Annotated in this window: 110 protein-coding genes, 5 tRNA genes and 2 pseudogenes (1 of these 117 running past the window's edge); 47 read left to right on the forward strand and 70 right to left on the reverse strand. The window is 67.1% G+C overall.

Annotated features, from left to right (window positions below):
- On the reverse strand, window positions 1–505 hold a 505-nt coding region (locus tag ASD05_RS17480), incomplete at both ends, for a Crp/Fnr family transcriptional regulator (protein ID WP_235508018.1).
- A 431-nt stretch (window positions 506–936) separates the two neighbouring features.
- Between ASD05_RS17480 and ASD05_RS17485 the strand changes: the two genes are divergently transcribed.
- From ASD05_RS17485 to ASD05_RS17495, 3 genes are all read left to right on the forward strand, one after another.
- Entirely contained in the window at window positions 937–1443 is a 507-nt protein-coding gene (locus ASD05_RS17485; RefSeq protein ID WP_056595830.1) for an ornithine carbamoyltransferase, read from the forward strand.
- A gap of 142 nt (window positions 1444–1585) precedes the next feature.
- On the forward strand, window positions 1586–2239 hold the full coding sequence (locus ASD05_RS17490) for a BON domain-containing protein (protein WP_056595038.1): 654 nt from the start codon (window positions 1586–1588) through the stop codon (window positions 2237–2239).
- A gap of 93 nt (window positions 2240–2332) precedes the next feature.
- Window positions 2333–3322, forward strand: a complete 990-nt coding sequence (locus ASD05_RS17495) for a zinc-dependent alcohol dehydrogenase family protein (RefSeq protein ID WP_056595040.1) — start codon at window positions 2333–2335, stop codon at window positions 3320–3322.
- A gap of 129 nt (window positions 3323–3451) precedes the next feature.
- On the opposite strand, the gene ASD05_RS17500 is transcribed toward ASD05_RS17495, so the two are convergent.
- Together ASD05_RS17500 and ASD05_RS30780 are read right to left on the reverse strand one after the other, a co-directional pair.
- Window positions 3452–4804 carry an MBL fold metallo-hydrolase RNA specificity domain-containing protein gene (locus ASD05_RS17500; protein WP_056595043.1) on the reverse strand — a complete coding sequence of 451 codons (1353 nt, stop codon included), beginning with the start codon at window positions 4802–4804 and terminating at the stop codon, window positions 3452–3454.
- A gap of 8 nt (window positions 4805–4812) precedes the next feature.
- On the reverse strand, window positions 4813–5310 hold a 498-nt coding region (locus ASD05_RS30780), incomplete at its 5' end, for a universal stress protein (RefSeq protein ID WP_235508019.1).
- Window positions 5311–6001: 691 nt separating this feature from the next.
- Here ASD05_RS30780 and ASD05_RS17510 point away from each other — a divergent pair.
- On the forward strand, window positions 6002–7645 hold the full coding sequence (locus tag ASD05_RS17510; protein ID WP_268810547.1) for an oleate hydratase: 1644 nt from the start codon (window positions 6002–6004) through the stop codon (window positions 7643–7645).
- A 51-nt stretch (window positions 7646–7696) separates the two neighbouring features.
- Here the strand turns inward: ASD05_RS17510 and ASD05_RS17515 are convergent, their stop codons facing one another.
- The 11 genes from ASD05_RS17515 to ASD05_RS17565 form a co-directional block, all read right to left on the reverse strand.
- Window positions 7697–8398 carry a sulfite exporter TauE/SafE family protein gene (locus tag ASD05_RS17515; protein ID WP_056595046.1) on the reverse strand — a complete coding sequence of 234 codons (702 nt, stop codon included), beginning with the start codon at window positions 8396–8398 and terminating at the stop codon, window positions 7697–7699.
- Between the two features lie 2 nt (window positions 8399–8400).
- Window positions 8401–9807 (reverse strand): oxygen-independent coproporphyrinogen III oxidase, encoded by a 1407-nt coding sequence (hemN, locus tag ASD05_RS17520; RefSeq protein ID WP_056595048.1) that lies wholly within the window; start codon window positions 9805–9807, stop codon window positions 8401–8403.
- On the reverse strand, window positions 9804–10070 hold the full coding sequence (locus tag ASD05_RS17525) for a hypothetical protein (RefSeq protein WP_056595050.1): 267 nt from the start codon (window positions 10068–10070) through the stop codon (window positions 9804–9806). Before ASD05_RS17525 ends, hemN begins: the two co-directional genes overlap by 4 nt.
- Window positions 10067–10381, reverse strand: coding sequence for a FixH family protein (locus tag ASD05_RS17530; RefSeq protein WP_056595052.1), 315 nt, complete (start codon window positions 10379–10381; stop codon window positions 10067–10069). The genes ASD05_RS17525 and ASD05_RS17530 overlap by 4 nt, the downstream gene beginning before the upstream one ends.
- A 9-nt stretch (window positions 10382–10390) precedes the next feature.
- Window positions 10391–11803: a cytochrome c oxidase accessory protein CcoG gene (gene ccoG / locus ASD05_RS17535; RefSeq protein ID WP_056595053.1), complete on the reverse strand. Its 1413-nt coding sequence runs from the start codon at window positions 11801–11803 to the stop codon at window positions 10391–10393.
- Window positions 11804–11818: 15 nt separating this feature from the next.
- Entirely contained in the window at window positions 11819–12736 is a 918-nt protein-coding gene (gene ccoP, locus ASD05_RS17540) for a cytochrome-c oxidase, cbb3-type subunit III (protein WP_056595055.1), read from the reverse strand.
- Window positions 12737–12749: 13 nt separating this feature from the next.
- Window positions 12750–12890, reverse strand: a complete 141-nt coding sequence (locus ASD05_RS17545) for a cbb3-type cytochrome oxidase subunit 3 (protein ID WP_056595057.1) — start codon at window positions 12888–12890, stop codon at window positions 12750–12752.
- A 19-nt stretch (window positions 12891–12909) separates the two neighbouring features.
- Window positions 12910–13539, reverse strand: coding sequence for a cytochrome-c oxidase, cbb3-type subunit II (gene ccoO, locus ASD05_RS17550; protein WP_056595058.1), 630 nt, complete (start codon window positions 13537–13539; stop codon window positions 12910–12912).
- 9 nt (window positions 13540–13548) lie between these two features.
- Window positions 13549–14988, reverse strand: coding sequence for a cytochrome-c oxidase, cbb3-type subunit I (gene ccoN, locus ASD05_RS17555; protein WP_056595833.1), 1440 nt, complete (start codon window positions 14986–14988; stop codon window positions 13549–13551).
- A 65-nt stretch (window positions 14989–15053) separates the two neighbouring features.
- Window positions 15054–15191, reverse strand: coding sequence for a cbb3-type cytochrome oxidase assembly protein CcoS (ccoS, locus tag ASD05_RS17560; protein WP_056595060.1), 138 nt, complete (start codon window positions 15189–15191; stop codon window positions 15054–15056).
- Window positions 15191–17512, reverse strand: coding sequence for a heavy metal translocating P-type ATPase (locus ASD05_RS17565; RefSeq protein WP_056595062.1), 2322 nt, complete (start codon window positions 17510–17512; stop codon window positions 15191–15193). The genes ccoS and ASD05_RS17565 overlap by 1 nt, the downstream gene beginning before the upstream one ends.
- Window positions 17513–17617: 105 nt before the next feature.
- On the opposite strand from ASD05_RS17565, the gene ASD05_RS17570 reads away from it, so the two are divergent.
- Window positions 17618–18061: a universal stress protein gene (locus ASD05_RS17570; protein ID WP_056595064.1), complete on the forward strand. Its 444-nt coding sequence runs from the start codon at window positions 17618–17620 to the stop codon at window positions 18059–18061.
- Window positions 18062–19548: 1487 nt separating this feature from the next.
- On the opposite strand, the pseudogene ASD05_RS17575 reads toward ASD05_RS17570, so the two are convergent.
- The 8 genes and pseudogenes from ASD05_RS17575 to ASD05_RS17610 form a co-directional block, all read right to left on the reverse strand.
- A pseudogene (locus tag ASD05_RS17575) lies at window positions 19549–19722 on the reverse strand (transposase domain-containing protein); the annotation flags it as partial.
- A gap of 86 nt (window positions 19723–19808) precedes the next feature.
- Window positions 19809–20486 (reverse strand): NAD(P)H-dependent oxidoreductase, encoded by a 678-nt coding sequence (locus ASD05_RS17580; protein WP_056595065.1) that lies wholly within the window; start codon window positions 20484–20486, stop codon window positions 19809–19811.
- A 381-nt stretch (window positions 20487–20867) separates the two neighbouring features.
- Window positions 20868–20955 (reverse strand) — tRNA-Ser (locus tag ASD05_RS17585).
- Window positions 20956–20987: 32 nt separating this feature from the next.
- Window positions 20988–22250, reverse strand: coding sequence for a radical SAM family heme chaperone HemW (hemW, locus tag ASD05_RS17590; RefSeq protein WP_056595067.1), 1263 nt, complete (start codon window positions 22248–22250; stop codon window positions 20988–20990).
- Complete coding sequence (locus tag ASD05_RS17595) at window positions 22250–22849, reverse strand: non-canonical purine NTP pyrophosphatase (protein WP_056595070.1); 600 nt, start codon at window positions 22847–22849, stop codon at window positions 22250–22252. The genes hemW and ASD05_RS17595 overlap by 1 nt, the downstream gene beginning before the upstream one ends.
- A gap of 3 nt (window positions 22850–22852) precedes the next feature.
- Window positions 22853–23584 (reverse strand): ribonuclease PH, encoded by a 732-nt coding sequence (rph, locus tag ASD05_RS17600; RefSeq protein ID WP_056513431.1) that lies wholly within the window; start codon window positions 23582–23584, stop codon window positions 22853–22855.
- A 41-nt stretch (window positions 23585–23625) separates the two neighbouring features.
- Entirely contained in the window at window positions 23626–24534 is a 909-nt protein-coding gene (locus ASD05_RS17605) for a PP2C family protein-serine/threonine phosphatase (protein ID WP_056595071.1), read from the reverse strand.
- 4 nt (window positions 24535–24538) lie between these two features.
- A complete protein-coding gene (locus ASD05_RS17610; protein WP_042673779.1) occupies window positions 24539–25546 on the reverse strand; it encodes a serine/threonine protein kinase in 1008 nt (335 codons plus the stop codon).
- Window positions 25547–25637: 91 nt separating this feature from the next.
- Between ASD05_RS17610 and ASD05_RS17615 the strand changes: the two genes are divergently transcribed.
- The 4 genes from ASD05_RS17615 to ASD05_RS17630 all read left to right on the forward strand — a co-directional run bounded on the left by ASD05_RS17615 (window position 25638) and on the right by ASD05_RS17630 (window position 29788).
- Entirely contained in the window at window positions 25638–26561 is a 924-nt protein-coding gene (locus ASD05_RS17615) for a YicC/YloC family endoribonuclease (protein ID WP_056595072.1), read from the forward strand.
- 14 nt (window positions 26562–26575) lie between these two features.
- A complete protein-coding gene (gene gmk, locus ASD05_RS17620; protein ID WP_007835873.1) occupies window positions 26576–27196 on the forward strand; it encodes a guanylate kinase in 621 nt (206 codons plus the stop codon).
- A 39-nt stretch (window positions 27197–27235) separates the two neighbouring features.
- Window positions 27236–27439: a DNA-directed RNA polymerase subunit omega gene (gene rpoZ, locus ASD05_RS17625; RefSeq protein ID WP_007835875.1), complete on the forward strand. Its 204-nt coding sequence runs from the start codon at window positions 27236–27238 to the stop codon at window positions 27437–27439.
- A 93-nt stretch (window positions 27440–27532) separates the two neighbouring features.
- The gene (locus tag ASD05_RS17630; protein ID WP_056595073.1) at window positions 27533–29788 is read left to right on the forward strand and encodes a RelA/SpoT family protein; all 2256 of its coding nucleotides are present in this window, start codon (window positions 27533–27535) and stop codon (window positions 29786–29788) included.
- A 6-nt stretch (window positions 29789–29794) separates the two neighbouring features.
- Here the strand turns inward: ASD05_RS17630 and greB are convergent, their stop codons facing one another.
- The 9 genes from greB to ASD05_RS17675 form a co-directional block, all read right to left on the reverse strand.
- Window positions 29795–30370 carry a transcription elongation factor GreB gene (greB, locus tag ASD05_RS17635; RefSeq protein ID WP_056595075.1) on the reverse strand — a complete coding sequence of 192 codons (576 nt, stop codon included), beginning with the start codon at window positions 30368–30370 and terminating at the stop codon, window positions 29795–29797.
- Between the two features lie 57 nt (window positions 30371–30427).
- A tRNA-Arg gene (locus ASD05_RS17640) sits at window positions 30428–30504 on the reverse strand.
- A 115-nt stretch (window positions 30505–30619) separates the two neighbouring features.
- A tRNA-Arg gene (locus tag ASD05_RS17645) sits at window positions 30620–30696 on the reverse strand.
- A 73-nt stretch (window positions 30697–30769) separates the two neighbouring features.
- The gene (locus ASD05_RS17650; protein ID WP_056595077.1) at window positions 30770–31330 is read right to left on the reverse strand and encodes a VOC family protein; all 561 of its coding nucleotides are present in this window, start codon (window positions 31328–31330) and stop codon (window positions 30770–30772) included.
- Window positions 31331–31354: 24 nt separating this feature from the next.
- A complete protein-coding gene (locus ASD05_RS17655) occupies window positions 31355–32353 on the reverse strand; it encodes a zinc-dependent alcohol dehydrogenase family protein (RefSeq protein ID WP_414930053.1) in 999 nt (332 codons plus the stop codon).
- Between the two features lie 8 nt (window positions 32354–32361).
- Window positions 32362–32940, reverse strand: a complete 579-nt coding sequence (locus tag ASD05_RS17660; RefSeq protein ID WP_056595080.1) for an amino acid synthesis family protein — start codon at window positions 32938–32940, stop codon at window positions 32362–32364.
- A 27-nt stretch (window positions 32941–32967) separates the two neighbouring features.
- Window positions 32968–33939: a tripartite tricarboxylate transporter substrate binding protein gene (locus tag ASD05_RS17665; RefSeq protein WP_056595081.1), complete on the reverse strand. Its 972-nt coding sequence runs from the start codon at window positions 33937–33939 to the stop codon at window positions 32968–32970.
- 64 nt (window positions 33940–34003) lie between these two features.
- The gene (locus tag ASD05_RS17670; protein WP_056595083.1) at window positions 34004–34864 is read right to left on the reverse strand and encodes a fumarylacetoacetate hydrolase family protein; all 861 of its coding nucleotides are present in this window, start codon (window positions 34862–34864) and stop codon (window positions 34004–34006) included.
- A gap of 301 nt (window positions 34865–35165) precedes the next feature.
- Window positions 35166–35891 carry a GntR family transcriptional regulator gene (locus ASD05_RS17675; RefSeq protein ID WP_056595085.1) on the reverse strand — a complete coding sequence of 242 codons (726 nt, stop codon included), beginning with the start codon at window positions 35889–35891 and terminating at the stop codon, window positions 35166–35168.
- A 34-nt stretch (window positions 35892–35925) separates the two neighbouring features.
- Between ASD05_RS17675 and ASD05_RS17680 the strand changes: the two genes are divergently transcribed.
- Window positions 35926–36525, forward strand: coding sequence for an NADPH-dependent FMN reductase (locus tag ASD05_RS17680; protein WP_235508023.1), 600 nt, complete (start codon window positions 35926–35928; stop codon window positions 36523–36525).
- On the opposite strand, the gene ASD05_RS17685 is transcribed toward ASD05_RS17680, so the two are convergent.
- Together ASD05_RS17685 and ASD05_RS17690 are read right to left on the reverse strand one after the other, a co-directional pair.
- Complete coding sequence (locus tag ASD05_RS17685; protein WP_056595087.1) at window positions 36500–37042, reverse strand: cupin domain-containing protein; 543 nt, start codon at window positions 37040–37042, stop codon at window positions 36500–36502. The two genes, ASD05_RS17680 and ASD05_RS17685, sit on opposite strands and share 26 nt — an antisense overlap.
- 11 nt (window positions 37043–37053) lie before the next feature.
- A complete protein-coding gene (locus tag ASD05_RS17690; RefSeq protein ID WP_056595088.1) occupies window positions 37054–38163 on the reverse strand; it encodes an alcohol dehydrogenase catalytic domain-containing protein in 1110 nt (369 codons plus the stop codon).
- A 135-nt stretch (window positions 38164–38298) separates the two neighbouring features.
- On the opposite strand from ASD05_RS17690, the gene ASD05_RS17695 reads away from it, so the two are divergent.
- The 4 genes from ASD05_RS17695 to ASD05_RS17710 all read left to right on the forward strand — a co-directional run bounded on the left by ASD05_RS17695 (window position 38299) and on the right by ASD05_RS17710 (window position 43398).
- Complete coding sequence (locus tag ASD05_RS17695; RefSeq protein ID WP_056595090.1) at window positions 38299–39906, forward strand: bifunctional 3-(3-hydroxy-phenyl)propionate/3-hydroxycinnamic acid hydroxylase; 1608 nt, start codon at window positions 38299–38301, stop codon at window positions 39904–39906.
- Window positions 39907–39936: 30 nt separating this feature from the next.
- Window positions 39937–40341: a nuclear transport factor 2 family protein gene (locus tag ASD05_RS17700; RefSeq protein WP_056595093.1), complete on the forward strand. Its 405-nt coding sequence runs from the start codon at window positions 39937–39939 to the stop codon at window positions 40339–40341.
- Window positions 40342–40559: 218 nt separating this feature from the next.
- Window positions 40560–41192 (forward strand): OmpA family protein, encoded by a 633-nt coding sequence (locus tag ASD05_RS17705; protein WP_056595842.1) that lies wholly within the window; start codon window positions 40560–40562, stop codon window positions 41190–41192.
- Between the two features lie 202 nt (window positions 41193–41394).
- Window positions 41395–43398, forward strand: a complete 2004-nt coding sequence (locus tag ASD05_RS17710) for a phosphatase PAP2 family protein (protein ID WP_056595094.1) — start codon at window positions 41395–41397, stop codon at window positions 43396–43398.
- A gap of 84 nt (window positions 43399–43482) precedes the next feature.
- Here the strand turns inward: ASD05_RS17710 and ASD05_RS17715 are convergent, their stop codons facing one another.
- Both ASD05_RS17715 and ASD05_RS17720 read right to left on the reverse strand, forming a co-directional pair.
- Complete coding sequence (locus ASD05_RS17715) at window positions 43483–44985, reverse strand: lyase family protein (protein WP_235508024.1); 1503 nt, start codon at window positions 44983–44985, stop codon at window positions 43483–43485.
- An 87-nt stretch (window positions 44986–45072) separates the two neighbouring features.
- Complete coding sequence (locus ASD05_RS17720; protein WP_414930055.1) at window positions 45073–46800, reverse strand: sigma 54-interacting transcriptional regulator; 1728 nt, start codon at window positions 46798–46800, stop codon at window positions 45073–45075.
- A 370-nt stretch (window positions 46801–47170) separates the two neighbouring features.
- Between ASD05_RS17720 and ASD05_RS17725 the strand changes: the two genes are divergently transcribed.
- The 3 genes from ASD05_RS17725 to ASD05_RS17735 all read left to right on the forward strand — a co-directional run bounded on the left by ASD05_RS17725 (window position 47171) and on the right by ASD05_RS17735 (window position 51712).
- Window positions 47171–48646, forward strand: coding sequence for a benzaldehyde dehydrogenase (locus ASD05_RS17725; protein ID WP_056595100.1), 1476 nt, complete (start codon window positions 47171–47173; stop codon window positions 48644–48646).
- Between the two features lie 34 nt (window positions 48647–48680).
- Complete coding sequence (locus tag ASD05_RS17730) at window positions 48681–49448, forward strand: coniferyl-alcohol dehydrogenase (RefSeq protein ID WP_056595102.1); 768 nt, start codon at window positions 48681–48683, stop codon at window positions 49446–49448.
- A gap of 173 nt (window positions 49449–49621) precedes the next feature.
- Entirely contained in the window at window positions 49622–51712 is a 2091-nt protein-coding gene (locus ASD05_RS17735; protein ID WP_056595103.1) for a TonB-dependent siderophore receptor, read from the forward strand.
- Between the two features lie 140 nt (window positions 51713–51852).
- Here the strand turns inward: ASD05_RS17735 and ASD05_RS17740 are convergent.
- Both ASD05_RS17740 and hrcA read right to left on the reverse strand, forming a co-directional pair.
- Window positions 51853–51929 (reverse strand) — tRNA-Ile (locus ASD05_RS17740).
- 30 nt (window positions 51930–51959) lie between these two features.
- Entirely contained in the window at window positions 51960–52967 is a 1008-nt protein-coding gene (hrcA, locus tag ASD05_RS17745; protein ID WP_007834354.1) for a heat-inducible transcriptional repressor HrcA, read from the reverse strand.
- Window positions 52968–52998: 31 nt separating this feature from the next.
- On the opposite strand from hrcA, the gene ASD05_RS17750 reads away from it, so the two are divergent.
- Genes ASD05_RS17750 through rapZ form a run of 3 tightly spaced genes read left to right on the forward strand, consistent with a single transcriptional unit; the run spans window position 52999 to window position 56469 of the window.
- Window positions 52999–53910 carry an NAD kinase gene (locus tag ASD05_RS17750; protein WP_007834361.1) on the forward strand — a complete coding sequence of 304 codons (912 nt, stop codon included), beginning with the start codon at window positions 52999–53001 and terminating at the stop codon, window positions 53908–53910.
- Between the two features lies 1 nt (window position 53911).
- Complete coding sequence (recN, locus tag ASD05_RS17755) at window positions 53912–55594, forward strand: DNA repair protein RecN (protein WP_056595105.1); 1683 nt, start codon at window positions 53912–53914, stop codon at window positions 55592–55594.
- On the forward strand, window positions 55591–56469 hold the full coding sequence (gene rapZ / locus ASD05_RS17760; protein ID WP_056595107.1) for an RNase adapter RapZ: 879 nt from the start codon (window positions 55591–55593) through the stop codon (window positions 56467–56469). Before recN ends, rapZ begins: the two co-directional genes overlap by 4 nt.
- A 4-nt stretch (window positions 56470–56473) precedes the next feature.
- Here rapZ and mutY read toward each other — a convergent pair whose 3' ends face one another.
- The 3 genes from mutY to mutM form a co-directional block, all read right to left on the reverse strand.
- Window positions 56474–57508, reverse strand: a complete 1035-nt coding sequence (gene mutY, locus ASD05_RS17765) for an A/G-specific adenine glycosylase (RefSeq protein WP_157610163.1) — start codon at window positions 57506–57508, stop codon at window positions 56474–56476.
- A 34-nt stretch (window positions 57509–57542) separates the two neighbouring features.
- Window positions 57543–59504: a dynamin family protein gene (locus ASD05_RS17770; protein WP_056595111.1), complete on the reverse strand. Its 1962-nt coding sequence runs from the start codon at window positions 59502–59504 to the stop codon at window positions 57543–57545.
- Window positions 59505–59593: 89 nt separating this feature from the next.
- Window positions 59594–60406 (reverse strand): bifunctional DNA-formamidopyrimidine glycosylase/DNA-(apurinic or apyrimidinic site) lyase, encoded by an 813-nt coding sequence (gene mutM, locus ASD05_RS17775; RefSeq protein ID WP_056595113.1) that lies wholly within the window; start codon window positions 60404–60406, stop codon window positions 59594–59596.
- A gap of 81 nt (window positions 60407–60487) precedes the next feature.
- Between mutM and ASD05_RS17780 the strand changes: the two genes are divergently transcribed.
- The 8 genes from ASD05_RS17780 to ASD05_RS17815 all read left to right on the forward strand — a co-directional run bounded on the left by ASD05_RS17780 (window position 60488) and on the right by ASD05_RS17815 (window position 67037).
- Window positions 60488–62341: a tetratricopeptide repeat protein gene (locus tag ASD05_RS17780; protein WP_056595115.1), complete on the forward strand. Its 1854-nt coding sequence runs from the start codon at window positions 60488–60490 to the stop codon at window positions 62339–62341.
- Window positions 62342–62863 (forward strand): lipoprotein insertase outer membrane protein LolB, encoded by a 522-nt coding sequence (locus ASD05_RS17785; protein ID WP_056595117.1) that lies wholly within the window; start codon window positions 62342–62344, stop codon window positions 62861–62863.
- Window positions 62860–63756, forward strand: a complete 897-nt coding sequence (ispE, locus tag ASD05_RS17790; RefSeq protein ID WP_056595119.1) for a 4-(cytidine 5'-diphospho)-2-C-methyl-D-erythritol kinase — start codon at window positions 62860–62862, stop codon at window positions 63754–63756. Before ASD05_RS17785 ends, ispE begins: the two co-directional genes overlap by 4 nt.
- Window positions 63757–63826: 70 nt before the next feature.
- Window positions 63827–63903, forward strand: a tRNA-Gln gene (locus ASD05_RS17795).
- Between the two features lie 140 nt (window positions 63904–64043).
- Window positions 64044–65018, forward strand: a complete 975-nt coding sequence (locus ASD05_RS17800) for a ribose-phosphate pyrophosphokinase (protein WP_056595121.1) — start codon at window positions 64044–64046, stop codon at window positions 65016–65018.
- A gap of 86 nt (window positions 65019–65104) precedes the next feature.
- Window positions 65105–65788, forward strand: a complete 684-nt coding sequence (locus tag ASD05_RS17805; RefSeq protein WP_007834380.1) for a 50S ribosomal protein L25/general stress protein Ctc — start codon at window positions 65105–65107, stop codon at window positions 65786–65788.
- Between the two features lie 79 nt (window positions 65789–65867).
- Complete coding sequence (gene pth, locus ASD05_RS17810) at window positions 65868–66500, forward strand: aminoacyl-tRNA hydrolase (protein WP_056595124.1); 633 nt, start codon at window positions 65868–65870, stop codon at window positions 66498–66500.
- A 36-nt stretch (window positions 66501–66536) separates the two neighbouring features.
- A complete protein-coding gene (locus ASD05_RS17815) occupies window positions 66537–67037 on the forward strand; it encodes a hypothetical protein (RefSeq protein ID WP_056595126.1) in 501 nt (166 codons plus the stop codon).
- On the opposite strand, the gene ASD05_RS17820 is transcribed toward ASD05_RS17815, so the two are convergent.
- On the reverse strand, window positions 67034–67309 hold the full coding sequence (locus ASD05_RS17820) for a YfhL family 4Fe-4S dicluster ferredoxin (protein WP_056595128.1): 276 nt from the start codon (window positions 67307–67309) through the stop codon (window positions 67034–67036). The two genes, ASD05_RS17815 and ASD05_RS17820, sit on opposite strands and share 4 nt — an antisense overlap.
- A 103-nt stretch (window positions 67310–67412) precedes the next feature.
- Here ASD05_RS17820 and ASD05_RS17825 point away from each other — a divergent pair.
- The 8 genes and pseudogenes from ASD05_RS17825 to ASD05_RS17855 all read left to right on the forward strand — a co-directional run.
- On the forward strand, window positions 67413–68326 hold a 914-nt coding region (locus ASD05_RS17825; RefSeq protein ID WP_157610175.1), incomplete at its 3' end, for an ABC transporter permease.
- Between the two features lies 1 nt (window position 68327).
- Window positions 68328–68462: pseudogene (locus tag ASD05_RS31065) on the forward strand (ABC transporter permease); the annotation flags it as partial.
- The gene (locus ASD05_RS17830; RefSeq protein ID WP_056595131.1) at window positions 68459–69337 is read left to right on the forward strand and encodes an ABC transporter permease; all 879 of its coding nucleotides are present in this window, start codon (window positions 68459–68461) and stop codon (window positions 69335–69337) included. The pseudogene ASD05_RS31065 and the gene ASD05_RS17830, both read left to right, overlap by 4 nt.
- Window positions 69338–69345: 8 nt before the next feature.
- Entirely contained in the window at window positions 69346–70335 is a 990-nt protein-coding gene (locus ASD05_RS17835; RefSeq protein ID WP_056595132.1) for an ABC transporter ATP-binding protein, read from the forward strand.
- Window positions 70332–71159: an ATP-binding cassette domain-containing protein gene (locus ASD05_RS17840; protein ID WP_056595133.1), complete on the forward strand. Its 828-nt coding sequence runs from the start codon at window positions 70332–70334 to the stop codon at window positions 71157–71159. Before ASD05_RS17835 ends, ASD05_RS17840 begins: the two co-directional genes overlap by 4 nt.
- Window positions 71160–71270: 111 nt before the next feature.
- Window positions 71271–72764 (forward strand): ABC transporter substrate-binding protein, encoded by a 1494-nt coding sequence (locus ASD05_RS17845; RefSeq protein ID WP_056595134.1) that lies wholly within the window; start codon window positions 71271–71273, stop codon window positions 72762–72764.
- A gap of 214 nt (window positions 72765–72978) precedes the next feature.
- On the forward strand, window positions 72979–74466 hold the full coding sequence (locus ASD05_RS17850; RefSeq protein ID WP_056595135.1) for an ABC transporter substrate-binding protein: 1488 nt from the start codon (window positions 72979–72981) through the stop codon (window positions 74464–74466).
- Complete coding sequence (locus tag ASD05_RS17855) at window positions 74457–75857, forward strand: amidase (protein ID WP_056595137.1); 1401 nt, start codon at window positions 74457–74459, stop codon at window positions 75855–75857. The genes ASD05_RS17850 and ASD05_RS17855 overlap by 10 nt, the downstream gene beginning before the upstream one ends.
- Window positions 75858–75866: 9 nt before the next feature.
- Here ASD05_RS17855 and ASD05_RS17860 read toward each other — a convergent pair whose 3' ends face one another.
- Both ASD05_RS17860 and ASD05_RS17865 read right to left on the reverse strand, forming a co-directional pair.
- Window positions 75867–76493 carry a YitT family protein gene (locus ASD05_RS17860; protein WP_007836291.1) on the reverse strand — a complete coding sequence of 209 codons (627 nt, stop codon included), beginning with the start codon at window positions 76491–76493 and terminating at the stop codon, window positions 75867–75869.
- Window positions 76494–76537: 44 nt separating this feature from the next.
- Window positions 76538–77398 carry a LysR family transcriptional regulator gene (locus ASD05_RS17865; RefSeq protein WP_056595139.1) on the reverse strand — a complete coding sequence of 287 codons (861 nt, stop codon included), beginning with the start codon at window positions 77396–77398 and terminating at the stop codon, window positions 76538–76540.
- Window positions 77399–77510: 112 nt separating this feature from the next.
- Between ASD05_RS17865 and ASD05_RS17870 the strand changes: the two genes are divergently transcribed.
- From ASD05_RS17870 to ASD05_RS17880, 3 genes are all read left to right on the forward strand, one after another.
- Window positions 77511–77909 (forward strand): tautomerase family protein, encoded by a 399-nt coding sequence (locus tag ASD05_RS17870; RefSeq protein WP_056595140.1) that lies wholly within the window; start codon window positions 77511–77513, stop codon window positions 77907–77909.
- Window positions 77910–77952: 43 nt separating this feature from the next.
- A complete protein-coding gene (locus tag ASD05_RS17875; RefSeq protein ID WP_056595143.1) occupies window positions 77953–79329 on the forward strand; it encodes a tetratricopeptide repeat protein in 1377 nt (458 codons plus the stop codon).
- Window positions 79330–79478: 149 nt separating this feature from the next.
- On the forward strand, window positions 79479–81074 hold the full coding sequence (locus tag ASD05_RS17880) for an N-acyl-D-amino-acid deacylase family protein (RefSeq protein ID WP_056595845.1): 1596 nt from the start codon (window positions 79479–79481) through the stop codon (window positions 81072–81074).
- 16 nt (window positions 81075–81090) lie between these two features.
- Here ASD05_RS17880 and ASD05_RS17885 read toward each other — a convergent pair whose 3' ends face one another.
- Window positions 81091–81792: a histidine phosphatase family protein gene (locus ASD05_RS17885; protein ID WP_056595145.1), complete on the reverse strand. Its 702-nt coding sequence runs from the start codon at window positions 81790–81792 to the stop codon at window positions 81091–81093.
- Window positions 81793–81833: 41 nt separating this feature from the next.
- Here ASD05_RS17885 and ASD05_RS17890 point away from each other — a divergent pair, with 41 nt between their 5' ends.
- Window positions 81834–82544, forward strand: coding sequence for an alpha/beta fold hydrolase (locus ASD05_RS17890; RefSeq protein ID WP_056595146.1), 711 nt, complete (start codon window positions 81834–81836; stop codon window positions 82542–82544).
- A gap of 14 nt (window positions 82545–82558) precedes the next feature.
- Here the strand turns inward: ASD05_RS17890 and pcp are convergent, their stop codons facing one another.
- Genes pcp through ASD05_RS17925 form a run of 7 tightly spaced genes read right to left on the reverse strand, consistent with a single transcriptional unit; the run spans window position 82559 to window position 87554 of the window.
- Entirely contained in the window at window positions 82559–83218 is a 660-nt protein-coding gene (gene pcp, locus ASD05_RS17895) for a pyroglutamyl-peptidase I (protein WP_056595148.1), read from the reverse strand.
- Window positions 83219–83243: 25 nt separating this feature from the next.
- Complete coding sequence (gene pxpA / locus ASD05_RS17900; protein WP_056595150.1) at window positions 83244–83984, reverse strand: 5-oxoprolinase subunit PxpA; 741 nt, start codon at window positions 83982–83984, stop codon at window positions 83244–83246.
- A gap of 35 nt (window positions 83985–84019) precedes the next feature.
- Window positions 84020–85018 (reverse strand): biotin-dependent carboxyltransferase family protein, encoded by a 999-nt coding sequence (locus ASD05_RS17905; protein ID WP_056595152.1) that lies wholly within the window; start codon window positions 85016–85018, stop codon window positions 84020–84022.
- A complete protein-coding gene (pxpB, locus tag ASD05_RS17910; protein ID WP_235508025.1) occupies window positions 85015–85677 on the reverse strand; it encodes a 5-oxoprolinase subunit PxpB in 663 nt (220 codons plus the stop codon). Before pxpB ends, ASD05_RS17905 begins: the two co-directional genes overlap by 4 nt.
- Before the next feature lie 6 nt (window positions 85678–85683).
- Entirely contained in the window at window positions 85684–86187 is a 504-nt protein-coding gene (gene coaD / locus ASD05_RS17915; protein WP_007836315.1) for a pantetheine-phosphate adenylyltransferase, read from the reverse strand.
- A 43-nt stretch (window positions 86188–86230) separates the two neighbouring features.
- Window positions 86231–86884 (reverse strand): RsmD family RNA methyltransferase, encoded by a 654-nt coding sequence (locus tag ASD05_RS17920; protein ID WP_056595155.1) that lies wholly within the window; start codon window positions 86882–86884, stop codon window positions 86231–86233.
- A gap of 34 nt (window positions 86885–86918) precedes the next feature.
- Window positions 86919–87554 (reverse strand): LysE/ArgO family amino acid transporter, encoded by a 636-nt coding sequence (locus ASD05_RS17925; protein WP_056595157.1) that lies wholly within the window; start codon window positions 87552–87554, stop codon window positions 86919–86921.
- Window positions 87555–87629: 75 nt separating this feature from the next.
- Between ASD05_RS17925 and ASD05_RS17930 the strand changes: the two genes are divergently transcribed.
- Window positions 87630–88544, forward strand: coding sequence for a LysR family transcriptional regulator ArgP (locus tag ASD05_RS17930; RefSeq protein WP_056595159.1), 915 nt, complete (start codon window positions 87630–87632; stop codon window positions 88542–88544).
- Window positions 88545–88560: 16 nt separating this feature from the next.
- Here the strand turns inward: ASD05_RS17930 and ASD05_RS17935 are convergent, their stop codons facing one another.
- Together ASD05_RS17935 and ASD05_RS17940 are read right to left on the reverse strand one after the other, a co-directional pair.
- On the reverse strand, window positions 88561–89931 hold the full coding sequence (locus ASD05_RS17935; RefSeq protein WP_056595161.1) for a M16 family metallopeptidase: 1371 nt from the start codon (window positions 89929–89931) through the stop codon (window positions 88561–88563).
- 18 nt (window positions 89932–89949) lie between these two features.
- The gene (locus ASD05_RS17940; RefSeq protein ID WP_056595163.1) at window positions 89950–91389 is read right to left on the reverse strand and encodes a M16 family metallopeptidase; all 1440 of its coding nucleotides are present in this window, start codon (window positions 91387–91389) and stop codon (window positions 89950–89952) included.
- 29 nt (window positions 91390–91418) lie between these two features.
- On the opposite strand from ASD05_RS17940, the gene ftsY reads away from it, so the two are divergent.
- A complete protein-coding gene (gene ftsY, locus ASD05_RS17945; RefSeq protein WP_056595165.1) occupies window positions 91419–92624 on the forward strand; it encodes a signal recognition particle-docking protein FtsY in 1206 nt (401 codons plus the stop codon).
- Between the two features lie 87 nt (window positions 92625–92711).
- Here the strand turns inward: ftsY and ASD05_RS17950 are convergent, their stop codons facing one another.
- The 3 genes from ASD05_RS17950 to ASD05_RS17960 form a co-directional block, all read right to left on the reverse strand.
- Window positions 92712–93770 (reverse strand): hypothetical protein, encoded by a 1059-nt coding sequence (locus ASD05_RS17950; RefSeq protein ID WP_056595167.1) that lies wholly within the window; start codon window positions 93768–93770, stop codon window positions 92712–92714.
- A 169-nt stretch (window positions 93771–93939) separates the two neighbouring features.
- Window positions 93940–95775 (reverse strand): ATP-binding protein, encoded by a 1836-nt coding sequence (locus ASD05_RS17955; protein ID WP_413749616.1) that lies wholly within the window; start codon window positions 95773–95775, stop codon window positions 93940–93942.
- Window positions 95772–96491 (reverse strand): response regulator transcription factor, encoded by a 720-nt coding sequence (locus ASD05_RS17960; protein ID WP_056595168.1) that lies wholly within the window; start codon window positions 96489–96491, stop codon window positions 95772–95774. The genes ASD05_RS17955 and ASD05_RS17960 overlap by 4 nt, the downstream gene beginning before the upstream one ends.
- Before the next feature lie 182 nt (window positions 96492–96673).
- Between ASD05_RS17960 and ASD05_RS17965 the strand changes: the two genes are divergently transcribed.
- Together ASD05_RS17965 and rpoH are read left to right on the forward strand one after the other, a co-directional pair.
- A complete protein-coding gene (locus tag ASD05_RS17965) occupies window positions 96674–97138 on the forward strand; it encodes a DUF962 domain-containing protein (RefSeq protein WP_056595170.1) in 465 nt (154 codons plus the stop codon).
- A 97-nt stretch (window positions 97139–97235) separates the two neighbouring features.
- Entirely contained in the window at window positions 97236–98177 is a 942-nt protein-coding gene (rpoH, locus tag ASD05_RS17970) for an RNA polymerase sigma factor RpoH (protein WP_056595172.1), read from the forward strand.
- Window positions 98178–98221: 44 nt separating this feature from the next.
- On the opposite strand, the gene ASD05_RS17975 is transcribed toward rpoH, so the two are convergent.
- Genes ASD05_RS17975 through ASD05_RS18000 form a run of 6 tightly spaced genes read right to left on the reverse strand, consistent with a single transcriptional unit; the run spans window position 98222 to window position 103346 of the window.
- Complete coding sequence (locus tag ASD05_RS17975) at window positions 98222–99049, reverse strand: DNA alkylation repair protein (RefSeq protein WP_235508027.1); 828 nt, start codon at window positions 99047–99049, stop codon at window positions 98222–98224.
- A 10-nt stretch (window positions 99050–99059) separates the two neighbouring features.
- The gene (locus ASD05_RS17980; RefSeq protein WP_056595176.1) at window positions 99060–99677 is read right to left on the reverse strand and encodes an SCO family protein; all 618 of its coding nucleotides are present in this window, start codon (window positions 99675–99677) and stop codon (window positions 99060–99062) included.
- Window positions 99678–99687: 10 nt separating this feature from the next.
- Complete coding sequence (cyoE, locus tag ASD05_RS17985; RefSeq protein ID WP_056595178.1) at window positions 99688–100593, reverse strand: heme o synthase; 906 nt, start codon at window positions 100591–100593, stop codon at window positions 99688–99690.
- On the reverse strand, window positions 100590–101810 hold the full coding sequence (locus ASD05_RS17990; protein WP_056595180.1) for a COX15/CtaA family protein: 1221 nt from the start codon (window positions 101808–101810) through the stop codon (window positions 100590–100592). The genes cyoE and ASD05_RS17990 overlap by 4 nt, the downstream gene beginning before the upstream one ends.
- Before the next feature lie 17 nt (window positions 101811–101827).
- Window positions 101828–102508 (reverse strand): hypothetical protein, encoded by a 681-nt coding sequence (locus ASD05_RS17995; RefSeq protein WP_056595182.1) that lies wholly within the window; start codon window positions 102506–102508, stop codon window positions 101828–101830.
- A complete protein-coding gene (locus ASD05_RS18000; protein ID WP_056595184.1) occupies window positions 102495–103346 on the reverse strand; it encodes an SURF1 family protein in 852 nt (283 codons plus the stop codon). The genes ASD05_RS17995 and ASD05_RS18000 overlap by 14 nt, the downstream gene beginning before the upstream one ends.
- 27 nt (window positions 103347–103373) lie before the next feature.
- Between ASD05_RS18000 and ASD05_RS18005 the strand changes: the two genes are divergently transcribed.
- Window positions 103374–103604, forward strand: a complete 231-nt coding sequence (locus ASD05_RS18005; protein WP_056595186.1) for a twin transmembrane helix small protein — start codon at window positions 103374–103376, stop codon at window positions 103602–103604.
- Between the two features lie 80 nt (window positions 103605–103684).
- Here the strand turns inward: ASD05_RS18005 and ASD05_RS18010 are convergent, their stop codons facing one another.
- From ASD05_RS18010 to ASD05_RS18040, 8 genes are all read right to left on the reverse strand, one after another.
- Window positions 103685–104566 (reverse strand): cytochrome c oxidase subunit 3, encoded by an 882-nt coding sequence (locus tag ASD05_RS18010; protein ID WP_056595187.1) that lies wholly within the window; start codon window positions 104564–104566, stop codon window positions 103685–103687.
- Window positions 104567–104629: 63 nt separating this feature from the next.
- A complete protein-coding gene (locus ASD05_RS18015) occupies window positions 104630–104845 on the reverse strand; it encodes a DUF2970 domain-containing protein (RefSeq protein ID WP_007836356.1) in 216 nt (71 codons plus the stop codon).
- Complete coding sequence (locus tag ASD05_RS18020) at window positions 104842–105468, reverse strand: cytochrome c oxidase assembly protein (protein WP_056595189.1); 627 nt, start codon at window positions 105466–105468, stop codon at window positions 104842–104844. Before ASD05_RS18020 ends, ASD05_RS18015 begins: the two co-directional genes overlap by 4 nt.
- 29 nt (window positions 105469–105497) lie before the next feature.
- Window positions 105498–105614: a cytochrome oxidase small assembly protein gene (locus ASD05_RS30785; RefSeq protein WP_007836360.1), complete on the reverse strand. Its 117-nt coding sequence runs from the start codon at window positions 105612–105614 to the stop codon at window positions 105498–105500.
- A 14-nt stretch (window positions 105615–105628) separates the two neighbouring features.
- Complete coding sequence (ctaD, locus tag ASD05_RS18025; protein ID WP_056595191.1) at window positions 105629–107269, reverse strand: cytochrome c oxidase subunit I; 1641 nt, start codon at window positions 107267–107269, stop codon at window positions 105629–105631.
- Between the two features lie 43 nt (window positions 107270–107312).
- Window positions 107313–108491 (reverse strand): cytochrome c oxidase subunit II, encoded by a 1179-nt coding sequence (gene coxB, locus ASD05_RS18030; protein ID WP_056595193.1) that lies wholly within the window; start codon window positions 108489–108491, stop codon window positions 107313–107315.
- Window positions 108492–108550: 59 nt separating this feature from the next.
- Window positions 108551–109027: a DUF2244 domain-containing protein gene (locus ASD05_RS18035; RefSeq protein WP_056595854.1), complete on the reverse strand. Its 477-nt coding sequence runs from the start codon at window positions 109025–109027 to the stop codon at window positions 108551–108553.
- 199 nt (window positions 109028–109226) lie between these two features.
- Window positions 109227–110141 (reverse strand): hypothetical protein, encoded by a 915-nt coding sequence (locus tag ASD05_RS18040; RefSeq protein ID WP_056595194.1) that lies wholly within the window; start codon window positions 110139–110141, stop codon window positions 109227–109229.
- 53 nt (window positions 110142–110194) lie between these two features.
- On the opposite strand from ASD05_RS18040, the gene ASD05_RS18045 reads away from it, so the two are divergent.
- Window positions 110195–110899: a ComF family protein gene (locus ASD05_RS18045; RefSeq protein WP_056595196.1), complete on the forward strand. Its 705-nt coding sequence runs from the start codon at window positions 110195–110197 to the stop codon at window positions 110897–110899.
- A gap of 31 nt (window positions 110900–110930) precedes the next feature.
- Window positions 110931–111173, forward strand: partial view of a tRNA (uridine(34)/cytosine(34)/5-carboxymethylaminomethyluridine(34)-2'-O)-methyltransferase TrmL gene (trmL, locus tag ASD05_RS18050; protein ID WP_056595198.1) — the 5' portion only. Its footprint extends 219 nt past the window's final position; 243 of the gene's 462 nt are visible here — the first part of the coding sequence; it begins with the start codon at window positions 110931–110933; its stop codon lies off the right edge, out of view.

The following is a 111173-nucleotide window of genomic DNA, read 5'->3' on the forward strand; positions in this document are numbered from 1 at the left end:
ACGTCATGCCCAGGTAGTTGCCGATCTCGGCGCGCGTCATGCGCAGCGTGATCTCGTCGGTGCGCATGCCGCGCTCGGCCAGCGTCTCGGCCCAGTAGCGCAGGAAGTCGGCCACGCGGGCATCGGCGGGCAGCGTGCAGACGGACATCAGGGAGTCCCGGTCGTGCGCGATCTCGCGGCTCATGGCGGCATGCAGCACCTGCAGCAAAGCGGGCTGCGTGGCGCAAGCGGCCAGCAGGGCCTCATACGACACGACCCAGATCTCGCCGGTGTCCATGGCCACCGCATCGCACGAGTAGCGCCCGCTGGAAATGCCGTCGAAGCCGAGCCAGTCGCCTCGGAACTTGAGGCCCACCACCTGCTCGCGCCCGTCGGCCGAAAGATTCACGATCTTGAAGAAGCCCGAATTCAGGATGTAGAGGTTGCCGAAGCGCTCGCCCGCCTGGTAGATCGTGTCGCCCGTGTGCACGACACGGCGCTGCGGCTTGAGCTGCTCGCAGAGAAGNTTCAGGATGTAGAGGTTGCCGAAGCGCTCGCCCGCCTGGTAGATCGTGTCGCCCGTGTGCACGACACGGCGCTGCGGCTTGAGCTGCTCGCAGAGAAGTTTCAGTGTGTCTGCCGTGCTGTGCTGTCCCGGGCACTCCCGGCCGATGCTGGGCGCGACCGCAGCGGTCATCGAGGGGGTGGCGGTATTGAGCATCTGGGACTCCTTGGTTGTCTGTCGCGTGTCGATGGATGGATGCTAGGAAGCCCGCGGCAATGCAATGACAACGGCCGGAATCGATGGGTAACGCTCGGTGAATGCAATGTGTCCGGCGTGTATCAAGGACATGCGGCGCGTAGCAAGTCGAACGTGCCCGCCCCGCACCTTGACTTGCATCAAACCCCGGAGGGCCCGGCGCACTTAGTCTTGGCAGGTCACATATGACCATTCCCATGCCCCTTGCCCATCAGGCCTGCGCTCTCGAAGCTGCGCCGTCATCGCTCTCGCCGCTGGAGGTGACGAGTCTGCTGTGCCGCGCGCGGTTGCTTCAGCGCGCCGCGCTGGACGGGAACACGACCAGACTGCTGCGCGGCAAGAACCTGGGACTGCTGTGCGAAACGGCGCCCGATGAGTCGCAGGCGCTGTTCCGCAGCGCCGCCGAGGAGCTGGGGGCGCACGTGGCCGTCATGCGCCCGGGCCTGTCGCTCGCGAGCGCACCGCAGCAAGTGCAACACACGGCCCGCATGCTCGGCCGTCTCTACGACGCAGTGGAATGCCAGGGCCTCGACCCCGTGCTGGTGCAGCGCATCGGCCAGCACGCCGGCATACCGGTCTTCGATGGAGCCGCCACGAAGGCCCATCCGGCCGACCAGCTCGCCGAGCTGCTGGGCGACAAGACACCTCTAGCGGACAACCGGCGCTTCGTGCTTCAGGCCCTGCTGCTGGACGCCATCGCCTGAGCCGCCGGGCGCACTCCGCGCGCTCCTTGATCCAGCGCAATACGGGCCGTCCGCGCGCTTCCTACAGTGGATTCCACGGTTGCCCCCGCTTTTGGGCGCCGACCGCTTCTCTCCTCCGTTCATCCACTGCAAGGAATCTCCCATGAAGACCGATACCCAACTGCGCGACGACATCCAGGCCGAGTTGAACTGGGCGCCAGACGTCAAGACCTCCGACATCGGGGTGATCGTCAAGGACGGCGTGGTCACCCTCACAGGCCACCTGGCCAGCTACGCCGAGAAGTACGCCGTCGAGCGCGCCGCGCAGCGCGTGCATGGCGTCAAGGCACTGGCTGTCGAACTGACGGTGAAGCTGCCCTTCGACAACCAGCGCACCGATGCCGACATCGCGCTGGCAGCCGAACGTGCGCTCGAATGGAACGTGCTCGTGCCCGACGACAAGATCCGCCCCATGGTGGAGAAAGGCTGGCTTTCGCTCACCGGTGAAGTCGAGTGGGAATACCAGCGCAGCGCCGCCGAGATCGCCGTGCGCAACCTGATGGGCGTGACCGGCGTGTCGAACCTCGTGAAGGTCAAGCCCAAGGTGAGTGCCGCCGACGTCGAGAAGAAGATTCACGACGCGCTCTCGCGTCAGGCCGATCGCGAAGCCCACAAGCTCTCCATCCTGGTCGATGGCTCGCACGTCACGCTGCGCGGCACCGTCCACTCGTGGACCGAGCGCGACGCGGTGCAAGGCGCTGCGTGGGCCACACCCGGCGTCTCCGTGGTGGTCAACGACCTGCTCGTGGACGCCTGAGCATGCGCGTCGCACTCGTCAGCGAGTCCTGCCATGCATACGACCTCTGCGATGCAAATCGCCCGCGACCCCTTCCCTAGCGGCACGCCGACCATGCGCGCCATGATGCTGAACGCCGCGCTGCTGCCGCTGGAGATGGAGCGGCGCAACATCCCGGAACCCGGCCCGGGCGAGTTGCGCCTGCGCGTGCTGGCCTGCGCCGTTTGCCGCACCGACTTGCACGTCGTCGACGGTGAACTACCGCTGCCTGTGCTGCCGATCGTGCCGGGGCACGAGATTGTGGGCGTGGTGGAAGCAATCGGCTCCGGGGAAACTGGGTACAGGCTGGGCGACCGCGTGGGCGTGCCGTGGCTGGGTCACAGCTGCGGCTGCTGCTCGTTTTGTGAGGACGGCCACGAGAACCTCTGCGACGCACCACGCTTCACCGGCTACCACCGCGACGGCGGCTTCGCGAGCCACGTGATCGCCGAGGCGGCCTTCTGCCTGCCGCTGGGCATGCCCGAGACCGACGCCGTGCACATCGCCCCCCTGCTCTGTGCGGGCCTGATCGGCTGGCGCAGCCTGAAGGCGGCTGGCGAAAACTCGCATCGTCTGGGCATCTTCGGTTTCGGCGCCGCGGCGCACCTGGTGGCGCAAGCCGCCATCGCACAGGGGCGCGAGGTCTTCGCATTCACTCGCCCGGGGGACCTGAAGACGCAGGACTTCGCACGCCGACTGGGCGCCGAGTGGGCTGGAGGCTCGAACGAGCGGCCGCCCGAATCGCTGGATGCGGCCATCGTCTTCGCGCCCGCCGGCGACCTGGTGCCCGCCGCGTTGTGCGTCCTGCGCAAGGGCGGCCGGGTGGTGTGCGGCGGCATCCACATGAGCGACATTCCGGCCTTTCCGTATCGGCTGCTGTGGGAAGAGCGCAGCGTGATCTCGGTGGCGAACCTCACGCGCGCCGATGCCAGGGAGTTCCTGGATTTTGCGCAGGAGCACCCCATGCAGGTGCACGTCAGGACCTATCCGCTCGCACAGGCCAACGAGGCGCTGGACGACCTGCGCGCAGGTCGCATCGAGGGCGCGGCAGTGCTTGTCCCCTGAGACCGTGTGCTGAACCGGGACCAGACTTGATCCGCATCAAGCGCGAGAGCGTTGTCCAGGCGCAGTCTTGCCCGCAGGCCACCGTCCCGGCGGCTGAGACAAATGGAGAAGCCACAAGCGCGCCGGGCTTCAGAGCTCGCGCGACTCGCGGTAGTCGGGCACGGTGCACGGCCAGCCGTGGCGCTCCTCGATGGCCAGTCGCAAGGCATCGGCTGCCGCAGGCTCCCCGTGGGTCACAAACACCCTGCGAGGTGCCTGCTGGGCATCGAGCCAGGCGAGCAGTTCATCGCGGTCGGCATGGGCCGACAGTGTCTCCAGGTTTGCAACTTCCGCTCGCACCGGCACGTAGGCGCCGTGGATCTTGACCGCATCGGCGCCAGCCACCATGGCCGCACCGCGCGTGCCCGCCGCCTGGAAGCCCGCAAACAGGATGGTGTTCCGGGCATCGGGCGCATAGGCCTTCAGATGGTGCAGAACCCGCCCGCCGGTTGCCATGCCGCTGGCCGACACAATGATCGACGGAAAGTCCAGGAAGTTCAGCCGTCGCGATTCCTCGATCGTGTTGACGATGATGGTCTTCCCTTGCATCGCGGCGCACTGTTCGGCGTTCAACCGGTGCTCGTCCATGTGCTTGCGATAGATGCGCGTGGCGTCCGCCGCCATCGGGCTGTTCAGGTACACCGGCATTTCGGGAATGCGCCGCGCCTGCTTGAGCAGCTGGATGCAATGCAGCAGCGTCTGTGCGCGCCCAATGGCGAAGGCTGGAATGAGCACGATGCCGCCGCGCGCGGCCGTGCGGTTGATCACGCCCGCCAGTTCGACCAGCGTATCCGTCGCCGGATGCTTTCGGTTGCCGTAGGTCGACTCCACCACCACGTAGTCCGCTGGTTCGGCGCTTTCGGGCGGACGCATCAGCAGGTCGTCGCCGCGCCCCAGGTCGCCCGAGAACAGGATGCTCCCGCCGTCCCAGCCCACACGCAGGCTGCCGGCGCCGAGTATGTGGCCCGCCCTGCGCAACTGCCACGACCAGCCCGGCCACGGCGAGCACTCCTGGCCGAACGGGATGGCCTCGAAACGCTTGAGGGCGACCCGCGCATCCTGCTCGGTGTACAGCGGCAGCGCGGGCTTGTGCTTCGAGTGCCCGTGGCGGTTGGCGAAGTCGGCATCCTCTTCCTGCAGGCGGCCGGAGTCGGGCAGCAGCAGGTCGCAGAGTTCGCGGGTGGCCGACGTGCAATACGCCTTGCCCTTGAACCCAAGCTGGACAAGGCGCGGCACGAATCCGCTGTGGTCCATGTGCGCGTGGGTCAGCAGCACGGCATCGATGGTGGATGGATCGACCGGCAATGCATCCCAGTTGCGCAGGCGCAATTGCTTCAACCCCTGGAAGAGTCCGCAATCGACCAGCAGCCGCTTGTCGTTGTGGGTCAGCAGGTACTTCGAGCCGGTGACGGTACCCGTGCCGCCGAGGAAATCGATGCGCACGGGGTGCCTCAGTGCGACATCAACACGGGCAGCGTCATCCACTGGAGCATGGACAGCGTGGCGCCACCCATCACCCATTCGCGCGCCCGGCTGTGTCCATAGCAGCCCATCACGAGCAGGTCGGAACTCAGGTCGGCGGCGAAGGACAGCAGCTTGTTGCCGACGTCGTCGTCCTTCTCCCCACCGGAATGCAGGGCAAGGTTCTGGATGCCCTGCATCCGCAGGTAGTCCTGCAATCTCTGCAGGGACGCTTCCGCGTCCTCGCCGTAGGCAACGGCATGCACTCGCGCCGCCTTGCGCAGCCACGGCAGCGCGGCAGTCACGGCCCGCGCGGACTCGCGCGTTTCCTTCCATGCCACCAGCACGTTGTGGCCGATGGGGCCGATCGGGCCCGTGTAGGGCAGCATCAGCGCCGGCCGGCCGCTTTGCACCAGCACGCTCGGCAGGAAATCGCCGGGCAGTTCGCTGTCCATCGGGTCGTTCCGGTCACGCTGGCCGAGGATGAGNCAGCGCCGGCCGGCCGCTTTGCACCAGCACGCTCGGCAGGAAATCGCCGGGCAGTTCGCTGTCCATCGGGTCGTTCCGGTCACGCTGGCCGAGGATGAGCAGGTCGGCATAGAGCGCGCGCCGCGCGAATCCCCACGGGCCGTCGCTCTCCGGTTCGGCCCAGTGCAGGCGCTGTGAGCCCGCGCCGTGCGTCATGAAGGTAGCGTGCATCTTGTCGCGTGCATCCTTGTCGATCTCCTGCATGATCGCGACCGCTTCCGCCGCGGCCTCGATGGCGTACGGGTAGCGCATGAGTGCGGACAGAGTGCACGGCCGGGCGGTCACTTCGGCATCGAAAGTCTCGGCNCGCGACCGCTTCCGCCGCGGCCTCGATGGCGTACGGGTAGCGCATGAGTGCGGACAGAGTGCACGGCCGGGCGGTCACTTCGGCATCGAAAGTCTCGGCGAGCTGGCGCGCCAGCTTGATGCGCTCCGCCGTGCGTGGGGAACCGTCGAGGTGGAGCAGGATGGATTTCGGGGTCTGCATGAAGGATCTCCTTGGGCTGGCGGGACGTGATGGGGGCGACCTTAGGCCCCTTCGTCCTGCGCGGCCTTGCGCTGCATCAACCGCTCTAGAGCCCGAACCCGACAGCGCCAAAGCTTGATCCGGCGCAAGACCGAGCCGGCCATGCGTGCCTAGCCTACGGCTTCATGTCACGGCCTCATACCTCCGTGCACCGCTTCACTCACCCGCTAGAAAAAAGGCACCACAACATGACTTCGTTCCAACAGGCCTGCATCGTCGGCAGCGGCATCGGCGCCCTTTCCGCAGCCGTGCTTCTGATCCGCGACGCCGGCATGCCCGGATCGCGCATCCGCATCCTCGAGGAAGCACCGACGCCGGGCGGCGCGCTCGATGGCAGTGGCAATGCCATCCAGGGCTACGTGACACGCGGCGGGCGCATGTTCACCGACGAGACCTACACATGTCTGTGGAACGTGCTGCAGAGCATTCCCTCGTCCCGCTCGCCGAACCGCACGGTACGCGACGAGATACAGGCTTTCAATGCGCTTTGGCGCTCCGACGCGCACGCCCGGCTGATCGACCGGAATCGCCGCATCCTCGACGCCAACGACCTGGGCTTCAATTTCCAGGACCGGGCGGAACTGATGCGCCTGCTGGCCACACCGGAGCGCGTGCTGGGAACCCGGCGCATCGAGGAATGCTTTTCCACGCACTTTCTCGACACCCATTTCTGGGCCATGTGGCGCACGACATTCGCGTTCCAGAACTGGCACAGCGCCGTCGAGCTGAAGCGCTACATGCTGCGCTTCCTGCAGGAGCTGCCGCGCATCCACACGCTGGGTGGCGTGCGGCGCACCGAATTCAACCAGTACGACACCATCGTGCGCCCGATGGTGAAGTGGCTGCTGGATCGCGGGGTGCGGTTCGAATACGGCGTGCGCGTAGCCGATGCGGACTTCGTCACCGGCGCAGACGGCCTGCGGCTCGAGACCCTGCATTGCATCAAGCAAGGCCGACCCCTGGCGTATCGCCTAGGCGAGGATGAATGCGCCTTCGTCACCATCGGCTCGATGACCGCCGACTCGCGCAACGGCAACGACCAGCAGGCGCCCGAACTCGTACGCGGCCTGAGCGACGGGGCCTGGACCCTGTGGCGCAACATGGCACGCAAGGCGCCGGGCCTCGGCCGGCCGGAGACCTTCTGCGGCAACGTGGACGAGAGCAAGTGGGAGTCGTTCACGCTCACGATGCGCAGCCCTCTGCTGATCCGGCGCATTCAGGCTTTCTCGGGCAATCCGCCCGGCACCGGCGGACTCATGACCTTCAAGGATTCGAGTTGGCTGATGTCGATCGTCGTGCCGCACGCGCCGCACTTCGAGGACCAAGCCGAGGGGGTCTACACGCTGTGGGGTTACGGGCTTCTCATCGACACCCAGGGCAACCACGTCGACAAGACGATGGCTCAGGCCAGCGGCCAGGAAATTCTCACGGAGCTGATGCATCACCTTGGCTTCGAGGACATCCTCGAAGAGGTGCGGAACACCACGACCGTAGTGCCGGTGATGATGCCCTACATCACCAGCGAGTTCGCATGCCGCAGCGCGTCGGACCGCCCGCCCGTCATCCCGGCCGGCGCGAAGAACTTCGCATTGCTGGGCCAGTACGTGGAGATTCCGGAAGACGTCGTCTTCACGGTCGAGTACTCGGTGCGCGGCGCGATGCACGGGGTCTACGGGCTCATGGACCTGGATCTCGAAGTGCCGCCCATCTACCACGGCATCGCCGATCCGAAGGTGGCGCTTGCGAGCCTGCGCACGCTGATGGGTTGACGCCGGGAAAGACCCTCGCCGCCGATGCGCCCCCAAAGGAGGCCTCGCGGCTCATCGGCACAAGGCGTCGATCTGGCGAACAAGATCCGACCACAGGGCATGCACCGCCACGGCGGCCAGCAGCGCGCCGGCCACCCTTGCCCCCCAGGTCTGGCGCCCCGCGCCACCGGCCAGGCGCAAACGCTGCCAGAGCCATGGCCCGACCAGCAGCGAAAGGCCGCTCCCGACAGCGAACAGCGCCATCAGCGCCGCCCCCTGCAGGGGCCCGCTGCCCAACCCGGCCAGCATCAGCGCCGAGTAGAGCAGCCCGCAAGGCAGCGCAACCCACAGCAGTCCTGTCGCAAGCACACCCACCCACGTACCGCCGACGTGGGGGCGAAGACGCGATTCGACCGAGCGGCCGACGCGCTGCGCCCACCGCGGCTGTCGTCCCGTGGCGGCCAGCATCGCGCCCCACGCGAACACGAACACGTGCAGCAGCACCCACAGCGGCCGCAAGGCGGCAACCTGGGTGCTGGCCAGCGCCAGGCTGTCGACGCTGGCGGCCGCGATGGCGCCAGCCATCGCGTAGCTCGCGATGCGGCCAAGATGGAAGGCACCCGGCGCCGCGAGCGCAGGCATCGCGCCCTGACCCGCCGGCGCGAGCGGCACGATCCGTATCACCGCCGACGAAGCTGCGCCGCACATCGCCACGCAATGCGGCCCTCCGGCCAGCCCCATGAGAAGCGCGGCACCGGCGAGTGCGAGCTGCATGGTCAGACCACGCGGGAAAAGCGGGCGCGGTTCGCGCGGCAGTACCGGTCGAACACCATGGCGACTGCCCGTACGAGGAACCAGCCCTGCTCGGTCACGACGAGATCGTGGTCGCTCAACCGCACCAGGCCGTTGGCGACCAGCGAGCCGAGCGCCGCAAACTCGACGGCGAAGTAGCGCCGGAAGTCGATGGCAAACGCATCCCCCATGGCGTTGAAGTCGATCCGGCCCCGGCACATCAGCGCCATGATCACTTCGCGCCGCAGCAGGTCGTCGCGCGACAGCGCGAGGCCCCGGACCACGGGCAGGCGCCCCTGATCGAGGAGATCGCTGTATTCATCCAGGCTCTTGGCGTTCTGGCTGTAGGTGGCGCCCACGCGGCCGATGCCCGAGACGCCGAGCGCAATCAGGTCACCTTCGGGCCGGGTGCCGTAGCCCTGAAAGTCGCGCTGCAGCCGCCCTTCCCTCTTGGCGATCGCGAGAGGGTCGTCAGGCAGCGCGAAATGGTCCATGCCGATGTAGACATAGCCCGCTTCGGTGAGCCGCGCGATCGCGCTTGCAAGCATGCGCACCCGCGCGGCGGCATCCGGCAGTTCCTCGGCCGCGATTCGCCGTTGTGGCTTGAAGCGTTCGGGCAGGTGCGCATAGGCGTAGAGCGCAATGCGGTCGGGCCGCAGCTCGCGAATCTGGGCCAGTGTGCGCTCGAAGGACGCGTCGTTCTGCCGAGGCAACCCGTAGATCAGGTCCACGTTGATCGATCCGAAGCCGAGCGCGCGCGCCGCATCCATCAATGCAAAGACCTGCTGCGCCGGCTGGATGCGATGCACGGCCTGCTGCACGGCGGGGTCGAAGTCCTGTACGCCGAAACTGAGGCGGTTGAAGCCCAGCGCGGCCAGGTTCGCAAGGCGCTGCGCATCGACCGTGCGCGGATCGATCTCGATGGAGCGCTCGCCGCCAGGCACGAAGGCGAAGGAACGGTGCAGCAACTCCATGAGCTCGCCAAGTTCGGCATCGTCGAGAAAGGTGGGAGAGCCACCGCCGAGATGCAGATGGCCAACGGTGGCGCCGCGGCCCAGTTGGGCGGCCTGGAGTCCGGCTTCCCGCGCCAGGTCGGACAGATACTGCCGGCCTCGCTCATGATGCCGGGTGACGATCTTGTTGCAGGCGCAGTAGTAGCACAGCGACTCGCAGAATGGGACATGGACGTAGAGCGACAGTGGCGGCGCCTGCGCGCCCGCCTCGCGCCGGCGGCGCAGCGCTTGTGCATAGTCTTCGGCCCCGAAGGCGTCGACGAACCGGTCCGCGGTGGGATAGGAGGTGTAGCGCGGCCCGGGAACGTCGAACTGGCGCAGCAGGTCGACGGGCAACGAAATCTCCCCGGACGCAGGAGTAAAAGCGGCGTGAGTCATTGCGAAGGCGTCCGCTGGGGTGCATCCGAAAATTCCGGAGCAGACGGCATGGCGAGCAATGCCGTGCAGGCGCTCGAAGCCGCCGCCATCAGCCAGAAGATAAAGAAGGCAGCGGTATAGACGCCCTGGCGCGACATACGCAGCGCGTCGGCGCCGCAGAACGCGTTGACCGGATCGACGAGCGCGAACACCAGCACCTCCATGGCACAGGCCACCAGGAAAGATGGCCACAAGACGCCGGCGAGCTGGCGCAACCCGTTCATGGCGCCGCCTTCCGGGCCGGCTGCGGCATGTCGTCCGCTGGCGTGGTCGCATGGTTGCGGCCGGCCAGCGCGGGCAGCAGCTTCTTCGCGGCCAGGGTCTTGTTGATCTCGACGCCCTCGCGGTAGTAGTCCTCGGACACCAGCGCATCGGGGCTGCGCCAGGCCAGCCAGAAAGTCGCGAAGCTCGCGATCATCACGGCCACCGGACCGCCGATCACCATCCAGAGCAGCGGATAGCGCCACCAAGGCCCGGCCGCCTGCTCGTTCGTTGTTGCCGTTGTCGTTGTTGCCGTTGTCGTTGTTGCGTTCATGTCGACCTTTCAGCGCGGCACCAGGAAGGCCGCCTTTTCCGAAACCTGCGTTCCGCCGTCCTCGTCGCGAATACGGAAATGCATCGTGTGCGACCCGGCCGGCACGGCGCCATAGGGCACCTGCAGCCGTACCGCAACCCAGCGCGACCCGGCCGCATCGACCGTCACCGGCTCGTCGGGCGAGACGCTGAGGCCGTCCAGCCCAACGGCGGCGATGCGGTAGTGCCTCGGCTGCTCGGTGGCGTTCATGATCTGGAGCCGGTAGACGTTCTCGAGCCGGCCGCCCTCTGCGATGCGGGCCAGCGAGGCCCGATCGCGCACCACGTCGACCTTGAACGGCGCACGCACGACAAGGCTGGCCAGAAGCCCGATCACAAGCACCGCCAGGATCGTCGTGTAGACCAGCACGCGCGGTCGCAGCACGCGCCGCAGCAACTGGCGGCGCGACCACCCGGCTTCCATGCCGTTCTGCGTGTCATAGCGGATCAATCGCGGCGGGTAGGCCATCTTCTGCATGACGGTGTCGCAGGCATCCACGCAAAGGCCGCAGCCGATGCATTCGTACTGCAGGCCCTGGCGAATGTCGATGCCGGTCGGGCAAACCTGCACGCACAGGCCGCAGTCGATGCAGTCGCCCAGCGCCATGGTGCGCGGATCTGGGCCCTTGCGGCGCGGTGCTCGCGGCTCGCCACGCCGGGGGTCGTAGGTGACGATGAGCGTGTCGCGATCGAACATGGCGCTCTGGAAGCGCGCGTAGGGGCACATGTACTTGCAGACCTGCTCGCGCATGAAACCGGCATTGCCATAAGTGGCAAAGCCGTAGAAGAAGACCCAGAACACCTCCCACGACCCCATCTGCGTCTGCAGGAAGGCCATGCCGAGCTCGCGGATGGGCGTGAAGTAACCCACGAAGGTGAAGCCGGTCCATAGCGCGATGCCGATCCAGACAATGTGCTTGAACCACTTCTTCACCAGCTTCTCGAGCGACATGGGCTCGGCATCGAGCCGCATGCGCGCCGTGCGGTTGCCTTCGATCTTGTGCTCGACCCACATGAAGATCTCTGTGTAGACGGTCTGCGGACAGGCGTAGCCGCACCACAGCCGCCCGGCCACCGCGGTGAACAGGAAGAGCGACAGCGCGCTGATGACCAACAGGCCCGAGAGATAGATCAGGTCCTGCGGGTACAGCACCAGCCCGAAGATGTAGAAGCGGCGAGCAGCCAGGTCGAACAGCACCATCTGCCGACCTCCCCATTCCACCCATGGCAGTCCGTAGAAAAACAGCTGGGTGAGAAAGACCATGGCCCAGCGCCAGCGCGCGAAAGTGCCGCGCACGGTGCGGGGGTAGACCTTCTTCGTCGCCTCGTAGAGGCCGACTTCGTCGCTGCCGGCATTGACGATGGGAATGATCTTCCGTGTCATGGTCAGCCGCCGGTGTCAGGGCGTGGCCGTGGTCGTGCTGTTGGAGAACCCCCAGACATACGACGCGAGCATCCGGATCTGCGCCTCGGTGAGCCGGCCTTCCTGCGCGGGCATCTCGTTGTGCTTGCCCGAGTTGATCATCTGGATGATGGCGGCCTCGCCATAGCCGTGGAGCCAGATCTTGTCGCTGAGATTGGGTGCGCCAAGGGCCTGGTTGCCCAAGCCGCCGATGCCGTGGCATGCCGCGCAGGCCGTGAACTTCGACTTTCCGAGGCCGGCGCGCACCGAGTCGTGTGGCTCGCCCGACAGGCTCAGCACGTAGTTGGCCACGTTCTTCACGTCGTCCGGCGTGCCGACGGCCGCCGCCATCGGCGGCATCACGCCCACGCGGCCTTTCGTGATGCTCTCGATGACCTTCTCGGGCGCGCCACCGTGCAGCCAGTCCTTGTCGGTCAGGTTGGGAAAGCCCTTGCTGCCTCGTGCGTCGGAGCCGTGGCACTGGGCGCAGTTGTTCATGAAGAGCCGCTCGCCGATGGCCTTGGCCTGCGGGTCCTGCGCTATTTCCTCGACAGGCATGGCTGCGTACTTCGCGTAGACGGGCGCGAGCTCCTGCGTGGCTTTGGCTACTTCCGCTTGGTACTGCTCCTGCGAACTCCAACCGGACTGGCCGCGAAAACTGCCCAGCCCCGGAAAGACTGCCAGGTAACCCAGCCCGAAGACGATGGTCAGCACGAACAGGCCGATCCACCACATGGGCAGCGGATTGTTGGCTTCGCGAAGATCCTCGTCCCAGACGTGGCCAGTTGTGTTGTCCGCGCTGGACGCGACCCGCTTGCGCGCGGTGAACCACAACAGCAGCACGCAGCCGATGATGCTCAGCAACGAGATCGCGGCAACGTAGCCGGACCAGAAATGGCCGATGAAATCGCTCATGGTCGTGCGCTCCTCAGTCCTGCTCGAAAGGCAGGCGGGCCGCGTCCTGGAAGTCGCGCGCGTTGCAACGCGAATAGGCCCAGATCACGATGCCGATGAAAAGCGCGAAGCAGACGACGGTGGCTGCAATGCGCAAGGTGGTGATGTCGATCATGGTTTCGGTCCCTTGTTGCCTACTTCAGCGCCAGGCCCAGCGATTGCAGGTAGGCCACCGTGGCCTCCATCTCGGTCTTGCCCGTGACCTCTTCCGTGGCCTTGGCGATCTCGCCATCGGTGTAGGGCACGCCAACGCGGCGCAACGCGCGCATGTGGTCCGGCAGGGCCAACGCGTCGACCGGCGTCTTTTCCAGCCATGTGTAGGCCGGCATGTTCGATTCGGGCACCAGGTCGCGCGGGTTGTTCAGGTGGATGCGGTGCCACTCGTCGCTGTACTTGCCGCCCACTCGGTGCAGGTCGGGGCCGGTGCGCTTGCTGCCCCACTGGAACGGATGGTCGTAGACGAACTCGCCCGCCACCGAGTAGTGGCCGTAGCGCAGCGTCTCCGAGCGGAAGGGCCGGATCATCTGCGAGTGGCAGTTGTAGCAACCCTCGCGCAGGTAGATGTCGCGGCCGGCCAGTTGCAGCGGCGCGAGCGGCTTGACGCCCTCCACCGCCTCGGTGGTCGACTTCTGGAAGAAGAGCGGCACGATCTCGACGAGGCCGCCGACGGCCACCACGACAAGGATCAGCACGATCATCAGCAGGTTGTTGGTCTCGACCCTCTCGTGGGAGAAGCCCGTGGCTTTTTCAGTGTTCTGGTTCATGGTGCGTCCTCAGGCATGGGCCATGGCAGTGGGCGGGATCTCGGCGCGTACCGACCGGCCCGAAATGACGGTCATCCAGACGTTCCAGGCCATCAGCAGCATCCCGCCGAGGTAGAGCAAGCCGCCTATCACGCGCACCAGGTAGAACGGGAAAGTGGCCTTCACGCTCTCCACGAAGGTGTAGGTGAGCGTGCCGTCGGGATTGATCGCGCGCCACATGAGGCCCTGCATCACGCCGGCGATCCACATCGCGGCGATGTACAGAACAATGCCGATGGTGGCGACCCAGAAGTGGACATCGATGGCCTTCACGCTGTACATCTGCGTGCGGCCGTACATGCGCGGAATCAGGTAGTAGAGCGAGCCCATGGTGATGAAGCCCACCCAGCCGAGCGCGCCGGAGTGCACGTGGCCGATGGTCCAGTCGGTGTAGTGGCTCAGGGCGTTGACGGTCTTGATGGACATCATGGGCCCCTCGAAGGTCGACATGCCGTAGAACGACAGCGCGACGATCAGGAAGCGCAGGATCGGGTCGGTGCGCAGCTTGTGCCAGGCGCCCGAGAGCGTCATCACGCCGTTGATCATGCCGCCCCAGCTCGGCGCCAGCAGGATCAGCGAGAACACCATGCCGAGCGACTGGGTCCAGTCCGGCAGCGCGGTGTAGTGCAGGTGGTGCGGGCCCGCCCACATGTAGGTGAAGATAAGCGCCCAGAAGTGGACGATGGACAGCCGGTACGAATACACCGGTCGGCCGGCCTGCTTGGGAATGTAGTAATACATCATCCCCAGGAAACCGGCGGTGAGGAAGAAGCCGACGGCGTTGTGGCCGTACCACCACTGCACCATCGCATCCTGCACGCCGGCGTAGGCCGAATAGCTCTTCATCCAGCCGGCCGGAATCGCCGCGCCATTCACGATGTGCAGCAGCGCGACCGCGATGATGAAGGCGCCGTAGAACCAGTTGGCGACGTAGATGTGGCGGACCTTTCGCCTGCCGATGGTGCCGAAGAACACGATGGCGTAGGCGACCCAGACCACGGCGATCAGGATGCCGATCGGCCATTCGAGCTCGGCGTACTCCTTGCCCCGGGTGTAGCCCATCGGGAGGCTGATGGCAGCCGCCACGATCACGGCCTGCCAGCCCCAGAACACGAAAGACGCCAGCTTCGGCGCGAAAAGACGAACCTGGCAGGTGCGCTGCACCACGTGGAAGCTGGTGGCCATCAACGCGCAACCGCCGAAGGCGAAGATGACCGCGTTGGTGTGCAGCGGCCGCAGGCGGCCGTAGCTCAGCCAGGGGATGCCGAGGTTGAGTTCGGGCCACGTCAGTTGGGAAGCGATGATCACGCCGACCAGCATGCCGACCACGCCCCAGACCACGGACATCAGCGCGAACTGCCGCACGACGGTGTCGTCGTATGCCGCGGCGGGTGGATTCGGTTGTTGCATCGTCGTGCCCTTGAATGAGTTGCGGGCAGTTTCCGTGGGGCCCTGCTTCGTGGGCTTGATGCAAATCAATCGCCGTGCAGGATGCGGTCGCCTTCGATCTCGACGTCGTCGAATTGGCCACGCTCGATGGCCCACCAGAGCCCGCCAAGGATCGCGAGGACCAGCACAACGGACAGCGGAATGAGCAGGAAGAGGATGTCCATCAGCGCAACTTCTTCCCGGCGGCCGCGAGCCGCGCCGCATTGAGGACCACCACGAGCGAACTCGCGGCCATGCCGAGGCCGGCGAGCCACGCCGGCAACCAGCCCGCGACGGCGAGCGGCACGCACAGCGTGTTGTAGCCCGCGGCCCAAAGGAGGTTCTGGCGCACCACGCGCAGCGTCTTGCGGGCCTGTGCGATGGCTTGCGGAATGGTGGCGAGCCTGTCGCCCAGCACGACGAAATCGGCGTGCGCGCGCGACAGCGGCACGGAACGGCCGAACGCGAACGAAGCGTTCGCGCGCGCCAGCGAAGGGCCGTCATTGAGGCCATCGCCCACCATCGCGATCTGCCTTCCCTCCGCCTGCAGCCGCCAGAGCACGTCGAGCTTGTCCTCCGGTGTGCAGCCGCCCTCTGCGAAATCGATGCCGCAGCGTGAGCCGATATCCTTCGCTGCGCTGTCGCGGTCGCCCGAGAGCAGCCGCACGGTCAGGCCCTGTGCACGCAACGCAGCCACTGCAGCGGCGGCATCGGCGCGCAGCTCTTCCATGAGAACGAAGCTGGCGACCCATCCCCGCTCGTCGGCCAGGTGGACTTGTGCCGCGTCCACCCCCAGCGGACTCACGCCGCAGAAGCTCGACGAGCCGAGGCGCGTGCGCTGGCCCGTCCCCGAGCTCGCACGCGTCCGCCGCATCAGGCCCTCGAGCCCGAGCCCCACGGCTTCTACGCCCTGTTCCACCGTCCAGCCGGGCGGAGAGCGGAACTGGGCATTCCACGCATTCACCAGTGCCTGCGCGACGGGGTGCAGTGACTGCGCGGCGAGCGCTGCCGCCATCTCGAGCGCATCGCCGGGCCGCAGGCCCTGCCGGCAATAGATGCGCTCGAGGCGCGGGATGTCGCCCGTCAATGTGCCAGTCTTGTCGAACACCACCGTATCGACCGATGCCAGCGCCTCCAGCGCCTGCAGGTTGGAGGTCAGCACGCCATCGCGCGCCAGGGCGCCGGCGCTGGCGAGCATGGCGGCCGGTGTCGCGAGCGACAGTGCACACGGGCAGGTCACGATGAGCACCGCGACCGCCACCATCAGCGCCTTGCCCGGGTCCGCGTGCCACCAGAACACCGCCGCCAACGCGGCCGATGCGAGTACTGCAACGAGAAACGGCCTCGCCACCCGGTCCGCCAGCAGTGCCAAGCGCGGCTTGCGCGAGGCAGCGCTTTCCATCAGCCGGACGATCTGGGAAAAACGCGTGCCCTCGCCCACCGATTCGATGCGCACCTGGACCACCGCCGAGAGGTTGTGGCTGCCGGCCAGCACGCGGTCGCCGCATGGACGGGGCACCGGTCGGGATTCGCCGGTCAGCAGGGCTTCGTCGGCGCTGGTGTCGCCTTCGATCACCACGCCATCGGCGGGGAAGGCTTCGCCCGGGCGCACCCGCACCACGTCTCCCACGGCGAGCCGGCGCACCGCCACCCGCCTCCAGCTGCCGTCGGCGGCGAGGCGGTCGATGCCATCCGGCAGCCGGTTCATCAAGGCATCGAGGGAGCCGGCGGTGCGCTCGCGCAGCCGCGCCTCCAGCCAGCGGCCGGTGAGCAGGAAGAAGACAAACATCGTCAGCGAGTCGAAGTAGACCTCGTGACCGAGCGGGCCACCGGCGTCGAAGGTGGCGACGCTGCTGACCGCGAAGGTCACGAGCACGCCGAAGGCCACGGGAAGATCCATGCCGACCCGGCCCATGCGCAGGTCACGCCAGGCGCTGCGAAAGAAGGGACCGCAGGAGAAGAGCACGACGGGCAGGGTCAACACCCAGGAGGCCCAGCGCAGCAGTTGCGCCGCATCGGCCGTCATGTCGCCCGGCCTGGCGACATAGGCCGGGTAGGCGTACATCATCACCTGCATCATGCAGAAGCCCGAGACCAGCCAGCGCCACAGGGCCAGCCGTGATTCGCGCCGGCGCAGTTCCCTGGCGGAGCGGTCGCTGCCCGGCAGGAGCCGGTAGCCGGACTTCGCGGCGGCCTCGAACCACCGCGAGGGCCGCGTCTGCGCGGGCGACCAGACCACGCGCGCGGCCCGGCTCGCCGCGTTGACTTGTGCTTCGCTCACGCCGGGTACCTGCTGCAGCGCGGCCTCGACGGTGAAGGCGCAGGCCGCGCAGTGCATGCCCTCGACCACGACCTGAGACTCCCAATGGCCTCCATCGGCGGAATCCAGTTCGCGGCCGAAGGCGGCCCATTCGGCCGGATCGTCCAGCACCTGCCAGGCCTCTTCGCTGGCTGCGGCGGGGAGTACGGGGATCGCGACCCGATCGGGGGCAAGCGTGGCATTCATCGGCCGAGCCTAAGAGCCGGGCCTTGCGAAGCGCTTGATCTGAATCAAGCCGCATCGCTCGGAGCACGCCTAAGCTCCGGTGCCACACGCTATGTGGAGATCCTCATGTTCAAACGCATCCTCGTCGCCACCGATGGCACCGCCCTTTCGAAGAAGGCCGTCGACAGCGCCATCTCGCTGGCGGCGCAGAACGACTCGGACCTGGTTGCATTGACCGTCGTTCCCCGATACCCGAAGAGCTATTTCGAAGGCTCGATGACCTTCTCGGCCGAAGAGGTCGGCCGCATCGAGAAGCAGTGGGCCGAGAAGGCACAGGACATGCTCGACAAGGTGCGGGATCGCGCACGGGAACGTGGCGTACGGATCAAGACGGCGCAAGCCAGTTCGGACCTGGTCGCCGAATCGATCATCGCGGCAGCAAAGAAGCACAAGAGCGATCTGATCGTGATGGCCTCGCACGGACGCAAGGGCCTGAAGCGCCTGCTGCTGGGGAGCGAGACGCAGCAGGTTCTGGTGCGCTCGTCGCTGCCGGTTCTGGTGCTGCGGTAGCGGTCTGGCGTCATGTGCAGTGCGCCTCGCCCTCCGGTTGATTGCGACGAACTTCTGCATAGCGCAGCTCAACTCCAACCAAAGGTCTGCCGGTCGCATCGGTATCCAAGCAAAGAGCCTGCGCTTGAGATTCCATTGCGAAGAGAGCCGAGACCACCCAGGCGCGGGCAACTCTCGACATGAGCCGCGCCGAAGGCGATCTGAACAAGGCGAAGACCACCATGGTCTATGCGATGGGGCGCCGTCTGGTGCGTCGGTGAACGTAGTTCCCCTTGAGCCACCAAAAGCTGAAGAGTTGAGGTCGTCGCTTGCGAGCCGGCTTATGCGAAGCAAGCGCATTCGCTGTGTGTCGGAGTGGCGCTTGGCGAGTGACAGCATGGTTACTCAGGCGGTCGTCATAAAAAAGGCGCAAAGCGCAAGCACAAACCGTGTCGAAAGAGCAGCGTCATGCGCTGAAGGCAATCTTTGGATACTTAATCGACATCCCATATTCTGGCGATGTCGGTGGTGGTTGCGACCCCCTACGCTCAAGGCGGCCTGCGAGCGTTGGTTTGATGACGCGCGTTTGGCCCCGCGAGAATTCCTGAGAGAGTCGAAGGCTCGAGCGCGGTACCCCGTCATAAATCCCAACCATGATCGAAACAGAGACGTTGCCCGACGAGGAATTGGGCACGCGGGCCATTGAATGGCGCCGACGAGCGCTACAGGGTGAACTGCACGCTCGCGGCATAGCGCATCAACTGGAGGCGGAGCTACGGCGACGCGCTGGTGCGCCCCATCTTGACCACGACACCCTGGACCTGAGGCCTCTTAAGCATCGGCAGGAACGGCGCCGTTGGTGGAAGCCTTGGTAAGTCGACCGTTCGCGCGCAGCGGCGTGTGAAGGGCCTGCTATTTCTTGTTCAACAGGTGGCGGTCTCCGACTGTTCTCCAATCGAGCTATGGCTGCATCTGCCAGCAACGCGGAACACCCACGCTCGGGCTCGGCCTGAGATCGCGACGCGATGACGCGCTCTTACCGTCCACGATAAGCGCGCCGGTGCCCCGAATCAGTGGCGGGAAGGAGGCAAAGGAGGAGTGCCCGGGGGAAATCAGAGTCGATCGCCGAGGCATCGATGATTTCAAACGCCGTCTCCGACAATGACCTTTGCCTGCCGAACCGACGCGAGCGAATCCGCTGGAGCAACCGAATGCACCGCGACCAACCCTCTTTGGATTTGACCCGTGGTTTCTCACGAATGGGCCAACCACCGATAAGTGGGCGTTTACGAAGTTTGCACGTAGGTGCAGCCGCGTTTGCTCATGCTGCAATGATTGCTACCGGTCCCTTTCGGACCTCGAGGTTACGTCTCCGGCACAATTGCGGTCATTCGCCCGGAGCTCTGTTGGTGAGCATATCTTTGTCCGGGTCGTTGAGCGACACAGCGTAAGCGGCTCGGCGTCCCACCTTGATGGCAGTTGGCGGAGCCTCGTATGCGTTTTGCCGATCAGGCTGCGGGTTGCCAGTTGTGTGGGAGCAGTTCGTCGATGCGGCTGTTCGGTTGATTCGGCAGCCGAGTGATGAAGTCTTTGAGGTAAGTCCACGGATCGTGGCCATGCATCTTGGCCTGCCACATGAGACTCATCACGGCCGCAGCACGTTGACCAGTCAGTTCGCTGCCCTACTGCTACGGCGGCCGCATGCTCAAACCTGAGCCGCCTGCATAGCCCTCCTCCGGGTCACGCAGGCTGATCGCTCGACGTCGCCTCAGACTTCCGTCACGAACTGGTCACGCGGCCGGCGCACCTTGGTGAGGTTGACCAGCCAGTCTTCGTCCGCCACGCGGTAGCCCACGGGCAGGATGGCGACGCTGCGCAAGCCGCGTGCGCGCAGGCCCAGGATGTCGTCGAGCGCCGCGGGGTCGAAGCCCTCCATGGGGGTGCTGTCCACTTCTTCGTGCGCCGCTGCAATCAGTGCCGCGGCCAGCCCGATGTAAGCCTGGCGGGCCGCATGCGCGAAGTTGACCTCGCTGCCGCGCTGCGGGTAGCTGCCGAGCAGCATGGCACGGTAGTTTTCCCAACCTTCGTTCTTCGTGCCGCGCACGGTGTTGGTCAGGTCGAACATGTGGTTGATGCGCTCAGCGGTGTAGTCGTCCCAGGCAGCGAAGACGAGCAGGTGCGAGCAATCGACGACTTGACCCTGGTTCCAAGCAATTGGCTTGATGCGTTCGCGAACCGCCGCGTCAGTAACCACGAAGATCTCGAACGGCTGAAGGCCGCTGGACGTCGGCGCCAGGCGGGCGGCCTCGAGGATGCGCTCAAGCTTTTCCTTCGGGACCTTGCGCGTTGCATCCATTTTCTTGGTCGCATAGCGCCACTGCAAGGTGGCGAGCAGTTGGGCTGCATTGGGTTCGTCGGTGGCGGGTTTGGTAGAAGAATTGGACATGAATCGTTCGGTCTGATTGGAAGGTTGGGCACGCACAATACGCCCCCTCCGGATTTTCAAAGTCTTTGCATGGGGCGCTGGGCGCGCCGGAGCGTTACTCAGTTTCCGCGGTGGAAACAATCATGGCCCAGCCCGAGCCCGCTCAGAGCATGCCGAGTTGGTCGTAGAAGATGCGATGCGTCAGGATTGACCGTGGGAGCTCCCCAGCGCATGCACCACGTGTGCGAGCAAAAGCTCGGCGCCACAGCGCATGTCCACCAGCTTCGTGCATAGCCATAGCGCGTCGCTGCAAAGGGGTCCAAAAAAGCCCACCTGAGCGCAAAAAGAAAAAAGGGGGTAAGTGCCTACCCCACCTGCAAACCCGCATGGATACTGGGTTGCTGGCGGAGAGTGTGAGATTCGAACTCACGGACGATTTCTCGTCGGCAGTTTTCAAGACTGCTGGTTTAAACCACTCACCCAACTCTCCGGAACCATCGATTTTATGCCGACGGCGTTGCCCTACGCTTCATCGGGCAGGAACATCGCCTGCAGATCGCTCAGAAAGTCCAGCCCGCGCTCGGTCGGCCACACGCGGAACAGGTCGCGTGCCACGAGCCCCTTGCGCTCGGCTTCTTCCAATCCACGCTGGATCGAGGTCATCGCCAGCCCCGTGCGTTCGCTGAACTGTGGCAGCGTGAAGCCCTGCTTCAGCCGCAGCGCATTGAGCATGAATTCGAACGGCAGATCGGCCAGCGCCACCTCGTCGCTCTGCGACACCGCGGCGCCCGCGCGTGCGTTCTCCATGTACAGGCGCGGTTCGCGAAAGCGCACCTGGCGCACGATGCGGTGCGCAAAGCTCAGCTTGCTGTGCGCGCCGGCGCCAATGCCGAGGTAGTCGCCGAACTGCCAATAGTTAAGGTTGTGCGCGCACTGATGCCCCTCACGCGCATAGGCCGACACCTCGTAGCGCGACATGCCGGCCGCGCTCGTGCGTTCGGTGATGCGATCGAGCATGGCGTAGGCGATGTCGTCCTCGGGCAGCGTGGGCGGGAACTTGGCGAACCAGGTGTTGGGCTCGATGGTCAGGTGGTACACCGACAGGTGTGGCGGCGCGAGCGCCAGCGCCTGCGACAGATCAGCGTCCAGGCCTTCGAGCGTCTGGCCCGGCAGCGCGTACATCAGGTCGAGGTTGAAGGTATCGAAGGTGCTCGCAGCCTCTTCGAGCGCGGCGATGGCCTGGGCGCGGTCGTGCACGCGCCCCAGCGCCTTCAGGTGCTCGTCGTTGAAGCTCTGCACGCCCACCGACAGGCGCGTGACGCCGGCCGAGCGGTAGGCACGGAAGCGGTTGCGCTCGAATGTGCCGGGGTTGGCTTCGAGCGTGATCTCGCAATCGGGCGTGAGCTTCAGGCGCGCACGCACATCGCCGAGCAGGCGGTCGATGGCTTGCGGCGAAAACAGGCTCGGCGTGCCGCCGCCGATGAAGATGGTGTGGACGGTGCGGCCCCAGATGAGCGGCAGTGCGGCATCGAGGTCGGCCACCAATGAATCGATATACGCCTGCTCGGGAATGCCGTCGATCTCCGCTTCGCTCGCGGCGCGCCATTCGTGCGAGTTGAAGTCGCAGTACGGGCACTTGCGCAGGCACCACGGCAGGTGGATGTAGAGCGACAGCGGCGGCAGCGCGCTGAGCTGCAGCGGACCGGGCCGCATCCAGTGCAGCACGTCGTTGGCCTGCGGCGCTCCCGTGGACTGCGCCGGCTGGATCGGGAAGATGGTGGCCATTACAGCCAGCGCTCGCGCATCAACGCCAACATGGCCTGCGCCGCGCGGCCGCGGTGGCTGTTGGCGTTCTTGACCTCGGGCGGCAGTTGGGCAAAGGTCTTGCCGAAGGCCGGCAGGTACATCACGGGGTCGAAGCCGAAGCCGTTGTCGCCAACGGGCGCAGGCGCAATCTCGCCGACGACGCGGCCGATGGCGATGAGCGGCTCGGGGTCGTCGTGGCTGCGCAGCGCGACCAGCGTGCTCACGAGCGCGGCGCGGCGGTTGGCCACGCCGTCGAGCTGCTCGAGCAGCGCCTTCACATTGTTGGCGTCGCCCTTGGCGTAGCCGAACTGCGTGGCGTAGAAGGCGGTATCGACGCCCGGCAGGCCTCCAAAGGCATCGACGCAAAGGCCCGCGTCGTCGGCGATGGCGGGCAGGCCAGTGGCGGCGCTGGCGTGGCGGGCCTTGGCCAGCGCGTTCTCCACGAAGGTGCGGAAAGGTTCTTCAGCCTCACCCACGCCCAGCGCCGATTGCGGCACCAGGGTAACGGCCAGCTCTGCAAACAGTTGCTGGAGTTCGGCGAGCTTGCCTGCGTTGTTGGAAGCCAGAACCAGTTTCATGAGTCAGTTCGAGAGCAGTGCCTGCTTCTGCAAGGTCACGAGTTCGCCGATGCCCTTCTCGGCAAGGCCGAGCAGGATGTTCATTTCTTCGCGCGTGAAGGCCACGCCTTCGGCCGTGCCCTGCACTTCGACGAAGTGGCCGGCGCCGGTCATGACGACGTTCATATCGGTGTCGCAGGCCGAGTCTTCGGTGTATTCCAGGTCGAGCAGCGGCGTGCCGCCGACGATGCCCACCGAGATGGCGGCCACGTGCCCCTTGATGGGCGATGCCTTGATGGCGCCGCTGGCCAGCAGCTTGCTGACCGCGTCCTGCGCCGCCACGAAGGCGCCGGTGATGGCGGCGGTGCGGGTGCCGCCGTCGGCCTGCAGCACGTCGCAGTCGAGGTGGATGGTGCGCTCGCCGAGCACGGCAAGGTCGAACACGGCGCGCATCGAACGGCCGATGAGGCGCTGGATTTCCTGTGTGCGGCCGGTCTGCTTGCCCTTGGCCGCCTCGCGGCTGCTGCGGGTGTGCGTGGCGCGCGGCAGCATGCCGTATTCGGCGGTGACCCAGCCTTCGCCGCTGCCCTTCTTGTGCGGCGGCACCTTCTCTTCGACGGAGGCCGTGCACAGCACGCGGGTCTGGCCGAACTCGATCAGCACCGAGCCTTCGGCATGGATGGTGAAGCCACGGGTGATGCGCACCGGTCGCAATTGATCGGCGGCACGGCCGCCGCTTCGCGTGAAAGCAGTCATTTGTTCGGGAATTGGAAAGAAAAAAGAAAAGCCGCGCGCGCTCAGGTCTTGCGTGCGGCGGAGCGGCGAATGGCCTCGTTGATCTCGGCGATGGAGCGCTCGATGGCGTCTTCGTCGAGGTCGTCGATCTCGTTGTCCGACGCCGGCATGCCAGCCTGGATGGTCGAGGCGAACACGCCGTCTTCGATGGTCTCGGTGGACACGCCGCTGCGGTCGTCCGCGCTGTCGGGCATTTCCCATTCGAGCGCGATGAGCGTGACGTTGTCGCTGTGGGCGCCGCCCTTGCGCAGGGCCATCTCGGCGAGGTCGGGAGCCGCATCGGACACGGGCTTGCCGGAGGAGAGCGTGTGCACGATCAGCTCGTCGTCGAGCACGCCCCACACACCGTCGGAGCACAGCATGATGCGGTCGCCGCGCTGCAGCTGCAGCGGCGCCGCGATGTCGAACAGCGGCGTGGTCGGCGAGCCGAGGCAGGTCAGCAGCAGGTTGCGGTTGACCGGCATGTCGGAGCCGTGCGGCTTGGGGCGTTCGGCGTGCGAGTGGTCGCGCGTGCGCACCAGCAGGCGGCCGTCGCGCACGACGTAGAGGCGCGAATCGCCGCAGTGCATCCATGTAGCGGTGGTGCCCTGCAACACGGCCGCGACGACGGTGGTGCGCGGCGTGTCGAGCATCGCCTTGTGGCTCGCGTAGCGCATGATCTGCTGGTGCGCGGCCATGGCCGATTCGGCCAGGAAGGCCTTCACGTCCTTCACGGTCGGGCGCGCCTCGCGCTGGTAGAGCGCGGCGATGGTCTGCAGCGCCAGCTGCGCCGCAACCTCGCCTTCCGGATGGCCGCCCATGCCGTCGGCCAGCACGAACAGCCCCGATTCCCGCGTGTAGCAATAGCCCATGCGGTCTTCGTTCTTGAGACGCCCGCCCTTGCGGCTGACCTGGAAGACGGAGAATTTCATGATGTCATGCGGGGCGCGTGGTGGGCGCAGCAGCCTTGGGCAGGCTCTTCTTGTCGAAAGAGCGGATGTTGTCGATCGACAGGCGCACTTTTTCGCCCACCGTGAGCTTGGTATAGCGGCGCTCGCCTTCGCGGCTGAGCTCCTTCTGCAGCGCGAAGACCGACTGCGGGCGCGACAGCGGGTCGAGCGACATGCACCACTCGACCACTTCGATCAGGTTGTCGGAGTACACGCCGCGCAGGCGCGACAGCGACAGGCTGAGCCGGTCTTTTTCGATTCGGCGCGGCGCGTCGTTGGGCGGGTAGCCCTGCATACAGGCGTAGATGCAGGCGCCGATGGCGTAGATGTCGGTCCAGGGGCCCATCGACGAGTCGCGCCGGTACATCTCGGGAGCCGCGAAGCCGGGGGTGTACATGGGGCGGATGAAGATGCCTTCCTTGCTGAGCACTTCGCGCGCGGCGCCGAAGTCGATCAGCACGGCGCGGTCGTCGTCGGTGACGAAGATGTTGGCCGGCTTGATGTCCAGATGCAGCATCTTGTACTGGTGGACGATGCGCAAGCCGCGCAGAATTTCGTCGAACAGCGAACGGATGGTCGACTCGCGGAACACCTTCTGCTTTTTCAGGTCTCGCGCGGTGACCACGAAATCCTGCAGGGTCGCGCCCTCCAGGTAGTTCATGACCATGTAGACGGTCTCGTTCTCGCGGAAGAAGTTGAGCACACTGACCACCGAGGCGTGCGAGATCTGCGCGAGCGAGCGGCCCTCCTCGAAGAAGCTCTTGAGCCCCAGCCGGTAGAGCGACAATTTCTCGGGCGGCACTTGCGGCGCGAGCTCGCCGGGACCTCGGGTGGCGAGCGACGACGGCAGGTATTCCTTGATGGCCACCTGCTGTCCGCTGGGGTCGATGGCGAGATAGACGACACCGAAACCACCTGCGGAAAGCCGGCGTACAACGCGGTAACCACCAATGACCGTATCGGGCAACAGGGGCGTAGGCTTGACCTTTGACATAATCCGGGAGTTTCGCCCGAAGGCGATGGTGCGGCAAGCGAACGCCGTGCCGACGCCTCGGTGCATGCAAGCAAAACCACAGTGAGGCGCAATGCCAGTTTACAGCATGACCGGCTACGCCAGCGGCCAGAACGGGTCCGCAGGCAGCCACTCCGAAGCCGATGCACGGCCTTCCGCCGGGGGCCGGCTCGGGGTCGAAATCCGCTCGGTCAACAGCCGCTTCCTCGATCTCACCTTCAAGTTGCCCGAGGAGCTGCGCCAGCATGAGACCGCGCTGCGCGAGCTGCTCACGGGCAAGCTCAAGCGCGGCAAGGTCGAGGTGCGCGCCGCCATCGAGAACACGGCCCAGGCCGGCGTGGTCGAGCCCTCCGTCAAGCTGCTCCAACGGCTCAACGGGGTGCAGGACAGCATCAAGGCCTGGCTGCCCGCCGCGCGCGACCTGAGCGTGGCCGACGTGCTGCGCCTGGCCGGCGGCGACAGCGCCGCCCGCGGCGACTGGGGGCCCGACCTGATCGATGTCACAGGCAAGGCGCTCGAAGGCCTGATGTCGGCCCGCCAGCGCGAAGGCGCCCGGCTGGCCAAGATGCTCGAAGCCCACCTGGGCCAGCTGCGCACCCTGGTACAGCAGGCCGGCCCGCTGGTGCCGCAGCTGGTCGAACAGCAGCGCACCCGCTTCCTGGAACGCTGGCAGGAGGCCATGGGCCTGACCGCCGGCACGGGCGGCACGCTGCCCGAGGCCGCCCAGGACCGCGCGCTGACCGAGGCCACCGCCTTTGCGATCCGCATCGACGTGGCCGAGGAGCTCACGCGGCTGAATTCGCACCTCGACGAGATCGAGCGGCTGCTCAAGAAGGGCGGCGAGATCGGCAAGCGCCTCGACTTCCTGATCCAGGAGCTGCACCGCGAGGCCAACACCCTGGGCTCGAAGTCGGCGGCGCTGGAGCTCACGCGCATCGGCGTGGACATGAAGGTCCTGATCGAGCAGATGCGCGAGCAGGTACAGAACATCGAATGACGACGAGCGACAGAATGGACTACCCCGGCAACATCTTCGTGGTGGCGGCGCCCAGCGGCGCCGGCAAATCGAGCCTGGTCAAGGCGCTCATGGAACTCGACTCGGCCGTGCAGCCTTCGGTGTCGCACACGACCCGGTCGCCGCGCGGGCAGGAAAAGCATGGCCGCGAGTACTTTTTTGCGTCTCCGACGGAGTTCGACGCAATGATTGCGGCCGACGGCTTCGTGGAATGGGCCCACGTGCACGGCCACCGCTACGGCACCTCCAAGAAGGCCATCGAGGAACGGATCGCCCAGGGCGCGGACGTCATCCTCGAAATCGACTTCCAGGGCGCCCTGCAGATCCGCAAGACCTTTGCCAACGCGGTGATGATCTTCATCCTGCCCCCCAGCTGGGAAGAACTGCGCTCCCGGCTCGAACGGCGCGGCGAAGACAGCGCCTCGGTCATCGAATTGCGGCTTAAAAACGCCGCCGAAGAGATGGCCCGGGCGGGGGAATTCGACTTCGTTATAATCAACGAGTTATTTGAGCGCGCACTTTTCGATCTCAAGGCGATCGTCCACGCTCAGCGGCTCCGGTATTCCGCACAGCGCCGTGCCCGTGCCGACACATTCGCCGCACTGAACATCCCCTGATATCCGAGTTCACCGCTCCCAGACCGAAAGATTCTCATCATGGCCCGCATCACCGTCGAAGATTGCCTCGTCAATATTCCGAACCGTTTCCAGCTCGTCCTGGCCGCCACCTACCGTGCGCGCATGCTGAGCCAGGGCCATGCCCCCAAGATCGAGAGCAAGAACAAGCCCGCCGTGACCGCCCTGCGCGAAATCGCCGAAGGCAAGATCGGCCTCGAAATGCTCAAGAAGGTGCCGGGCTGATCTGACGCAGCCCTGCAACGAAAAGGCACCGCGAAGCGGTGCTTTTTTTATGTCCGGACGCGTCCACAGAGCGGTCACGCTAAAGTGGTAGCCATGAGCGCGGTAGCCAAACATCAGTCCCATGCCCCCAAGGGCACGCCGAAGCCGAGCCCGGCGGCGCTGAACGCGGCCGCCGCGAGCTTCGCGGCATTGACCGCGCGCCTCGACTACCTGAGCCCCGAAGACACCGAACTGGTCCGGCGCGCCTACCGCTTCGCCGACGAGGCCCACCTGGGCCAGCTGCGCAACAGCGGCGAGCCCTACATCACGCACCCGATCGCCGTGGCGGCGCAATGCGCCGAATGGAAGCTCGATGCGCAGGCGCTGATGGCCGCCCTGCTCCACGACGCCATCGAAGACTGCGGCGTCACCAAGCCCGAACTCATCGAGCGCTTCGGCGCCCCGGTCGCCGAACTGGTCGACGGACTGACCAAGCTCGACAAGCTGCAGTTCAACACCCGCGAGGAAAACCAGGCCGAGTCGTTCCGCAAGATGCTGCTGGCGATGGCGCGCGACGTGCGCGTCATCCTGGTCAAGCTGGCGGACCGCACGCACAACATGCGCACGCTGGCCGATGCGCCGCGTGAAAAATGGGGCCGCATCTCACGCGAAACGCTCGAGATCTACGCCCCCATCGCGCACCGGCTCGGGCTGAACCAGACCTACCGCGAGCTGCAGGAGCTGTCGTTCCGGCATTTGAAACCGTGGCGTTACGCCACGCTGTCAAAGGCCGTCGCCAAGGCGCGCGGCCGTCGGCGCGACCTGATCCAGAAGGTGCAAAAAGAGGTCGAGACCGCGTTCTCGGCCGCCGGCATGACACTGCGGATCGCAGGCCGGGAGAAAACGCTCTATTCGATCTACCGCAAGATGGAAGAAAAACACCTGAGCTTCGCCCAGGTGACCGACATCTACGGCTTCCGCCTGATCGTGCCGAACGTGATCGCCTGCTACACCGGCCTGGGCATCCTGCACCAGATGTACAAGCCGCTGCCGGGCAAGTTCAAGGATCACATCGCGATCGCCAAGCTCAACGGCTACCAGTCGCTGCACACCACGCTGGTCGGCCCGGCCGGCGTGAGCGTGGAATTCCAGCTGCGCACCGAGGCGATGCACGTGGTGGCCGAATCGGGCGTGGCCGCGCACTGGCTGTACAAGGCCGCCGAGCCGAACGCGGCCAGCAATGACCGGCTGGGCACCAAGTGGCTGCAGTCGCTGCTCGATATCCAGGACGAGACGCGCGATGCGGCCGAGTTCTGGGACCACGTCAAGGTCGACCTGTTCCCCGACGCGGTGTACGTGTTCACGCCGAAGAGCCAGATCATGGCGCTGCCCCGCGGCGCCACGGTGGTCGACTTTGCCTATGCCATCCACAGCAACATCGGCGATCACACCTCGGCCGCGCGCATCAACGGCGACCAGGTGCCGCTGCGCACCGAGCTCAAGAACGGCGACGTGGTCGAGGTGATCACCGCGCCGGTGTCGACGCCCAATCCGGCCTGGCTCGGGTTCGTGCGAACCGGCCGGGCACGCTCCAAGATCCGCCACTACCTGAAGACGCTGGCGCACGCCGAGTCCGAAGGCCTGGGCGAAAAGCTGCTCGCGCAGGCACTGCGCGCAGAAGGCCTGAGCAAGCTGCCCGAGGAAGACGAAGAGCATCAGGCGCTGTGGGAAAAGCTGCTGCGCTTCACCGGCAACCGCACCCGCTCCGAGCTGCTGACCGACATCGGCCTGGGCAAGCGCATCGCCAGCATCGTCGCGAAGCGGCTGGTGGCGATGCTTTCCGAACTGGGCGAACGGCCCGATGCACTGCTGTTGAGCCGCGAGCGCTTCATCTCGCACGAAACCGTGTCGCAGGGCGCGGTCACGCTGGATGGCAGCGAGAACTCTTCGGTGCGGTTTGCGCTGTGCTGCCGGCCGATTCCGGGCGACCAGATCGTCGGTTACCTCGGCCATGGCGAAGGCCTGGTGGTGCACACGGAAGACTGCGGCGTTGGCCAGCGGCTGCGCCACAAGGACAGCGAACGCTTCTTCGCGGTCGAGTGGGCGGACGAACCCACGCGCGCCTTCGAGACCGGAGTGGTCATCACCGTGCGCAACGACAAGGGCGTGCTGGCGCGCGTCGCCGCCACGCTGGCCGACGCGGAAGCCGACATCACGCACGTGGAAATGGCCGACGAAACCCCGCAGGACTCGACCGACCTGCGCTTCGTGATCGCCGTGCGCGACCGCACGCACCTGGATGCGGTGCTGCGCGCGGCCCGGCGTACCGCGTCGGTGCTGACCGCCTCCAGGACGGTTCCAGCCCCCTGAGGACTGCTACGCCGCCGCTGGGCGCGGCGCCGGATAGCTCACGGACAGAATCTCGACTTCGTGCGCTCCGCCGGGCGTCACAAGCTTCACCACGTCGCCCTCGCGCGACTTGAGCAGTGCCCGCGCAATCGGCGAGATCCAGCTGACCTGCGACTTCGCGCTTTCCGCTTCGTCGATGCCGAGAATGGTGACGCTGCGCTCTTCACCCGTCTCGTCGACATAGCGAACAGTCGCGCCGAAGAAAACCTGGTCGCGGCCGTGGTGCACCGAGGGATCGGTGATCTCCGCGATTTCGAGGCGCTTGGTGAGAAAGCGGATGCGGCGATCGATTTCGCGCAGGCGCTTCTTGCCGTAGAGGTAGTCGCCATTCTCGGAGCGATCACCATTCTTCGCCGCCCAATGCACGGTTTCGACGATCTTGGGCCGCTCCTCATCCATCAGCTGCAGCAGTTCGTCGCGCAGGCGCGCATAGCCTTCGGGGGTGATGTAGTTCTTGCTGCCTGCAGGCAACGGAGGTGACGCGCCATCGGCGCCGTCGTCGTCTGCGTCGGAGTCGGTTTCCTTGGTGAATGCCTTGCTCATCGCAAAATCCTCCAAATGAAAAAAGCCCGCAACTTTCGTTGCGGGCTTTCCTTGTAGTGGTGCGGCTGGCAGGAATTGAACCCACGACCCCTTGGTTCGTAGCCAAGTACTCTATCCAACTGAGCTACAGCCGCACAGCTTGCAATTATAGCCCGCTTTTATCGACCTTTCGGGCTTCACGGGTCGATCCATCGCGAAGGCACAAAAGAAAAATGCCCGGAAGAAGAATCTTCCGGGCATTTTCAGTGATGGTGCGGCTGGCAGGAATTGAACCCACGACCCCTTGGTTCGTAGCCAAGTACTCTATCCAACTGAGCTACAGCCGCTAAGCCTTCCATTATAGCGTGTTCCTGCCGCCGTCCTTGAAAAATACCGAGATCCGCAGGCCGACTCCCGAATTCACCCAACCGCGGCCCTCAGCGCCTTGCTGCGCTGTGCGAAACGGGCAGCCCATTCTTCCGCCGGCATGAAGCTCGGATCGGCTCGGACCGCGCGTTCGGTCTGCGACCAGATCGCCTCGTCGCTGTCCTCGAGATCCAGCGGGTCTCCATGAGGCTGGCTCACATACCACGGCGTATCGAGATAGACCTCGACCGTGTTGTCTTCGGGGTCCATGCAGTAGATGGACAGCGCATTGCCGTGGTTCAGGCCCCGCATCTTTGTCGCGCCGAGCGACAGCGCGCGCCGGCGCGCCTCGCGCAGATGGTCGATGGCCTTGACCTTGAACGAGAGCTGCATCACGGTGCTGGGCGCGTCCGCTGCGCGGCCACCGGCCAGCACGAGCTGGTGGTGCTGGTCATCGCGCCCGCTCAGGAACACGAGCTCGTACCGGAACGTGCCGCCCACGCCGCGATCGGTTTCCTGCATGTCGAAAACGCCGGTGTAGAAGCGCTTCATCACCGCCAGGTCGCGGCAGAAGATGCCGCAGTGCGACAGGTTGGGAATGTAGGGAGCGTTCAAGATGGCCTCTGCCGGGTTCAGGTGTCAGGGAATCAGGACGAGCTTGCCGAGCGAGCCGCCATGGTCGAGCAGTTCGTGCGCGCGCCGCGCCTCGGCCAGCGGCATGCGGGTGGCGCGCGGGGCGCGCACCTTTCCCTCGGCCATCAGGGCGATGGCCTCTTCCATCAGGCCGCGGCGCTGCGCTATGTCGCTGTCGACGGTGTGGATGGAGAAGGTGCGGACCGCCAGGCTCCTGCCCAGCAGCTTGCGCAGTTCATCGAAGACATCGCCCTCCGGCGGACCCGCGAGGATGTTGTAGGAAACCGCCATGCCGAAAGGCGCGAGCGATCGCAGGCAGGCAATGAAGAGCGCGCCGCCGACGTGATCGAACGCCAGGTCCACGCCGCGTCCGTCGGTCAGCGCCCTCACGCGTTCGGGAAGCGTCGCGGGGTCGCCGTCGATGACCTCGCTCACGCCGTTCTCCAGCGCGAAGGCGCGCTTTTCCGCGGACGAGGCCGTGCCGATCACGCGCAGGCCCCGAGCGCGCGCAACCTGCGCCAGGGCAGTGGCAACGCCACCCGCGGCGCCCGGCACGAGAATGCTTCGTGCCGGCAGATTCCCGTTGCTCGCAAGCAGTGCAATGGCCAGCTGGAAATTGCCCAGGCTCACCGCATCCTCGAAGCCCAGCGACGCAGGCAGCACGAAGGGCGCCGATTCGCTCACGCAGATGCACTCGGCATAGCAGCCGCCGCGCTGCGACAGCTCCCGTGCGCTCACGAGCACGCGCTCGCCCACCGACGGCCGCGTGACGCCGGGACCGACCGCATCGACCGTCCCCGCCATCTCGTTGCCGGGAATGGCCGGCAGCGGTGGCATCCACTTGTAGGTGCCGTTGCGGATCAGCACGTCGGGCCCTCCGGCGCCGATCGCCGCGGCCCTGACGCGAACCTGGCCCGGGCCCGGCTCGGGCAATGGCAGGTGGACCAGACGAAGGACTTCGGGGCCGCCCGTTTCGGAAAGCTGCACGGCGCGCATGGAGTTCATCACCATGTTCAGCGCTGCCCGTCGTTCACCGAGACCCGCTCTTTGGTCAGGCCGCCGAGGCGCGAGTGAACGCGCCCGCCGTCGGCCATCACCAGCGCGAACAGGATCTCGTCGGGCCGCGGCGCATCCTGGATGCCCACCTCGACGGTGTTGAAATGGCTGCGCACATAGGCCGCGTGGATGTAGTGCAGCGGCACCATCAGTCGGTAGCCCGTCGCGGCAACCGCCTTCGCCGCGGGCACGATGGCCTTGGGCTCGCCCAGCACCTGCCGCATGGCCCAGCCGCCCGCCTCGTGCCAGACCGCCCCGTGTTCGAGTTCGCCGTTGACGCCGACGATGGCAGCCTTGCTGTAGGCCTCGACGTTGTCCTTTCCGAGCGTGGCCACGAGTTCTTCGGCCAGCGAAGTCCCGAGGCTTCGCAACTCCGCCATGAAAGGCATCAGGTCGGGCTCGTAGCGCCCGGCGTAGGGATTGCGGATCACCGCGCAGGCGGCGGCTATGCGCAGCGGTTTGTCGGGTGGGGGGCCGCCTTCGTGGAAGACGGTCTCGATGGTCAGGCTTCGCTTGCGCAGCGCGATCAGTGACATGGCGTGGTTCCTTCTTTCATTCGTTCTTCATTGCCTGGGGATCTTTGCATCGGCGACCACCTGGGTCCACTTCTCGAGCTCCCGTGCGACCAGTGCCTTCATTTCTTCGGGCGTACTCCCGCGCGCCTCGCCGCCCATGTCCTCGAGCCGCTGGCGCACCGCCGGCGCCTGCAACGCCCGCAGTATCTCGGTGTTGAGCCGCTCGACGACGGGGCGCGGCGTGCCTGCCGGCGCCAGGACGCCCGCCCACGAGCGCACGTCGTAGCCTGCCACGCCCTGCTCCGCCACCGTCGGGACCTTGGGCAGCCCCGGCCAGCGCTGCACCCCCGTCGTTGCCACCGCCCGCAACTTGCCGGCCTGGATGTTCGACAGCACCGCCGTCGGCGGCGCGATGATGAAAGGCACCTCGCCGCCAAGGAGCGCAGTGACGGATGCTGCGTCGCCCCTGTACGGCACATGCATCATCGACACGCCGGCCATCTTGGTGAGCAGTTCGCCCGCGAGATGATGCGTCGAGCCGATGCCCGCGGTGCCGTACGCCACCGTGCCCGGCGCCGCCTTGGCCGACGCGATGATCTCGGCCAGCCCCTGCACCTTCGAGCTGGCGTTGACGACGATCAGGAAGGGAAAGTACGTGACGGTGGAAACCCCCTCGAAATCGGCCACGGTCTTGTACGGAAGCGTGTTGTACAGAGCCCCCGCCACGGCGTGGCCGCCGGTGGCGAGCAGCAGCGTGTAGCCGTCGGGCCTGGCGCGCGCCACGTTGGCCGCCGCAATGGTGCCTCCCGCGCCCGCCTGTGCCTCCACCACGACCGGCTGGCCCATGGCCTTGCCCATCTCGACACCGATCGCCCTGGCGATGGCATCGGCATTGCCGCCCGGCGCAAAGCCTTGATAGAGCTTCACCGCGCGCTCCGGGTAGCCCTGGGCGAAAGCCCGAGAGGCAGGCCAAGCGGCAGCCGTCGCCGCACAGGCGGCGAGAAGGGTTCTTCGTTTCAATTTTGTCTCCTGGAGCGGCGCCCTTTGCGGACGTCTCGCACGATGCTGGGCGGTGGAGCAGTTCTCAGTCCTGGGCCACCACGTGGTTGCGCAGCAGGCCCACGGCTTCGATCTCGACTTCGACGACGTCGCCCGGCTTCATGAAGCGCGGCGGCTTCTTGCTCCAGCCCACGCCGGCCGGAGTGCCGGTGATGATCACGTCGCCGGGCACCAGCGTGAAGATGGTGGACGAATACGCGATCAGCCGCGGGATCGAAAAGATCATGTGGCCGGTGTGGCTCGACTGCACCACCTCGCCGTTGAGGCGCGTCTCCAGCTTGAGTTCGCGCCCTGGTGCAATCTCGTCGGCCGTGACCATCCACGGGCCGAAGCCGCCGGTCGATTCGAAGTTCTTGCCCGACGCGATCTGCTTGGCATGGAACTGCCACTCGCGCACGCTGCCGTCGTTGTAGCAGCTGTAGCCGGCCACGTGTTTCCAGGCGTCGGCCTCCTGGATGTCGCGGCCGCCCTCGCCGATGATCACGGCGAGTTCGCCCTCCCAGTCGAGCGACTCGGACACGCGGGGGCGGACGATCGGGCCCTCGTGCGGCGTTTGCGAGCGCCACACGCGAAGGAAGATCGGCGGCTGCTCGGAGAGCTCGCGCTGCATGCCGGCGGCCAGCACCTCCTGGTGGTGGTCCATGTAGTTGCGCACGGCGCAGACGATCTTCTCGGACTTCGGAATCACGGGCAGATAGCGCACGTCGGAGAGCTGCGCATCGGCGGCGAGCCCCGCAACCAGTGCGTCGCGGCGCGCGAAGTCCGCGCTGGCGATGAAGTCGGCCAGCGTGGCATGACCGGTTCGTGCCGCAAGGTCGACCACGCCGCCGTCGACGACGGCGCCCCAGGTTTCGCGGCCGGCGAGTGAGTAGGACATCAATTTCATGCGTTGCTCTTTCGGATGGGATGACGTTGCACACGGGGGTCGGCTTCGACCCGGCTCTATGCTCAGATTAATGCACGAAGATATTTTTGTGCATAAAACATGTTTAGTGCATAGTGGTTTTTACCGAGTGCGAGGCAGATGCGCACGGCGAACGCCCCTGCGGGGCAGCCGCAGGGGGCAAGGCGAACATGCATGGAGGAGGCCCGGCGCGCAGCGCCGGCCAGCGAACGCCGCGAGCGAGCGTGCGCATCTTCTTGCGCGTGCAGGCGGCTGCACGCGATGGCTTCAGCTCAGCCGGGGATCAGCTTCTGCCGGCGCGCTCGGTGGCCGCGCCAAGCACCGCCATGACGTTGCGTTCGGTGCTGAGGATGTGGTCTTCCAGCAGCGCGCAGGCCGTCTTGGCATCGCGGCGCAAGGTGGCATCCATGATCTTGCGGTGCTCGTTCGACTTGCGCCGCGCCGTCTTGCGAAAGCGCGCGGAATAGCGGCGGTAGCGCTCCGCCTGGTCGAAGAGGCTCGCACTCCAGGTGCGCATGCGCTCCGACGGGCAGGCCGCCAGCAGCGACGCGTGGAACGCCGAGTGGAGCTGCGTCCAGTCGTCGTCGAGCACGACGGGCCCGTCACCGAGGCGGCTCTCGATCTTCTCGAGGCGATGGAAGGCTCCGACCACCAGCGCCTCCCATGCATCGTCGCCGTTCGCAATGGACTCGCGAAGCGCCGGGACATCGAGCATGACGCGCATGCGGGTGATGTCCGCGAGATCCTCCGGCGAGATGTCCGCCACCCGGAAGCCACGGCGCTCGTCGGCGCGAATCAGCCCCTCCTGCGCCAGCCGGCTGAGCGCCTCCCTCAACGGACTGCTGGAAAAACCGTAGGCCGTCTGAAGCTCGTCGAGCTTGAGCTTCGCGCCTGCACCGTAGTTGCCCGAGAGCACATCCCGGCGCAGCCGGATGAAGGCCTGGTCGACGAGCGGAAGCGCCCGCTCGGCGGTCGATTCATTTTTGTACATGTTTTGGATTTTATGCATAAACTCGCCTCGCAAAAAACAGGAGTCGAAAGCATTGAAAGCCGATCAACACCCCACCACGCAACTTGTCGCCATCTCAGGCAGCATCCGCCGCGCATCGAATTGCACCGCCGTGCTCCGCAGCCTGCAGCCCCTGCTGCCGCCCGACGTGGCGCTGCAGATCGTCCCGCTGGACGACATTCCTCCCTACAACGCGGACCTCGACGGCGACGCGCCTCCCGAGGCAGTGGCGCGGCTCAAGAGCGCCATCGCCGGTGCCGACGGCCTCGTGCTGTGTTCCCCCGAATACAACTACGGCATGCCGGGCGTGCTGAAGAACGCCATCGACTGGGCGTCGAGGCCGGGCTTCGCCTCACCGCTCAGGGGCAAGCCGGCGCTCATCATGACGGCATCGCCCGGCACCGCGGGCGGCGTGCGCGCGCAGGCGCAGATCCGCGACGCGCTGGCCGCCACGCTCGCGCGCCCGCTGGTGCGCCAGCACGTAGCCATCGCGAACGTGGCCTCGCGCATCCAGGAAGGCCGACTCGTCGACGCGACAACGCTCGACTTCATCGGTGTCGCGCTCGGCGAACTGCTGGACGAGATTGCACTGCTGGCCGCTGCGCAGCTCAGCCCGCGCGCCTCGTCCCGATGAGGACGAACAGCATGGTGGCGGGCTTGTCGCCCAGGTTGCGCCACGCATGGCGGTTGCCGTGCTGCACGGCGACGTCGTGCCGGCGCAGCGCGACCTGCGCGCCGTCGTCCAGCTCCAGCGTGATCTCTCCGTCGAGCACCACGTCGTAGTCGATGCTGTCGGTGGTGTGCATGCCGGGATGGTCGGCCTCGAAGGTCTCGGCCAGCCCCGGCACCTTCTGCGCGAACTCCGCGCCGAATGCCGCGCCGTCGAAGTCCGCCCGCATCATCACGCTGTCTGGCGGGAAGGTGACGAACATGAGCAGCGTCTCTCCCTGCCCCGGCACGAACGTGGCCGAGCCGGTGCGGTCGTGCGGCGCGCCCCGGGCCACCAGCTCCGCGGCACCGGAGGCCCACAGCAGGGTCGCCGCAAAACCCGGCGCGCTCTCGAACTCGACGGCCCGCGGCGCGAGCGCGTCCTCGAACACCCGGGAGCGGCCATCGGCCGCAACCCCTGCCACCACGCGTCTGACTTTCATGGGCGTCCCTCTCAGGGGTTGATGACGAAGTTGCTGAAGCCGCCGTTGCGACTTGCGATGCCCGAGATGGCTTCGTTCACGCGGTCCAATGGGTGGCAGACGTGTTCGAAGATGGAAAGATCGAGCGTGCCCGCCTCGGCCATGTCGGCGATATCCTGCCCCTCGCCGGCGGTGAACCACGCGGAGCCCTCGATGCTCTGCTGCTCGTCCATCATCGTGTGCAGGTCCATGCCGACCATGCCGGCGATGGCCCCGATGTTGTAGGCACGTCCGCCCCGCTTGAGCGCACGCACGCCTTGCTGCAGCGTCTCGTGGGACGCGCCCGGGCCGAGTGCGTCGAAGAAGGCATCCACGCCGAGCCCCTCGGTGCGCGATTTGACCCAGCGATCGACGGGCTCGCCCTGGGCGTTGGAAAAGACCTCGATGCGATCGGGCGCCAACGCCTTCACGCGCGCGAGCAATTCGGCATTGCGGCCCGTGCCCAGGATGCGCGTGGCGCCCATGGCCAGCCCGAACAACGCGCCGCCGATGCCCAGCGTGCCGCTGATGCCGTTGACCAGCATGCTCTTGCCCGGGCCGATGCCGGCCTTGCGCATGGCCGAGTACATGGTGCCCAGGTAGCCGAAGCGCGCGGCCTGGTTGAAGCTGACGTTGTCCGGCAGCTTCACCAGCGCGTACTGCGGCGCGATCATGTATTCGGCCAGGCCGCCGTTGGGATAGTTCTTGTAGAGCTTGAGCGAATTCTCGGAGAAGCCGAAGTAGCCGCTGAAGGCATAGTGCGTGCAGTTGATCAGGTCGCCGTTGCGGCAGGCCCGGCAGCCGCCGCAGTAGAGGCTGGGGTTGACGTATACGCGGTCGCCCGGCTTCCACGCATGCACGTGCGAGCCCACCGCCGTCACCTCGCCCGCCGGATCGAGCCCGAAGACGGCCGGCAGCGGCGGCAGCGGTAGCTCGGGGAACCAGGTGGTCCAGTTGGCCAGGATGTTGCCCAGGTTGGGCACGATGCCGCAGGCCCTGACCCGCACCTGCACGTCGTTGGCCGCCGGCTGCGGAATGGGCAACTGTTCGATTTCCATCGGGGCGCCCACATGGTGCAGGCGCGCGGCTTTCATCATCGACATCTTGTCTCCTTTTAAAAATGCACAAGTTCAATTTTGTGCATTTTCTTCCGAACAGATCAGATCGCATCGGGATGAACCCTGAATGCATACCTTCATGTTTTATGCACAATTTATATATTCTGCAAAATAATAGCCATGTCCTCATTCACCAACGACATCCTTGACGTCGCCATCGTCGGCTTCGGCCCCGTGGGCGCCTCGCTCGCTGCCTTGCTTGGGCAAAGGGGACGGCGCGTGGCCGTCTTCGACAAGTCCGACCAGGTCTATCCGCTGCCCCGCGCGTTCGCGCTCGACCACGAGGCGATGCGCACTTTCCAGCAGATCGGCATTGCGGGCGCGCTGGCCGCGCACATGACGCCGTACCGGCCCACGCTCTACCAGGGGTGCGACGGCGAGCCGATCCAGCATTTCGACATGGGCCCCTCGCCCTATCCGCTCGGCTGGGCGCCCTCCTACACCTTCAACCAGCCGGCGCTCGAAGCCGCCCTGCGCCAGGCCGTCGCGGCGCTGCCCAGCGTGCAGGTGCACCTGGGCCATGAGGTGACGGACGTGCAGGAAGATGACCGCAGCTGCGCCGTGCTTGCCGTGCGCGCGCCGCAGGGCGAAGTCACGCAGGTGCACGCGCGCCATGTCGTGGCATGCGACGGCGGAGCCAGTCCCACGCGCAAGCGGCTGGGCCTGCCCCTGAAGAGCCTCGACTTCGACGAGCCGTGGATCGTCGTGGACATGCACGTGAAGGAGTCCAAGCTGGCGCAGCTGCCTGCCACCAACATCCAGTACTGCGATCCGTCGCGGCCTTGCACGTACGTGGTCGGCCCCGGCACGCACCGGCGCTGGGAGTTCCTGCTGATGCCCGACGAAGCCGAGCAGCGCGAGATGCCGCACGACGCGATATGGAAGTTGCTGGCACCGTGGCTTGCGCCGGACGAGGCGCGCATCTGGCGCGCCGCCGCCTATCGGTTCCACGCCGTGGTGCTGGAGCAATGGCGCAAGGGCCCGGTCCTGCTCGCCGGAGACAGCGCGCACCAGATGCCGCCCTTCCTGGCGCAGGGCATGTGCCAGGGGCTTCGCGATGCGGTCAACCTCGCTTGGAAGCTCGACGAGGTGCTGGAGGGCCGCATGCCGGACAGCCTGCTGGACAGCTACGGCATCGAACGCGGCCCGCAGGTCGAGGAGGTCACCGCCACCGTCAAGCGCCTGGGAAAGATCATCTGCGAGCGAGATCCCGTGCGCGCCGCGCAGCGCGATCACGAGCTGCGCGCGCAGCAGGGCCATCAGGTGAAGGTGCAGCTGCGCCAGAGTCTGCTGCCGAGAATCAGCCGCGGCCTGCTCGACACCGGCGAAACACCAGAGGGCATGCCGTTCCCCCAGCCCATCGTGCGCCTTCTTGGCGCCAACGCCGCAGACGCGCAGATGATGGATGACCTCGCACGCCCCGGCTTCCTGCTGGTGCTGCGCGACGCACCCGCCGCCGCCCACCTGCAGCCATGGTCCGGCATGCTGGCAGCGCTGCGCGCGCAGGTGATCTGCATCGGCAATGAGACGGGTGGCGGCGCCATCCCGCCCGACGTGCTCGCGCTCTCGGAAGCGGACGGCCTGCTCGCGCGCTGGTTCGAACAGCACGGGTGCCGCGCTGCGCTGGTGCGGCCCGACCACATCGTCTACGGCGTGGCGGCGGACGCCGCCGATGCCCAGGCCTTGCTGCAGCGTGCCTGCGCCCGGCTGGGTGTGGCGTTCGATTGATTCCTCACTCTTGCCTTCCGAGGCCCTTGCATGACCCCACAGACCCCTCCTTCCGACGCCGAGGCGCAGCTGCTCGCCCTGGAGGCGCAGCGCTGCGACGCGATGAAGCGCGCCGACTTCGTGCGGCTGCGCGAGATCCTGCACCCCGGCCTGACGCATGTGCACGCCAAGGGCCAGCTCGACGACTACGACAGCTACTTCCGCTCGGGCGGCACGCACGTGGACTACCGGCAGATCGATCGTTCCGACCTGAAAGTCCGTGTGCTTGGCACCTCGGCACTGATGACCGGGCGCCAGCTGCTCGTGGCCGTTCGCAAGGACGGCAGCGGCACGGTGCGCATCGACTCGCGCGTGATGCAGGTCTGGACGTTCGAAGAAGGCAAGTGGCGACAGCTGGCCTTCCAGACGACGCCCCTGGAGATGAGCATCACGTGAGAGCTGTGGCCGCCTGCTCCAGCGGCACCCCGAACCTGTAACGAGCCGTTCCTGGCGCGACCTATTTCACGATTGTTGAACCTGATCCGGGCCAACAGTCATGGAAGCGGTTGTGCCTGTCGGCCTTTGTCCCCGTTCGCAAGTTGTTTCTCCAGATCGCGCCTGGCAATGCATCAGCCAGGGCCGTCGATCCAATGAAACAACTGAAAGGGACCATCATGAAACTCGGGCTGATCTCACTCGCACTCGCAGCTGCACTCGCCGCAGGCTGCGCAACCGAACAAGGGACTCACACGGCCGTTGGCACCGGTACTGGCGCCGTCGTCGGCGCTGGTGTCGGCAATCTCATCGGGCATGACAAGAAGAGCACGGCGATCGGTGCGGCGGTTGGCGCGGCGGTCGGTGCCGGGGTGGGCTACAACTGGACCAACATCCGCAACAAGCTCAGTGGCCAGACGGCCGGCACCGGCACGCAGATCACCGATCAGCCGGACGGCTCGCTGATGGTCAACATTCCCAGCAATGTCACGTTCGACACCGACAGCGCGACCATCAAGCCTTCGTTCCGAAGCGTGCTCGACGGCGTGGCCCAGACCATCTCGCAGGAGCCCAGGATCAACGCGCGCGTGGTCGGCCATACCGACAGCACCGGCAATCCGGACCACAACATGGCCCTGTCGCAGCGACGCGCGCAAAGCGTGGAAGCCTACCTGGCCGACCGAGGCGTGGCAAAGGCCCGCCTGACTGCCGAAGGACGAGGCCAGACACAGCCGGTGGCAAGCAATGCCTCGGAAGAAGGCCGCACGCAGAATCGCCGTGTCGAGATCTATTTGAAGCCTGCTGGGCAGTAGGCGGCGCAGGGCGCGCGGGGCGGCAGCGACTGCTTGACCCATCGCGAGGCGGAGACGACCGGGGCCCGCTCAGGACGCAGATGAATGCCGCACGAGGCGGGCAGGCAAGTCATTGAAACGACTTCTTGCATCTATAGATTGCGCGGGCCGCGTCGGTCGGCTCGACCTGCCTGCGCCTTTCATTTCCTCCCATCCCTTCGCCATGCCGTCCTTTTCGTCTTTCAGCCGCCCCTTCGCCATCACCCTCGTCGCAGCACTCTGCCTTTCGGCATGCGGTGGCGGCAGTGACGGCGGTGTCTCGTTCCCCATCGCCGCCACGCCGCCGGCCACTGCGAACCCACCTGCCGTCTCCGTCGCCGTGGCCGGTCCGCCGAAGGACCTGGGCTTTACCGACACGGCGCCCGTGCCCGATACGGTCGCGATACCGCCCTTCGTCGACAACGTCGCGACCAACCAGCGTGGCGACGCGCGCTATGCGACCAAGGAAACCAATGCCGGCGTGCGCGTGGTGGCCGGCTTCCTCGACTTCTGGCAGCCCAGCACGCTGCTGGTCGACGCGGGCGTCACGGCCGCAGCGCAGGGCAGCTTTCCGGCCGTCGTCGCTTCCACATGGAGCGGCATTCCGGGCGATGCCACCGACGGCAAGGCCCTCAACACCAGCGTGTTGAACAGCAACGTCCAGTACGTCGTCGACGCCACCAACGCGCGCACCAGCGCGCAGGAGCTGGCCGCCTACCTCGACGACCGCCGCGGCAAGGGCTACAGCATCGGCGACGGCATGGGCCCGCTCACCAGCGCCTGGCGCGCCGCCGCCCAGCAGACCACCACCATCACCGGCATCGCCGCCGACGCGACCACCGTGCTCTACAACGACGGCGGCAACGACGTCGGCGTGGGCGGTGCCGCCAACCCCGGCTTCGGCACGGTGGTGGACCTGCTCAACAACATCGGCGAGAACGGCTCCACCGAACCCGCCAAGCGCTTCTACAAATACGCGCGCCCATGGCGCTGGAGCAGCAGCGTGAAGGTGGTGCCTGCGCTGGAGCCCGCCAAGAGCCCCACGCCCGCCACCGACGGCGGTTTCGTGAGCGGCCACTCGGCCGAGGCCGTGCGCAAGGCCATCGCGTTCGCCTACGTGGTGCCGCAGCGCTTCCAGGAGATGGTGGCGCGCGGCCTCGAGCTCGGCGAGAACCGGATCCTGGCGGGCATGCATTCGCCGCTGGACGTGATCGGCGGGCGCGTGCAGGGCCAGGCCGTGGCGGCCGCGAGCCTGGCCACCGGCGCCAATGCCGCTCGCAAGAGCGCCGCCTATGCGCAGGCGCAGACCGTGCTGACGGCCGCAGTGGGTGCGAGCGATGCCGCTGCCTTCAATGCCTTTGCCCATTCGCAGGGCACCGCGACCGACCGCTTTGCCGACCATGCCGCGAGCAAGGCCGACTACCTGCGCCGCCTGACCTTCGGCTTCAAGCAGGTGGCCGACACCAGCAGGCCGGCCGTGGTGCCCAAGGGTGCCGAGGTGCTGCTCGAAACGCGCCTGCCGTACCTCGACGCCACGCAGCGCCGCGTGGTGCTCAAGACCACGGCCGTGCCCTCGGGCTACCCGGTGATGGACGACCCCGAAGGCTGGGGCCGGCTGAACCTGTTCGACGCGGCCGACGGCTACGGCGTCTTCAACGGCGACGTGGTCGTGACCATGGACGCCAGCCTCGGCGGCTTCAATGCGCTGGACAGCTGGCGCAACAACATCTCCGGCGCCGGCAAGCTCACCAAGAAGGGCAGCGGCACGCTCGCGCTCGGCGGCAACAACAGCTATGCAGGCGGCACGCAACTGGTGCAGGGCACGCTGCAGGCGGACGCCGCCGCGGCCTTCGGCCAGGGCAATGTCTACGTCGGCGGCGGCACGCTGGTCTGCAATGCGCCTTCGACGGTCACCATGGCGGGCGCCTACACGCAGCTGGCCGGCTCGACGCTTCAGCTGAATCTCGGTGGCAATGGTGCCGGCCGCCTGAGCGTGGCCGGCGTGGCCGCCCTGGACGGGACGCTGAACCTGAGCTTCAAGGCCGGTTTTGCACCCAGTGCGGGCGACACGCTCACGATCATCAGCAGCGGTGCCCTGACCGGCCGGTTCTCGGCCATCAACGCGCCGGGCTTCAAAGTCACGCCGACCTACACGGGTACGCAGCTCGTCGTTCGTTTCGACGCATGACCGAGGTCCGCCCGTGCTGCGGGCGCTGTCGTTCGGCCGACCGAAGGCATCCCAGCCAGTCCGTGTTCATGCGCGTGAGCGGATTCAGCGGCCTGCTCCCAGTTTTTCAAAAGCCGAATCGAGCCGTCCCAATGCGCCCGAGACATCCGCCCTGCGCGCGTTGATCCAAGCCTCCTGCTCGGCAACGCGCTTCGTCGATTCCCTCAACATCCGGTCCATCTCCTTCAGCTGCGGACCACCAGCCGTCTGGCGGTTCTTGACGATAGCGGCGGGGTCGAGCGACGAGCGAAACTCCGCCTCTGGCATCGGCAGCGCAGTTGCAAACTCGCCTTTCACCGTTTCGGCATAGATGCGTTGTGCTTCCACATAGGGGAAGTCGAGTGGCTTGATGTTCTTGGCTTTGGCGTACTCCACCACTTCTGAAGCGAAGTGGTGCCCGACACGGAAAGGCAGTTTGTACTTGCGCATCAGAACGTCGGCGAGTTCCTGGGAGGCGGTCCAGTCGCTGTTGAGCTCTTCCAGTGCCCGCTCCGGATCGACAACCAGCGCACCGAGGATCTTGTCCCAGTTGCCAAGGACGCCGATGGCGCTGCGGATCATCGCGCTGGTAGGCCTGGAGTCCTTCGCATCGCTCATGCCTGTCGGAATATTGTGTGCCAGAAGCGCTGCCCCGATGCCAAGCGTTAAGGTAGTCGATGCGTCGCGGCGAGTGCTGTTGAGCAGGCCCGGATTGCGCTTTTGTGGCATGGCGCTGGACACATAGGTGTTCTCGCCTCCCTCGCGCAGCAAGATCCAGGGACGAGCCTGGGAGTATTGCGTCATGACGTCTTCAACGAACATGCCGGCATGCAGGGCGATGGCGCTGACGATGGCACCTGCTTCGACGGGCTCGTCCACGGATGAGACCTGAGATGCGTCATAGGCGTTGTCTACCGTGGCTGCAAAGCCCAGGTAGTCCGCCATGCGTTTGCGGTTCAGCGGCCAACTGGTGCCGTTGAGCACCGTGGTGCCCATGGACGAGCGGTCGATCCGAACATAGGCCTCGCGGATCCGTTGTGCGTCGCGGTCCAGGCCGGCCGCAATTCCCAACAGATAGTGGCCATAGCTATTCGGCTGGGCAGCCACGCCATTGGTGTAGTTGGGAACGATGGTGTCCTTGTGTTTGTCCGCCAACTTCACCAGGGTGCCGGTCGTCTTGTTCAGCTGCTCGGCCAACGCCAGCATGTCGTCGCGCAAGATGGCCGAGCGCAGCGTCGCCAGCATGTCCTGGCTCGAGCGGCCGGCGTGCAGCAGAGTGATCTGAGGGCCTGCGGCATCAATCAGCAATGGCTCGAAAGTAATGACGTTCGTTGGGCGCTTGCCCCCCGGCTTGCCCCCATCGACCAACACCTTGGTGATGCCGGAGTAGACCAGCGGCCCCATGGACCGATCCAGCAAACCTTCGTCGATGTTGATGACCGCGGTGGCTTTGTTGATCTCCCCGAGCCAGAAGAACTCGTCACGCGCTGGCTTGGCCTGAGCATGAACTTGCAGTGCGCTGAAAGAAAGCGACAGGGCTGCCGCGAGGGTACAGATGGAGAGTTTCAAGCTTGTCTCCGGTAGTTGAGGTTGTCGCGAGGGCATACGTGAAAACACGCGCGCGTCCATCGGGCTGATAGGGCTCCGCATGCGCAATCATCGGCATCCATGTTTGCGCGCACGGTAGGCCAGTTGGGGACGCGTGACACCCAGCACGCGCGCCGCCGCAGAGAGGTTTCCCCCGCATTGTTCCAGCGCACGGCGTATCAGCGTCTCCTCCATTTGTCCCAATGAGCTGGAGCCGACGCGGTCCGCCATGGCTTGGCCTGTGGGCTCGGACTTCGGCGACAGAACACCGGCTGCGCCCGCCAGGTGCCCATCCGGCCGTACCGACAGCACGTTCTTGTCCAGCGTCTCGCCGCTCGTAAACAAGTGATGCACTTCGAGCAGAGCGCCCTCGGGGGCGACGATCACGGCGCGCTCGATCAGGTTCTGCAGTTCGCGGATGTTCCCGGGGTAGTCGTAGTTCAGAAGCGCCTTGACGGCAGCTTGCGTGAAGCCGGTGACCTTGCGGCCGTGCTTGCGGCCGTAGTGCTGAAGGAAATGGCTCATCAGGAGCGGCACGTCGTCGCGCCGCTCGCGCAGCGGCGGCAGGTGAATGGGAAAGACGTTGAGCCGGAAGAACAGGTCGTCGCGAAACTTGCCCTCGCGCACGGCCTGGCGCAGATCGACGTTGGTGGCCGCGACGACGCGCGTGTCGACCTGGATGCTGCGCGTACCACCCACGCGCTCGACTTCGCCTTCCTGCAGCGTGCGCAGCAGCTTGCCCTGGGCCGCGTAGCTCAGCGTGCCGATCTCGTCCAGGAACAGCGTGCCGCCGTGGGCGCGCTCGAAGCGTCCCGGCCGCGCCGCGCCGGCGCCGGTGTAGGCGCCGCGCTCCACGCCGAACAGCTCGGACTCGATCAGCGTCTCCGGAATGGCCGCGCAGTTCACTGCGACGAAGGGCTTGTCGCGCCGCGGACCGATGCTGTGCAGCATGCTCGCGAACTTTTCCTTGCCGACGCCGGACTCGCCGGTGAAAAGCACGGTGGCTGTGGTGGGCGCGACGCGATGCAGCAGGTGGCAGGCCGCGTTGAAAGCCGACGATGCGCCCACCATCGCGTCGTTCTTGCGCGGCGGCGTGGGCAACGCGGCGGCCCGCGGCTCCGCGCCGCCCACGCCGCCCACACCGCTGTACTGGGACGCGCCGACGAATTCGCGCGCGCGCAGGTAGCGCATGTCTTCTTCCACATCGTCCCAGCGCTCGGCCGATTTACCGATCACGCGGCATTGGCTCTCGCCCATCGAGCGGCAGGCGACTTCGCGGAACACCACCAGCCGCCCGAACAGCGTGCTGACGTAGCCGGTGGCATAACCCACCTGCATCCAGCAGGCCGGCGAGCCGCCGATGCCGTAGGCCGCGATGTGCTCGTCGTCTTCGATCGAGTGGTGCCAGATGAATTCACCCTCGTAGTCCGAGGTCTCGGGGTCATAGCGCACGTGCACCAGCTCGACTTTCACCAGGCCTTCCAGGGCATGCAGGCGGGTGCCGGCCATGGCGGCCGCGGCCGGTTCGGCGTCGGGCCAATGCTTGCGCACCAGCTGCGCATCGCGCGCGCCGCTGACGTAGCCCGCGCGCGTGAAGAGGCCACGGGCGCTCTCCTGGCCCAGGCTGTCGATGAGCTCGCGCCGCAGAGACCCCAGCGCCTCGGTGTGCAGAAGCACCATGCGCTGATCCTGCAGCCAGATGCGGCCGTCACCGGGCGAAAAGAACAGGCATTCGCTGATGTCGGCAATCGTCGGATGCTCTTCGCTGCCCACGTGCGAGGCCTCGAAGCGACTCATTGCACGCGTCGCTTCAGCGCCGTCGAAACGGTCCAGCGCGGCGCCGGTGGCGCGTGCCACGTCGGCCAGTGAGATCCGCTCCGGGAACGGCGAGTTGGCGGTTTTGGTCAATTTTCAGCTCATCGTTTGGTGAAACGAGCGGCCGATTTTTGATCATTTGGTGAAACTGAAGATCAGGGTAAACCAGTTATTTCAAATAACCAGTGCAGCCTCGGGAATTCCCCTAATCCCCCAATGAAAACACCGTCGCGCGGCGGCGTCGGGCCACCCCGCCGCGGCGCCGCTGGTACGCCCGTTGCGAAAAGAAGGCGGGTGCTGCGGGCATTTCCGCCCGCGGCCAGCCGATCAACTTTTTCGCAAGGGGTGAGTCATGGATGTTTCGCAGAAGCCGGCGTTCCTGGACCCGGCAGCCTGGGCCGGCAAGGTGTTCAACGGCGCGTGGGTCGCGTCCGCAGGCGGTGTGCGCGACGTCGTCGAACCGGCCACGGGCCAGGTGATGGCGACCGTCGGCATCGCCGATGCGCAGGACGTGGGGCTGGCCACAGCCGCCGCGGCGCAAGCGCAGAAAAGCTGGGCGCAGGTTGCGCCGCGCGAGAAGGCCGCGGCGTTCCAGCGGGCCGCGGCCCTGTTCCAGCAGCACTTCGACGAGATGGCGCTTTACGTCGCCCGGGAGACCGGCGCCATCCTGCCCAAGGGACAGCACGAGGTGCGCGAGGCCATCACCCTGTGCCACCTGGCGGCGGCCATGCCGCTGCAGGCGCAGGGCCAGGTCCTGCCGAGTGCGAGCGGCACCACCAGTCTGGCGCGGCGCGTGCCGCGGGGTGTGGTGGGCGTGATCTCGCCGTTCAACTTTCCGCTCATCCTCACCCTTCGAACCGTGGCGCCGGCTCTTGCGGCGGGCAACGGCGTGGTGATCAAGCCCGACTCGCGCACACCGGTGAGCGGCGGCTTCATGATCGCCCGCGTGTTCGAAGAGGCGGGCCTGCCCCCCGGCCTGCTGCAGGTGCTGCCCGGCGACGCCGCCGCCGGTGAAGCGCTGGTGACCGACGCGCGCGTGCCGATGATCGCTTTCACCGGCTCGCCCGCGGTGGGCCGACGCATCGGCGAGCTGGCAGGGCGCCACCTGAAGAAGGTGACGCTGGAGCTGGGCGGCGCCAACTCGCTGATCGTGCTGGAAGACGCCGATCTCGACATCGCGGCCAGCAACGCCGCCTGGGGCGCGTACCTGCACCAGGGGCAGATCTGCATGGCGACCAATCGCATCATCGTGCACGAGAGCATCGCCGCCGCCTTGACAGAGCGGCTGGTCGCGAAGGCCCAGCACCTGCCGGTGGGCGACGGCGCCAGCGGCCAGGTGGCTCTGGGACCGCTGATCGACGCCAAGCAGCGCGACCGCGTGCACGCCATCGTGCAGGACAGCATCGCGGCCGGCGCGCAGTTGCTGGCCGGCGGCAGCAGCGACGGCCTGTTCTACAAACCCACGGTGCTGGCGGGCGTGAAGGCCGGCATGCGCGTGTACGACGAGGAAGTGTTCGGCCCCGTCGCCAACATCATCACCTTCAAGACCGACGACGAGGCCGTGGCCCTGGCCAACAACCACCAGGGCAGCCTGGCCTCGGCGGTGATCTCGCCCTCGATCGGACGTGCCATGGCGATGGCCGCGCAGTTGAACTCCGGCATGGTCCACATCAACGACCAGACCGTCAACGACGAGTGCGTCAACCCCTTCGGCGGCCCCGGCATCGCCGGCAACGGCAGCAGCGTGGGCGGCCCGGCCGACTGGGAGGAATACACCCAGTGGCAGTGGCTGACCATCAAGCAGGCGGCGCACGCCTATCCGTTCTGAATGCCAGCGACCGAACCCACAAAGGAGACATTTCATGCAGCTTGAAGGAAAAACCATCGTCGTCACCGGCGTGTCGTCGGGCATCGGCGCCGAGGTGGTGCGCATCGCGCGCTTTGCCGGCGCCCGCGTCATCGGCATGGACCGCAACGACCCCAGCCTCACGCTCGACGGCTTCGTCAAGGCCGACCTGAGTTCCGTCGCCGCCATCGATGCGGCCGTGGCGCAATTGCCCGAGCGCTTCGACGCGCTGTGCAACATCGCCGGCGTGCCCGGCACGGCGCCCGTGAAGCTGGTCGCCGACGTCAACTACCTGGGCCTGCGCCATCTGACCGAGCAGGTGCTGCCGCGCATCCCACGTGGCGGTTCCATCGTCAGCGTGGCCTCCATCCTCGGCGCCGAATGGCCGCAGCGCCTGGCGCCTCACAAGGCCCTGGCCGCCGCGCAGGGCTTCGAGGCCGGCGCCGATTGGCTGCGCGACAATCCCGTGCCGCAGGAGACCTGCTATCAGTACTTCAAGGAAGCACTGATCGTCTGGAGCGCCACGCAGTCGCAAAAATGGTTTCTCGAGCACGGCGTGCGCATGAACTGCGTCGCGCCGGGCCCGGTGTTCACGCCGATCCTGGGCGACTTCGTGAGCATGCTCGGCCAGGAGCGGGTGCAGGCCGATGCGCACCGCATGCTGCGCCCCGGCTTCGCCGACGAGATCGCGCCGGTGATCGCGTGGCTGTGCAGCGACCAGGCGCGCTGGATCAGCGGCGCCAACATCCCGGTCGACGGCGGTCTGGCATCGACATACATCTGAGCCGCGATGACCCACGCCGCCGCCATGCTCGACGTGGCGGCCGGCTGGCGGCGTGACTTGAGGTGGGCGATGCGCAGCGTGCGAGCTGCGCAGTCGAAATCGTCCAATGCGCACCTTTTAGAATAGAGAATGAGATTTATTCTCAACATCTCTATCGCGCCACAAAGTCCTGAATGTCACGTATCGCCTTCGCCTTGCTCCCCCTCGCCTCCATCGCCTCGCTCGCAGCGGCACAAGACGTCAGCAACATACCAGTCGCCCCCGCGAGCAACTCGCTGCCCGAAGTGCACGTTGTTGCGGACCCGGAATCCGGCGGCTACAACCCCACGAGCAGCAGCGGCGCCACGCGCACCAGCACGCCGCTGCGCGAGGTGCCGCAATCGGTACGCATCGTCTCGAGCCAGTTGATGGAAGACATGGGTGCGACGCGCCTGGCCGACACCGTAGGTTTTGTCAGCGGGATCACGCGCCTCAATGATTTCGGCGGAACCTGGGACAACTTCGGCATTCGCGGGTTCAGCAGTACCGAGATGGGGTTTCTGGTCAACGGTTTTCCCGGATCGCGCGGCTACAACCCGCCGCGTGACACTGCCACCGTCGAGCGCTTCGAATTCCTGAAAGGCCCGGCTTCGGCCGTCTATGGCAGCAGCGAGCCGGGTGGCACCATCAACATCGTCACGAAAAAGCCGGAGTTCACGCGTCGCAACACGGCCGACTTCAGTATCGGCACCCAAGGCCTGCGCCGCAGCACGCTGGACAGCACCGGCGCGCTGAGCCGGAACGTGGCCTATCGGCTGAATCTGGCGGTGGAAGAAGGCGACAGCCGCAGCGACCTGTTGAGCAACAGGCGCACCCTGGTGGCGCCGGCACTGACCTGGGTGATCGACGACAAGACGCTCCTCAACTACGAGTCCGAATTCCTGCGTTCGAAAACGCCGCTGGACCGCGGGCTGATCAACGTTCGCGGCGTGCTCGGGACCCTGCCGCGCGATCGGGTGCTCAATGAACCCGGCGACGGCAACATGACGCTCACCAGCAATACGCATCAACTCACGCTTGAACGCGAACTGTCGCAAAACTGGCGTGCCCGCATAGGCGCCAGCTACAAGGAAAGTACTTTCTCCGGCAACTACACCGAAGCGACTTCCCTGGCCGGCGACAACCGGACCCTCAACCGCCGCGCGACCTGGCGCCAGTTGCCGTCGCGTGATGCCTCTTTTCAGGCGGAACTGGAAGGAAAGTTCACGACCGGCCCTCTGGCCCACACGCTGCTGATCGGAATGGAAGCGTCCAGGCTCTGGATGAACACCGAAATCCTTCGCTCGGGAAATTATCCGATCGACATCTACCAACCTGTCTATGGCAGGCCCCAGCCGCCGATCACGTCGCCGACCTCCAGCTCGGACGAGCATCAGCGCGCGAATGCGGTTTTCCTGCAAGACCAGATCAGCCTTTCGCCGCAATGGAAGCTGCTGGTGGGTGCCCGCTACGACCAGTACAGGCAGCGCATCGAGGACCGCGTCGCAAACCGCAACAGCGCTCAGCAGCACGATGCCGTTTCGCCGCGCGCCGGCCTGACCTATCTGCCGAACGACTGGAGCTCGTGGTACGTCTCTGCCGGCAAGTCGTTTCGCGGCAACAGCGGTACCGACAAGAACGGCCGGGCGTTCGATCCGCAATATTCCACCGCGCTCGAGGCCGGCTTGAAGTTGCAGACGCGCGACCAGCGCCTGGGTGCCAACCTGGCGGTGTTTGACATCAAGAAGACGAACGTACTGACAGCAAGCGACACGCCCGGCTTCTCCGTCGCGGCCGGCGAAGTCAAGAGCAGCGGCTTCGAGGCGGACGTCTACGGGCAGATCGACAAGAACTGGAGAATGAGCGGAAATTTCGCCTATGTCGATGCCCGGGTCTCGAAGGACGCCACGCTTGCAGTCGGCACACGCATCGCGAACATCCCCAAGACGAGCGCCGGCCTGTTCGCCATCCGTGAAGATGCACTGGCCGACGGCAGCCGCTATGGGGTCGGTGCCGGCATCAACTACGTGGGCAATCGTTCAGGCAACAGCGCCGACACCTATGCCCTGCCGGCCTACACCACCGTCAAGCTGGTGAGCTTCTGGCAGATCAACAAGACCGCCCGCGTCTCGATCGACGTGCACAACCTCTTCAACAGGAATTTCTATACCGCCTCCTGGGGCAATCTGTATGTGATTCCAGGCGCGAAACGCAGCGTCGTGGCCAGCCTGAAGCTGGACCTCTGAAGGGTCGCGCGAGACCCCTGCTGATCGCTCGGCCTTGCTGGCAAGACTTGCTGCGCAGGGCCGTCGAGGGGGTGGGCAACTTGCCGAGGCGGTGGCGAGTACCTTGCCGGCGGGAAATGACCCCGCTGCGGCGCATTGGGTGGTAGGCCGTGATGGGCTTGAACCATCGACCAACGGATTATGAGTCCGCTGCTCTAACCAACTGAGCTAACGGCCCACTGGTCACGATTCTATTCGCCGCCGCGTCCTACTTGCGGTGGCTCAGCGCATTGCCGACCAGCCGCGACGTGATATCGACGATCTGGATCATGCGTTCGTAGGGCATGCGCGTCGGTCCGATCACGCCCAGCGTGCCCACGACCTGCCCATCGACCTCGTAGTTGGCACTGACGATGGAAAGCTCCTCGAACGGCACGACCTGGCTTTCGCCGCCGATGAAGATGCGCACGCCTTCGGCCTTGCTCGACACATCGAGCAGACGCATCAACTGGGCCTTCTGCTCGAAGAGCTCGAAGGCGCGGCGCAGTTGTCCCATATCGCTGGAGAAATCGCTCACCGACAGCAGGTTGCGCTCGCCGGAGATCACGACTTCGTCTTCCTGCGCCTCGGTCAGCACCTCGGAGCTGACCTGCACCGCAGCCTGCATCAGGGCGGCGATCTCGCCACGCAGCTTCTCGATTTCGGACTGAAGCCGATCGCGCACCTGCTCAATGGTCAGGCCCGCATAGTGGGCATTGATGTAGTTCGAGGCCTCGACCAGTTGCGACTGCGAATAGTCGGCCTCCGGGAAGATCACCCTGTTCTGCACGTCGCCATCGGGCGAGACGATGATGACCAGCAGCCGCCGCTCGGAGAGCCGCAGGAACTCGATCTGCTTGAACACCGAGGCGCGCCGCGGCGCCATCACCACGCCGACGAACTGCGACAGGTTCGACAGCAGGTTCGCCGCATTGGCGATCACCTTCTGCGGCTGGTCGGGCGCCAGGCTCGGCGTGCTCATCTGCTCGCGCTCGGCGGTCAGCATGGTGTCGACGAAGAGGCGGTAGCCGCGGTGCGTCGGAATGCGTCCGGCCGAGGTGTGCGGGCTGGCAATCAGCCCCAGCGCCTCGAGGTCGGACATGACGTTGCGGATGGTCGCGGGCGACAGGTCGAGCCCCGACGAACGCGAGAGCGTTCGCGAGCCGACGGGTTGCCCGTCGGCGATGTAGCGCTCAACGAGCGTCTTGAGCAGCAACTTGGCACGGTCGTCCAGCATTGCAAGATTTTAGTGTTGTAATTTGTGAGATATGACCTCTCGCTTTCGTCACGTCGCCCTGATCGGCAAATACCAGGCTTCCGGCGCCCGAGCGCAGGCGGATGCGCGCGACGGCGTCATGGAAGGCATCGGCACCTTCCTCGAATCGCAAGGCTGCACGGTGTTCGTCGAGCGCTCGACCTGCGAAGACGACGATGACGGCGCCCCCGCCCATCCGCGCTACGAAGCCTTGAGCGTCGAGGAAATCGGCCAGCGCTGCGACCTCGGCCTGGTGGTCGGCGGCGACGGCACCATGCTGGGCATCGGCCGGCAGCTTGCCAGCTACGGCATTCCGCTGATCGGCATCAACCGCGGCCGGCTCGGCTTCATCACCGACATTCCGCTCGACAACTACCAGGCCACGCTGATCCCGATGCTGGCCGGCGAGTACGAGGAAGACCACCGCAGCCTGATGCATGCGCAGGTCGTGCGCGACGGCGCCTCGGTGTTCGACGCGCTTGCGATGAACGACGTGGTCGTGAACCGCGGCGCCACTTCCGGCATGGTCGAGCTACGCGTCTCCGTCGGACGGCATTTCGTGGCCAACCAGCGCGCCGACGGCCTGATCATCGCCACGCCCACGGGCTCGACCGCCTATGCGCTGTCGGCCGGCGGGCCGCTGCTGCATCCGGCGGTGCCGGGCTGGGTGCTGGTGCCGATCGCACCCCACACCCTGTCGAACCGCCCCGTGCTGCTGCCCGACGCCGACGAGATCGTCATCGAGCTGGTGGGCGGGCGCGATGCCAGCGCCAATTTCGACATGCAGTCGCTGGCCTCGCTCGCGATCGGCGACCGCGTGGTGGTGCGCCGCTCCGACTTCCGGGTGCGCTTCCTGCACCCGCGCGGCTGGAGCTATTTCGACACGCTGCGCAAGAAACTTCATTGGAACGAAGGGGGCTCCTGAAATGGCGCTGCGACGCATCGCACTGCGCGACTTCGTGATCGTGCGATCACTCGAACTCGACCTGTCCGGCGGCTTCACGGTATTGACCGGTGAGACCGGCGCGGGCAAATCCATCCTGATCGACGCATTGCAGCTGGCGCTGGGCAACCGTGCCGACGCGGGCGCCGTGCGCGAAGGCGCCGAGCGGCTCGACGTGAGCGCCGAATTCGACGCCGACGCAACCCTGGACACGTGGCTCGACGAGGGCGGCTTCGAGCCCGGCGACGCGCTGCTGCTGCGCCGCACCGTCGACCTGCAGGGCCGCAGCCGCGGCTGGATCAACGGCAGCCCGGCCACGGCCACGCAGCTGCGCGAACTCGGCGACCGGCTGCTCGACATCCACGGCCAGCACGCCTGGCAGAGCCTGACGCGGCCCGAAGCCGTGCGCGGCCTGCTCGACGCCTACGCGGGCGTGCGCACCGACGCGCTCGACGCCGCATGGCAGGGCTGGCGGCAGGCTCTTTCGGCGCTCGAACATGCGCGCTCGGCGCAAGACTCGCTGCAGCGCGAACGCGAGCGGCTGCAGTGGCAGATCTCCGAAGTCGCCAAGCTCGCGCCGGGCGCCGACGAGTGGGAAGAGCTGTCGACCAACCACTCGCGCATCTCCAACGCGCAAGCGCTGATCGACGCAGCCCAGGGCGCCAGCCAGGCGCTGGAAGACGACGACAGCGGCGCCCTCTCCGCGCTCTCGCGGGCGGCCACGCTGCTGCAGAACTGCGAGCACATCGAGCCCGAGTTCCGCGCGCTGGGCGAGGTGCTCGCCTCCTGCGTGGCGCAGGCTTCCGACGCGGCCCACACGCTGCACGGCTACCTGCGCAACGCCGACACCGATCCACAAAGCCTGGCCGAGCTGGATGAACGCATGGGCCTGTGGATGTCGCTTGCACGCCGCTACAAGCGCACACCCGCCGAGCTGCCGGCGCTGCTGGCCGGCTGGCAGGCCGAACTGCAGGCGCTCGATGCGCAAAGCGATCTCGAAGGCCTGGAGCGTACCGAGCAAGGCGCGCAACAGGCCTACCTGAAAGAAGCCAAGGCGCTGAGCAAGGCCCGCAAGCAAGCCGCCCCGCGGCTCGCCCAGGCCGTCACCGACGCCATGCAGGGCCTCGGCATGCAGGGCGGACGCTTCGACGTCGAACTGCAACCGCTGGCACAACCAAGCCGCGCCGGCCTCGAAGACGCGGCCTTCCTCGTGGCCGGCCACACCGGCAGCACGCCGCGGGCCATCGGCAAGGTGGCCTCGGGCGGCGAACTGTCGCGCATTGCGCTGGCCATCGCCGTCACAACCAGCCAGCTCGGCGCCGCGCAGACGCTGATCTTCGACGAGGTCGATGCCGGCGTCGGCGGGGCCGTGGCCGAGACGGTCGGCCGGCTCATGAAACAGCTCGGCCGCGACCGCCAGGTGCTCGCCGTGACCCACCTGCCCCAGGTGGCCGCCTGCGCCGACCATCACCTCGTGGTGGCCAAGCGCCAGACGGCGGCGGCGGGCAAGGACGGCCCGCGCACCGAAAGCGGCGTGTCGCGCCTCGACGACGACAACCGCGCCAGGGAAATCGCCCGCATGCTGGGCGGCGAGAAGGTCTCGCAGACCTCGCTCGCGCATGCACGCGAGATGCTCGGCCACAAGACTCCGGCGATCGCGCCATGAGCCTCGACCTCGTGCTCATCACGGGCATGTCGGGCTCCGGCAAGTCGGTGGCCCTGCACGCGCTGGAAGACGCGGGCTACTACTGCGTCGACAACCTGCCGCCCGAGCTGCTGACCCCGTTCGTCGCGCTGCAGCACGAGCAGCAGGCCACGCGGGTGGCCATCGCGATGGACGTGCGCAGCGGCGTCTCGCTGCCGATCGTTCCGCATCAGCTCGACGCGCTGCAGCGCGACGGCGAGATCTCGCTGCGTTCGCTGTTCCTCGACGCAACCACCGACGCCCTGCTGCGCCGTTATTCGGAAACCCGTCGCCGTCACCCGCTCTCGCGCCAGGAAGGCCGCACCGACGTGCCCGAGCAGCATCGCGTGCTGATGCAGGCGATCGAGCTCGAACGCGAGCTGCTGGCCGACCTGCGCGACGGCGCCGACGTGATCGACACCAGCCTGATCCGGCCTGCGCAGCTGCAGAGCTACATCAAGTCGTTGATCTCCGCGCCGCAGAGCGCACTGACGCTGGTGTTCGAATCATTCGCCTTCAAGCGCGGCGTACCGCTCGACGCGGATTACGTGTTCGACGTGCGCATGCTGCCCAATCCGCACTACGTGCCCGCGCTGCGCCCGCTCACAGGCCGCGACGAGCCGGTGATCGAATGGCTGCGCGAGCACGACGACGTGGCGCGCATGTACGACGACATCGAGCAGTTCCTCGCGCACTGGCTCGACGCGCTGGCGCGCGACCATCGCAGCTACGTGACGGTGGCCATCGGCTGCACGGGTGGGCAGCATCGTTCGGTGTTCTTGGTCGAGCAGCTGGCGCGCTCGTTCGGTGCGCGCTGGGGTGCGCTCAAGCGGCACCGCGAGCTCGACGCGATCTGACTGTCTAAGCCTCGCTGCTCTCGAGCAGCTTGCGCATCGGCGCCGGCAGGCCCAGCCGGCCCCACTCGTCCGCATCGACCCAGCGCGCGCCATCGCCTTGCGGCTGGCCACCCTGGAGCTGCAGGGGATGCAGGTGAAGGTCCTTGTGGGTCAGCACATGCACGAAGGCCGGCAGGTCCTGCACGCCGCGCTGCGCGGTCGTCGGCAGCACGGCCAGGAGGTCTTCGCGGCTGTCGAACACGGGCAGGCAATAAAGCCCCGCCCAGATGCCTTTCGACGGCCGCTTCTCCAGCCATACGCGGCCTCGCGCATCGCGCGCCAGCAGCACCCAGAGCGACTGGGCGCTGCGCTTGAGCTTGCGCGTCTTGACGGGATAGCGCTCCGGTGCGCCTTCCCGCAGGGCCGCGCAGGTCTTGTTGACCGGGCAGATCATGCAGCTCGGCTTGCGCGGCAGGCAGACCGTGGCGCCCAGGTCCATCACGCCCTGGGTGTAGTGCGCGATGGCTTCTTTCTGGTCGGCCGGAGGAAGCAATTGCGTCGCGAGGTCCCACAGCGCACGCTCCTGCGCCGCCGAAGACATGTCGCCCGCGAAGCCGAGCACGCGCGTCAGCACGCGCTTGACGTTGCCGTCGAGGATCGCCACGCGCTCGCCGAAGCAGAACGCCGCAATGGCCGCGGAGGTCGAGCGGCCGATGCCGGGCAAGGTGACCAGCTCGGCGGCGGTGCGCGGAAACTCGCCGCCGAAGCGCGCGACGACATCCTGCGCACAGCGATGCATGTTGCGCGCCCGGCTGTAGTAGCCGAGCCCGCTCCAGAGCCCGAACACCTCGTCCTCGGTGCCGGCGGCCAGCGCCTTCACGTCGGGAAAGCGATCGAGAAAGCGCGCGAAGTAGCCGAGCACCGTCGACACCTGCGTCTGCTGGAGCATCACCTCCGACAGCCAGACGCGGTACGGGTCGCGGGTGTTCTGCCACGGCAGCTGGCTGCGCCCGTGGCTGCGCTGCCAGCTCACGATCTGCGAGGCGAAATCGAGGGGCAATGGCGGGGTCGCAGCCGCCGTGGAGACGGAAACTTCAGGCCGCACGCAGCTCGCCGACAGTGGCCGCGGCCTGCGGCCTTCCGTGCTGCGCGATCATCGATGTGAACTCGCGCAGCTGCACATGAAGCTCGGTGAGGTTGCTCTCTTGAGAGGCAAGCTCGACCAGCCGCTCGTCGAGGTTGCCCGCCGCGCTCTGGATGCGCTCGATCGCCTCGATGCGCTTGCTGAAATTGCGGCGGCGCTCCTTGAGCTGCGCATCGATCTGCGCGCTCGCACCCTTGCTCCAGCGCTCGACCTCGGTCATGGCCGCCTCGTTGACGAGCCGCAGCCGGCTGGCCAGCGCGCGCACCAGCTTGTCGCAGAAGTCGGCCTGCGCGAGCTTCAGCAGGTTGCCCACGCCCAGGTAGTGGATGTGGCTGCGCTCGATCTGGCCCAGCTCCTGTTCGAAGCCCGTGAGATCGGGCTCGGCCGGCGCCTGCAGGGTGAAGCCCTGCTCGGCATTGAGCTGGCGGAAGGTGGCGTGCAGCATCGACTGGATCTCCGCCGTGGTCGCCTGCACTTCGCGCAGGTTGTTGCGCAGCGCGTCGAAAGTCTCGGCATACACCTTGCGGACGCTGAACTTGACACCGGGGCGCTTGAGCGCGGCCGACAGCCGAACCATGTCGGCCTTCAGCGCAGTGCGGCCGAGCACGGCATACACCTCGCGCAGCAGCTTGCCCTGCACCGATCGCAGCGCCAGGATGCGCGTGTTGCTGCCTTCGAACTCGGTGTGCTCCTGGTCGATGCGCGCGCGCATGTGGCGGATCACCGAGACGTTCTTGCCGCGCAGCCCCTGCAATTCGAGCGCCTGCTCGGACAGGTCGCGCTGGCGCACCTTCAGGATGCGCTCGGCCTCGGCGCGCAGCGCGGTCATGCCCGCGTCGACCGCCAGCCGCAGCATGGTTTCGCGCTTGCCGAGCACGCCTTCGGCCAGCAGGGATTCGAGCGCCGGCAGGCGGCTGGCCTCCAGCAGCTGGCCGTCGTGCTGGATCTTGGCCTGCAGGCCCTTCTGCGCGGACACCGGCAGCACCTGCGCCAGCGGCACTTCGAGCAGTCGGGCCGCGCCTTCGCGCTGGCGCTCGATCTGCTGCTCGATGTGCGCGGGCTGGCTCAGCGTGTCCCACATCGTGTCGATCTTGTTGAGCACCACGAAGCGCGTGTCGTTGCCTTCGTCCTCGGTGATCAGGTGCTCGCGCCAGATCGAAAGATCGGAGCGCGTCACGCCGGTTTCAGCACCCAGGATGAAGACCACCGCATGGGCCTGCGGAATCAGGCTCACCGTGAGTTCGGGTTCGGCGCCGATCGCATTCAGGCCCGGGGTGTCGAGAATCACCAGCCCCTGCTCCAGCAGCGGATGCGGCATGTTCAGCACAGCGTGGCGCCAGCGCGGGATCTCGACGCGGCCCTGCGCGTCCTGCGCGGGGTTGTCGTCGGGGGTGTCGTCGTCCCAGAAACCCAGCGTGCGCGCTTCGTCCTTGGTGACCCAGCGCACCTCGGCCACCTTGCTCATGGCCTGCGCCAGCTGCTCGGCGTCGCCGACGTCGATGGAGATCTCGGTCCACCGCGTGGGTTTCTCGCGCCAGTGAGCCAACGAATGCGGCTCCAGGCGGGTTTCGATGGGCAGCAAGCGCAGCTTGGGCGCAAGCGCGGCGTCGTAGCCCAGCTCGGTCGGGCACATCGTGGTGCGGCCCGCGCTGGCCGGCATGATGCGCCGCCCGTAACCGGCGAAGAAGATGGCGTTGATCAGCTCCGACTTGCCGCGCGAAAACTCGGCGACGAAGGCGACCATGACCTTGCTGGTGCGGATCTGCGTCTCGAGGCCGCGCAGGCGCTCCGCCACCGCCTGGTCGAGCAGCTCGTTCTCGGTCAGCCAGCGGGACAGCCACTGCAGCCGGTGGGCGAAATTGCTTCGCCACGCACCGTGCTGATCGAGTTGTTGGTTGAAGGAGCGGCTCAAGGGAAATATGTAAGAAACAACTTACAAATATAGCATCGGGAGGTGGCAACAACCGTTTCTAGATTGTTTCTCTCGTCGGATTGTGACGCTTACTTCTGGCACTTGGGGCAGTAATAGGTGGAGCGCTGTCCCTGACGCAGCAGGCGGATCGGCGTTGCGCAAACCCGACAGGGTTCGCCCGCACGGCCATAGACGGTCGCTTCGAGCTGGAAATAGCCATTCTGGCCGTCCACATTGGAGAAATCGCGCAGCGTGCTGCCGCCCTTCTCCACCGCCCGGGCCAGGATCTCGCGCACCGCCGCATGGAGCCGGGCCGCCCGCGGGCGGCTGATGCGCGCGGCCGACAGCGTCGGCCGGATGCCCGCCTGGAACAGCGCCTCCGACGCGTAGATGTTGCCCACGCCCACCACGACGTCGCCCGCCAGCAGCACCTGCTTCACGGCGCTCCTGCGCTTCTTGAGGCCGGCATGGAAGGCATCGAGGTCGAAGGCGTCGCCCAGCGGCTCCATGCCCAGCCCGCCGAGCAGCTTGATGGCCCACGGGGCGGCCTCGTCGTCCACGTAGACCACCGCGCCGAAGCGGCGCGGATCGTTGAGCCGCAGCGTGCCCCGGTCGGTGACCAGGTCGAAATGGTCGTGCGGCCCGGGCGGCGGCAGCGCTGCGTCGAAACGCAGGCTGCCCGACATGCCGAGGTGCAGCAGCAGGATGCCGCGGTCGAGGTCGATCAGCAGGTATTTGCCGCGCCGCCGCACCTCGCGCACCTGCCGCCCGACCAGCGCCTCGGGCAACACCATCAGCGCCCAGCGCAGGGGCTTGCCGATGCGCACCGCGTCGATGCGCGCGCCCGCGATGCGGTCGGCAAAACCACGGCGGGTGACTTCGACTTCGGGTAGTTCAGGCATGGAAAGTAAATCTCCGGCAAACGCCAGCGGCAACGAGGCCCCACGGGGCACTCATTCGGGAGCCTCGATTATTATGGTCGGATGAATCTTTCGCCCCGCCGACACCGCCTTGCGGCGGCCGCGTCCCTCGCCTTGCTGGCCTGTGCGGTTCACGCACAATCCTCCGCCCCTGCAGCTCCCGGCAGCCCCGCGCTGACCATCGAACACTCGGCTCAGCCGAAGCCTGCAGTCAAGCCCAAGGGCACTGCAGCCAAGGCGGCCAGCGAACCCGTACCGCAGCCGTCTGCGCTGACGGCCGACCTGTTCTATGAAATCCTGATGGGCGAGATGAACGCCCGCTCCGGCGACCCCGGCTCCGGCTACGCGCTGGTGCTCGATGCCGCGCGACGGCTGCGCGACGGCAAGCTGTTCCAGCGTGCGGTCGAGATCGCCCTGCAATCGCGCTCCGGCGATGCGGCGCTCGCCGCGGCGCGGGCCTGGCAGGAAGCCCTGCCCACCTCGCGCGACGCACGCCGCATCGAGCTTCAGATCCTGATCGCGATGAACCGCATCGGCGAAACCGTCGAGCCGCTGCGCGCCGAAGTGGCTGCGACCTCGCAAGTCGAACGCCCGCTGCTCATGGCTGTGATCGCACGCAACTACGCGCGCGCCTCGGACAAGAAGCTGGCCGCCTCGGTGGTCGAGCAGGCCCTGGTCGACGAACTGAAGAGTCCGACCGGCGGCGGACTGGCCTGGGCTACCGTCGGCCGTCTGCGCCTCAATGCAGGCGATGCCTCCGGCGCCCTGGAGGCTGCGCGCAAGGGCCAGGAGATCGACCCTGCCTCAGATGCGCCCGCGGCGCTGGCGCTCGAGATGATCGACCCCGGCCAGCCGCTCGCCGAGCCGATCGTCACGCGCTACCTGAGCAGCAACCCGAAGGCCGCGCCCGACCTGCGCATTGCCTATGCGCGCGTGCTGGTCGAGAACCGGCGCTTCAACGACTCCGCCGCGCAGCTCCAGGTGCTGACCACGTCGCGACCGGAACTTGCAGAGCCATGGCTGCTGCTCGGCAGCCTCCAGATGCAGGCCAGGCAGGATGCCGCGGCCGAGACCTCGATCAAGCGCTTCATCGAACTGTCGGCCAACCGCGGCGGCAACAAGGACGCCGACGACGCTGCCGATCGCAAGCGCGGTGTGTCGCAGGCGTACTTTGCGCTGTCGCAACTGGCGGAGCGGCGCAAGGACTTCACGGCGGCCGAGCGCTGGCTCGCGCGCGTCGATGGGGCCGACGAGCTGGTGGCCGCGCAGACGCGCCGCGCGGCCCTGCTGGCCCGCCAGGGCAAGCTGCCCCAGGCGCGTGAAATGATCCGTAGCCTGCCCGAGCGCACGCCCGAGGACAAGAAGCAGAAATTCCTGGCCGAAGTGCAGCTGCTGCGCGACGCGAAGCAGTACCAGGCGGCCTACGACATGCTCGCCCAGGCCTCGGCGAAGTCGCCGGACGACGGCGACCTCGTCTATGACCAGGCCATGGTCGCCGAGAAGCTCAACCGCCTCGACGACATGGAGCGCCTGCTGCGCCGGCTCATCGAGCTCAAGCCCGAGAGCCAGAACGCATACAACGCGCTGGGCTACTCGTTCGCCGATCGCAAGATCCGGCTCGACGAGGCGCGCACGCTGATCCAGAAGGCGGTGCAACTGGCGCCCGAAGATCCGTTCATTGCCGACAGCCTGGGCTGGGTCGAGTTCCGGCTCGGCAACACGACCGAGGCGATCCGCATCCTCGAGGCGGCCTACAAGACGCGACCCGATCCCGAAATCGGTGCTCATTTCGGCGAAGTCCTGTGGAGCACCGGCCAGAAGGACCGCGCGGTCACGGTCTGGAAGGAAGCCCTGCTGAGCGATGCCGAGAACGAGACGCTGCAGGAAACGCTCAAGCGCCTGCGCGTGAAGCCGTAGATGATGCTCGCCCCCAGGCAGGTCGACGGTGGCCGGCGCGCCCTTCTGGCGATGGGTGGCGCGGCCCTGCTCGCGGTGGCGGGCTGCGCCCAGCTTTCGGGCGGCCCTTCAACCCGCACACCCTCGGACAGCTGGAGCGGCCGCATGTCGCTGCGCATCGACAGCGAGCCGGTGCAGACCTTCGCTGCGCTGTTCGAGCTGCGCGGCTCCGCCGAGACCGGCGACCTGACGCTCACGACGCCCATCGGCAGCACACTGGCGCAACTGCATTGGGCGCCGGGCGAGGCCCTGCTGAAAGACGGCAGCAAGACGCGGCGCTTCGACTCCGTCGATGCATTGATCGAGGCCGCCACCGGCGCCGCCATCCCGGTCGGCGCGCTTTTCGGCTGGCTCGCGGGCCGCAACGATCCCGTTCCCGGCTGGAAGCCCGATCTTGCGCAACTCGGCAATGGGCGGCTGCAGGCCGTGCGCGAATCGCCGAGTCCGAGGGCTGACCTGCGCATCGTGTTCGAGCGGTCATGAAGGCGATCCACGACCTTCCCGCGCCGGCCAAGCTCAACCTCTTCCTCCACATCACCGGCCAGCGCGACGACGGCTACCACCTGCTGCAATCGGTCTTCATGCTGATCGACTGGTGCGACACGCTCCACGTCGAGCTGCGGCGCGATGGCCAGCTGAGCCGCGAGGACCTGACGACCGAGTTGCCCGCCGACGACCTGGTCCTGCGCGCCGCCCGCGCGCTGCAAGCGTTCGCCGCGCCCGGCCAGGGCGCGCACATCGGCGTGGCCAAGCACGTGCCGGCGCAGGCCGGCATGGGCGGCGGATCTTCGGATGCTGCCACCTGCCTGCTCGCGCTGAACCGCCTGTGGGGGCTGAACCTGCCCCTGTCGCGGCTGGCCCGCATCGGCCTGAAGCTGGGCGCAGACGTGCCTTTCTTCCTTGGCGGGCACAACGCATGGGTCGAGGGCATCGGTGAGCAGATCCGACCGGTTACACTACCGTCGGCGCGTTTCGCGGTGGTCAAACCACCCGAGGGACTCGATACCCGATTAATTTTTTCGGCTTCCGATCTTCAACGCGCCACACCTGTTGCTATAATCTCGGGCTTTGCTGCAGATAGCGAATTGTCTGAAGCGACAAACCTGGAAAGCTCGGTTCTGAGCGCTTCGGTTTTCGACTTCGGCCACAACGACCTGCAGCCGGTTGCCCAGCGACTTTGCCCCGCCGTCACCGACGCCATCGAATGGCTCGGCGCCCAGGGGTTGAAGGCCCGGATGACCGGCTCCGGAAGTTCGGTGTTCGCGAAGATGCCGCAAGCGCCGCAGGAAGCGGAACTGCTCGAAGCCCCCGAAGGCTGGCAGGTTCGTCAATGCAGCAACCTGGAAGTTCATCCGCTGTGCGGGTGGGCAACCTGAAGATGATCGGACCGTTCATTCGGTTCGATGCGACATATATCGGTTGATGGTGAAAACCATCGACCCGTGTAGGGGAGTCGCCAAGCTGGTTAAGGCACTGGATTTTGATTCCAGCATGCAAAGGTTCGAATCCTTTCTCCCCTGCCAAATCTTCAACGACTGCGGCCCAACGGCCGCAGTCTTCTTTTGCAGCCCACCCGCTGCAATAATCGGCGGCTCACCGGCCGCCATGCATCACAAACCTTTTGGCGGCTTCCTAAGCCAATTCGCACTGCCGGGACGCGCTCATGCAGGCTAATCACCCTGATTTCATGGTTTTCACCGGCAACGCCAATCCGGGCCTTGCTGCAGAAATCGCGCACAACCTCGGCACCACGCTGGGCGCCGCACGCGTCGGTCGCTTCTCCGATGGAGAAGTCACTGTCGAGATCAACCAGAACGTCCGTGCACGCGACGTGTTCGTGGTGCAGTCGACCTGCGCTCCGACCAACGAAAACCTGATGGAACTGCTGATCATGGTCGACGCGCTCAAGCGCGCTTCGGCCGAACGCATCAGCGCCGTGATTCCCTACTTCGGCTATGCCCGCCAGGACCGCCGCCCGCGCTCGAGCCGCGTGCCGATCTCGGCCAAGGTGGTGGCCAACCTGCTGGAAACCGTCGGTGTCGAGCGCGTGCTCACGATGGACCTGCACGCCGACCAGATCCAGGGCTTCTTCGATATCCCGGTCGACAACATCTACGCCTCGCCCGTGCTGCTCGGCGACCTGCGCGCCAAGAACTACGAAGACCTGATCGTGGTCTCGCCCGACGTCGGCGGCGTGGTTCGCGCCCGTGCGCTGGCCAAGCAGCTGAACTGCGACCTCGCCATCATCGACAAGCGCCGCCCGAAGGCCAACGTCAGCGAAGTCATGAACGTGATCGGCGAGATCGACGGCCGCAACTGCGTGATCATGGACGACATGATCGACACGGCCGGCACGCTGGTCAAAGCCGCCGAAGTGCTGAAGGAGCGCGGCGCCAAGAGCGTCTATGCCTACTGCACGCACCCGATCTTCTCGGGCCCGGCCATCGAGCGCATCACGCAGGGCTCGGCCCTCGACGAAGTGGTCGTGACCAACACCATTCCCCTTTCCGACGCCGCCATGGCCTGCGGAAAGATCCGCCAGCTCTCCGTGGCACCGCTGATCGCCGAAACGATCCAGCGCATTGCCAAGGGCGAGTCGGTGATGAGTTTGTTCTCGGATCAGGACAACCTGTTCTGACCGGGGCATGAAGCGGGCCTCCTTTGCGGGAGGCCTTTTTGAACCGGAGTCGCACTGGTCGCGGTGGACTCTCACAGGAGCTAGTTATGAAATTCGTCGCTTTTGAGCGCGCAAAGCAGGGCACGGGTGCGAGCCGCCGTCTCCGCATCTCGGGCAAGACCCCCGGCATCGTCTACGGTGGCGACACCCAGCCGCAACTGATCGAGATCGATCACAACGCGCTGTGGCACGCCCTGAAGAAGGAAGCCTTCCATGCGAGCGTGCTCGAAATGGAAATCGGCGGCGCGGTCAGCAAGGTTCTGCTGCGTGACGTGCAATACCACCCGTTCCGCCAGCTGGTGCAACACATCGACTTCCAACGCGTCGATGCCAAGACCCGCATGACCATGAAGGTGCCGGTGCACTTCAAGGGCGAGGAAGAATCCGAAGCCGTCAAGATCGACCTGAACCTGGTCAACCATGTGACGACCGAACTCGAACTGAACTGCCTGCCGAGCGATCTGCCCGAGTTCATCGAAGTCGACCTGTCGGGCCTGAAGAAGAACGGCACGGTCACGCTGAAGGACATCAAGCTGCCCAAGGGCGTGAAGTGGGTCAGCCACGGCAAGGTCAACCCGGTGCTGGCTTCGGCCGTGTCGCCGGCTGCTGAAGAAGCCGATGTTCCCGCCGAAGGCGCAGTCGCTGCCGACGCAGCTGCCGCACCGGCAGGCAAGGGTGGCAAGGCCGCTCCCGCCGCCAAGACCCCGGCTGCCAAGACCGCCAAGAAGTAATCCACTTCTCGCGTTTGTCTTTGCGAAGGCCCGCTCCGTGCGGGCCTTTTGCTTTTGGCGAATCGGATAATCCACGACCATGATCAAGCTGTTTGTCGGCCTCGGAAACCCGGGCCCAGAGTACGAAGCCACGCGGCACAACGCCGGCTTCTGGTGGATCGACGCCGTCGCACGCGAATGGAAGCTCAACCTCGTGCCCGAGCGCAGCTACCACGGCTTTGCCGCGCGCGCCAACATCGGCGGCCAGAGCATCTGGCTGCTGGAGCCGCAGACCTTCATGAACCTGTCGGGCAAGTCGGTGGCCGCCCTCGCCCGTTTCTTCAAGATCGCGCCCGAGGAAATCCTCGTGGCGCACGATGAGCTCGACGTGGTGCCGGGCCAAGTCAAGCTCAAGTTCGGCGGCAGCCATGCCGGCCACAACGGACTGCGCGACATCCACGCGCAACTGGGCACCGGCGACTACTGGCGGCTGCGGCTGGGCATCGGACACCCTGGCGTGAAGTCGGAGGTCGTCAACTGGGTGCTCAAGAAGCCGCTCAAGGAACAACGTGAAGCGATAGAGGACGCCATCGTCCGCACCCTGCACGCGCTGCCCGCGCTGGTGGCAGGCGAGATGGAAAAGGCGACCCTGGTCATTCACACGAGCAAACCGCCCCGGCCCAAACCGCCGCGGCGGGAGCCCGGCGACGGAGGCACGCCTGCCGCCACCTAGCCGGCCATCGGAGTGCAGGAGGGAGAGAAATAAAAAATGAGCCAGCAGAAGAAAAGAAAGAGAACGACTGCCGGGAGTATCGGGATTGCTATATTTTCAATAGCAACATGCGCTTTCTCCATGAGCGCGTCCGCCCAAAACGCTGCAAAAACCTGGCGGTGCGGCAACACCTATTCCGACCAGCCTTGTGAAGGCGGCACCACGGTGAAGGTGAACGACCACCGAAGCGACCAGGACCGCCGGGCTGCCGACGCCGGCACGCGCAGCGCCCAGACCTACGCCGACCACCTGGAACGCACCCGGCTGTCCCAGGAAAAGGCGGCTAACGACCGCGATCAGCGCGCCGCGCGGGAAGCCAGAAGCGCCGCGCTGGCGGAAAGACGGCTTGCCCTGTCCGAGCAAAGGGAGAGGGATCGCGCACGCAAGGCAGCCAACGATCCGCGCAGGTCCAGCCTGAATTTCAGCGGCGGCCAGAGTTCAAGGGCGGCCGGCGACGCCTCGGAGCGCAAGAAAAAGAAACGGAAATCAGCCGCCTAAGCGCTGCTCGACACGGACGTCACCTTGATCGCCGTGAGACGCTCGTACTTCTGCATCAGCGTCTCGCGGCTTTCCACGTGCTCGGGATTCACGGGAATGCAGGCCACCGGGCAGATCTGCACGCACTGCGGCTCGTCGAAGTGGCCGACGCACTCGGTGCACTTGTGCGGGTCGATCTCGTAGAACTCCGCACCCATGTAGATCGCGTCGTTCGGGCACTCGGGCTCGCAGACATCGCAGTTGATGCATTCGTCGGTGATCATGAGGGCCATCCCCCGATTATCGCGGGGCCGGGCGGACAGGCTGCCGATGAATGACAAAGGCCACATCCGCGGCACACTTGTTGCACGAGTCAGTTATGCTGCGCCCCGCCCCATGAGTCTGTTTCTATTCAAGCGCCTCGCCACGCTGATCGGCACGCTGATCGGCGCCTCGGTCATCGTGTTCCTCGTGCTCGAGATCCTGCCCGGCAACGCCGCACAGATGCTCATGGGCCCCGATGCCTCGCCCGAAGCCGTCGCCGCCCTGGCCACCAAGCTCGGCCTCGACCAGCCCGCGTGGACGCGCTACTGGCACTGGATCGGCGGCCTGCTCACCGGCAACCTCGGCGACAGCTATGCCTACAGCTCGCCCGTGCTCGACCTGATCCTCGAACGCCTCGCGCTCACCGTGCCGCTGGCCATGATGGCGATGGCCCTGACCGTCGTGATCGCGCTGCTGGTGGGCGTGACAGCAGCCGCGCGCCACAACAAGCTCGGCGACGTCGGCCTGATGGGCATGGCGCAGATCGGCATCGCGATCCCGAACTTCTGGTTCGCGATTCTTTTGATCCTCGTGTTCTCGGTGCAGCTGCAGTGGTTCTCCGCTGGCGGCTTCGAGGGCTGGGGCGAAGGCATCTTCGCGGGCATCAAGTCGCTGCTGCTGCCTGCGCTGTCGCTGGCCGTGGTGCAGGCCGCGATCCTGGCGCGCATCACGCGTTCGGCGGTGCTGGAAGTGATGCGGGAAGACTTCGTGCGCACCGCGCGTGCCAAGGGTGTCTCGCAGCGCGCCGTGCTGTGGACCCACGTGCTGCGCAACGCGATGATCCCGGTCATCACGGTGATGGGCATGCAGTTCTCCGAGCTGCTGGCGGGCACCATCGTGGTGGAGAACGTGTTCTACCTGCCGGGCCTGGGCCGGCTGATCTTCCAGGCCATCAGCAACCGCGACCTGATCGTGGTGCGCAACTGCGTGATGCTGCTGGCGGCCATGGTGGTGATCGTGAACTTCGTGGTCGACGTGCTGTACGCNGCCATCAGCAACCGCGACCTGATCGTGGTGCGCAACTGCGTGATGCTGCTGGCGGCCATGGTGGTGATCGTGAACTTCGTGGTCGACGTGCTGTACGCCGTGATCGACCCGCGCATCAAGGCCAGCGACATATGAGTTCCGTCATCACCGCCCCGAGTGCTGCGGCGCTCAAGGTGCCGGGCTTCTGGCGCCGCGCATTGCACCACCGCAGCTTCGTGCTGGGCGGCGCGCTGACGCTGCTCCTGCTGCTCGCCGCCGCCATTTCGCTGATCTGGACACCGTGGTCGCCCTACGACATGGACATGGCCAACAAGCTGAAGCCGCCGACAGGCGCGCACTGGCTGGGCACCGACACCTACGGCCGCGACGTAGCCTCGCTGCTGCTGGTCGGCGCGCGCGCGTCGATCCTTGTCGGCGTAATCGCCGTGGGCATCGGCCTCGTGGTCGGCACGGCGCTGGGCCTGCTGGCCGCCGCCAGGCGCGGCTGGGTCGAGGAAGCCATCATGCGGCTCACCGACTTCTCGCTCGCCTTCCCCGCGATCCTCTCGGCCATCATGATGACGGCGGTGTTCGGCGCGGGCATCGTCAACGCGATCATCGCCATCGGCATCTACAACATCCCCACGTTTGCGCGCATCACGCGCGCCTCGGCCAACGCCATCTGGTCGCGCGAGTACGTGGCCGCCGCGCGGGCCTGCGGCAAGGGCAGTTTCGCGATCACGATGCAGCACGTGCTGCCGAACATCTCGGCCGTGCTGATCGTGCAGATCACGATCCGCTTCGCCATCGCGATCCTCGCCGAAGCCGCCCTGTCCTACCTGGGCCTGGGCACGCAGCCGCCGCAGCCTTCGTGGGGCCGCATGCTCAGCGAGGCGCAGACGATGATGTTCCAGTCGCCGTTGCTCGCGGTGTTCCCCGGCATGGCCATCGCACTTGCGGTGCTCGGCCTGAACCTGCTGGGCGACGGATTGCGCGACCTGCTCGATCCGCGCCTCGCACGCGCAAGATAAGAAGCGCCATGCCCTTGCTCGAAGTCGAAGACCTCCACATCGAACTGCAAACGCAGCGCGGCCCCGCCGAGGCCGTGCGCGGCATCGACTTCACGCTGGAGCGCGGCGAGACGCTGGGCATCGTCGGCGAATCGGGCTGCGGCAAGTCGATCACCGTGATGTCGCTGATGGGCTTGCTGCCCTCGACCGCGAAGGTCACGGGCAGCATCCGTTTCGACGGCACCGAACTCGTCGGCCGCGACGAAAGGGACATGTGCCGGATCCGCGGCAACCGCATCGGCATGATCTTCCAGGAGCCGATGACGGCGCTGAACCCGGTGCACACGATTGCGCGCCAGGTCGGCGAACCGCTGCGGCTGCATCGCGGACTCTCGCAAGCCGACGCGCGCAAGGAAGTGCTCGCGTTGCTCGACCGCGTGGGCATTCCCGACGCGGCCTCGCGCCTCGATGCGTACCCGCACCAGTTCTCCGGCGGCCAGCGCCAGCGCATCGGCATCGCGATGGCGCTCGCCTGTGGACCCGACCTGCTGATTGCCGACGAGCCCACCACTGCACTCGACGTCACCATCCAGAAGCAGATCCTCGAACTCATCCAGGGCCTCGTGGCCGAGCGCGGCATGGCGCTGATCCTGATCTCGCACGACCTCGGCGTGATCGCGCAGACGGTCTCGAAGATGCTCGTGATGTACGGTGGCAGCGTGGTCGAGAGCGGCCCGACCGAGGCCGTGTTCGCGCGCCGTGCGCATCCCTACACGCAAGGCCTGTTCGCCGCGCGGCCCGCCATCGGCGCGCCGCGTGGCCTGCGTCTGGCCACCATCAGGGGCAGCGTGCCCGAGCTGGTCGACCTGCCGCCGGGCTGTCCCTTCGCAGGCCGCTGCAGCTACACCATCGACGCCTGCAAGACCACGCGGCCGCCGGCCACGATGCTGCCGCCAGACCACGCGGTGCGCTGCATCCGGCTCGAAGAAATCGCCGCGCAAGGAGCCATCGCACCATGAGTGCGGCCACCGCTTCACCGCTGCTGCAGGTCACCGACCTCGTGCGCCACTACGCACTGCCGCGCGAAAAGCTCTTCGGCCCGCCGCCGACCGTGAAGGCGCTCAATGGCGTGAGCTTCGAGGTGCGCGCCGGCAAGAGCGTGGGCATCGTCGGCGAATCTGGCTCGGGCAAATCGACCATCGCGCGTCTCGTGATGGCGCTGGACACGCCGACTTCGGGCAGCGTGCGCCTCGAAGGCCGCGACCTGCATGCGCTGTCGAAGGCCGATCTGCGCACCGCGCGGCGCGATTTCCAGATGGTGTTCCAGGACCCCTACGGCTCGCTCGACCCGCGCCAGACCGTCGCGCGCATCGTCGCCGAGCCGCTCGAGGCGCTGGCCGAAACGAGCCGCGCCGTGCAGCGCGAGCGTGCCTCCGAGGCGCTCGCCGCAGTCGGACTGCGCACCACCGACATGGACAAGTACCCGCACGAGTTCTCGGGCGGCCAGCGCCAGCGCATTGCGATCGCGCGCGCACTGATCACGCGCCCCAAGCTCATCGTGGCCGACGAGCCCGTCAGCGCGCTCGACGTGTCCGTGCAGGCCCAGGTGCTCAACCTCATGCAGGACCTGCAGCAGCAGTTCGGCATCAGCTACCTGCTCATCAGCCACGACCTCGCGGTGGTCAACCACCTGTGCGACGAAGTGTGCGTGGTGTGGAAAGGCAAGATCGTCGAGCAGGGTCCGCCCGCCGAACTCTTCCACCACGCGCAGCACGAGTACACGCGCACGCTGCTCGACGCGGTGCCGCGCACGCCCGCGGGCGGCACGCTGCTGGCCGCCTGACATCGAAGCGTCGTCCGCCGCCTCTAGGATGAGTGGGTCATAAGCATCTGGTTGCGCAGACGCACCGGTCTCGCGGATGATGCCTGCCCCCTGTTCCGAGGACACCGCTTCATGCTCAAACGACGCACCCTGCTCGCCACCGGCGCCGCAGCCCTGGCCCCGCTCGCAGTGCCGATCGACGCCTTCGCGCAAAAGAAGAAGGACGCGCTGGTGCTCGGTCTCACGCTGGAGCCCACGGGGCTCGACCCCACGGCCAAGGCCGGCGCCGAGATCGCCGAGGTGGTGCTCTACACCGTCTTCGAAACGCTCACCAAGATCAATTCCGACGGCAGCGTCACCCCGCTGCTGGCCGAAAGCTGGGACATTTCGCCTGACTTGAAGACCTACACCTTCAAACTCAAGCGCGGCGTGAAGTTCCAGAACGGCGAGCCCTTCGACGCGCAGACCGTCAGGTTTTCGTTCGACCGCGCGGCCGCTGCCAACAGCACCAACAAGGACAAGCGCACCTTCGCCAACATCGCGACGCAGGTGGTCGACGAACACACCGTGGTGCTGATCACGAAGGAGATCGAGCCCGACCTGCTGTTCCTGCTCGGGCAGGCCTCCGCCATTCAAGTCGAACCGAAGACGGCCGAGACCAACGCCACCAAGCCCGTCGGCACCGGCCCCTACAGGCTCGACAGCTGGGCCAAGGGATCGGGCATCGTGCTCGCCAAGTGGGACAGCTGGCGCAATGCCGACACGGTGCAGATCCGCAAGGCCAGCTTCCGCTTCATCTCCGAGCCGGCCGCGCAGACCGCCGCGCTGCTCTCGGGCGACGTCGATCTGTTTCCGCACGCCTCGGTGTCCCGCAGCCTGCCGCAGTTCCAGAACGACAAGCGCTTCCAGGTGGTCTTCAACGCCTCGCGCGGAAAGACCATCCTCGCCATCAACAACAGGCGCAAGCCGCTGGACGACGTGCGCGTGCGCCGCGCCATCGCCGCGGCCATCGACCGCAAGGCCGTGATCGAGGCTGCAGCGGACGGCCGCGGCGTGGCCATCGGAAGCCACTACGTGCCGGGCGCGCCGGGCTATGTCGACACCACCGGCGTCAACCCCTACAACGTCGAACGCGCAAGGCAGCTGCTGGCCGAGGCCGGCGTGAAGACACCGCTCGAACTCGAGCTGGTGCTGCCGCCTCCACCCTATGCGCGCCAGGGCGGCGAGCTGATCGCCGCGCAGCTGGCCAAGGTGGGCATCGTCGCGAAGATCCAGAACGTCGAGTGGGTGCAATGGATCAGCGGCACCTACGGCAACAGGAACTACGACCTCTCGCTGATCCTGCACGTCGAGCCCTTCGACCTCGTGAACTACACCAAGCCCGAGTACTACTGGGGCTACCAGTCGGCGAAGTTCAACGAGATCTTCGACAAGGCGCGCAACGCGGCGCGCCCCGCCGACCGCCTGCGCTACCTCGGCGACGCGCAGCGGCTGCTGGCGGAAGACACGGCCAACGTCTTCCTGTACCAGCCGCAGTTCATCACCGTCGCCGCGCGCAACCTGCGCGGGCTTTGGAAAGACACGCCGATCTTCGTGAACGACATCGCGGCACTGTCCTGGGCTTGATCCGGACGGCCTTGCCTACGGGAACGTCCCGAGGAAAAACCGCCTCGCGGACCGAGCGGCGGCGCGCCCGCTGCGAGAGAATGACCGGCTGCGCACGTGGCATCTTTCGTGCTGCGTGTCGTGTCTTTCGCGGCGTCGCGCCTCCCTTCGGGGCATGGCACACGCCGGAGCAGTCGTCATTCGAACCTGGCTTGTCTATCCGGAGATCACACGTATGTTGAACCGCCGCACCCTTCTCACCACCGCTGGTGCCACCGTTGCGCTGGCCACCCCGCTCGCCGGCATGGCGCAGGGCCGGAAGGACGCCATCGTGATCGGCATGGCGCTCGAACCGCCGGGGCTCGATCCGACCACCGGCGCCGCCGCCGCCATCGCCGAGGTCGTGCACTACAACATCCTCGAGACGCTCACCAAGATCAACGCCGACGGCAGCGTCACGCCGCTGCTGGCCGAGAGCTGGGAAGTTTCGCCCGACCTGAAGACCTACACCTTCAAGCTGCGGCGTGGCGTGAAGTACCAGAACGGCGAGCCCTTCAACGCCGCCGCCGTCAAGTTTTCCTTCGATCGTGCGGGCGGCGAGAAGAGCACCAACAAGGACAAGCGCACCTTCGCCAACCTCGCGACGCAGGTGGTGGACGATTACACCGTCGTCGTCATCAACAAGGAGATCGACCCCGACCTGCCCTTCGTGCTGGGCCAGGCCACGGCCGTGATCGTCGAACCCAAGAGCGCCGAGACCAACGCCAGCAAACCGGTCGGCACCGGCCCCTACAAGCTCGACAACTGGGCCAAGGGCTCGTCGCTCACGCTCAGCAAGTGGGACGGCTTCCGCAGCCCCGCCACCGCGAAGATCAACAAGGTCACGTTCCGCTTCATCTCCGACACGGCCGCGCAGGCGGCCGCCATGCTGTCGGGCGACGTCGACGTGTTCGCACGCATCGGCACGCGCGTGGTGCCGCAGTTCAAGGCGAACCCGCAGTTCCAGGTGATCCTGGCGGGTTCGCGCGCCAAGACCATCCTGTCGATCAACAACAGGAAGAAGCCGCTCGACGACGTGCGCGTGCGCCGCGCCATCCTTGCGGCCATCGACCGCAAGGCCGTGATCGAGGGCGCGGCCGACGGCTTCGGCGTGCCCATCGGCAGCCACTACGTGCCGGGCGCGGCGGGCTATATCGACACCACGGGCATCAACCCCTTCGACATCGAGAAGGCCAAGAAGCTGCTGGCCGAGGCCGGCGTGAAGACGCCGCTCGAACTGACGATGACGCTGCCGCCGCCGCCCTATGCGCGCCAGGGCGGCGAGGTGATCGTGGCCCAGCTCGCCAAGATCGGCATCGTGGTGAAGATTCAGAACGTCGAATGGGCGCAATGGCTCAGCGGCACCTACGGCAACAAGGACTACGACCTGTCGATTATTTCGCACGTCGAGCCCTTCGACCTCGGCAACTACGCCAAGCCGGACTACTACTGGGGCTACCAGTCGAAGGCCTTCAACGCGCTGTTCGACAAGATCAAGTCCACCGGTAACACGGCCGAGCGCAACAAGCTGCTCGGCGACGCGCAGAAGATGCTGGCCACCGACGCGGCCAACGGCTTCCTGTACCAGCCGCAGTTCCCCACTGTCGCGAAGAAGAACGTCAAGGGCATCTGGAAAGAGAACCCGATCTTCGTGAACGACCTGTCGGCACTCTCGTGGGGCTGAGCGACCTGTCCGCGCAGGAGCTTGCCGCTGCCTACCGCAGCCGCGAACTCTCGCCGGTCGAGGTCACGCAAGCCGTGATCGCGCAGGTGGAACGCTGGGAGCCGCACCTGCAGGCCACCTGGCTGTTCCGCCCCGAGGCCGCGCTCGAACAGGCACGCGCGTCGGAAGCGCGCTGGCAGCGCGGCGATGCGCTCGGCCCGCTCGACGGCGTGCCCGCGACCATCAAGGAAAACATCGCCACGCGCGGCGACCCGATGCCTGCCGGCACCGCCGCGGTCGACCTGAAGCCCGCTGCGGCCGACGCGCCGCCAGCCGCGCGCCTCAAGGAAGCCGGTGCGGTGATCGTGAGCAAGACCACCATGCCGGACTACGGCATGCTGTCCTCGGGGCTGTCGAGCTTTCATACGCTGGCGCGCAACCCGTGGAACCTGCGCCTGACGCCGGGCGGCTCCAGCGCAGGAGCTGGCGCCGCGACGGCTGCCGGCTACGGCCCGCTGCACCTGGGCACCGACATCGGCGGGTCGCTGCGCCTGCCCGCGAGCTGGTGCGGCATCTTCACGCTGAAACCGAGCCTGGGGCGCATTCCGATCGACCCGCCCTACATGGGCCGCGCGGCAGGGCCGATGACCCGCACGGTGGGCGACGCCGCGCTGCTGATGCAGGCGCTGTCCCGGCCCGACGCGCGCGACAGCATGAGCCTGCCGCCGCAGGACATCGATTGGGCGAGCTTCGACGTGGCACCGGACCATCTGCGGGGCCTGCGTATCGGGCTGCTGCTCGACGCGGGCTGCGGACTGGCGGTCGAGCCCGAGATCCAGGCGGCGGTGGAAAACGCCGCGCGGCTGCTCGAGAAGGCCGGCGCGGTGATCGAGCCGATGCAGCCGTTCATGTCGCAGGCCATGCTCGACGGCATGGACCACTTCTGGCGCATGCGCTCGCTGGTGGACATGAAGGGCCTGCGCGCGGACCAGCGCGCGAAGGTGCTGCCGTACATCCGCGAATGGGCGGAGAGTGCGGCCGAGTTCAGCGGCGAGCACGTGTTCCGCGGCTTCAGCCAGTTCCACGCCACGCGCGTCGCCGCCGTGGCTGCATGCGCGCGCTTCGACTACGTGATTTCGCCCGTGTCGCCGAACATGCCTGCGGCAGCCGAGGCGCCCTCGCCCACCAACGACCCTCTGCGGCCGCTGGAGCACATCGGCTTCACCGTGCCGTTCAACATGTCGGAGCAACCGGCGGCTTCGGTGAACTGCGGTTACTCGGCGAGCGGGTTGCCGATCGGGCTGCAGATTGCGGGGCAGCGATTCGACGACCTCGGAGTGCTGCGCGTGTCGCGCGCCTTCGAGCAGATCCGCGAACCGCAGCGGCCCTGGCCGTTGCCGCCCGGCCGCTGACGGGAAGCGTCAGGTCGCCGCATACCGCCCCGGCTTGTGGTTGATCCAGAGAAAAAGCCCCATCACCACGGCCGCCAGCACCGACCACCCGACCCGCTGCGGCGGAATCACGAACAGGGCGAGCAGCACCACCGTGCAATCGATACCGATCTGCACCTTGCCCGCGGGCCAGCCGCGCTTTTCCTGCAGGTAGAGCGTGAGCACCGTCGCGCCGCCCAGGCTGGCGCGGTGGCGGGCGAGAAACAGGCAACCGGTGCCCAGCAGCAGGCCGCCGAGCACGGCCGCGAAGGCCGGGTGCAGGGAGTCGATGGACAGGTAGCGCGGCGCCAGGTCGGTCATCACCGAGAGCAATGCGATGGCCGAGAAGGTCTTGACCGTGAACGCCCGGCCCATGTGGCGCCAGGCGAACCAGTAGAACGGCAGGTTGACCAGGAAGAACAGCTTTCCGAAGCTCAGGCCGGTGGCGTAGTGCAGGAGAAACGCGACGCCGGCCGTGCCGCCTGTAAGCAGCCCCGCCTGGCCGAACAGCATCATCGCGATGGCGACGAACAGCGTGCCCGAGAAAATAGCCTGTGCGTCGTCGAAGCGGGTGTGGCGCAGCAGATTCGGCGCAGTTGTGGGAGGTGGCGCATCCATGACAGGGGCTGACGCAAATCCCGCGCCACCCCTGGAGAGATTCTTCACATCAGGTGGGTCGCCAGCATCTCCCTCGCCCGGGTCACGAACGCGGTTTCCCCTTTGCGCCCCGCCAGAAGCTGGAAAGCGACACGCGGCAGGGCCGGCAGGCCATGCGGTGCCGCCAGCCGCGTCACACCGTCGCTGATCGAGGACTCGTTGAGGCAGGCAACGCCCAGCCCCGCGGCCAGCGCGGATTGCAGGCCCGCGACACCCGACGCGACGTGCGCGAGCGCATAGGGCACGCGCCGGCGCCGCAGCAGCGCCACGGTGAACTGATGCAGCGAGCAGGTGTCCGGCAGGGCCAGCAGCCGCACCGGCTCCCCGCGCGCGAGCCGCATGCCCTCCGCGCCGAGCCACACCAGCGATTCGCGCCGCAGCACCGCGCCCCGGGCCTCCGGCGTGGAAGCCCCCGCGATGTTCATCGCAAGGCCCACGTCGAAATCGCCGTGCGCATAGGCTGCCCGCAGCGCATCGCTCTTCAGGATGCTGACGTGCAGCCGCACCTGCGGATAGCTCTCGCCGAGCCGCCCCAGCAGCCGCGTCAGGTCGCCGGGGCGGAAGTAGTCGGTGACCGCGAGGCGCAGCTCGCCCTGCAGCGTCTCGCCATGCAGGTCGCGAAATGCCTCGTCGCTCAACGCGAGGATGCGCCGCGCATAGCCCAGCAGCCGCACACCCGCCTCGGTGGGCGCAACGCCTGCCTTGCTGCGCGTGAGCAGCGACTGCCCTGCCCGCTCTTCCAGCTTGCGGATCTGCTCGCTCACCGACGACTGCGAGAGGAAGACGCGCGGCGCGGCCGCTGTAAGGCTGCCAGCGTCGACGACGGCGGCCAGCGTGCGCAGTTGCTCCAGGTCGAATCCCTGCATGGTCAATCCATCCGCTTATCCGATGGAACTCATCATATCTTCCCGCTTTTCCGATGACCAGAGGAATCCCACAATCACCCCATCGACAACCCATTCATCCAAGGAGTCCGCCATGCCCCACATCGTCGTCCACCTCTCCGGCCAACCCGACGCCGCCCTCACCCGCAAGACCGTCGACGCCGTCGCCGAACTCACCCAGAGCGTGCTCGGCAAGCAGCTGCCGGTGATCGCCATCACCGTGCAGTACATCGCCGCCGACGCATGGTTCATCGGCGGCCAGTCTCTGGCCTCGCAGGGAAAGTCAGCCTTCCATCTCGACATCAGCATCACCGACGAGACCAACACCAAGGCCGAGAAGGCGCGCTACCTGCGCGAGGTGCACGCGGCCATGGCGAAGATCCGGCCGGACCTGCACGAGGTGTCGTACATCCACGTGATCGACGCGCGCGGCGCAGCTTACGGCTACGGCGGCAAGACGCAGGAGTACCGGCACCAGCAGGCCGGTGTCTAGAGCCCGTCGTTGAAGCATCCCGGAGGGCATGGCACCATGCACCATGCCCTCCGGAACCCCCACGAACAACGCCCTGCACTTCGCCGACAGCCTCGGCAATGCTCTCACCCTCGACGAGGCCGCCAGCCTGCCGCTGGTCGACGATTTCGTCATGGGCTTCATCTCCAGCGAGGCACGCGCCGTCAACCTGCTCGCGGCAGCCGACACCGACGCGAGCCCCATCGTGCAGGCCTACTGCGCCACGCTGCACCTGTTCGCCGAATCGCGCGAGGCAGCTGCCAACGCGCGGCCGTTCCTTGCCAAGGCCCGCGTCAGCGCCAGGCACGCAACGCCGCGCGAGCAGCGCTACATCGCGGCCGTCGAGGCATGGGCCAAAGGCGACATCGCCCGCGCCATCGCGCTGCACGTCGAGCAGGCCCGCGAACATCCGCGCGACCTGGTGTCGGTCAAGCTCGGCCAGTACCACTGCTTCAACACCGGCGACTGCCCCGGCATGCTGAAGCTCGCGCTGGCGGTGCTGCCGCATGCAGCCGACGTGCCCTACGTACACGGCATGGCGGCCTTCGGCTACGAGCAGTGCCACCTGATGCGCGAGGCCGAGGCGAGCGCGCGCCGCGCCATCGCCATGTGCCGCAAGGAGCCGTGGGCGCACCACGCGCTGGCGCACGTGATGCTCACCGAAGGCCGGCTCGCCGAGGGGCTGGCGTTCATGCAGGGCGTGAGCGACACCTGGATCGGCCTCAACTCTTTCATGGTCACGCACAACTGGTGGCACGTGGCGCTGTTCCTCATCGACCTGGGCCGCGATGCCGATGCGCTCGCGGTGTACGACGAGCACGCCTGGGGCGTGGTCAAGGACTACTCGCAGGACCAGATCGGCGCCGTCTCGCTGCTCGCGCGGCTCGAGCTCGCGGGCATCGACGTGGGCAGGCGCTGGGACGACGTGGCCGGCTACCTGCTGCAGCGCCAGGCCGACCACGTGCTGCCCTTTCTCGATCTGCAGTACCTCTACGGTCTGGCGCGCGCCGGCCGACCCGAGGCCGAAGTCCTGCTGCGCAACATCGTGGCCTTCGCGCCGCATGCGCCGGCATCGACTCGAGCGGCATGGCAGCGCGTCTGCGTGCCGGCCGCGCACGGGCTGGTGGCGCACGCGCGCGGCGATCTCGCGGCGGCCATCGAAGGGCTGGGCACGGCCCTGCCGCGCATGATCGAGATCGGCGGCAGCCACGCGCAGCGCGATCTGTTCGAGCAGCTGTATCTCGACGCGCTGATGCGCAGCGGCACTGAGGCTTCGCTGTCCGCAGCCCAGGGCATCCTGCAGCAGCAGCTCAACGGCCAGCCCGAGTCGCTGCGCCTGCGCCGGCAGACGGCGGCGGTGTATGAGCGCCTAGGCCTCGGGCAGCTTATGACGCACGCCTGAGCGCTCCTGCGAGCACGGCCCGGCAGCCCATGCCTTCAGGTCATGGGGCACGGTGCAAAAGGAATTGGCGATGGCGTGGAGGCGGCTCCTAAACTGGCCGCTCCCTATCGACAAGAAGCCTTCAAGGCCTCATCAAGGTCCCAATGCCCATGCGCAAGTCTCTCGTCACGCTGGCCGTTCTCTCGGCCCTCGCCCCCTTCGCACCCACCCTGCACGCCGCCGACGAAACGCCCGTCGCGCTCGACCTGCTGCTGCGCGGCGGCACCGTCTACACGGGCGACTCCGACACGCCGGTGGTGGGCGACGTCGGCATCGCGGGCGACCGCATCGTGTTCGCGGGCAAGGCGGCGCCGGCGCAGTTCACCGCCAAGCGCGTCATCGACGCCACGGGCATGGTGGTGGCGCCGGGCTTCGTCGACGCCCACACGCACGCGGATGCCGACCTGCACTCGAACGACCCGAAGAAGCGCCTCAACATCCCGTTCATCACGCAGGGCGTGACCACCGCGGTGATCGGCAACGACGGCTTCGGCGGCTTCGACATCGCCGCGCAGACGCAGAAGCTGCGCGCCGCGCCGGTGGGCACCAACGTGGCCATGTACGTGGGCTTCGGCCCCGTGCGCATGAGCGAGCTGGGCGAGGCCAACCGCGCGCCCACCGCCGAACAGCTCGAAGCGATGAAGAAGCACGTGAGTCAGGGCATGTGCGAGGGCGCGCTGGGCCTTTCGACGGGGCTCTTCTACACGCCGCAGAACTTCTCGAAGACCGAGGAGGTCATCGAGCTCGCGAAGGTGGCGGCGCGGCACGGCGGCCTGTACGACAGCCACATCCGCGACGAGTCCATGTACAACATCGGCCTCAAGGGCTCCATCGACGAGGTGATCCGCATCGGCCACGAGGCGAAGCTGCCGGTGCACGTGGCGCACATCAAGGCGCTGGGCGTCGACGTGCAGGGCCAGAGCGGCGACATCATCAAACGCATCGAGAAGGAACGCGCGGGCGGGCTGGACATCACGGCTGACCACTATCCGTGGACTGCGTCGAGCACGCGCTTCTCGGCCGCGCTGCTGCCGCCCTGGGCCAACGAAGGCGGCCGCGCGGCAACGCTGCAGCGCTTCGACGACGCCTCTCAGCAGGAGCGGCTGCGCAAGGACATGCGCGAGAACCTGCGGCTGCGCGGCGGCCCCGAGACCATCCTGTTCTCGGCCGGCAGCACGAAGTACGTGGGCAAGACGCTGGCCGACGTGGCCAAGGCGTCGAACGCCGATCCGGTGGATGCCGCCATCGCGGTGCTGCGCGACGGCGACCTGATGATCGCCTCGTTCAACCAGAGCGACGACGACGTGCGCGCCTTCATGAAGCGGCCGTGGGTCATGACCTCGTCCGACTCGTCGCTCGGCCATCCGCGCGCCTACGGCACCTTCGCGCGCAAGTACGACCAGTACGTGGTGAAGGAGCACACGATCTCGCTGGCGCAGTTCATCCGCAGCAGCTCGTCGCTCACGGCCGACACGCTGGGGCTGAAGCAGCGCGGGCACCTGCGCCCGGGCTACTACGCGGACGTGGTGGTGTTCGACCCGGCGCGCTATGTGGCGAAGGCCACCTACACGCAGCCTACGCTGCTGTCGGAAGGCGTGAGCACGGTGCTGGTAAACGGCCAGCTCGCGGTCGACGGCGGCAAGCCCACGGGCGTTGGCGCTGGGCTGCCGTTGCTGCGCACGCCGAAGGCGGGCAGCTGCGGCTGAGGCCGCTTGCCCGGCCTCAGTCTTTCTTGTCTTTCAGGTGCCGCGTCTGGTCGTAGGTCGGCTGCGCCGGCAGGTCGGCCAGGTGCCGCGTGTCGGCCCATTCCACGATCTCGATCGCCTCGGGCTCGGCCGGATCGGCGATGCGGATGCGGTTGAAGCCCGCGTTGGGAATGTCGCTGCGGCGCGGCCCGCTCAGGCTCAGGCCCCTGGCGGTGCGCCACACCATGTCGAGCACGCCGCCATGCGTGACGACGATCAGGTGCTGTCCCCTGTGCGCGGCGGCGATGCCGCCCAGCGCCGCGATGATGCGCGTGTGGAATTCGCGCGCCGTCTCGCCCTCGGGCATGGCGTGGTCCTCGCGGAACTCCAGCCATTCTTCCCAGGCACGCGGATGCAGGCTCTGGATTTCGTCGGAGCGCATGCCTTCGACCACGCCGAAGAACTGCTCGCGCAGTCCCGCCGAAGTCACCACCGGCAGCGACAGCTGCGACGCGGCGGGCGCGGCCGTCTGCTGCGCGCGCATCAGGTCGCTGCTGATGATGTGCTGCACCGCGCTCTCGCCGGCCAGCCGCAGGCCGATGCGGCGCGCCTGTTCATGGCCAATGTCGTTGAGCGGGACATCCGCGTGCCCCTGGAAGCGCAGTTCGCGATTCCAGGCGGTTTCGCCATGGCGGATGAGGATCAGGTCGGTGGTGGTGTCGGGCTTGGGCGTTGGCATCGGCGTCCATTTTCCACCGCATTCGCGCAGAATCTCTCTCCATGCCCAATCTCATCCTGCTGCCCGGCCTCGCCTGCGACGAGCGCATCTGGGAGGCCCAGTTGTCCGCACTCCCCCCTGCCTTCGGCGCCCGCGTGAGCGATGCCCAGCGGCACCACGACACCATCGAGGGCATGGCCGCCGCCGTGCTGCGCGACAACGACGGCCCGCTGGTGCTGTGCGGCGCCTCGATGGGCGGCATGGTCGCCATGGAAGCTGCTCGCCAGGCGCCCGGACGCATCGCGGGGCTCGCGCTGCTCGGCACCAGCGCGCGGCCCGAGACGCCCGACATGTCCAGGCTGCGCGCGGGCGCCATCGAATACTTCGAGCGCGGCGAGGTGCGCGACGTGATCGAGCCGAACGTCTACTTCGCCTTCCACCCCGCGCAGGCGGCCGACCAGGTGCTGGTGCAGCGCTATCTCGACATCGTGCTCGGCGCGGGCGCGCAGCAGCTCATCAGCCAGAACCGCGCGGTGATGCGCCGGGCCGATGCGCGGCTGCATCTTGCATCTCTGCGCGTGCCGGTGCTGCTGGTGTGCGGCGACGACGACCGGCTCGCACCGCCCGAATGCACGCGCGAGATGGCGGCGCTGCTGCCGCAGGCACAAGTTGCGTGGGTGCCCGACTGCGGCCACATGCTGACGATGGAAAAGCCCGAGTTCGTCAACGCCGCGCTCAACGGCTGGTTGGCGAAGCATTTCCCGGGCACCTGAGCCGCCTCGGCGGTTCAGTGCAGCTGGCCGCCGGTTTCGGCGATGTCGCGCTTCACCGCGAGCGCGGTGCCCACGGCGACGCGCAGGGCCGCGATCATCGTTTCCAGCGACATGCTCGGCGCCCCCGGAAAGCGCGCCGCCTGCTCGGGCAGGTACGGAATGTGGATGAAGCCGCCTCGCAGCCCCGGCACCGGGTGCATTGCGATGCGGTGCATCAGGCCGTAGAAGATGTGGTTGCAGACGAAGGTGCCGGCGCTGTTCGACACCGAGGCCGGTACGCCGGCCGCGCGCAATTCGCGCACCATGGCCTTGATCGGCAGCGTCGAGAAGTACGCCGCAGGCCCCCCGGGCACCACGGGCATGTCGACGGGTTCGCGGCCCTTGTTGTCGGCCACGCGGGCATCGTCGACGTTGATGGCGACGCGCTCCGGCGTGACCTCCGCGCGCCCACCGGCCTGGCCGATGCACAGCACCAGCTGCGGCTGGAGCTCGTCCATCGCGCTGGCGAGTGCGTCGATGGCCTCGCCGAACACGCAGGGCATCTGGCGCGCATGCACCGTCGCGCGGCCGATCTTCCAGCCGTCGAGCGCGCGCACGGCTTCCCACGAGGGGTTGATGGCTTCCCGCTCGAACGGATCGAAACCGGTCAGCAGGACATCGACGGGCTTTGCCACGGCCTGATGCTCGCGTCCGCGGCCGTCAGGCCAGCGCCCGGACGGCGATGCCTTCCTGCTCCAGCCGTTCGCGGATGCGGCGCGCAAAGGCCAGCGCGTGCGCGCCGTCGCCATGCAGGCACACGGTTTGCGCATTGACGGGCACGACGCTGCCGTCGATGGCGGTCACCCGGCGGTCGCGCACCAGCGAGAGCGTCTGCGCGATCGACTGCTCCTCGCTTTCGATCAGCGCGCCGGGCTGGCTGCGCGGCACGAGGCTGCCGTCGGGCATGTAGCCGCGGTCGGCGAACACTTCTTCCACGGGCACGAGACCGGCGCGGCGGGCCGCGTCGATCATGTTGCTGCCCGCGAGGCCGAAGAACCTGAGGGATGGATCGAAGCGGCGCACGGCCTCGCACAGCGCCTCGGCGAGCTCGGGCTCCTTCACGGCCTGGTTGTAGAGCTGGCCGTGGGCCTTCACATGCGAGAGCCTGCCGCCCTCGGCCTTCACGATGGCCGCCAGCGCGCCCACCTGGTAGAGCACGTTGGCCACGATCTCGTCGGGTGGCAGGTGCATGGTGCTGCGGCCGAAGTTCTCGCGGTCGGGGAAGCTGGGATGCGCGCCGATGGCCACGCCGTTGCGCATCGCCCAGCGCACGCACTGCTGCATGGTCTTCGCGTCGCCCGCGTGCCAGCCGCAGGCGATGTTGGCGGAACTCACGAGCGCGAGCAGTGCTTCGTCGTTGCCTGCGCCTTCGCCGAGGTCGGCATTGAGGTCGATTTGCATGGTGGGCTTCCTCTTTTCGCGATTTCCCGCGAAGTCTATGTCGCGCTCGGCCAGCCTGCAGCGGCCAGCCCCTGTGCCACCTGCGACAGGTAGCGCTGCTGCGCGGCCCATGCAGCCAGCGCCTTCGGCTGGTCGACCTGCACGAGGCGCAGCTGGCCGTTGAGCGGCGCCTGCGCGAGCTTCCAGAGGTCGGCGCGGATGACCACGCCGATACGCGGATAGCCGCCCGTGGTCTGCGCGTCGCCCATCAGGATGATCGGCTGGCCCGAGGGCGGCACCTGGATCGTGCCGGGAATCACACCCGACGAGAGCATGTCGCCGCTGTGTTTGCGCTTGAGTTCGGCGCCTGCGAGCCGGCTGCCCATGCGGTTGCTCTGCAGCGTGATGCGCCAGCGCTCGCCCCACAGCAGCCCGCGCGCGGCCGACGTGAACAACTCGAACTCGGGGCCGGGCAGCACGCGCAGGACGATGGCGCCGTCGTCTTCGTCGGGGCCCCAGTCGGGACCGCGCAGGCCGAAGGCACGGCGTTCGCGCTGTGCAGCATCGAGAGAGGAGGCTCCCGTCGGGAGTCGGTCGCCCTTGCGCAGCGCGCGGCCTTCGAGGCCGCCGAAGCCGGCCTTGAGGTCGGTGCTGCGCGAGCCGAGGACCGGGGGCACATCGATGCCGCCCGCCACCGCGAGCCAGCTGCGCAGGCCGGCCTTCTTCACACCGGGCGCGTTGGCGCCGGCGAGCCTGAGCGTCTGGCCGGCCGCGACCGGCACGCTCCAGCAGGGCCACAGCGGCACGCCGTCGAGGCTGGCGCCGAAGCCGTCGCCGGTGAGGGCGATGCGCGTGGCGGCTTCGAACTGCAGCTCGCAGCCGCCCATCGTGAGTTCGAGGCCCGCCGCGCCGTCGGCATTGCCGACGAGCCGGTTGGCCAGCGTGAGCGACAGCATGTCGAGCGCGCCACCCGGGCAGATGCCGAGCTGACGATGGCCGTGCCGGCCCAGGTCCTGCACCGAGGCGAGCACGCCGGGCTTGCGTACGGCGATCATGCCTGCACGCTTTCTGCAACGAAGCGCACGCGGTCGCCGGGGCGCAGCAAGGTGGGCGGTGCAGCCGCCGGATCGAACAGCTCCAGCGGGGTGCGGCCGATCAGCTGCCAGCCGCCCGGCGACACCAGCGGATAGATGCCGGTCTGCTCACCGCCGATGCCGACCGAGCGCGCGGGCACGGCGGTGCGCGGCTCGGCCCGGCGCGGCGTGGCCAGTTCGGGCGGCAAGCCCCCCATGAAGGCAAAGCCCGGCAGGAAGCCCAGCAGGTAGACGACGTACTCGGCGCCGCTGTGCCGCCGCACCACCTCGGCCGGCGTGAGGCCGGTGTGAGCCGCGACGTCGGCAAGGTCCGGCCCGTGCTCGCCGCCGTAGGCCACCGGGATCTCGACCAGCCGGCCTTCAACGGCACCGCTCGGCAACCTGGGCCAGGCTTCGAGGACCTGCGAGGTGAGCGTGTCGAGATCGATCACCGTCGGGTCGAATGTGAGCGTGAGGTTGTTCATGCCCGGCAGCGTTTCGCCGACGCCCGGCCATTGCTGCGCCTGCCGGGCCAGCGCCCAGATGCGCTGCTGCTGCACCAGCGTGGCCGGCGCGGGCAGCTCGCACAGCAGCGCTGCATCGCCCAGCAGGTGCAGCCGGGGCACAGGGGTGCCGCTCATCGCGGCCTATTCACGGCCGAGGCTGCGGACCTTGGCCGCCAGTTGCTGCCCCACATTCGGAGAGACGAACTTGTGGACTTCACCGCCGAGCATGGCGATTTCGCGCACGAAGGTGCTGGAGATGAACTGGTACTTGTCGCTGGGCGTCAGGAACACGGTCTCGACGTCGGGCATCAGCGAGCGGTTCATGCCCGCGAGCTGGAACTCGTAGTCGAAGTCGGTCACGGCGCGCAGGCCGCGCACCATGGCCTTGCCGCCGCGCGCCACGACGAAGTCGCGCAGCAGGCCCGAGAAGCTCTCGACGGTGACCTGGTCGCTGTAGGGCTTCACGGCATCGCGGGCCATGTCCATGCGTTCGGAGAGCGTGAACAGCGCCTTCTTGTGGTGGCCCGCGGCGACGGCGACGATCACCTTGGAGAAGAGCTGGGTTGCGCGCCGCACCACGTCCTCGTGACCGAGGGTGATGGGGTCGAAAGTGCCGGGGTAAACCGCGATCACGTTGCTGGCCATGGTTGCTTCTTCCTCATGCTGCCGGTGCGGCTTGTTCGGCGGATTATGCAGTCCTATCCGCCGCGCGCTGCAGCAGATGGGCGTGAACGGCGCCGGCCTTGAGGTAACGAAAACCGACAAGGCCGAAGGCGGCAAGTTCTTCATCGCTCCAGCGACGCGGCGCTTCGAGGTACACCGAGCCGCCGGCACGCAGCGAACGCGCGGCGGCGCGCAGGGCCGGCTCGTAGAGCGCCGTGCTGTCGAACGGCGGATCGAGGAACACGGCATCGAGGCTGCCGGCCGCCACCCGTTCGAGCGCGGTCACCCCGTTGCCGCGCTCGATGCGCACGGCCTCGGCGGCCAGCTTGGTCTTCGTGGCCTGCAACTGGGCGGCCAGTGCGGCGTCCTGCTCGCACAGCAGCACGTTCGCGGCGCCGCGCGAGGCGGCCTCGAAACCGAGCGCGCCGGTGCCCGCGAAGGCGTCGACGCACTGCCAGCCGGGCAGTTCGCCGCCACCGGCGCCGGCCAGGCTTGCGAGCCAGTTGAACAGCGTTTCGCGCACGCGGTCGGGCGTGGGGCGCAAGCCGGGCTTGTCGGCCACGGCGAGGCGGGTGCGCTTCCATTCGCCGCCGATGATGCGCACTTCGCTGGGCCGCGACGGACGCTTGGGTGCAGCAGGTGCGGAAGGACGTTTGGCGGGGGCGGCTTTCTGGGGCATGCGGCGAGCTTAACGCCGCCGTCCGGGCATCTTCTCAGACTCCAGCCAGTGCGCGCCGCGCCAGCATGGCCGCCAGCACGAGCATGGTTCCGCCCACGAGTGCGTCGAGCATCCGCCAGGCGCGCGGGCGTGCGAACAGCGGCGCGAGCAGCCTTGCGCCGAAGCCCAGCGAGGTGAACCACAACGCGCTTGCCGTGGCCGCCCCCGCCACGAACCACAGCTTGAGCAGCCCCGCGTACTGCGCCCCCGCGCTGCCCACGAGCAGCACTGTGTCGAGATAGACATGCGGGTTCAGCAGCGTGAAGCCGGCCGCCTGCGCCACCACGGCCGCGCGCGACAGCGAAACGCCCCCCGCCGTGGCCTGCAGCGCGGCGGACCGGCGCGAACGCCAGAGCGCCTTCAATCCGTAGCCGCAAAGAAACGCCGCGCCGAGCCCCGCGAGCACCGTGGCCAGCATCGGCCGCCCTTGCAGCGCCTGCGCCATGCCGGCCACCCCCGCGCCGATCAGCACCGCGTCGCTGGCCGCGCAGAACAGCACCACCGCGCCCACGTGCTCGCGGCGCAAACCCTGGCGCAGCACATAGGCGTTCTGCGCGCCGATGGCGACGATGAGGACCAGGCTCATGAAGAGCCCGTTGACGAAGGCGGTGGTGGCGTGGACGGCTTGCATGCTTCGAGCTTGCCGCTGGACGCCAGTTAACTCAAACTAAATTTTCTAACGCCAATTCAGTTTCTCTTCATCACCATGCTCGACTACGCCGCCCTGAACGCCCTTGCCGCCGTCGTGCGCGAGGGCAGCTTCGAACGCGCCGCCCGCGCGCTGCACGTCACGCCCTCGGCGGTGTCGCAACGCATCAAGCAGCTGGAGGAACGCACCGGCGGTGCGCTGCTGGTGCGCGGCCAGCCCTGCGTCGCAACGCAGGCCGGGCTGCAACTGTGCCGGCATGTCGAGCGCGTGGGTATGCTGGAGCACGAGCTGCGCGATGCCCTGCCTGCCCTCGGCACGGCCGGCGACAAGGCGGGCGGCGAGCGCGTCACGGTGCGGGTGGCCGTCAACGCCGACAGCCTTGCGACCTGGTTCATGGCGGCTGCCGCGGCCTTCGCCGCGCAGGAGCCGGCCGCGCTGCTCGACCTCACGGTGGACGACCAGGACCACACGGCCGAACGGCTGCGCAGCGGCGCGGTGCTCGCGGCGGTCACCGCGCTGGCCCAGCCCGTGGCGGGCTGCAACAGCGAGGCGCTGGGCACGATGCACTACGTGGCGGCGGCCAGCCCCGCGTTCGTTCGCGAGCATTTCGCCAAGGGCGTGGGCGCCCGCACGCTGGCGAGCGCCCCGAGCCTGGTGTTCGACCGCAAGGACAGGCTGCAGGCACGCTGGGTGCGCCGCATCTGCCACCGCAACGTGGAGACGCCGCGCCACTGGATTCCCTCGCCCAATGCCTTCGTCGAGGCGGCGTGCGCGGGCATGGGCTGGGGCATGCATCCGGCCAGCATGGTGGCCGATGCCATTCGCGAAGGGAAACTGGTGGAGCTGGTGCCCGGCTCGACGCTGCCGGTGCCGCTCTACTGGCAGCAGGCGCGCGCAGCGCCGCGGCTGCTCGAAAGGCTGGGAGCGGCGGTGCGCGCAGCCGCCCGCCGTGGCCCGCACGCCCTGGCTTGACCGGCTACGGCTACGGCTACGGCTGCGCCTTGGCGGTCTTGGCGTCCTTGCCGCCCACCACCACCGTCACCATGCGCTCGGGCTGCAGCTTGCGCTGGAAGGCCGCCTTCACGTCGGCCGCCGTGACCGCGTTCATGCGCGCGGTCCAGGTGTCGAGATAGTCCAGCGGGAGGTCGTGCCAGGCGATGTTGGCAACGTTGCCGATGAGCTTGCGGTTGCTGTCCAGCAGCAGCGGAAAACCGCCGATCAGGTTGTCCTTCGCGGCCTTGAGCTCGCTGGCGGTCGGGCCCTCGGCCACGAACCTGGCGAGCACTTCGCGCGACACCTTCACCGCCTCTTCGGCCTGGTCGGGCCGGGTCTGGAAGCCGACGCGAAAGGCGCCCGCATCGAGCCCCGGCGCGAAGCCGCTGTAGATGCTGTAGGTCAGGCCGCGCTTCTCGCGCACCTCGTTCATCAGGCGCGAGACGAAACCGCCGCCACCGAGCACGTAGTTGCCGAGCGTGAGGGCGAAGTGGTCCGGGTCCTTGCGCGGATAGCCGGGCTGGCCGACGAAGACGTGGGCCTGGGCCGAGTCGAAGGGAATGCGCTCGTCCTTCGGCGCCGCCAGCGCGGCCACCGGCGCAATGGGCGGCAGCGGTGTGCAGGACTCCGACGCCGGGAGCCGCGACAGCAGCGTGGTCGCCAGCGTCTCGGCTTCGACGCGCGTGACGGCGCCCACGATGCTGAGCTTGGCGCGGCACGGCACGATGAGCTGCTGGTAACGCTGGCGCATGGCGGCGATGTCGATGCGCGCGAGCGTCTCTTCCGTCACTTCCTGGCCGTAGGGGTGCACGCCGTACACCGCGTGCGCAAAGGCGCGGCCCGCGATGGTCGCGGGCTTGGTGTTGGCTTCCTTGATGGCCGCGTTGATGCGTTCGCGTTCGCGCTGCCAAACGTCGTCCGGAAAGGCAGATTCGCCGATCTCGCGCGACGCCAGCGCGACCGCCTTGTTCAGCAGCGCGGGATCGGACAGCGTGCGCAGCGAGTAGCTGGTGCGGTCGGTGCCCGCGCTCACGTCGAAACTGGCGCCCAGATCGGCCCAGGCTTCGCCGAGGGCGTTCTGGTCGAGCGCCGGCTCGCCGCCCTTGCCGGCCTGCACGCCCTTCTCCACCATGGTCGCGGTGGCGCTGGCCAGGCCGGCCTGCGCCGCGGGGTCGCGGCGGCTGCCGGCGTCGAAGTCGACCTGCACGTCGACGATCGGCAGCGCGTTGGTCGACACGAGGTAGATCTTCGCGCCGTTGGCCAGCGTCCATTGCTGGATGGGCAGCGCGGCCTGCGCGCTGGTGATGCCCACGAGGGCCGCGCCTGCGAACAGGGCGCATTGCGCGATCTTCTTGAGAGTTTTCATGGAATCGGGACCTGTCTTTCAGCGCATTTCGCCTACGGGCGCCGCGAAGCCACGGCCACGCGGCTTGGCCTCGGGCGGCAGGGGGCGCAGCGTGGCGACCGTGAGCTGGTCGTCGCCGAAATACTTGGCGGCCACCGCCTGCACCTGGGCGGCCGTGACGGATTGCAGCCGGGCGACGATGCGCTCGCTGGCGTCGAGCGGCAGGCCCTGGATCCAGTTGCTGCCGAGTTCGCGCGCCTGGGCCATCACCGAGTCGCGCTTGTAGGTCTCGCTCGCCACCCACTGGGTCTTGACGCGGGCAAGCTCGGTTTCACCCACACCGTCCCTGGCGACGCGCGCGACCTGTGCGCGCAATGCGGCTTCGACCGCCTCGGCGCTTTTCCCGGCGGCCGGCACGCCGTCGAGCATGAAGAGCTGCGGGCCGCGGCCGATGAATCCCGAATAGGCACCCGCCGAATCGGCGACGCGGTCGGGGCCTTGCGTCAGCGCGCGGTCGAGCCGGGCGCCGGCGTAGCCGTCGAGCACGGCCGACAGCACCACCAGCGCCCAGGCGTCGCTGTTCGCGTCGTCGATGTTGGCGAGCTGCGGTATGCGGAAGGCCAGCGACACGTACGCCTGCTCGGCCGGCGCCTTCAATTCGACACGGCGGATGCCGCGCTGCGCCGGCTCGGTGCGCGGCTTGCGCACGGGCACGGCGCGCGAGGCGATGCGGCCGTAGTACTTCTCGGCCATGGCGCGCACCTGGGCCACGTCGACATCGCCGGCCACCACGAGCACGGCGTTGGCGGGCACGTACCAGCGCTTGAGGAAGGCGCGTGCGTCCTCGGGCGTCATGGCGTCGAGGTCGCTCATCCAGCCGACCACGGGGCGGTGGTAGGGCGAGGCGGTGAAGACGGCGGCGTTCTGCTGCTCGCCGAGCAGCGCGCGCGGCTGGTCTTCGGTGCGCAGGCGGCGCTCTTCCTTGACGACCTCGATCTCTCGCTTGAACTCGTCGTCGGGCCACTGGTTGTTGGCGAAGCGGTCCGATTCCAGCTTCATCACCTGCTCGAGGCTGCCGACCGGGATCTGCTGGTAGTAGCCGGTGTAGTCGCGGGTGGTGAAGGCGTTTTCCTGGCCACCGAGGGCCGCCACGCGGCGCGAGAACTCGCCGGGCTTGATGTCCTTGGTGCCCTTGAACATCATGTGTTCGAGCGCATGTGCCACGCCCGAGGTGCCGTCGACCTCGTCCATCGAGCCCACGCGGACCCAGACCATCTGCACCGCCGTGGGCGAGCGCCGGTCGGGCTGGACGATCAGTGTCATGCCGTTGGCAAGCGTGAATTGCTGGGGGCCGGGCGCCGCGGCTGCGGCGGCGGAAGTCGAATCGGTCTGGGCCTGCGCAGGCATGGCCCATGGCGCCAGAAGCGCCATCGCCAGCACCGCACCAGACGCAGCACGGCGTAGCGGGAGGTGTTTCATAGAATGGGTCGGATTGTAAAAAGCTCCCGATGTTCAGTTTCTTCAAGAAAAAACCGCCTGCCGAGACCCCCGATACGCCGGCGGCCAACCCGTCGGCCGCGCCGGAGCCCGCCCCGGCACGCTCCGTGTTCTCGCCTTCGAGCTGGTTCGGTTCGAAGCCGGCGGCTGAAGAAGCGCCTGCGCCCCCGCCTGCAACGCCACCCGTGCCGTCCCCGGTGCCTGCGCCCATTGCCGCACCGCCGGTCGTGGCGGCGCCCGTACCAGTCCCCGCGCCCGCGCCGACTCCTGCACCAGCACCAGCACCAGCACCAGCAATCGAAGCCGCCGTCGCCACCGAGCGCAAGGGCTGGTTCGACAAGCTCAAGACCGGCCTGCGCAAGACCGGCACCGGCATCCAGGCGGTGTTCGTCAATGCTCAGATCGACGACGCGCTGTACGAAGAGCTTGAGTCCGCCCTGCTGATGGCCGACACCGGCGTGAAGGCGACCGAGTACCTGCTCGACGACCTGCGCGGCCGCGTCAAGCGCCAGATGGCCACCGACGCGGCGCAGGTCAAGGTGCTGCTGGCCGAGGCCATCGCCGACCTGCTCCGTCCGCTCGAGAAACCACTGGTCATCGGCCGGTTCACGCCCACCGTCATCATGGTGGCCGGTGTCAACGGCGCGGGCAAGACCACCTCCATCGGCAAACTCACCAAGCACCTGGCCGACGAAGGCGCCTCGGTGCTGCTGGCCGCGGCCGACACGTTCAGGGCGGCGGCGCGCGAGCAGCTGCTGGTCTGGGCCGACCGCAACACGGTCGAGATCGTGAGCAACGAGGGCGGCGACCCGTCGGCCGTGAGCTTCGACGCTGTGAACGCCGGCAAGGCGCGCGGCAAGGACGTGGTGCTGGTCGACACGGCCGGCCGGCTGCCGACGCAGCTGCACCTGATGGACGAACTCAAGAAGATAAAGCGCGTCGTCACCAAGGCCGACGCCACGGCGCCGCACGAGGTGCTGCTGGTGATCGACGGCAACACCGGGCAGAACGCGCTCGCACAGGTCAAGGCCTTCAACGAGACGCTGGGCCTGACCGGCCTCGTCGTGACCAAGCTCGACGGCACCGCCAAGGGCGGTGTGCTGTGCGCCATTGCGCGCGAGAGGCCGATTCCGGTCTATTTCATCGGCGTGGGCGAGAAGCTCGAAGACCTCGAGACCTTCAACGCCCGCGAATTCGCGCAGGCGCTGCTCGGATAGAAAGGAAAAAGCGGCCCCTGCTTGCGCCGGGGCCGCTTTCGCTTTCTACTTTTTCTCTCCCTTGCTCCCTGACCGGCTGCTGGAGCTTCAGAGGCCGAACAGCGACACCGGCACGCACAGCGAGCCGGTTGCGCAATTGAGCGGCGTGAAATAGAGCGTCTTGATCGCGCCGCTGGGCAGCCCGATGCCGCCGACCAGCCCGCTGCCCTTGGCGCCTTCGGTGTTGGCCTGCTGGATGAAGGCCGTGCTGCCGGGTTGGGGTTCCAGCGTGTAGAAGCTGAAGGTGGCCGACTGGGACAAGTCCTTTGCGTAGATCACGCCGCCGCCATCGCCGAACAGGTACTCGGTGCGAGAGCGGAAGCCGCGCCCACCGCGCTCGTTGAGCTGGTCCAGGTAGGCGGTGTCGCTGCCGGCGATGTCGGCGATCTCGTAGGCATAGGTGGCGCCGGCGGCCGCATTCCTCTCGTAGATCGACACGACACTGGGATCGCCTACGAGGAACGCGGGCGCCACGTTGTAGAAGCCCTCCGCGCCCTGCCCGTTGGCCTGGGCCAGGAACCCCGCCTTGTTCGCCGACAGCGGCTCGATCCGGTAGCTGAAGACGCCCGGCGCGCCGTTGTTCTTCCGATAGATGTAGAACTGGTCGCCGTTGATGATGTACGCACCAACCCACTGAAAACCGCGCCCGCCGACCTCGTTGGCCTGGGCCAGGAAGGCGGCGTTGTTCGCTGTGATCGGATGCAGCTCGAAGCTGTAGGTGGTGTCGGCGTCGCGCACGTAGCCCTCGACCTGTTCGGCGGTGGTTGGGCTGGTCGTGAAGGCGAAGCCGCTCAGGAAGCGGAAACCGCGTGCGCCCTGCGCATTGAGGTTGGCGGCGAATGCCCCGCGGTCGCCTGCCAACGGCAGCGCCTCGTACATGAAGGTGCGCGTGGCCGGCACGGGAGCCGGCGCTGGCGGCGTTGGCGGCGCGGGTGGTGGTGGTGGTGGTGCCGGTGGCGCTGGCGGCGGCGGGGGTGGCGTGCCGCCGTCACCGGGCAGCAGCGGGATTCCGCCGCCGCCTCCACCGCCTCCACCACCACCCCCACATGCGACCAGGGCAAGTGCGCCCGCCACTGCAAGCGCGACCGCCGCTCGTTTGAATTTCATTGAAGAACCTCCGCTGTCGATTGTTCGAATTGCACCGCTGCGGCCTGGATTGGCATGCCGCAAGGGGACTCCATCGAAGGTAGGGCGAGACGTTGACTCTCGCCAGTGCCGAAAGTCATTGCATTCGCGAGTCAGGTGCGCGAAGCGGCCTCAGTGCATGGCGATGGATTCAGGCGTCGGGGCGCCGCGCCTGCTTCGCCATGACGAGTTCCGCCATGGCCTGGAGCAGCGATGCTGCGACCACCGGCTTGAACAAGACCGGCACCTTCGATTCGCGCACGCGCTGCAGCCGATCGGGCGAGGTTTCTCCGGTGATCAGCAGCAGCGGCACTCCGGCGCTGCCGCCCTGCCCCTGGCTCAATCGCAGGCCCGCGTCGAGCCCATCGGCACCGTCGGCCAGTCGGTAGTCGCACAGCAGGAGATCGAAGGGACAGCCCGCGCCGATCGCCTGCTGCAGGGCGGCGGCAGCGCCAGCCTCGTCCGCCACGGCATGGGCGTCGATGGCATGGGAACGCAGCAGGCCGGTCATGGCTTCGCGGATTTCGAGTTCGTCGTCCAGCAGCAGCACGCGGCTGGGCAGGACCGGCGCGGGGCTGCTGCGCTTCTCGGTGGTCGCTCCGGCCATGGCGGCCGGTGCCTGCACCCCTGCCAGCGCGCGCTCCGCCGCACTCACGGCCGGCACCACCACGCGAAAGTGCGTGCCCCGCCCCAGCCGCGAACGCATCTGCACCGGATGCCGGAGCAGCAGCGACAGCCGCTGCACGATCGACAGCCCGATGCCGAGCCCCCGCGAGCGGTCGCGGCCCGGATTGTTGATCTGGTAGAACTCCTCGAAGATCCGGCCGGACTGCTCGGGCGCGATGCCGATGCCGCTGTCGCGCACCTCGATCCACACCGCGTCGCCGCGCTCGCGGGCCGTGACGGTCACGCCGCCCCGTGCGGTGTACTTGAGCGCGTTGTCCATCAGGTTCGACAGCATGCGGTGCAGCAGCTGCGGGTCGCTGTGCACCCACAGGCCGCTGGCGCGCACGCGCAGCTGCAGCTGCTTCTGTTCGGCCCGGGCCGCAAAGGTGTGATTGAGGGGCAGGAACAGCGCGTCGAGCTGCACCGGCTGCGGCACGGGCGTGATCACGCCGGCGTCGAGGCGCGAGACGTCGAGCATGGTGTCGAGCGAAGCACCCAGCGCGTTCACCGCGCGCATCAGGCGCTCGGCGTTGCGGCTTTCGGGGCGGCCGCGCAATTCGTTCTCGAGTGCGGCGCCGAACAGGGCGATGGCGTGCAGCGGCTGGCGCAGGTCATGGCTGGCGGCGCCGAGAAAGCGCGTTTTTTCTTCGCTCGCGCGCTCGGTCGCGGCGATCTGCTCGCCGAGCCGCGCGGCCAGCGCCTCGTTCTCGAAGCGCAGCATGAGCGATTCGGTCAGGAGCTTGTGCTGGCCGATGCCCGCGCGCAGCGTCAGCAGCAGGTAGGCCGCGCCGGCCGCAGCCAGAAAAAGATGCAGGCCGTCGCCCTGCCACGCCAGCGCCGTGAGCAGGCCCAGCGACATGGGCAGCGTGTAGCCGAACAGCGCGGCCTTCAGCGGCCACAGCGACTGTGCGGCGCGAGAGCAACTGCCCACGACGACGGCCATCAGCAGCGAGGTCATCGGCAGGTTGTCGTACGGAACGATGAGCCAGGGCACCACCGCCGTGATCATGCTGACGAGCGTGACCATGCGCGAAATCTTGCGCGCCCAGTACGCGCTTTCGCGCGCGGGGCGCGAGGGGTTCCATCGCGGCGTGAAGAAGACATAGACGTCGGCCATCAGCAGACCGGCCAGCCAGAACAGCAGGTTCGGGTTCTTCAGCTGCGAATAGATGATGGCGCCGAACACCACCACGAAGGCCATGTGGGTCAGCGTCGAAGTGCGGTAGGTGTCGTAGACCGAGGCGACGTGCTCGCGCAGCACGCGCTGGGCGAGCGCCTGATCGGCGGGCGGGTCGTTCGGCGCGACGGACTGCACGCTCAATGCAGGGTGCTGATCAACTGGGCGCGGGAACGCATGCCGAACAGCAGCAGGATGGTCGAGACATGGTTCTTCACCGTGCCCTCGCTCAGGTTTGCGAGCTGTGCGATTTCCTTGTTGGCCTTGCCTTCGAGCACCCATTGCAGCACCTGCATCTGCCGCGGCGTGAGCTCCCGCCAAGCGCTGGCGTGCGCGAATTCCGCATAACCGGCGAGCGATTTGGGCATTGCCGGGGGCGGCAGTTCCGCCGCGTCGGGCGAAGCTGGATCGAGCAGGCCACAGGCGCGGATGAAGCTCACCACTTCCTTCAGGTCGGCCGACTTCGGCAGGAAAGCGGCGGCGCCCAGCGCGAGCACGCCCTGCGCCAGCGTGCTGCTGCCGGTGCCGGAGAGCACCACGATGCGCGCGGCCGGAAAGCGCCGGCGGAACTCCGCCAGTCCGCTCAGGCCGTGCGTGTCGGGCAACGCCAGATCGAGCAGCACCAGGCCGATGGAGGCCTGGTGGGTTTCGTACAGCGCGATCGCATCGGCGGCGTTGGCAGCCTCGAAGACTTCGATGCTCGCGCCGGACGAGGCAGCCTGCGCCTGGACCAGCGCGCAGACGCCCAGACGCAGCAAGTCGTGGTCGTCCACGACAAGGATCGCCCCGGGTGCGCGGGTGGAGGCGCCAGCCTCCGCGGCCGGTGACAGAGATGCGGATGGAGAGTCGAAGGACGGCACGTGCCGATCTTAGCGACGGGGCCTTTTGGCGACAGTGCACAAAGTCACGGCGTGCGCAGCAGCCGTGGTTCTTGATGCTACATTTTTCATAGCAATTCCGTGGCAGGCGCGCTTGCCATCGGGCTTTGCCGTGGGCACCATCGAATATCTCGCCGCATCCCACGGCGCCCCGGAGACTCGCCATGACGCACACCGCCGCCGCCCCCCTTGGATCGAGCGACCGCAAAGTCGACCGGCTGCTCGCCCACTACGAGGAGAGCCACCGCAATCCGACCAACGAATTGATCCATTTCGTGGCCATCCCGGCCATCATGCTGAGCATCGTCGGCCTGCTGTTCGCGCTCCATCCCTGGGTGGCCTACGGTTTCGTGGCCGCCAGCCTCGTCTACTACGTCCTGCTGCGCTCGCCGGCCTTCCTGCTGGCCATGCTCGCCCTGACCGCGCTGGCCTTGGCGCTGGTGCATGCGATGGACGGACTTGTATTGCCGATTTCAGCCGCTATCTTTGTGGTGGCCTGGATCTTCCAGTTTGTGGGCCACAAGATCGAGGGCAAGAAGCCTTCGTTCTTCGAAGACCTCCAATATCTCTGGGTCGGACCGTTGTTCGTGCTGTCCAAGCTTTTCCTAAAGCTGGGAGTACGCTGGTAGCCCTGCTCTATCACGACGATAGAAATTCAAGGGAACCCTTGGTTTAGCACTCCCTCTAATCGAGTGCTAATATGGCCCACACAAAGGAGTTTCCCTGATGACAACGCTGTCTGGAGTCTCTGCCAACCAGCTGGCCGTCGCCAACCCATGGTCGATGGTTCCCCCGCTGGGCAACCTGGACGCCTACATTTCGGCTGCCAACCGCCTGCCGCTGCTCACGCTCGAAGAAGAGCAGGGCTTCGCACGCAAGCTGCGCGACCACAACGACCTCGAATCCGCCGGCGCGCTGGTGCTGTCGCACCTGCGCCTCGTGGTGTCCATTTCCCGCCAGTACCTGGGCTACGGGTTGCCGCACGGCGACCTGATCCAGGAAGGCAACGTCGGCCTCATGAAGGCCGTGAAGCGCTTCGACCCCGACCAGGGCGTGCGGCTCGTGAGCTACGCCATGCACTGGATCAAGGCCGAGATCCATGAGTACATCCTGAAGAACTGGCGCATGGTCAAGGTCGCGACGACCAAGGCCCAGCGCAAGCTGTTCTTCAACCTGCGCTCGATGAAGCAGGGCTTCAAGGCCGACTCGGCCGCGGCCGACAACGGCACGCACCGCGAGACGCTGAGCCCCGACGAGGTGTCGCAGATGGCGACCCGGCTGAACGTCAAGCCAGAGGAAGTGCTCGAGATGGAAACCCGCCTGTCGGGCGGCGACGTCATGCTCGATCCGGGCCCCACCGACGACGGCGATGAAGCCTTCGGCCCGATTGCCTACCTGGCCGACGCCACGCAGGAACCGACCGCACTGCTCGAATCGCAGCAGCGCGACCGCCTGTCGAGCGACGGCATCGCCACGGCGCTCGAAGCGCTGGACGACCGCAGCCGCCGCATCGTGGAAGAGCGCTGGCTCAAGGTCAACGACGACGGCTCGGGCGGCATGACGCTGCACGACCTGGCCGCGGTGTACGGCGTGAGCGCCGAGCGCATCCGCCAGATCGAAGTGGCGGCCATGAAGAAGATGAAGAAGGCGCTCGCGGACTACGCGTAAGCCTTGCCCCCTCCAGAAGAAAGCCCGGCATTCCCGGGCTTTCTTCATTTGGAGAGCGTTCGCAGCGCCCGCTTCGCGATGTAGCGGGTTTCGGCCGTGTCCGACTCCGCCACCCACCGCGCGCAGAGCTTGTCGACCCACTCGCCCTGGCTCTTGCTTGCGTCGTTGAGCCAGTTGGCGACCGAGTTCTGCACGTAGCGGCTGGAGTCGGCGCGCAGCGGCTCGATCAGCGGCAAAGCCCGCCACGGCTCGGTCTTGAGCGCATCGATCTGCGCGCACCACACGCCGCGCGGCCGCGTGAGTTCGCTCGCAAAGCGGCGGATGTTGGGGTCGGCATCGGAGACCCACGGCTGCAACAGCGCAAGCGCTTCGTCGAGCGACGCGATGACCTCTTCGCGCACCGCCATCCAGGCGATCTCGCGCACGCCGAAATGCGGATCGGCGGCGAAGCGGCGCACCGCCTCCAGCTGCGCCGCCAGCGGCAGGCCAGACAACGTGACCCATTGCGCGGCCCAGCAGCGGGCCACGTCGCTCGCGTGCGTGGCCAGCCGGTGCGCGACAGCGTCACGCTCGCCGTGCAGTGCCGCCATGTCGTAGAGCGCACGCGCGATGTGCCCGTGCCGCTGCATGGGCTTGAAAGCGCCCAGCATCGCGAGCGTGTCGACCAGCCGCTCGCCCTGCGCGTCGAGCCCGATGTGCCCCGCCACGCTGCGCGCCAGCCGGGGCAGCTCCAGCGCCATGAATTCGTTGAGGTTGACGGTTTCGAGCAGCCCGTCGTTGAGTGCGCTGAGCACCTCGGGCGGGATCAGCGCGATGCGGAAGGCGCCCTTGCGCCCTTTCAGGTGCTCGACCGAGTCCACGGCGGCCAACAAGCGGTCTTCCTCAGGAAGCCAGCAGCGTCTTCAGGTCCGACACCATCGACGGCACGCCCGCGCCATAGCGCGCATAGAGCCGCAGCCGGCCCTGCGTGTCGTAGACATAGCTGGCGGCCGAGTGGTCCATCGAATAGCTGGTGGGCGTCTTGCCGTCGACCTTCTTGTAGTAGACCTTGTAGTCCTTCGCGACAGCAGCCAGCTCGTCGGGCGTGGGGATCAGCGCGACGAAGCTCGGGTCGAACGCGCCCATGTAGGCCTTGAGCACCTCGGCCGTGTCGCGCGCCGGATCGACCGTGACGAACAGCACCTGCAGCCTGTCGCCGTCCTTGCCGAGCTGCTGCTTGACCTGCGCCATCTCGGTCATGGTGGTCGGGCAGACGTCGGGGCATTGCGCATAGCCGAAGAACAGCACGACCACCTTGCCCTTGAAGTCGGCCATGGTGCGGACCTTGCCGTCGGCGTCCTTCAGCGAGAAGTCCTTGGCGTAGTCCGCGCCGGTGATGTCGACGGCGTTGAAGTTCTGCTTGGTCTTGCCGCAGCCCGCGATGCCCAGGCCCAGGGCAGCGGCCACGCCCACCCAGCCGGCGCCCGTGGCCATCAGTCGAAGAGCGTTGCGCTTGTTCATGAAGACTTGGTCAGTGAAGGTAGTGATCGACGAGCAGCGCCAGGAACAGCACGCTCAGGTGGATCAGCGAGAAGCGGAAGGTCTTGCGCGCCAGCGTGTCGGAATAGTTGCGCCACAACGCGAACGCATAACCGGTAAAGCCGGCGCTCACCGCGACGGCCACCGCCAGGTAGAGCCAACCGCTCATGCCGTAGATGAAGGGCATCAGGCAGGCCGCGAACAGGATGAAGGTGTACAGCAGCACCTGCAGCCGCGTGAATTCGTTGCCATGCGTGACCGGCAGCATCGGCAGGCCGGCCTTGCGGTAGTCCTCGACGCGGTAGAGCGCCAGCGCCCAGAAGTGCGGCGGCGTCCACAGGAAGATGATGAGGAAAAGAATCCAGGCCCCGGGGTCGAGGGAGCCCGTCATCGCGGCCCAGCCCAGCACCGGCGGCATCGCGCCCGACGCGCCGCCGATCACGATGTTCTGCGGTGTCAGCGGCTTGAGGATCACGGTGTAGATCACCGCGTAGCCGACGAAGGTGGCGAAGGTGAGCCACATGGTGAGCGGATTGACCGTGAACCACAACAGCGCCGAACCCGCCGCGCACAGCAGCGCCGAGAAAACCAGCGCCTGCCTGTCGCTGAGTTCACCGCGCGCCGTGGGGCGCCATGCGGTGCGCTTCATCTTGGCGTCGATGCCCTTTTCGACGAGGCAATTGAACGCGGCAGCCGCGCCGGCCACCAGCCAGATGCCGATGCAGGCCAGCACCGCGCGCTGCACGTCGGCCCACGAAGGCAGACCGGGGACGGCCAGCACCATGCCGATCAGCGCGCAGAACACGATCAGCTGCACCACGCGCGGCTTGGTCAGCGCGTAGAACTGGCGCAGCACGTTCGCGGTGCTGGTTTGCTGAACGGGGATCGGGGTGCTCACGCGGGGGCCTTCCTCTGGCTATTGTTGTTGGCGGACGCATTGTCACCGGCACGCACGATCAGCGCCGCGGGATCGCGCCGGCTCTCGCACAGCGCCCAGGTGAGCACCACGGCGAGCGCAGCGGCGCCGCCAGTGTGCAGCACCGCCGCGGCCAGCGGCCAGCCCAGCAGCACGTTGCCAAGACCCGTGGCGAGCTGAAGCAGCGCCAGCCCCGCGAGCCAGCGCGCCTGCGGACGCAACGCCGCGATGCGGCGCAGGTGCCATGCGAGCACGCCGAGCGCGACGAACACCGCATAGGCCATCAGCCGGTGCGCGTAGTGGATGGCGGTGAGCGCGGAAAAATCGAGCGGCTGGCCCTCGCCGGTCACACCGAGGTGGCGCCAGATCTCGAAGCCCTGCGCGAAGTTCATGGCCGGCCACCAGCTGTCCTGGCAGATGGGGAACTGCGTGCAGGCCAGCACCGCATAGTTGGTGCTGACCCAGCCGCCGAGCGCGATCTGCAGCCCCAGCAGCACGGTGGTCGCAATGAGCCCGTTGCGCAGTGCGGGCGATACGGCGGTGGGCAGCCGCTGCGCAGCCGTCTGCCGGTAGTGCACGGCCTGGATGCAGAGCAGCGCCAGCAACACCACGGCACCGAGCAGATGCAGCGTGACGATGGCGGGGAAGAGCTTCCAGGTCACCGTGAGTGCACCGAAGGCGCCCTGCAGGCAGACCCAGACCAAGGTAAATGCCGGCCACCATGCGCTGAGCGTGGCGTGGTGCTCGCCGTCTTTCGACGGCGGCGGCGCGCGGCGCTGGCGGCGGCGCACGATCCAGGTGGCACCCGCGAGCGTGAGGATCAGCACGCCGACACCCGTCGCCAGATAGCGGTGGACCATCTCCACCCATGCCTTGCTGTGCGTGACGGGGCCGGTCGGCTGGGCGGCCTGCGCCATCGCGATTTCGTGGCGCGCGCCGGCCGGGCTGGCGTTGCCGTAGCAGCCGGGCCAATCGGGGCAGCCCAGGCCGGAGTCGGTGAGCCGCGTGAAGGCGCCGAACAGCGTGAGGTCGAAGGTGAGGAACAGCGTGAGCACGGTCAATGCATGCAGCCGCCGCGCCGGGCCCGCGCCCGCGTTGCGCCGCCAGACCCACACCAGCGGGCCGAGCGCGATCAGCACGCCCGCGGCCATGAGCCAGGCGATGGGCGTCAGATCGTAGAGCGAGGTGGTCGTGTCCATGGGCAAGTCGGAGGCGGTCAGCGGCCCGGTTCGTCCCACGACGCCGAGGCGCGCAGCAGGCGGTCGAGGTCGCGCTTGGCGCGGCTGGCACCGGCCGCATCCATGCGGGCGGGGAAACGCATCATCCAGTTGCCCATCGGATCGACCACGTAGAGGTGTTCGGCCAGCGAGTGGCCCGGCATGGGAGCAAGCCACTTGGCGAGCTGGTCGGCCGGCACGCGCAGCACCGTCGCGCCATGCAGGCCGTTGTTCAGGCGCTCGGGCACGGGTGCGGCGTCGCTCACGAGCCAGACACGGTCCATGCGGTCTTTCTCGCGGCCCAGGCTCTCGCGCAGCTGGCGCTGCAGGTAGAGCTGCTGCTCGCAGAGCGCATCGCAGGCTGCATCGGCCACGGCCACCAGCAGCCACTGGCCCTTGAGCGTGGCGATGTCCACCGGCGCACCGTTGCGGTCGGTGGCCGTCAGCTTCGGCAGCTCGCGCTGCGGGTTGACCAGTTCGCCGTAGACGCTGCGGCCTTCGGGCCGGATCACGTAGTAGGTGAAGTACGAGGCAATGACGGGCGCCGCGCACATCAGCATCACGGCGATCATCTTCCAGCGCCCCACGACCGTGCGCCGACCCTCCGCGCCGTCGAGCGCCTGGTTGGGCGACGGCATCGAATGCACCGTCAGGCCCAGCGGCTCGTCAGAAGCGGCCATCGCGCGCGCGGCGCCTCGAGCGGCGGAGGGGTGTGATGAATTGGAACCAGACATAGAGGATGACGACGAGGGCCGACAGGCCGAACCACTGGAATGCGTAACCGTAGTGCCTCTCCAGGCCCAGCGCCGGGGCCGGCCAGTCGCGCTGCAGGCCCTCGGAAGCCGGTCCGCTCTGCTGCAGCGATACGTCGGTGCGCAGCGGCAGCTTGGTTTCGGCGCGGAAGGCCTCCAGGTCGAGATTTTGCCGGATGGGCGAATACCCCTCGGCGGCCGATGCCGGAGCGGCCGGTGCGGAGGCCGCCGGGGCAGGCGCCGAAGCAGCCGCGGCCGGTGCGGATGCGGAGGTGCCCAATTCCAGCAGATGGCTCGGCGGCGGCTCGACCAGGCCCGTGACCTCGACGATGCCGGCCGGCGTCTCGACCGCGCCGAGCTGCGTGCGGTCGACGAAATTGCGCTGGATCCAGCCGCGCTGCACCATCACCGTCTGTTCAGTGCCTTCCAGGGCGAAGGGCGTCAGCACGTAGAAGCCTGGCGTGCCGTGCATCTGGCGGTTGTCGAGAAATACGGTCTGCGGCGTCAGCCACAGGCCGCGCAGGCGCACCGGGCGATGCATCGCGTCGGAGGGCTTCTCCATCGCCAGGAACTCGGCCTGGGTCAGCGCCGGCTTCAGCTTCTGGGCCTCGATGTCGGCCTGCAGCGCTTCTTTCTGCGCGGCGCGCGACAACTGCCAGCGGCCCAGCGAAACGGTGGCTGCCACCGTCAGCACGGCAGCGATGGTGATGAGCCAGAAACGGCCCGGCCGGCGCCGGTCTTCGGAATACAGGGGTTCAGGAGTCACTGGAGGGAACGGGGCGTGCGGCCGATAATGGGGGTCATGAAATATTTCGTCGCCCTGGTGTTCCTGGGCATCTTCGCGAGCCTCGCGTTTGCCCTGTTCTTCATGCTGAAGGACGGGCGCAACGGGCGCGCCAAGAGCGGCGGCATGGCGCGCGCGCTCACCGTTCGGATCGGCCTCTCGGTGTTTTTGTTCCTCTGCCTGCTGCTGGCCTGGAAACTCGGCTACATCCAGCCCACCGGGCTCCCAGTCGGCAAGTAGATGGTGCTCGTTCCACGAGAACCATGAAAAAGGCGCCTTGCGGCGCCTTTTTTCTGGAATGCCGGGACGAGGTTCTTCGCTCAAAGCCAATAGACCAGCATGTAGAGGCCGAGCCAGACCACGTCCACGAAGTGCCAGTACCAGGCCGCGCCCTCGAAGCCGAAGTGGCGCTCCGGCGTGAAGTGGCCCTTGCGCAGGCGCAGCGTGATGAACAGCAGCATCAGCATGCCGATGAACACGTGCAGGCCGTGGAAGCCGGTCAGCATAAAGAAGGTCGAACCGTAGGCGCCCGAACTGAGCTTGAGGTTCAGCTCGGTGTACAGGTGGTGGTACTCGTAGCCCTGCACGCTCAGGAAGGTCAGGCCGAGCAGCACGGTGAGCCACATGAAGCGGATCGTCTGTGCGCGGTGGCCGGCACGCAATGCGTGGTGGGCGATGGTGAGCGTCACGCCCGAACTCAGCAGCAACGCGGTGTTGATCGTCGGCAGCCAGAACGGGCCAACGGTCTGGAAGGGTTCGACGATGCCGGCCGGCGAGCCGGTGGCGCCGGCAGCGGCGCTGGGCCACACGGCCTTGAAGTCGGGCCAGAGGATCGCGTTGTCCAGGCCGCCGAGCGCCGGCAGCGCGTGGGTGCGGGCCCACCAAAGCGCCGTGAAGAACGCGCCGAAGAACATCACTTCCGAGAAGATGAACCAGCTCATGCTCCAGCGGAACGAGAGGTCGACCTTGTGGCCGTACTGGCCGCTTTCGCTTTCGCCGATGGCGGCGCGGAACCACACGAACAGCGTGCCGAGCCAGATCACCATGCCGGCCAGCAGGGACCATGCGCCCCACTCGTGGCCGTTGATCCATTGCGCGGCGCCCAGGATCACGAAGAACAGGCCAATCGCGGCCGAGACCGGATAGGCCGATGGTCCGGGCACGAAGTAGTAGGGCGTGGTGCCGTGGGTGGTTGAACTCATATCAGCTCCTGGCTTTCTTTCTTCTCTCGATTCAATGGATTCTGCTTGTCGCGGGTTTCACCGTCAGGCTGCTGCGACCACGTGGCGCACCAGCAGCACCAGCCCGACCACGAAGACGATCACGGCAACGAACGCCACCGCGATGATGTGCAACGGATTGAGCTTGCCCAGGTCTTCCTGGTAGGCGCTGTTCTTGCGAACACCGAAGAACGACCAGCCCACCGCCTTCACCGTGTCCCACAGCGAAGCCTTCGGCCGGTTCGACGAGGGATCGGTCACGAGCGCGGCTCATCGGAAGTCCTGGAAACGGCGGCCACCGGTGCCGCTGGCGTCTTGCCGCCCACCTCGAAGAAGGTGTACGACAGCGTGATGGTCTTCACGTCCTTGGAAATCTTGGGATCGATCACGAATGCGACCGGCCACTGCTTCTTCTCGCCCGGATCGAGCGTGTACTGGTTGAAGCAGAAGCACTCGAGCTTGTTGAAGTAGGGCGCAGCCTGCTGCGGCGCGTAGCTCGGGATGGCCTGTGCGGCCATGCGGCGGTTCTGCACGTTCTGGAACTCGTACATCACCGTGTTGAGCTGGCCGGGGTGCACCTGGATGGTCCGCTCCGCGGGCTTGAAGTCCCAGAGGCCGCCGCGCACGTTGGAGTCGAACTCGACCGTGATGGTGCGGGTCATGTCGACCTGCGTGTTGTCGGGCACGCGCACGTTCTTGCCGCCACTGGCGCCGCCCGGCACTTCGAGCTCGGAGAGCGCGAGGATGTTGATGCCGGTCATTTCGCAGATCGCGCGGTACATCGGCACCAGCGCATAGCCGAAGGCGAACATGCCGCAAGCCACGACGGCCAGCTTGCCGACCATGCGCACATTGGCGCGGCGAATGCGTGGGCCGAGGCTCATGGTGCGTGCTGCTCCCGTTCGGTTGGCGGTCAGCGGCCGCTGAAGAAGACCATGCGGACGATGAAGCCGATGAAGAAGATCACCGCGATGGAGGCCAGCGTGAGCCCCATGCGCCGGTTGTTCTTTCTTTGTTCAGGCGTCGTCATCGTCGTGCGGCCTGTCAGCCGATCACCTTGGTGGCGGTCGCGTCGAGCTTGGGCGGGGTCTCGAAGGTGTGGAACGGCGCCGGCGACGGCACTTCCCACTCGAGGCCTTCAGCGGCTTCCCACGGCTTCTGAACAGCCTTCTCGCCCTTGCCGCGCATGGTGGGCAGCACGACGAACAGGAAGAAGTACACCTGCGCGAAGCCGAAGAAGAAGGCACCGACCGACGCCACGGCGTTGAAGTCGGCGAACTGCATCGGGTAGTCGGCGTAGCGGCGCGGCATACCCGCCAGGCCCAGGAAGTGCATCGGGAAGAAGGTCACGTTGAACGAGATCAGCGACCACCAGAAGTGCACCTTGCCGCGCGTTTCGTTGTACATCACGCCGGTCCACTTGGGCACCCAGTAGTAGAAGCCCGAGAACATGGCGAACAGCGAGCCGGCCACCAGCACGTAGTGGAAGTGGGCCACCACGTAGTAGGTGTCCTGCAGCTGCGTGTCGATCGGTGCGACCGCGAGGATCAGGCCGGTGAAGCCGCCCATCGTGAACACGAAGATGAAGCCGACCGCGAACAGCATGGGCGTCTCGAAGGTCATCGAGCCCTGCCACATCGTCGCGATCCAGTTGAAGATCTTCACCGCCGTGGGCACCGCGATCAGCATGGTCGCGTACATGAAGAACAGCTGGCCGGTGAGCGGCATGCCGGTCGTGAACATGTGGTGCGCCCACACGATGAACGACAGGATGGCGATCGACGAGGTGGCGTACACCATCGAGGCGTAGCCGAACAGGCGCTTGCGGGCGAAGGCCGGCACCACCTGGCTGATGATGCCGAAAGCCGGCAAGATCATGATGTAGACCTCGGGGTGGCCGAAGAACCAGAAGATGTGCTGGTACATCACCGGGTCGCCGCCGCCGGCGGGATTGAAGAAGCTGGTGCCGAAGTGGCGGTCGGTCAGCGTCATCGTGATGGCGCCTGCGAGCACAGGCATCACGGCGATCAGCAGGTAGGCGGTGATGAGCCAGGTCCAGCAGAACATCGGCATCTTCATCAGCGTCATGCCGGGGGCGCGCATGTTGAGGATGGTCACGATGATGTTGATCGAACCCATGATCGACGAGGCGCCCATGATGTGCATCGCGAAGATGCCGGCGTCCATCGAGGGGCCCATCTGCAGCGTGAGCGGTGCGTAGAGCGTCCAGCCGGCAGCGGGTGCGCCGCCGGGCATGAAGAACGAACCGACAAGCATCAGCGCCGCGGGAATCAGCAGCCAGAAGCTGAAGTTGTTCATGCGCGCGAACGCCATGTCGGAGGCGCCCACCTGCAGCGGGATCATCCAGTTCGCGAAGCCCACGAAGGCCGGCATGATGGCGCCGAACACCATGATCAGGCCGTGCATGGTGGTGAACTGGTTGAAGAGTTCGGGGTTCACCAGCTGCAGGCCGGGCTGGAACAGCTCGGCGCGGATCAGCAACGCGAGCACGCCGCCCACCATCAGCATGGTGAAGCTGAACAGCAGGTAGAGCGTGCCGATGTCCTTGTGGTTGGTCGCGAAGACCCAGCGGCGCCAGCCGGTGGGCGCATGGTGGTCGTGATGCTCGTCGTGTGCGTGGTCGCCGTGGGCGGCGTGACCGTGGGGGTCGAGGACTGCACTCATTTCGTTGTTCCTTGCAATTTCTTCGTCGCGGGACGCTGTCGCATCACTTGCCGCGCAGGGCCAGCACTTCGGCCGGCTGCACCAGCTGGCCGGTCTTGTTCGACCAGCTGTTCTTGGTGTACGTGGCCACGGCCGCGAGGTCGGTATCGCTCAGCTGCTTCCAGGACGGCATCGCGCCGTTGTTCTGGCCGTTGAGCAGCACATGCAGTTGCACCGAGTGGTCGGCATCGAGCACCTTCGCGTCGCCGTCGAGCGCCTTGATCGGGCCCGCGCCCTTGCCGTTGGCCTGGTGGCAGGCGGCGCAGTTGGCGGCATAGACCTTCTCGCCACGAACGAGCATGTCGGGCAGGGTCCAGACCTTGGTCGGGTCGTCGAGCTTGGCGGCGGCTTCCTTGCGCTTGGCGGCCACCCAGGTCGTGTAGTCGGCCGACGAGACCACCTTCACGTGGATCGGCATGTAGGCGTGTTCCTTGCCGCACAGTTCCTGGCACTGGCCGTAGTAGTCGCCCACGGTCTCGGCACGGAACCAGGTGTCGCGCACGAAGCCGGGAATCGCGTCCTGCTTCAAGCCCAGCTGCGGCACGGCGAAGGCGTGGATCACGTCGTTCGCGGTGGTGATGATGCGGACCTTCTTGTTGACCGGCACCACCAGCGGGTTGTCGACCTTGAGCAGGTAGTCGTCGGGCACCGCGCCCTTGGCGCCGGCGTCGGACATGGCGCGCTGCGAACTGTCGAGCGTGGAGATGAAGGCCAGGCCCTCGCCTTCGCCGTTCAGGTAGTCGTAGCCCCACTTCCACTGATAGCCCGTGGTCTTGATCGTGAGGTCGGCGTTGGTGGTGTCCTTCTGGGCCACCAGCACCTTGGTGGCGGGCAGCGCCATCACGATCACGATGAGGAAGGGCACGATGGTCCAGATGACCTCGACCACCACCGATTCATGGAAGTTGGCGGCCTTGTGGCCGACCGACTTGCGGTGCTTCCAGATCGAATAGAACATGACCGCGAACACGGCGACGAAGATGACCGTGCAAAGAATCATCATGATCGTGTGGAGCAGATGCTGCTCCTGCGCGATCTTGGTCACACCGACCGGAAGATTCAACTGGCGAACCGAAGGGCCGCCGGGCAGATCGTTGACTGCGTGCGCCGCGCTGCTGAAAGCCGCGCCGGCCGCCAGCAACAGATTCGCCGGCCTGTACTTATTGCGCCAAATGCTCTTCATCGTGTTCACGTTTCTTCAATTTATCGACAACCCAACCGTGCAGCACTGCGCGAGCCCCCTCAGGCGCCGCGCAACGCCATGCGAATCTCGCGGGCCAAAGCCGCACGCAACTCCGGGCGTACATAGCGCCCCACCCTGACCGATCGACCCTGCCCCGAGACCTCGATCAGCGAGCGATCGCCGGTCTGCGGTTCGATCCGCACCTGGTGCGGAAGAAATTCCGTGCGTTCGTAGTGCCCGCCGTTTTCGAGCTCCACGACGAGCCGCCCCTCCTGCAGCGCGATCTTCTCGCCGTCGGTCGCATGCCGTGCATAGACCATGAACGCAAACCCGACAGCGGCCAGCTCGAGCCAGGCAAAAGGCAGAACCAGCGGCGCACCGTGCAGCCAGAACAGGGTGCCGGTGCCGAGCGATACCACGCACAGCGAGGCGTAGAGCCAGCCCAGCTGGCTCGGCGTCACCGAGCAGTTCCGCTTCAGGAACCAGTGGATGCTCTGGCCTGAAACGGTGGCAAATCGAAACACGGAATTCGACACGGGCGAGTTCAGCAAATCGGTGCGTCGATGGTCGCCCAACCCCTCGTACACCTTCGTACAAACAGGATCCGACACCCGTCGATCGCGGGACAATACCCGCGGGTTCCACGCAACGGCGGATTGTAGCGGGTAGATATCGGCGCCCGCGTTGCGTGGAGGACGCCTACGGGTCACTACTAACTAGGCAAAAAGGCCAGTATCAGGCACCCGGTCGGCCGCGCTGGAGCATCGAGCGCATCTCGCGCAGCGACACCGCGCTTTCGGCCGACAGCGACACGCGCGGCACCGGCTTGAACGCGTGTCCGTAGATGACCTCGAAGGTCAGCGCGATGCGCCCGCCGCCCTCTTCGGCCGGAGCGAGCTCGGGCAGCGCCTTCTTCAGCGACTGGTGCCAGGCCTTGCCGCGCAGCGCCGGGAAGCGCGCCGGGTGCAGGTTGCGGCCCAGCGTGCGCAGCTCGGCCAGCGCCGCCTCGGGCGTGGCCCAGGTCAGCACGATGCGCTCCATGTCCATCACCGGTTCGGCGAAGCCGGCGTGCACCAGCATGTCGCCCCAGTCGTGCATGTCGGTGAACTCGTGGCCCGCGGCCGGCCAGCCGAGCCGGGCATGCAGCGCACGCAACTCGCGCACGGTGTCGGGCCCGAGGCAGGAGAACATCAGGAAGCCGTCGGTTGCCACCAGCTTGTGCCAGTGCGCGATCAGCGCTTCCGGGTCGGCCGCCATGTGCAGCGACATGTTGGCCCAGAGCAGGTCGACGCCGTCTTCCGGCGGCGCGTCGAAGCGCGCCTTGCCGGCCTGCCAGCGGCGCGCGCTCCACCATGGGGCGGCCAGCGCCTGGCCGGTGGCGGCGGCCAGCGCGGGCTCCGGCTCGATCACGAAGGAAGCCGCGTCCTTGTAGCGGCGGGCGACGAGTTCATGCGCCTCGAGGCCGCTGCGCAGCGGTGCCCAATCGGCCCATGTGCGGGGCTGGGCCTTGATCCATTGCAGCCGGTCTTCCATCCGGCGGCCGATTTCCTCGTGCAGCCAGGGGGAGCCGTCGGCAGGCGCGAGTTGGCGCCAGCGGGCGGCCGCCGTGGCATCGATGGTCGGCGGTCGTCGTGAGGGGTCGGTGGCCATGGGGCCGTGAGTATATTGAGGCCATGTCCAGCCATCGGGCCTTGTGGCCTTTCATGCCCTTCGGGTCTTTCGCCTCGCTGCTCGCACGGCTGCCCAGCCAGTGCGCGGTCTGCCGCGCCTGGCCGTCGCGCCCGGTGTGCGATGCCTGCGTGGCCCGCTTCGCCCCGCCCACCGCGCGCTGCAGCAGTTGCGCCCTGCCCGTGCCCGAAGGCGTGAGCCGCTGCGGCGACTGCGTGAAGCACCCGCCGCCGCTGGACGCCTGCCTCGCGGCCTGCACCTACGCATGGCCGTGGCCGGACGCCATCACGGCATTCAAGTTCCAGGGCGAGGCCGGCTGGGCCGACCCGTTCGCCACGCTGCTGCGCAGCACGCCATGGGTGGAGCCGGCGCTGGAGGCTTGCGACAGCGTGCTGCCGATGCCGCTGGCGCCTGGTCGGTTGCGCGAACGCGGCTTCAATCAGGCGCACGAGTTGGCGCGGCGGCTGTCGCCTGCCAAGACCGACGCCACCCTGCTCCTGCGCACCCGCGAGACGCCCGCGCAGAGCGGCCTTTCGCGCGCCGACCGGCTGCACAACCTGCGCGGCGCCTTCGCCGTGGAGCCGCTGCGCGCCGAGAAGCTGCGCGGCCGGCGCCTCGTGCTGGTGGACGACGTGATGACCAGCGGCGCCTCGCTGTTCGCGGCCGCCGAAGTGCTGCGGCTGGCGGGCGCGGCCCATGTCACGGCCATCGTGCTGGCCCGGACCGATCCGCCGCGCTGAACCTCCGACGCGGCCCGCCGACAATCGGCGCATGTTCCATATCGTCCTGGTCCACCCCGAAATCCCGCCGAACACCGGCAACGTGATCCGGCTCGCCGCCAACACCGGCTGCACGCTGCACCTGGTCGAGCCACTCGGTTTTTCGATGGACGACCGCCTGCTGCGCCGCGCAGGGCTCGACTACCACGAGTACGCCGAAGTGAAGCGCCACGCCGACTGGCAAGCGCTGCTCGCCACGGAGCAACCGGCCGCCGACCGCATGTTCGCCCTCACC

Origin of the sequence: Variovorax sp. Root434, from assembly GCF_001426595.1 — a bacterium.
In the GTDB taxonomy this organism is placed as follows: domain Bacteria; phylum Pseudomonadota; class Gammaproteobacteria; order Burkholderiales; family Burkholderiaceae_C; genus Variovorax.

Excerpts from the sequence above, each read along its gene's own strand:
- ASD05_RS17485 (WP_056595830.1), top strand. The coding sequence starts at position 937 with ATGCCCCTTGCCCATCAGGCCTGCGCTCTCGAAGCTGCGCCGTCATCG.
- ASD05_RS17490 (WP_056595038.1), top strand. The coding sequence starts at position 1,586 with ATGAAGACCGATACCCAACTGCGCGACGACATCCAGGCCGAGTTGAAC.
- ASD05_RS17495 (WP_056595040.1), top strand. The coding sequence starts at position 2,333 with ATGCGCGCCATGATGCTGAACGCCGCGCTGCTGCCGCTGGAGATGGAG.
- ASD05_RS17510 (WP_268810547.1), top strand. The coding sequence starts at position 6,002 with ATGTCACGGCCTCATACCTCCGTGCACCGCTTCACTCACCCGCTAGAA.
- ASD05_RS17515 (WP_056595046.1), bottom strand. The coding sequence starts at position 8,398 with ATGCAGCTCGCACTCGCCGGTGCCGCGCTTCTCATGGGGCTGGCCGGA.
- hemN (WP_056595048.1), bottom strand. The coding sequence starts at position 9,807 with ATGACTCACGCCGCTTTTACTCCTGCGTCCGGGGAGATTTCGTTGCCC.
- ASD05_RS17525 (WP_056595050.1), bottom strand. The coding sequence starts at position 10,070 with ATGAACGGGTTGCGCCAGCTCGCCGGCGTCTTGTGGCCATCTTTCCTG.
- ASD05_RS17530 (WP_056595052.1), bottom strand. The coding sequence starts at position 10,381 with ATGAACGCAACAACGACAACGGCAACAACGACAACGGCAACAACGAAC.
- ccoG (WP_056595053.1), bottom strand. The coding sequence starts at position 11,803 with ATGACACGGAAGATCATTCCCATCGTCAATGCCGGCAGCGACGAAGTC.
- ccoP (WP_056595055.1), bottom strand. The coding sequence starts at position 12,736 with ATGAGCGATTTCATCGGCCATTTCTGGTCCGGCTACGTTGCCGCGATC.
- ASD05_RS17545 (WP_056595057.1), bottom strand. The coding sequence starts at position 12,890 with ATGATCGACATCACCACCTTGCGCATTGCAGCCACCGTCGTCTGCTTC.
- ccoO (WP_056595058.1), bottom strand. The coding sequence starts at position 13,539 with ATGAACCAGAACACTGAAAAAGCCACGGGCTTCTCCCACGAGAGGGTC.
- ccoN (WP_056595833.1), bottom strand. The coding sequence starts at position 14,988 with ATGCAACAACCGAATCCACCCGCCGCGGCATACGACGACACCGTCGTG.
- ccoS (WP_056595060.1), bottom strand. The coding sequence starts at position 15,191 with ATGGACATCCTCTTCCTGCTCATTCCGCTGTCCGTTGTGCTGGTCCTC.
- ASD05_RS17565 (WP_056595062.1), bottom strand. The coding sequence starts at position 17,512 with ATGAATGCCACGCTTGCCCCCGATCGGGTCGCGATCCCCGTACTCCCC.
- ASD05_RS17570 (WP_056595064.1), top strand. The coding sequence starts at position 17,618 with ATGTTCAAACGCATCCTCGTCGCCACCGATGGCACCGCCCTTTCGAAG.
- ASD05_RS17580 (WP_056595065.1), bottom strand. The coding sequence starts at position 20,486 with ATGTCCAATTCTTCTACCAAACCCGCCACCGACGAACCCAATGCAGCC.
- hemW (WP_056595067.1), bottom strand. The coding sequence starts at position 22,250 with ATGGCCACCATCTTCCCGATCCAGCCGGCGCAGTCCACGGGAGCGCCG.
- ASD05_RS17595 (WP_056595070.1), bottom strand. The coding sequence starts at position 22,849 with ATGAAACTGGTTCTGGCTTCCAACAACGCAGGCAAGCTCGCCGAACTC.
- rph (WP_056513431.1), bottom strand. The coding sequence starts at position 23,584 with ATGACTGCTTTCACGCGAAGCGGCGGCCGTGCCGCCGATCAATTGCGA.
- ASD05_RS17605 (WP_056595071.1), bottom strand. The coding sequence starts at position 24,534 with ATGAAATTCTCCGTCTTCCAGGTCAGCCGCAAGGGCGGGCGTCTCAAG.
- ASD05_RS17610 (WP_042673779.1), bottom strand. The coding sequence starts at position 25,546 with ATGTCAAAGGTCAAGCCTACGCCCCTGTTGCCCGATACGGTCATTGGT.
- ASD05_RS17615 (WP_056595072.1), top strand. The coding sequence starts at position 25,638 with ATGCCAGTTTACAGCATGACCGGCTACGCCAGCGGCCAGAACGGGTCC.
- gmk (WP_007835873.1), top strand. The coding sequence starts at position 26,576 with ATGGACTACCCCGGCAACATCTTCGTGGTGGCGGCGCCCAGCGGCGCC.
- rpoZ (WP_007835875.1), top strand. The coding sequence starts at position 27,236 with ATGGCCCGCATCACCGTCGAAGATTGCCTCGTCAATATTCCGAACCGT.
- ASD05_RS17630 (WP_056595073.1), top strand. The coding sequence starts at position 27,533 with ATGAGCGCGGTAGCCAAACATCAGTCCCATGCCCCCAAGGGCACGCCG.
- greB (WP_056595075.1), bottom strand. The coding sequence starts at position 30,370 with ATGAGCAAGGCATTCACCAAGGAAACCGACTCCGACGCAGACGACGAC.
- ASD05_RS17655 (WP_414930053.1), bottom strand. The coding sequence starts at position 32,353 with ATGAACTCCATGCGCGCCGTGCAGCTTTCCGAAACGGGCGGCCCCGAA.
- ASD05_RS17660 (WP_056595080.1), bottom strand. The coding sequence starts at position 32,940 with ATGTCACTGATCGCGCTGCGCAAGCGAAGCCTGACCATCGAGACCGTC.
- ASD05_RS17670 (WP_056595083.1), bottom strand. The coding sequence starts at position 34,864 with ATGAAATTGATGTCCTACTCACTCGCCGGCCGCGAAACCTGGGGCGCC.
- ASD05_RS17675 (WP_056595085.1), bottom strand. The coding sequence starts at position 35,891 with ATGCATAAAATCCAAAACATGTACAAAAATGAATCGACCGCCGAGCGG.
- ASD05_RS17685 (WP_056595087.1), bottom strand. The coding sequence starts at position 37,042 with ATGAAAGTCAGACGCGTGGTGGCAGGGGTTGCGGCCGATGGCCGCTCC.
- ASD05_RS17690 (WP_056595088.1), bottom strand. The coding sequence starts at position 38,163 with ATGTCGATGATGAAAGCCGCGCGCCTGCACCATGTGGGCGCCCCGATG.
- ASD05_RS17695 (WP_056595090.1), top strand. The coding sequence starts at position 38,299 with ATGTCCTCATTCACCAACGACATCCTTGACGTCGCCATCGTCGGCTTC.
- ASD05_RS17700 (WP_056595093.1), top strand. The coding sequence starts at position 39,937 with ATGACCCCACAGACCCCTCCTTCCGACGCCGAGGCGCAGCTGCTCGCC.
- ASD05_RS17705 (WP_056595842.1), top strand. The coding sequence starts at position 40,560 with ATGAAACTCGGGCTGATCTCACTCGCACTCGCAGCTGCACTCGCCGCA.
- ASD05_RS17710 (WP_056595094.1), top strand. The coding sequence starts at position 41,395 with ATGCCGTCCTTTTCGTCTTTCAGCCGCCCCTTCGCCATCACCCTCGTC.
- ASD05_RS17720 (WP_414930055.1), bottom strand. The coding sequence starts at position 46,800 with ATGAGTCGCTTCGAGGCCTCGCACGTGGGCAGCGAAGAGCATCCGACG.
- ASD05_RS17725 (WP_056595100.1), top strand. The coding sequence starts at position 47,171 with ATGGATGTTTCGCAGAAGCCGGCGTTCCTGGACCCGGCAGCCTGGGCC.
- ASD05_RS17730 (WP_056595102.1), top strand. The coding sequence starts at position 48,681 with ATGCAGCTTGAAGGAAAAACCATCGTCGTCACCGGCGTGTCGTCGGGC.
- ASD05_RS17735 (WP_056595103.1), top strand. The coding sequence starts at position 49,622 with ATGTCACGTATCGCCTTCGCCTTGCTCCCCCTCGCCTCCATCGCCTCG.
- hrcA (WP_007834354.1), bottom strand. The coding sequence starts at position 52,967 with ATGCTGGACGACCGTGCCAAGTTGCTGCTCAAGACGCTCGTTGAGCGC.
- ASD05_RS17750 (WP_007834361.1), top strand. The coding sequence starts at position 52,999 with ATGACCTCTCGCTTTCGTCACGTCGCCCTGATCGGCAAATACCAGGCT.
- recN (WP_056595105.1), top strand. The coding sequence starts at position 53,912 with ATGGCGCTGCGACGCATCGCACTGCGCGACTTCGTGATCGTGCGATCA.
- rapZ (WP_056595107.1), top strand. The coding sequence starts at position 55,591 with ATGAGCCTCGACCTCGTGCTCATCACGGGCATGTCGGGCTCCGGCAAG.
- mutM (WP_056595113.1), bottom strand. The coding sequence starts at position 60,406 with ATGCCTGAACTACCCGAAGTCGAAGTCACCCGCCGTGGTTTTGCCGAC.
- ASD05_RS17780 (WP_056595115.1), top strand. The coding sequence starts at position 60,488 with ATGAATCTTTCGCCCCGCCGACACCGCCTTGCGGCGGCCGCGTCCCTC.
- ASD05_RS17785 (WP_056595117.1), top strand. The coding sequence starts at position 62,342 with ATGATGCTCGCCCCCAGGCAGGTCGACGGTGGCCGGCGCGCCCTTCTG.
- ispE (WP_056595119.1), top strand. The coding sequence starts at position 62,860 with ATGAAGGCGATCCACGACCTTCCCGCGCCGGCCAAGCTCAACCTCTTC.
- ASD05_RS17800 (WP_056595121.1), top strand. The coding sequence starts at position 64,044 with ATGCAGGCTAATCACCCTGATTTCATGGTTTTCACCGGCAACGCCAAT.
- ASD05_RS17805 (WP_007834380.1), top strand. The coding sequence starts at position 65,105 with ATGAAATTCGTCGCTTTTGAGCGCGCAAAGCAGGGCACGGGTGCGAGC.
- pth (WP_056595124.1), top strand. The coding sequence starts at position 65,868 with ATGATCAAGCTGTTTGTCGGCCTCGGAAACCCGGGCCCAGAGTACGAA.
- ASD05_RS17815 (WP_056595126.1), top strand. The coding sequence starts at position 66,537 with ATGAGCCAGCAGAAGAAAAGAAAGAGAACGACTGCCGGGAGTATCGGG.
- ASD05_RS17820 (WP_056595128.1), bottom strand. The coding sequence starts at position 67,309 with ATGGCCCTCATGATCACCGACGAATGCATCAACTGCGATGTCTGCGAG.
- ASD05_RS17830 (WP_056595131.1), top strand. The coding sequence starts at position 68,459 with ATGAGTTCCGTCATCACCGCCCCGAGTGCTGCGGCGCTCAAGGTGCCG.
- ASD05_RS17835 (WP_056595132.1), top strand. The coding sequence starts at position 69,346 with ATGCCCTTGCTCGAAGTCGAAGACCTCCACATCGAACTGCAAACGCAG.
- ASD05_RS17840 (WP_056595133.1), top strand. The coding sequence starts at position 70,332 with ATGAGTGCGGCCACCGCTTCACCGCTGCTGCAGGTCACCGACCTCGTG.
- ASD05_RS17845 (WP_056595134.1), top strand. The coding sequence starts at position 71,271 with ATGCTCAAACGACGCACCCTGCTCGCCACCGGCGCCGCAGCCCTGGCC.
- ASD05_RS17850 (WP_056595135.1), top strand. The coding sequence starts at position 72,979 with ATGTTGAACCGCCGCACCCTTCTCACCACCGCTGGTGCCACCGTTGCG.
- ASD05_RS17860 (WP_007836291.1), bottom strand. The coding sequence starts at position 76,493 with ATGGATGCGCCACCTCCCACAACTGCGCCGAATCTGCTGCGCCACACC.
- ASD05_RS17865 (WP_056595139.1), bottom strand. The coding sequence starts at position 77,398 with ATGCAGGGATTCGACCTGGAGCAACTGCGCACGCTGGCCGCCGTCGTC.
- ASD05_RS17870 (WP_056595140.1), top strand. The coding sequence starts at position 77,511 with ATGCCCCACATCGTCGTCCACCTCTCCGGCCAACCCGACGCCGCCCTC.
- ASD05_RS17875 (WP_056595143.1), top strand. The coding sequence starts at position 77,953 with ATGCCCTCCGGAACCCCCACGAACAACGCCCTGCACTTCGCCGACAGC.
- ASD05_RS17880 (WP_056595845.1), top strand. The coding sequence starts at position 79,479 with ATGCGCAAGTCTCTCGTCACGCTGGCCGTTCTCTCGGCCCTCGCCCCC.
- ASD05_RS17885 (WP_056595145.1), bottom strand. The coding sequence starts at position 81,792 with ATGCCAACGCCCAAGCCCGACACCACCACCGACCTGATCCTCATCCGC.
- ASD05_RS17890 (WP_056595146.1), top strand. The coding sequence starts at position 81,834 with ATGCCCAATCTCATCCTGCTGCCCGGCCTCGCCTGCGACGAGCGCATC.
- pxpA (WP_056595150.1), bottom strand. The coding sequence starts at position 83,984 with ATGCAAATCGACCTCAATGCCGACCTCGGCGAAGGCGCAGGCAACGAC.
- ASD05_RS17905 (WP_056595152.1), bottom strand. The coding sequence starts at position 85,018 with ATGATCGCCGTACGCAAGCCCGGCGTGCTCGCCTCGGTGCAGGACCTG.
- pxpB (WP_235508025.1), bottom strand. The coding sequence starts at position 85,677 with ATGAGCGGCACCCCTGTGCCCCGGCTGCACCTGCTGGGCGATGCAGCG.
- coaD (WP_007836315.1), bottom strand. The coding sequence starts at position 86,187 with ATGGCCAGCAACGTGATCGCGGTTTACCCCGGCACTTTCGACCCCATC.
- ASD05_RS17920 (WP_056595155.1), bottom strand. The coding sequence starts at position 86,884 with ATGCCCCAGAAAGCCGCCCCCGCCAAACGTCCTTCCGCACCTGCTGCA.
- ASD05_RS17925 (WP_056595157.1), bottom strand. The coding sequence starts at position 87,554 with ATGCAAGCCGTCCACGCCACCACCGCCTTCGTCAACGGGCTCTTCATG.
- ASD05_RS17930 (WP_056595159.1), top strand. The coding sequence starts at position 87,630 with ATGCTCGACTACGCCGCCCTGAACGCCCTTGCCGCCGTCGTGCGCGAG.
- ASD05_RS17935 (WP_056595161.1), bottom strand. The coding sequence starts at position 89,931 with ATGAAAACTCTCAAGAAGATCGCGCAATGCGCCCTGTTCGCAGGCGCG.
- ASD05_RS17940 (WP_056595163.1), bottom strand. The coding sequence starts at position 91,389 with ATGAAACACCTCCCGCTACGCCGTGCTGCGTCTGGTGCGGTGCTGGCG.
- ftsY (WP_056595165.1), top strand. The coding sequence starts at position 91,419 with ATGTTCAGTTTCTTCAAGAAAAAACCGCCTGCCGAGACCCCCGATACG.
- ASD05_RS17950 (WP_056595167.1), bottom strand. The coding sequence starts at position 93,770 with ATGAAATTCAAACGAGCGGCGGTCGCGCTTGCAGTGGCGGGCGCACTT.
- ASD05_RS17965 (WP_056595170.1), top strand. The coding sequence starts at position 96,674 with ATGACGCACACCGCCGCCGCCCCCCTTGGATCGAGCGACCGCAAAGTC.
- rpoH (WP_056595172.1), top strand. The coding sequence starts at position 97,236 with ATGACAACGCTGTCTGGAGTCTCTGCCAACCAGCTGGCCGTCGCCAAC.
- ASD05_RS17980 (WP_056595176.1), bottom strand. The coding sequence starts at position 99,677 with ATGAACAAGCGCAACGCTCTTCGACTGATGGCCACGGGCGCCGGCTGG.
- ASD05_RS17990 (WP_056595180.1), bottom strand. The coding sequence starts at position 101,810 with ATGGACACGACCACCTCGCTCTACGATCTGACGCCCATCGCCTGGCTC.
- ASD05_RS17995 (WP_056595182.1), bottom strand. The coding sequence starts at position 102,508 with ATGGCCGCTTCTGACGAGCCGCTGGGCCTGACGGTGCATTCGATGCCG.
- ASD05_RS18005 (WP_056595186.1), top strand. The coding sequence starts at position 103,374 with ATGGGGGTCATGAAATATTTCGTCGCCCTGGTGTTCCTGGGCATCTTC.
- ASD05_RS18010 (WP_056595187.1), bottom strand. The coding sequence starts at position 104,566 with ATGAGTTCAACCACCCACGGCACCACGCCCTACTACTTCGTGCCCGGA.
- ASD05_RS18020 (WP_056595189.1), bottom strand. The coding sequence starts at position 105,468 with ATGAGCCTCGGCCCACGCATTCGCCGCGCCAATGTGCGCATGGTCGGC.
- ASD05_RS30785 (WP_007836360.1), bottom strand. The coding sequence starts at position 105,614 with ATGACGACGCCTGAACAAAGAAAGAACAACCGGCGCATGGGGCTCACG.
- ctaD (WP_056595191.1), bottom strand. The coding sequence starts at position 107,269 with ATGAGTGCAGTCCTCGACCCCCACGGTCACGCCGCCCACGGCGACCAC.
- coxB (WP_056595193.1), bottom strand. The coding sequence starts at position 108,491 with ATGAAGAGCATTTGGCGCAATAAGTACAGGCCGGCGAATCTGTTGCTG.
- ASD05_RS18040 (WP_056595194.1), bottom strand. The coding sequence starts at position 110,141 with ATGGCCACCGACCCCTCACGACGACCGCCGACCATCGATGCCACGGCG.
- ASD05_RS18045 (WP_056595196.1), top strand. The coding sequence starts at position 110,195 with ATGCCCTTCGGGTCTTTCGCCTCGCTGCTCGCACGGCTGCCCAGCCAG.